General features: G+C 62.8%; 87 protein-coding genes, 2 tRNA genes and 1 other RNA gene (1 of these 90 only partly in view). 54 read left to right on the top strand and 36 right to left on the bottom strand.

Annotated features, from left to right (window positions below):
- Nucleotides 1–235: 235 nt before the first annotated feature.
- The 4 genes from trpB to dksA all read right to left on the bottom strand — a co-directional run bounded on the left by trpB (nucleotide 236) and on the right by dksA (nucleotide 3778).
- Nucleotides 236–1462, bottom strand: a complete 1227-nt coding sequence (gene trpB, locus ROE7235_RS01000) for a tryptophan synthase subunit beta (RefSeq protein ID WP_121092783.1) — start codon at nucleotides 1460–1462, stop codon at nucleotides 236–238.
- 70 nt (nucleotides 1463–1532) lie between these two features.
- The gene (locus ROE7235_RS00995; protein ID WP_121092782.1) at nucleotides 1533–2117 is read right to left on the bottom strand and encodes a retropepsin-like aspartic protease family protein; all 585 of its coding nucleotides are present in this window, start codon (nucleotides 2115–2117) and stop codon (nucleotides 1533–1535) included.
- Complete coding sequence (locus tag ROE7235_RS00990) at nucleotides 2114–3259, bottom strand: FAD-dependent monooxygenase (protein WP_121092781.1); 1146 nt, start codon at nucleotides 3257–3259, stop codon at nucleotides 2114–2116. Before ROE7235_RS00990 ends, ROE7235_RS00995 begins: the two co-directional genes overlap by 4 nt.
- Before the next feature lie 96 nt (nucleotides 3260–3355).
- The gene (gene dksA / locus ROE7235_RS00985; RefSeq protein WP_121092806.1) at nucleotides 3356–3778 is read right to left on the bottom strand and encodes an RNA polymerase-binding protein DksA; all 423 of its coding nucleotides are present in this window, start codon (nucleotides 3776–3778) and stop codon (nucleotides 3356–3358) included.
- Nucleotides 3779–3978: 200 nt separating this feature from the next.
- On the opposite strand from dksA, the gene ROE7235_RS00980 reads away from it, so the two are divergent.
- The 6 genes from ROE7235_RS00980 to ROE7235_RS00960 all read left to right on the top strand — a co-directional run bounded on the left by ROE7235_RS00980 (nucleotide 3979) and on the right by ROE7235_RS00960 (nucleotide 8470).
- Entirely contained in the window at nucleotides 3979–4821 is an 843-nt protein-coding gene (locus ROE7235_RS00980) for an AAA family ATPase (RefSeq protein ID WP_121092780.1), read from the top strand.
- A gap of 3 nt (nucleotides 4822–4824) precedes the next feature.
- A complete protein-coding gene (locus ROE7235_RS00975) occupies nucleotides 4825–5259 on the top strand; it encodes a GNAT family N-acetyltransferase (RefSeq protein ID WP_121092779.1) in 435 nt (144 codons plus the stop codon).
- Entirely contained in the window at nucleotides 5256–6608 is a 1353-nt protein-coding gene (locus ROE7235_RS00970) for a DUF2927 domain-containing protein (RefSeq protein WP_121092778.1), read from the top strand. The genes ROE7235_RS00975 and ROE7235_RS00970 overlap by 4 nt, the downstream gene beginning before the upstream one ends.
- A 17-nt stretch (nucleotides 6609–6625) precedes the next feature.
- Nucleotides 6626–6790 (top strand): hypothetical protein, encoded by a 165-nt coding sequence (locus tag ROE7235_RS20050; protein WP_183073231.1) that lies wholly within the window; start codon nucleotides 6626–6628, stop codon nucleotides 6788–6790.
- A 4-nt stretch (nucleotides 6791–6794) separates the two neighbouring features.
- A complete protein-coding gene (locus ROE7235_RS00965) occupies nucleotides 6795–7976 on the top strand; it encodes a vWA domain-containing protein (protein WP_121092777.1) in 1182 nt (393 codons plus the stop codon).
- Nucleotides 7977–8074: 98 nt separating this feature from the next.
- The gene (locus tag ROE7235_RS00960) at nucleotides 8075–8470 is read left to right on the top strand and encodes a DUF4168 domain-containing protein (RefSeq protein ID WP_121092776.1); all 396 of its coding nucleotides are present in this window, start codon (nucleotides 8075–8077) and stop codon (nucleotides 8468–8470) included.
- Between the two features lie 67 nt (nucleotides 8471–8537).
- Here ROE7235_RS00960 and ROE7235_RS00955 read toward each other — a convergent pair whose 3' ends face one another.
- Both ROE7235_RS00955 and ROE7235_RS00950 read right to left on the bottom strand, forming a co-directional pair.
- On the bottom strand, nucleotides 8538–9152 hold the full coding sequence (locus ROE7235_RS00955; RefSeq protein ID WP_121092775.1) for a peptidylprolyl isomerase: 615 nt from the start codon (nucleotides 9150–9152) through the stop codon (nucleotides 8538–8540).
- Entirely contained in the window at nucleotides 9145–9651 is a 507-nt protein-coding gene (locus ROE7235_RS00950) for a peptidylprolyl isomerase (RefSeq protein ID WP_121092774.1), read from the bottom strand. The genes ROE7235_RS00955 and ROE7235_RS00950 overlap by 8 nt, the downstream gene beginning before the upstream one ends.
- A 139-nt stretch (nucleotides 9652–9790) precedes the next feature.
- Between ROE7235_RS00950 and ROE7235_RS00945 the strand changes: the two genes are divergently transcribed.
- The 3 genes from ROE7235_RS00945 (at nucleotide 9791) to ROE7235_RS00935 (ending at nucleotide 11610) form a co-directional block, all read left to right on the top strand.
- Nucleotides 9791–10981, top strand: a complete 1191-nt coding sequence (locus ROE7235_RS00945) for a phosphoglycerate kinase (protein WP_121092773.1) — start codon at nucleotides 9791–9793, stop codon at nucleotides 10979–10981.
- A gap of 3 nt (nucleotides 10982–10984) precedes the next feature.
- Nucleotides 10985–11200 (top strand): hypothetical protein, encoded by a 216-nt coding sequence (locus ROE7235_RS00940; RefSeq protein WP_121092772.1) that lies wholly within the window; start codon nucleotides 10985–10987, stop codon nucleotides 11198–11200.
- 113 nt (nucleotides 11201–11313) lie between these two features.
- Nucleotides 11314–11610 (top strand): FtsB family cell division protein, encoded by a 297-nt coding sequence (locus ROE7235_RS00935; RefSeq protein ID WP_121092771.1) that lies wholly within the window; start codon nucleotides 11314–11316, stop codon nucleotides 11608–11610.
- Between the two features lie 21 nt (nucleotides 11611–11631).
- Here ROE7235_RS00935 and ROE7235_RS00930 read toward each other — a convergent pair whose 3' ends face one another.
- The gene (locus ROE7235_RS00930) at nucleotides 11632–13068 is read right to left on the bottom strand and encodes an exopolysaccharide biosynthesis polyprenyl glycosylphosphotransferase (protein WP_121092770.1); all 1437 of its coding nucleotides are present in this window, start codon (nucleotides 13066–13068) and stop codon (nucleotides 11632–11634) included.
- A 58-nt stretch (nucleotides 13069–13126) separates the two neighbouring features.
- An RNA gene (gene rnpB / locus ROE7235_RS00925) (RNase P RNA component class A) lies at nucleotides 13127–13515 on the bottom strand.
- A gap of 117 nt (nucleotides 13516–13632) precedes the next feature.
- Here rnpB and surE point away from each other — a divergent pair.
- From surE to ROE7235_RS00910, 3 genes are read left to right on the top strand one after another with little or no spacing between them, the layout of a single operon-like run.
- On the top strand, nucleotides 13633–14418 hold the full coding sequence (gene surE, locus ROE7235_RS00920) for a 5'/3'-nucleotidase SurE (RefSeq protein ID WP_121092769.1): 786 nt from the start codon (nucleotides 13633–13635) through the stop codon (nucleotides 14416–14418).
- Complete coding sequence (locus ROE7235_RS00915) at nucleotides 14415–15059, top strand: protein-L-isoaspartate(D-aspartate) O-methyltransferase (RefSeq protein ID WP_121092768.1); 645 nt, start codon at nucleotides 14415–14417, stop codon at nucleotides 15057–15059. Before surE ends, ROE7235_RS00915 begins: the two co-directional genes overlap by 4 nt.
- Nucleotides 15060–15118: 59 nt before the next feature.
- Nucleotides 15119–16246 (top strand): peptidoglycan DD-metalloendopeptidase family protein, encoded by a 1128-nt coding sequence (locus tag ROE7235_RS00910; RefSeq protein WP_121092767.1) that lies wholly within the window; start codon nucleotides 15119–15121, stop codon nucleotides 16244–16246.
- 31 nt (nucleotides 16247–16277) lie between these two features.
- On the opposite strand, the gene ROE7235_RS00905 is transcribed toward ROE7235_RS00910, so the two are convergent.
- Entirely contained in the window at nucleotides 16278–16763 is a 486-nt protein-coding gene (locus ROE7235_RS00905) for a MarR family winged helix-turn-helix transcriptional regulator (RefSeq protein WP_147434146.1), read from the bottom strand.
- 260 nt (nucleotides 16764–17023) lie between these two features.
- Between ROE7235_RS00905 and ectA the strand changes: the two genes are divergently transcribed.
- The 4 genes from ectA to ROE7235_RS00885 are packed head-to-tail and all read left to right on the top strand — an operon-like array spanning nucleotide 17024 to nucleotide 20793.
- Nucleotides 17024–17566: a diaminobutyrate acetyltransferase gene (ectA, locus tag ROE7235_RS00900; RefSeq protein ID WP_121092765.1), complete on the top strand. Its 543-nt coding sequence runs from the start codon at nucleotides 17024–17026 to the stop codon at nucleotides 17564–17566.
- A gap of 58 nt (nucleotides 17567–17624) precedes the next feature.
- On the top strand, nucleotides 17625–18905 hold the full coding sequence (gene ectB, locus ROE7235_RS00895; RefSeq protein WP_370743409.1) for a diaminobutyrate--2-oxoglutarate transaminase: 1281 nt from the start codon (nucleotides 17625–17627) through the stop codon (nucleotides 18903–18905).
- A gap of 5 nt (nucleotides 18906–18910) precedes the next feature.
- Nucleotides 18911–19297, top strand: coding sequence for an ectoine synthase (locus ROE7235_RS00890; RefSeq protein ID WP_121092764.1), 387 nt, complete (start codon nucleotides 18911–18913; stop codon nucleotides 19295–19297).
- Nucleotides 19298–19341: 44 nt separating this feature from the next.
- Nucleotides 19342–20793 (top strand): aspartate kinase, encoded by a 1452-nt coding sequence (locus ROE7235_RS00885; RefSeq protein ID WP_121092763.1) that lies wholly within the window; start codon nucleotides 19342–19344, stop codon nucleotides 20791–20793.
- A 60-nt stretch (nucleotides 20794–20853) separates the two neighbouring features.
- On the opposite strand, the gene ROE7235_RS00880 is transcribed toward ROE7235_RS00885, so the two are convergent.
- The 3 genes from ROE7235_RS00880 to ccmI all read right to left on the bottom strand — a co-directional run bounded on the left by ROE7235_RS00880 (nucleotide 20854) and on the right by ccmI (nucleotide 22865).
- A complete protein-coding gene (locus tag ROE7235_RS00880; protein ID WP_121092762.1) occupies nucleotides 20854–21078 on the bottom strand; it encodes a DUF1289 domain-containing protein in 225 nt (74 codons plus the stop codon).
- A 66-nt stretch (nucleotides 21079–21144) separates the two neighbouring features.
- Complete coding sequence (gene ruvX, locus ROE7235_RS00875; protein ID WP_121092804.1) at nucleotides 21145–21573, bottom strand: Holliday junction resolvase RuvX; 429 nt, start codon at nucleotides 21571–21573, stop codon at nucleotides 21145–21147.
- 47 nt (nucleotides 21574–21620) lie between these two features.
- Nucleotides 21621–22865, bottom strand: coding sequence for a c-type cytochrome biogenesis protein CcmI (gene ccmI / locus ROE7235_RS00870; protein WP_121092761.1), 1245 nt, complete (start codon nucleotides 22863–22865; stop codon nucleotides 21621–21623).
- A 215-nt stretch (nucleotides 22866–23080) separates the two neighbouring features.
- On the opposite strand from ccmI, the gene ROE7235_RS00865 reads away from it, so the two are divergent.
- On the top strand, nucleotides 23081–24328 hold the full coding sequence (locus tag ROE7235_RS00865; protein WP_121092760.1) for a sarcosine oxidase subunit beta family protein: 1248 nt from the start codon (nucleotides 23081–23083) through the stop codon (nucleotides 24326–24328).
- Between the two features lie 23 nt (nucleotides 24329–24351).
- On the opposite strand, the gene ROE7235_RS00860 is transcribed toward ROE7235_RS00865, so the two are convergent.
- Nucleotides 24352–24648: a hypothetical protein gene (locus ROE7235_RS00860; RefSeq protein ID WP_121092759.1), complete on the bottom strand. Its 297-nt coding sequence runs from the start codon at nucleotides 24646–24648 to the stop codon at nucleotides 24352–24354.
- A 2-nt stretch (nucleotides 24649–24650) separates the two neighbouring features.
- Here ROE7235_RS00860 and ROE7235_RS20045 point away from each other — a divergent pair, with 2 nt between their 5' ends.
- The 5 genes from ROE7235_RS20045 to ROE7235_RS00840 all read left to right on the top strand — a co-directional run bounded on the left by ROE7235_RS20045 (nucleotide 24651) and on the right by ROE7235_RS00840 (nucleotide 29007).
- Entirely contained in the window at nucleotides 24651–24803 is a 153-nt protein-coding gene (locus ROE7235_RS20045; protein WP_183073233.1) for a hypothetical protein, read from the top strand.
- A gap of 91 nt (nucleotides 24804–24894) precedes the next feature.
- Entirely contained in the window at nucleotides 24895–25083 is a 189-nt protein-coding gene (locus ROE7235_RS00855) for a hypothetical protein (RefSeq protein ID WP_147434145.1), read from the top strand.
- 36 nt (nucleotides 25084–25119) lie between these two features.
- Entirely contained in the window at nucleotides 25120–25443 is a 324-nt protein-coding gene (locus tag ROE7235_RS00850; RefSeq protein ID WP_121092757.1) for a sarcosine oxidase subunit delta, read from the top strand.
- Entirely contained in the window at nucleotides 25440–28454 is a 3015-nt protein-coding gene (locus ROE7235_RS00845; RefSeq protein WP_121092756.1) for a sarcosine oxidase subunit alpha family protein, read from the top strand. Before ROE7235_RS00850 ends, ROE7235_RS00845 begins: the two co-directional genes overlap by 4 nt.
- Nucleotides 28447–29007: a sarcosine oxidase subunit gamma gene (locus tag ROE7235_RS00840; RefSeq protein WP_121092755.1), complete on the top strand. Its 561-nt coding sequence runs from the start codon at nucleotides 28447–28449 to the stop codon at nucleotides 29005–29007. Before ROE7235_RS00845 ends, ROE7235_RS00840 begins: the two co-directional genes overlap by 8 nt.
- Before the next feature lie 42 nt (nucleotides 29008–29049).
- Here ROE7235_RS00840 and ROE7235_RS00835 read toward each other — a convergent pair whose 3' ends face one another.
- Entirely contained in the window at nucleotides 29050–30333 is a 1284-nt protein-coding gene (locus ROE7235_RS00835; protein WP_370743408.1) for a DEAD/DEAH box helicase, read from the bottom strand.
- A gap of 486 nt (nucleotides 30334–30819) precedes the next feature.
- Here ROE7235_RS00835 and ROE7235_RS00830 point away from each other — a divergent pair, with 486 nt between their 5' ends.
- Entirely contained in the window at nucleotides 30820–31026 is a 207-nt protein-coding gene (locus tag ROE7235_RS00830) for a cold-shock protein (protein ID WP_121092754.1), read from the top strand.
- A 49-nt stretch (nucleotides 31027–31075) separates the two neighbouring features.
- Here the strand turns inward: ROE7235_RS00830 and ROE7235_RS00825 are convergent, their stop codons facing one another.
- Complete coding sequence (locus ROE7235_RS00825) at nucleotides 31076–31396, bottom strand: arsenate reductase family protein (RefSeq protein WP_245963842.1); 321 nt, start codon at nucleotides 31394–31396, stop codon at nucleotides 31076–31078.
- An 88-nt stretch (nucleotides 31397–31484) separates the two neighbouring features.
- Between ROE7235_RS00825 and ROE7235_RS00820 the strand changes: the two genes are divergently transcribed.
- Complete coding sequence (locus ROE7235_RS00820) at nucleotides 31485–32081, top strand: thymidine kinase (protein WP_121092752.1); 597 nt, start codon at nucleotides 31485–31487, stop codon at nucleotides 32079–32081.
- On the opposite strand, the gene ald is transcribed toward ROE7235_RS00820, so the two are convergent.
- Nucleotides 32078–33199 (bottom strand): alanine dehydrogenase, encoded by a 1122-nt coding sequence (gene ald / locus ROE7235_RS00815; protein ID WP_121092751.1) that lies wholly within the window; start codon nucleotides 33197–33199, stop codon nucleotides 32078–32080. The genes ROE7235_RS00820 and ald overlap by 4 nt on opposite strands.
- Nucleotides 33200–33334: 135 nt before the next feature.
- On the opposite strand from ald, the gene ROE7235_RS00810 reads away from it, so the two are divergent.
- Nucleotides 33335–33793 (top strand): Lrp/AsnC family transcriptional regulator, encoded by a 459-nt coding sequence (locus ROE7235_RS00810; RefSeq protein ID WP_121092750.1) that lies wholly within the window; start codon nucleotides 33335–33337, stop codon nucleotides 33791–33793.
- A gap of 136 nt (nucleotides 33794–33929) precedes the next feature.
- On the opposite strand, the gene ROE7235_RS00805 is transcribed toward ROE7235_RS00810, so the two are convergent.
- The 5 genes from ROE7235_RS00805 to dapB all read right to left on the bottom strand — a co-directional run bounded on the left by ROE7235_RS00805 (nucleotide 33930) and on the right by dapB (nucleotide 39237).
- Nucleotides 33930–35579 carry a bifunctional metallophosphatase/5'-nucleotidase gene (locus ROE7235_RS00805; protein ID WP_121092749.1) on the bottom strand — a complete coding sequence of 550 codons (1650 nt, stop codon included), beginning with the start codon at nucleotides 35577–35579 and terminating at the stop codon, nucleotides 33930–33932.
- 139 nt (nucleotides 35580–35718) lie between these two features.
- On the bottom strand, nucleotides 35719–36603 hold the full coding sequence (gene mepA, locus ROE7235_RS00800) for a penicillin-insensitive murein endopeptidase (protein ID WP_121092748.1): 885 nt from the start codon (nucleotides 36601–36603) through the stop codon (nucleotides 35719–35721).
- A complete protein-coding gene (locus ROE7235_RS00795; protein ID WP_121092747.1) occupies nucleotides 36588–37940 on the bottom strand; it encodes an MFS transporter in 1353 nt (450 codons plus the stop codon). The genes mepA and ROE7235_RS00795 overlap by 16 nt, the downstream gene beginning before the upstream one ends.
- Before the next feature lie 61 nt (nucleotides 37941–38001).
- A complete protein-coding gene (locus tag ROE7235_RS00790) occupies nucleotides 38002–38361 on the bottom strand; it encodes a dihydrodipicolinate reductase (protein ID WP_121092746.1) in 360 nt (119 codons plus the stop codon).
- Between the two features lie 66 nt (nucleotides 38362–38427).
- Nucleotides 38428–39237, bottom strand: coding sequence for a 4-hydroxy-tetrahydrodipicolinate reductase (gene dapB, locus ROE7235_RS00785; protein ID WP_121092745.1), 810 nt, complete (start codon nucleotides 39235–39237; stop codon nucleotides 38428–38430).
- Nucleotides 39238–39340: 103 nt separating this feature from the next.
- Here dapB and rbfA point away from each other — a divergent pair, with 103 nt between their 5' ends.
- The 5 genes from rbfA to ROE7235_RS00760 all read left to right on the top strand — a co-directional run bounded on the left by rbfA (nucleotide 39341) and on the right by ROE7235_RS00760 (nucleotide 43253).
- On the top strand, nucleotides 39341–39763 hold the full coding sequence (gene rbfA / locus ROE7235_RS00780) for a 30S ribosome-binding factor RbfA (RefSeq protein ID WP_121092744.1): 423 nt from the start codon (nucleotides 39341–39343) through the stop codon (nucleotides 39761–39763).
- A complete protein-coding gene (locus tag ROE7235_RS00775; protein ID WP_121092743.1) occupies nucleotides 39747–40493 on the top strand; it encodes a phosphodiester glycosidase family protein in 747 nt (248 codons plus the stop codon). The genes rbfA and ROE7235_RS00775 overlap by 17 nt, the downstream gene beginning before the upstream one ends.
- 34 nt (nucleotides 40494–40527) lie before the next feature.
- Nucleotides 40528–41436: a tRNA pseudouridine(55) synthase TruB gene (gene truB, locus ROE7235_RS00770; RefSeq protein ID WP_121092742.1), complete on the top strand. Its 909-nt coding sequence runs from the start codon at nucleotides 40528–40530 to the stop codon at nucleotides 41434–41436.
- A 168-nt stretch (nucleotides 41437–41604) separates the two neighbouring features.
- Entirely contained in the window at nucleotides 41605–42111 is a 507-nt protein-coding gene (locus ROE7235_RS00765; RefSeq protein ID WP_121092741.1) for a DUF1643 domain-containing protein, read from the top strand.
- A 41-nt stretch (nucleotides 42112–42152) separates the two neighbouring features.
- On the top strand, nucleotides 42153–43253 hold the full coding sequence (locus ROE7235_RS00760; protein WP_121092740.1) for an amidohydrolase: 1101 nt from the start codon (nucleotides 42153–42155) through the stop codon (nucleotides 43251–43253).
- Here the strand turns inward: ROE7235_RS00760 and ROE7235_RS00755 are convergent.
- From ROE7235_RS00755 to ROE7235_RS00740, 4 genes are all read right to left on the bottom strand, one after another.
- On the bottom strand, nucleotides 43243–43851 hold the full coding sequence (locus ROE7235_RS00755) for an aminotransferase class IV (protein ID WP_245963841.1): 609 nt from the start codon (nucleotides 43849–43851) through the stop codon (nucleotides 43243–43245). The genes ROE7235_RS00760 and ROE7235_RS00755 overlap by 11 nt on opposite strands.
- The gene (locus ROE7235_RS00750) at nucleotides 43809–44951 is read right to left on the bottom strand and encodes an aminodeoxychorismate synthase component I (protein ID WP_121092738.1); all 1143 of its coding nucleotides are present in this window, start codon (nucleotides 44949–44951) and stop codon (nucleotides 43809–43811) included. The genes ROE7235_RS00755 and ROE7235_RS00750 overlap by 43 nt, the downstream gene beginning before the upstream one ends.
- A 104-nt stretch (nucleotides 44952–45055) precedes the next feature.
- Complete coding sequence (locus tag ROE7235_RS00745) at nucleotides 45056–46372, bottom strand: HlyD family type I secretion periplasmic adaptor subunit (RefSeq protein WP_121092737.1); 1317 nt, start codon at nucleotides 46370–46372, stop codon at nucleotides 45056–45058.
- Entirely contained in the window at nucleotides 46369–48174 is a 1806-nt protein-coding gene (locus ROE7235_RS00740) for a type I secretion system permease/ATPase (RefSeq protein WP_245963840.1), read from the bottom strand. Before ROE7235_RS00740 ends, ROE7235_RS00745 begins: the two co-directional genes overlap by 4 nt.
- 360 nt (nucleotides 48175–48534) lie before the next feature.
- Here ROE7235_RS00740 and ROE7235_RS00730 point away from each other — a divergent pair, with 360 nt between their 5' ends.
- The 8 genes from ROE7235_RS00730 to ROE7235_RS00695 all read left to right on the top strand — a co-directional run bounded on the left by ROE7235_RS00730 (nucleotide 48535) and on the right by ROE7235_RS00695 (nucleotide 58596).
- Nucleotides 48535–48918 carry a hypothetical protein gene (locus ROE7235_RS00730; RefSeq protein ID WP_147434144.1) on the top strand — a complete coding sequence of 128 codons (384 nt, stop codon included), beginning with the start codon at nucleotides 48535–48537 and terminating at the stop codon, nucleotides 48916–48918.
- Nucleotides 48919–48946: 28 nt separating this feature from the next.
- Nucleotides 48947–51181, top strand: coding sequence for a M10 family metallopeptidase (locus ROE7235_RS00725; RefSeq protein ID WP_121092734.1), 2235 nt, complete (start codon nucleotides 48947–48949; stop codon nucleotides 51179–51181).
- A 508-nt stretch (nucleotides 51182–51689) separates the two neighbouring features.
- Nucleotides 51690–52976, top strand: a complete 1287-nt coding sequence (gene urtA, locus ROE7235_RS00720) for an urea ABC transporter substrate-binding protein (protein WP_121092733.1) — start codon at nucleotides 51690–51692, stop codon at nucleotides 52974–52976.
- Between the two features lie 66 nt (nucleotides 52977–53042).
- Nucleotides 53043–55016 carry an urea ABC transporter permease subunit UrtB gene (gene urtB / locus ROE7235_RS00715; RefSeq protein ID WP_121092732.1) on the top strand — a complete coding sequence of 658 codons (1974 nt, stop codon included), beginning with the start codon at nucleotides 53043–53045 and terminating at the stop codon, nucleotides 55014–55016.
- 4 nt (nucleotides 55017–55020) lie between these two features.
- Nucleotides 55021–56205: an urea ABC transporter permease subunit UrtC gene (gene urtC, locus ROE7235_RS00710; RefSeq protein ID WP_121092731.1), complete on the top strand. Its 1185-nt coding sequence runs from the start codon at nucleotides 55021–55023 to the stop codon at nucleotides 56203–56205.
- On the top strand, nucleotides 56202–56942 hold the full coding sequence (gene urtD, locus ROE7235_RS00705; protein WP_121092730.1) for an urea ABC transporter ATP-binding protein UrtD: 741 nt from the start codon (nucleotides 56202–56204) through the stop codon (nucleotides 56940–56942). The genes urtC and urtD overlap by 4 nt, the downstream gene beginning before the upstream one ends.
- A 3-nt stretch (nucleotides 56943–56945) precedes the next feature.
- On the top strand, nucleotides 56946–57641 hold the full coding sequence (gene urtE / locus ROE7235_RS00700; RefSeq protein WP_121092729.1) for an urea ABC transporter ATP-binding subunit UrtE: 696 nt from the start codon (nucleotides 56946–56948) through the stop codon (nucleotides 57639–57641).
- Between the two features lie 19 nt (nucleotides 57642–57660).
- Nucleotides 57661–58596, top strand: a complete 936-nt coding sequence (locus ROE7235_RS00695; RefSeq protein WP_245963839.1) for a DMT family transporter — start codon at nucleotides 57661–57663, stop codon at nucleotides 58594–58596.
- 40 nt (nucleotides 58597–58636) lie between these two features.
- Here ROE7235_RS00695 and ROE7235_RS00690 read toward each other — a convergent pair.
- A tRNA-Ala gene (locus ROE7235_RS00690) sits at nucleotides 58637–58712 on the bottom strand.
- A 93-nt stretch (nucleotides 58713–58805) separates the two neighbouring features.
- On the bottom strand, nucleotides 58806–59120 hold the full coding sequence (locus tag ROE7235_RS00685) for a TIGR02300 family protein (protein ID WP_121092728.1): 315 nt from the start codon (nucleotides 59118–59120) through the stop codon (nucleotides 58806–58808).
- Nucleotides 59121–59232: 112 nt separating this feature from the next.
- Between ROE7235_RS00685 and ROE7235_RS00680 the strand changes: the two genes are divergently transcribed.
- A complete protein-coding gene (locus ROE7235_RS00680) occupies nucleotides 59233–59940 on the top strand; it encodes a M48 family metallopeptidase (RefSeq protein WP_121092727.1) in 708 nt (235 codons plus the stop codon).
- Here the strand turns inward: ROE7235_RS00680 and thpR are convergent.
- From thpR to ROE7235_RS00665, 3 genes are all read right to left on the bottom strand, one after another.
- Nucleotides 59919–60500 (bottom strand): RNA 2',3'-cyclic phosphodiesterase, encoded by a 582-nt coding sequence (gene thpR, locus ROE7235_RS00675; protein ID WP_147434143.1) that lies wholly within the window; start codon nucleotides 60498–60500, stop codon nucleotides 59919–59921. The two genes, ROE7235_RS00680 and thpR, sit on opposite strands and share 22 nt — an antisense overlap.
- 3 nt (nucleotides 60501–60503) lie before the next feature.
- Complete coding sequence (locus tag ROE7235_RS00670) at nucleotides 60504–61766, bottom strand: vWA domain-containing protein (protein ID WP_121092725.1); 1263 nt, start codon at nucleotides 61764–61766, stop codon at nucleotides 60504–60506.
- A 146-nt stretch (nucleotides 61767–61912) separates the two neighbouring features.
- Complete coding sequence (locus tag ROE7235_RS00665; protein ID WP_121092724.1) at nucleotides 61913–62824, bottom strand: AAA family ATPase; 912 nt, start codon at nucleotides 62822–62824, stop codon at nucleotides 61913–61915.
- 182 nt (nucleotides 62825–63006) lie between these two features.
- On the opposite strand from ROE7235_RS00665, the gene ROE7235_RS00660 reads away from it, so the two are divergent.
- The 8 genes from ROE7235_RS00660 to lnt all read left to right on the top strand — a co-directional run bounded on the left by ROE7235_RS00660 (nucleotide 63007) and on the right by lnt (nucleotide 71708).
- Entirely contained in the window at nucleotides 63007–64983 is a 1977-nt protein-coding gene (locus tag ROE7235_RS00660; RefSeq protein ID WP_121092723.1) for a heme lyase CcmF/NrfE family subunit, read from the top strand.
- Nucleotides 64980–65441 carry a cytochrome c-type biogenesis protein gene (locus ROE7235_RS00655; protein WP_121092722.1) on the top strand — a complete coding sequence of 154 codons (462 nt, stop codon included), beginning with the start codon at nucleotides 64980–64982 and terminating at the stop codon, nucleotides 65439–65441. The genes ROE7235_RS00660 and ROE7235_RS00655 overlap by 4 nt, the downstream gene beginning before the upstream one ends.
- A 69-nt stretch (nucleotides 65442–65510) precedes the next feature.
- Complete coding sequence (locus ROE7235_RS00650; RefSeq protein WP_121092721.1) at nucleotides 65511–66287, top strand: enoyl-CoA hydratase-related protein; 777 nt, start codon at nucleotides 65511–65513, stop codon at nucleotides 66285–66287.
- A gap of 153 nt (nucleotides 66288–66440) precedes the next feature.
- Nucleotides 66441–67646: a TsoY family (seleno)protein gene (locus tag ROE7235_RS00645; protein ID WP_121092720.1), complete on the top strand. Its 1206-nt coding sequence runs from the start codon at nucleotides 66441–66443 to the stop codon at nucleotides 67644–67646.
- 201 nt (nucleotides 67647–67847) lie between these two features.
- Nucleotides 67848–68846 (top strand): PhoH family protein, encoded by a 999-nt coding sequence (locus ROE7235_RS00640; RefSeq protein WP_370743406.1) that lies wholly within the window; start codon nucleotides 67848–67850, stop codon nucleotides 68844–68846.
- The gene (gene ybeY / locus ROE7235_RS00635) at nucleotides 68818–69366 is read left to right on the top strand and encodes an rRNA maturation RNase YbeY (RefSeq protein ID WP_121092719.1); all 549 of its coding nucleotides are present in this window, start codon (nucleotides 68818–68820) and stop codon (nucleotides 69364–69366) included. The genes ROE7235_RS00640 and ybeY overlap by 29 nt, the downstream gene beginning before the upstream one ends.
- Nucleotides 69367–69381: 15 nt before the next feature.
- Nucleotides 69382–70245, top strand: a complete 864-nt coding sequence (locus ROE7235_RS00630) for a transporter associated domain-containing protein (protein WP_121092718.1) — start codon at nucleotides 69382–69384, stop codon at nucleotides 70243–70245.
- Nucleotides 70242–71708 carry an apolipoprotein N-acyltransferase gene (gene lnt, locus ROE7235_RS00625; protein ID WP_121092717.1) on the top strand — a complete coding sequence of 489 codons (1467 nt, stop codon included), beginning with the start codon at nucleotides 70242–70244 and terminating at the stop codon, nucleotides 71706–71708. The genes ROE7235_RS00630 and lnt overlap by 4 nt, the downstream gene beginning before the upstream one ends.
- Here the strand turns inward: lnt and ROE7235_RS00620 are convergent.
- Nucleotides 71698–72990 (bottom strand): thymidine phosphorylase, encoded by a 1293-nt coding sequence (locus ROE7235_RS00620; protein ID WP_121092716.1) that lies wholly within the window; start codon nucleotides 72988–72990, stop codon nucleotides 71698–71700. The genes lnt and ROE7235_RS00620 overlap by 11 nt on opposite strands.
- A 97-nt stretch (nucleotides 72991–73087) precedes the next feature.
- Nucleotides 73088–73690 (bottom strand): DUF1285 domain-containing protein, encoded by a 603-nt coding sequence (locus ROE7235_RS00615; protein WP_245963837.1) that lies wholly within the window; start codon nucleotides 73688–73690, stop codon nucleotides 73088–73090.
- A gap of 99 nt (nucleotides 73691–73789) precedes the next feature.
- Here ROE7235_RS00615 and ROE7235_RS00610 point away from each other — a divergent pair, with 99 nt between their 5' ends.
- From ROE7235_RS00610 to ROE7235_RS00595, 4 genes are read left to right on the top strand one after another with little or no spacing between them, the layout of a single operon-like run.
- Nucleotides 73790–74797, top strand: coding sequence for an AAA family ATPase (locus tag ROE7235_RS00610; RefSeq protein WP_121092715.1), 1008 nt, complete (start codon nucleotides 73790–73792; stop codon nucleotides 74795–74797).
- On the top strand, nucleotides 74794–75657 hold the full coding sequence (locus ROE7235_RS00605) for a DUF58 domain-containing protein (RefSeq protein ID WP_121092714.1): 864 nt from the start codon (nucleotides 74794–74796) through the stop codon (nucleotides 75655–75657). Before ROE7235_RS00610 ends, ROE7235_RS00605 begins: the two co-directional genes overlap by 4 nt.
- The gene (locus ROE7235_RS00600) at nucleotides 75658–78429 is read left to right on the top strand and encodes a DUF4159 domain-containing protein (RefSeq protein ID WP_121092713.1); all 2772 of its coding nucleotides are present in this window, start codon (nucleotides 75658–75660) and stop codon (nucleotides 78427–78429) included.
- Nucleotides 78426–80483 carry a hypothetical protein gene (locus ROE7235_RS00595; protein WP_121092712.1) on the top strand — a complete coding sequence of 686 codons (2058 nt, stop codon included), beginning with the start codon at nucleotides 78426–78428 and terminating at the stop codon, nucleotides 80481–80483. Before ROE7235_RS00600 ends, ROE7235_RS00595 begins: the two co-directional genes overlap by 4 nt.
- An 86-nt stretch (nucleotides 80484–80569) precedes the next feature.
- Here the strand turns inward: ROE7235_RS00595 and ROE7235_RS00590 are convergent, their stop codons facing one another.
- Nucleotides 80570–81901 (bottom strand): ATP-binding protein, encoded by a 1332-nt coding sequence (locus tag ROE7235_RS00590; RefSeq protein WP_183073229.1) that lies wholly within the window; start codon nucleotides 81899–81901, stop codon nucleotides 80570–80572.
- Nucleotides 81902–82037: 136 nt separating this feature from the next.
- On the opposite strand from ROE7235_RS00590, the gene ROE7235_RS00585 reads away from it, so the two are divergent.
- Nucleotides 82038–82862, top strand: coding sequence for an MBL fold metallo-hydrolase (locus tag ROE7235_RS00585; RefSeq protein ID WP_245963836.1), 825 nt, complete (start codon nucleotides 82038–82040; stop codon nucleotides 82860–82862).
- Between the two features lie 57 nt (nucleotides 82863–82919).
- Nucleotides 82920–82994: transfer RNA gene (locus tag ROE7235_RS00580), tRNA-Asn, on the top strand.
- A gap of 268 nt (nucleotides 82995–83262) precedes the next feature.
- On the opposite strand, the gene ROE7235_RS00575 is transcribed toward ROE7235_RS00580, so the two are convergent.
- From ROE7235_RS00575 to ROE7235_RS00565, 3 genes are all read right to left on the bottom strand, one after another.
- On the bottom strand, nucleotides 83263–84729 hold the full coding sequence (locus tag ROE7235_RS00575) for a heme biosynthesis protein HemY (RefSeq protein WP_121092709.1): 1467 nt from the start codon (nucleotides 84727–84729) through the stop codon (nucleotides 83263–83265).
- Between the two features lie 10 nt (nucleotides 84730–84739).
- Nucleotides 84740–86137, bottom strand: coding sequence for a COG4223 family protein (locus tag ROE7235_RS00570; RefSeq protein ID WP_147434142.1), 1398 nt, complete (start codon nucleotides 86135–86137; stop codon nucleotides 84740–84742).
- A 250-nt stretch (nucleotides 86138–86387) separates the two neighbouring features.
- A complete protein-coding gene (locus ROE7235_RS00565) occupies nucleotides 86388–87107 on the bottom strand; it encodes a uroporphyrinogen-III synthase (protein ID WP_121092707.1) in 720 nt (239 codons plus the stop codon).
- A 96-nt stretch (nucleotides 87108–87203) separates the two neighbouring features.
- Between ROE7235_RS00565 and tsaD the strand changes: the two genes are divergently transcribed.
- Nucleotides 87204–88218: the 5' portion of a tRNA (adenosine(37)-N6)-threonylcarbamoyltransferase complex transferase subunit TsaD gene (gene tsaD / locus ROE7235_RS20490; protein ID WP_121092798.1), read on the top strand. 92 nt of this gene lie beyond the right edge of the window; 1015 of the gene's 1107 nt are visible here — the first part of the coding sequence; the start codon lies at nucleotides 87204–87206; its stop codon lies beyond the right edge, outside the window.

Raw genomic sequence — 88218 nt, 5'->3', positions numbered from 1 at the left:
CAACGCGCTCTCGCAACGCAAGTGGATGTGGTTTGCCCATCTGTTATCTCCATATCTGCTCAAAGACATGGAATCATGGATCATGAAGTAAGGGAATCCTGAATCTGGTCAAACCGGACGCGCTCTAGAACAACGAGTGCCCGAGGCTGAAACTTCCTCGGACACCCATTCGATACGACAGGGCGCGGGCGCAATCTATCGGGCAGAGGTTTATATTTTGGCCATAAACTTAAGTTTATGCCCCCATTTCAAAGCCCAGATGCTTTGCCACGGTGAAAATATCTTTGTCGCCACGCCCGCACATGTTCATCACCAGAAGATGGTCGGTCGGCAGCTTTGGCGCAATTTTCAACACATGCGCCAGCGCGTGACTGGGTTCCAGCGCCGGTATGATACCCTCTTGCGCGCAGCATGTCTGGAAAGCCGCGAGCGCCTCGTCATCGGTGATGCTGACATATTCTGCGCGGCCCACATCCTTCAGCCAGGCGTGTTCCGGACCAATGCCGGGATAATCCAGCCCGGCGCTGATGGAATGGCCTTCCAGAATCTGGCCGTCCTCATCCTGCAACAGGTAAGTGCGGTTGCCGTGCAGAACGCCCGGGCGCCCGCCGGTCAATGACGCGCAATGCTCCATCTTGTCATTGACACCGCGCCCGCCGGCTTCGACCCCGATAATGCCCACTTCCTTGTCATCAAGGAACGGGTAGAACAGCCCCATCGCGTTCGAGCCGCCGCCAATAGCGGCAACCAGAGTGTCGGGAAGACGCCCCTCTTGCGCCATGATCTGTTCGCGGGTTTCCTTGCCGATGATCGACTGGAAATCACGCACCATGGCCGGATAAGGGTGCGGCCCCGCCACCGTCCCAATGCAATAGAATGTGTCACGCACATTGGTCACCCAATCGCGCAACGCGTCATTCATCGCGTCTTTCAAAGTTCCGCGGCCAGAGCTGACGGGCACAACTTCGGCCCCAAGCAGGCGCATGCGGAAAACGTTAGGCGCCTGACGCTCCACATCATGTGCGCCCATATAGACGATGCATTTCAGCCCAAACCGCGCGCAAACCGTCGCGGTGGCCACGCCGTGCTGCCCCGCACCCGTTTCGGCAATGATACGGGTCTTGCCCATGCGCCGCGCCAGCAAAATCTGTCCCAGCACATTGTTGATCTTATGCGCGCCGGTATGGTTCAACTCGTCGCGTTTCAGGTAAATCTTAGCCCCGCCGCAATAGTGTGTCAGGCGCTCGGCAAAATACAAAGGCGAGGGACGGCCGACATAATGCGTCCACAGATCATCCATTTCGGCCCAGAATTCTGAGTCGGTTTTGGCGCGTTCATACTCTGCATCCAGCGACAGGATCAGCGGCATCAGGGTTTCCGACACGAAACGCCCGCCATAGATGCCGAAACGGCCCTGTTCATCGGGGCCGGTCATGTAGGAATTCATCAGGTCATCGGGCATGGCGCTTGGTCCTTTCGAAAGCTTGCAGAGTCCTAGCGCCGCAACCCTGTCCAGACAAGCCCGAAGCGGGTCAGCGCTGCAAGATCAGCCTGTCCCCTTCGATCGCAATGCGCGCATAGCGCGACAGATACCCCATGCCCAGAAGCGACACATCAAGCACGCCCTCATTCACGAATGCGGGCACATCGGTATCCCGGAATTCCAAGCCACCTTCGGCCAGCACGACCTCTGACAACTCCACCCGCGCCAGCCCGACCACGCCATTGGCGGTCCGCGCCTGCCCCAGATACGGCAGCGTGTCGGGGTTGAACCCCACACGCGCGGCATCTGCCTGTGATAGCACAATATCCGACGCGCCGGTGTCCAGAATGAACTCGACCGGCGTGCCATTGACGCGCAAGTCCAGTTTGAAGTGCCGGTCAGACCCCGCCCGAAGCACGATTTCGCCATCTCCGGTCACGGTGGCGCGGCGGGTGTCCCGCAAGTTTTCCCACAGCCCGAAAGCCGCCGCGACCCCGACAAAAATCAGGCCCCACAAAACCGCATGACGCAGGCTTTGACCGATATTCGTGGCGCGGGCGACCAGCAGATAGCCGATCAGGACCACACCCCAAATGCTCAGATACACCAGTTGCATCACATCATCGGTGCTCATGCGGCCCCCTTGGTCACGTCATGGTCATAGATCCAACCGAACTGGCGCAAGGGCGCGTCGGGCACAAAGCGTTGTGACAGCCGCAGAGCCATGTGGGCAAGGGGCGCGACCGGCGCGCGCAGATGGTAGTTGCGCGCATTGCGATTCGCAGCCTCGACCACGCGGGCGGCGCGGCCCCGTCGCGCGTCCTGATAGGCGGCCAGACCCGTGGACAGGTCGGGCGCGCGCTCCAGTTCCATAGCAAGGGCATAGGCATCTTCCAGCGCCAGATTCGCGCCTTGGGCCATAAACGGCAACGTGGGATGCGCGGCATCGCCCAGCAGTGCCACGCGGCCCGCGTGCCAGTTGGCTGCAACCTTGTGGCGGAACAGCCCCCACAGATAGACCTTGTCGACCTGAGCCAGCCAGTGCGCCACCGGCCCGCCGAAACCAGCGAAAGCGCGGCGCAGATTGACCGGGGTGTCGGGGTGGTTCCAGCCTTCATCCGCCCAATCCTTGCGTTCCTCTACCGCGACAAGGTTGCGCAAACTGCCGCCGCGCAACGGATAACTGACCAGATGTCGCCCAGGACCCATGAAAACCTGCACTTCTTCGGGATCATCTGGGTTGCCGTCTATAGTTGCACGCCAGGCCACTTGGCCGGTGAAAAACGGCTTTGCCACAGTGTTCAACGCGGCGCGCAGCACCGAATGCAGCCCGTCTGCCCCGATAACCAGATCGGCCTCCAACTCGGCGCCGCCTGCCAGCGTGACGCGGCCTGCGTCGGTATCGACCGCAACCACCTGAGCGTTGAATCGTGTTTCAATGTCCTGCGTGCGCGCTGCCAAAGCAGCCACGCAATCGGCCCGGTGAACCAGGTGGAACCCAGCGCCAGATTGCGGCAAATCCATGCGTAGCACCTGCGCGCCCTTGGTATTTCGCAACGTGACGGCCTGCGCGCGCAAGGATTCCGGCGCAACACCCAAAGCCTGCAAGACGCGCGCGCCGTTCGGGCTGATCTGGATGCCCGCGCCCACCTCGCGGAAGGCTCCCGCCTGCTCCAGCAGCGTGACCTTGGCCCCGCGGTCGCGCAGAGCGATCGCCGCGGCCAGACCGCCAATGCCGCCGCCCACAACCACCACCGTTTTGCCTGTCAGCGTCATCACCTCTCCTCGACAAAAAAGGCACCGGGTGCGATGCCGCGCCCCGATGCCCCGTTGTGCCTTGTTGCCAGCCTGCCACGCAACGTGGCAAAATGGTCAATCGTCGCGGTGGACCCGCTCTTTGCGCTCATGCGCTTCCTGCGCTTGCAGGGTCATCGTGGCGATGGGGCGCGCGTCGAGCCGCTTGAGCGAGATACGCTCGCCCGTCATCTCGCAATAGCCGAAATCGCCGGATTCGATCCGCCGCAGCGCCGCATCGATCTTGGCGACCAGCTTGCGCTGACGGTCGCGGGTGCGCAATTCCAGCGCGCGGTCGGTTTCCTCTGAGGCCCGGTCGGCAATGTCGGGAATGGCCCGGCTGCTTTGCGCCAGTTCCGCCAGCGTTTCCGCGCTGCCCTTCATGATGTCGTCTTTCCACGCAAGCAGCTTGCGCCGGAAATACTCGACCTGAAGCTCGTTCATGAACGGCTCGTCCTCTGCCGGACGGTAGTCTTCTGGTAGAAAGATTTCAGTTTTCATGACCTGTTCCCCGATCTCTGCGGCGTCATAGGTCTTGAGGTCTTCGTGCATGACTTCACCCATATTCCGCGCCCTCGCGGGCCGGATACCGCAAGCAGCGGGTATTGTCACGCGCTTTCCTGCCCGAGGCTGCACGCGACCTTGCCGCGCCGCTGCGCGCAGGCTAGTTTGCCGCAAGGCAGCGGGCAGATGGGTGAGTTATGCGGTTTTCTTCCACCAGCGACTATATCGCGGGCGATGATCTGACGATGGCGGTCAATGCCGCGATCACGCTGCAACGCCCGCTTCTGGTGAAGGGAGAGCCGGGCACCGGCAAGACCGAACTTGCCCGCCAGATTGCCGCCAGCTTGGGCGTTCCAATCATTGAATGGGGCATCAAATCGACCACGCGCGCGCAGCAGGGCTTGTACGAATACGATGCCGTCTCGCGCCTGCGCGACAGCCAGTTGGGCGATGCGCGGGTAGAGGATGTGTCGAACTACATCCGCAAAGGCAAGCTGTGGCAGGCATTCGAGACAGACGAACGCGTCGTCCTTCTGATCGACGAAATCGACAAGGCCGATATCGAGTTTCCGAACGACCTGTTGCAGGAATTGGACCAGATGCAATTCTTCGTATACGAGACGGGCGCAACCATCCGGGCGCGGCACCGCCCCATCGTCATCATCACGTCGAACAATGAAAAAGACCTGCCCGATGCGTTCCTGCGCCGGTGCTTTTTCCATTACATTCAATTTCCCGACATGGACACGCTGAAATCCATCGTTGCGGTGCATTTTCCCGACATAAAACCAACATTGTTGCAAACCGCGCTGACCCAGTTTTTCGAAATCCGCGAGACGCCGGGGTTAAAGAAAAAACCCTCCACATCAGAGGTGCTGGACTGGTTGAAACTGCTTCTGGCCGAAGACCTCTCGCCCGAGGAATTGCGCCGCGATAGTGGCGGCGCTTTGCCCAAGCTGCACGGGGCTTTGTTGAAAAATGAACAGGATGTGCATCTGTTCGAGCGGCTTGCCTTTATGGCGCGGCGGCAGGGGCGCTAGGTCATGCAGATCCGCCCGCTGGAAAAAACCGACCGCGCGCAATGGGATGCGCTGTGGAACGGCTATCTGACCTTCTACGAAACCGCCCTGCCCCGCGAAACATACGATGCGACCTTTGCGGCGCTTCTGTTGGAAAATGACATGTGCGCGCTGGTGGCAGAACAAGACGGGCGGTTGCTGGGGCTGGCGCATGTGGTGTTTCACGCGCATAGCTGGCGGCCAGAGGGCGTGACTTATCTGCAAGACCTGTTTGCCCTGCCAGAGGCGCGCGGCACTGGCGTCGGGCGAGCGCTGATCGAAGCGGTTTACGCGCTGGCCGATTCCCGTGGCCGCCCCGCCGTGTATTGGACAACGCAGGATTTCAACACGCAGGCGCGACAGCTTTATGACCGCGTGGGCCAGTTGACCCCGTTCATCAAATACACGCGCCCGGCATGACCGGCCACCTGTTCCGCGCTTTATCGCTCGCGCTGATCCTGACCGGTTGTGCCGCGCCGCCATCCTTGGGGCCGGCGCCGGATATGGCATTGCAAACCCGCGCGCTGAGTTCGCAAGCCTTGTTCGGCGCGCCGCAGCCGCAACCCACCCAGACACCCAACGCGCAGATTGTCCTCGACATTCTGGAACTTGGATTCGCGCTGGAGTCTGGACGCGAGATTGCACAATTGTCACGCTTCGAAGGGGCCATCACCCTGCGGCTGACGGGGACCTTGCCGCCGTTGGCCGCGGTCGAAACCGATCGCCTTCTGGCGCGCCTGCGCCGTGAAGCCGGGCTGGATATTCGCCGTCAAGACGGTCCGGCCAACATTACGGTCGAGTTCGTGCCCCGCGCCACGATGCGCCGGTCGGTGCCCGATGCCAGTTGCTTCGTGGTCCCGAACGTCGCGTCATGGGACGAATTCCGCAGCAGCTTGCGTGGCGCAGGCCCGAACTGGGCAGAAACCGTCGAACGCAAACGTGTTCTGGTCGTCGCGCCGTCCGATGCAACCGTGCAGGAAATGCGCGACTGCCTGCACGAGGAAGTGGCGCAGGCACTTGGCCCGCTCAACGACCTGTACCGGATTGCCGGAACCGTCTGGAATGACGACAATTTCCAAACAGTGCTGACCGGGTATGACATGCTGGTCCTACGTGCGTGGAACGACCCAGCGCTGCGCTCTGGTATGAGCAAGGCAGAGGTTGCACGCCGCTTGCCAGCCATTCTGGCGCGTCTGAATCTGCGTGGCGCGCGTGGTAGCGCGGCTGCCCCAAGCCCGACAAGCCGCGATTGGGTCGACGCGGTCGAAGGCGCGCTGTCTGCACCGGCCCCGGCACGCAGCTATACGCTGGCAAGTCGCGCACTCGGCCTTGCAGTGGATGCGGGGTGGCAGGACGCGCGCTTGGCCTTTAGCCTGTTTCTGGCCGCGCGCTTTGCGCCACCCGCGCGCGGGGCAGAAGCGCTAGAGGCACTTATACAGGCGTCGCGGCTATACGGAGCTTTGCCGGACGGGGCCAAGGCGCGCGCTTATGTGGACCTGCACTTGTCCGCCCAAGCCCTTGGCGCCAAACAATATAGCGTTGTTCTGGACCTGACGGCGCGGGCCATGACCGCCGCGAAAAACGCTGAAAACGGGGCGTTGTTATCCTCGCTTATGCTGTTGCGCGCGCAGGCTTTGGCGGCACAGGGCAACACCGCCCAAGCCGACCGTTTGCGCCGTGACGCCGGACCCTATGCACTATATGGCTTTGGGTCAGACAAGGCGGCGGCAGCGCGGCGCGACGAAATTGCGCTCCTGGCGCGGCCCTAACGGAAAGGCACTGACGAATGATCGTTATCGGCGGAATGATCCTTGGGGCTGCGTTGGGGTGGCGCAACGCCGCCAAACGCGGCGGCAACCGTATGGACATTGCCCAATATGTGGGCGTGGGGTTTATCGCAGGCGGGCTTCTGGGGCTGTTTGTGACCATTGGGGTCGAAAAGGTGCTCTAGCCCCATGTTCCTGCCCTTCTTCCAAGCCTTGCGCGCCCATCAGGTGCCGGTCAGCCCGCGCGAATTCCTGGGCTTTCTGGAAGGCGTTCTGGCGGGGCTGGCGACCTATGACATAGACGGGTTCTACTACCTCGCCCGCGCCGCGATGGTGAAAGACGAGCGCCATCTGGACCGGTTCGACCGCGCCTTCGCTGCCAGTTTCGAAGGGCTGGAGGCGATTGGTCTGGACGACATGGTGCAGGCAATGGACCTGCCGCGCGACTGGTTGGAAAAGCTGGCCGAAAAATCCCTGTCGCCCGAAGACATGGCCGAAGTCGAGGCGCTTGGCGGGTTCGACAAGCTGATGGAGACGCTGAAACAGCGTCTGGAAGAGCAAAAAGCGCGGCATCAGGGCGGCAATAAATGGGTTGGCACGGCGGGCACATCGCCCTTTGGCGCCTATGGCTACAACCCAGAGGGCGTGCGCATCGGGCAGGACCGCTCGCGCCACCGCCGCGCAGTGAAAGTTTGGGATAAGCGCGAATTCCGCGATCTGGATGGCGACCGCGATCTGGGCACGCGCAACATAAAGGTCGCGCTGAAAGGCTTGCGCAAATGGGCGCGCGACGGAGCAGCGCAGGAACTGGATCTGGACGGCACCATCCGCGCCACCGCAGAACAGGGCTGGCTGGATGTGCGCACACGCCCGGAGCGGCGCAATGCGGTCAAGGTTTTGTTATTGCTGGATATCGGCGGGTCGATGGACGACCATGTACGCGCGGTCGAAGACCTGTTCAGCGCCGCGCGGGCCGAATTCAAACATATGGAACATTTTTATTTCCATAACTGCCTGTACGAATTCGTCTGGCGCGACAATGCGCGGCGCTGGACAGAACGTCTGCCGACATGGGATTTGCTGCGCAGCTATGGCAGCGACTGGAAGTGCATTTTCGTCGGCGATGCGGCGATGTCGCCCTATGAAATCGCCCTGCCCGGCGGTGCGAACGAGCATTGGAACGAAGAAGCCGGGCAGACATGGCTCGAGCGCGCACGCGCGCAGTGGCCGGAGCATCTTTGGATCAATCCAGCGCCAGAGCAGCATTGGCGCTACACGCAATCGACGCAGATGATCTCGCAGATTTTTGAGGGGCGCATGGTGCCCATGACGCTCGACGGGCTCTCGCGCGGTGTGAAGCTGCTGGGCTGACTGGATCGGCATTTTCTTGCCGCATCGGTTTGCACGGCACAGCCCCTGCCCCTACCTGTGCTGTGACGCGGAATGATCCGTGCAGAACAGGAGACTTGATGACCTTCAAAACGACTTTGACCGCCGCGCTTCTGGCATCTGGCCTTGCCGTGGGGACCGCGCCCGCTGCAATGGCGCAAGACCAACCCGTTCAAGCCCAGCCCGATGGCGCGCTTCTTGTGCAAAACACCGACAAGCTGGATTCGTTCGTGGTGGCTGCATTGGCGGTCGATGAGGTGCGCAGCACCTATGTCGCGCAGCTTCAAACGATGGAGGACGAAGCCGCACAGCAAAGCCTGATTGAAGAAGCGAATGCAGCAATTGTGCAAGCAGTCGAAAATGCCGAAGGCATTACGCTGGAAGAATATGTTGCAATCGGTGAAGCTGCCGGTGCCGATCCCGAGATCGCAGCACAGCTCGAGTCGCGCCTGCGCGAGCAGGCACCAGAGCAGTAAGCGCCACCATTGTTCAACGCAAAAGGCCGGGCTATGCGACCGGCCTTTTGTTATTCTTTACAAGCGCTTATTTCTCTATCGTAACGTTGGCCATGCGGTCCGGCGTCCCGACAACCGCGCCATTTCCACCAGTGCCGCGCTTGATATTGTCCAGCACGTCATAGCCGTCAATCATCTGTCCCACGACAGTGTATTGCCCGTTCAGATGCGGCGCGGGCGCGAACATGATAAAGAACTGGCTATTGGCGCTATGCGGGTTTTGTGAACGTGCCATACCGACAACGCCGCGGGCGAATGTCTCATCCGTGAACTCTGAACGCAGGTCCGGCAGGTCAGACCCGCCCATGCCCCAGAAACGCGAATTACTATCGCTGCGCCCGTGTTCCACGTCGCCCGTCTGCGCCATGAAGCCTTCGATCACACGGTGAAACACCACCCCATCATAGGAGCCGTTTTCCGCCAGCGTGACAATCCGCTCTACATGGTTGGGGGCCAGATCATCACGCAGGGCGATACGGATGACACCATTCGCCTCGCCCGCGACCTCGATCACCATGACCGGGCCGTCATGTTCCTCTGGCACCGTGGTTTGCGCACTTACGCTGTTCAGGTTCCACCAGGACGCGCCCAGAATAGCCAGACCCGCCGCGAAAAGACCCGCGAAGATCAGCTTGTCACGCATCTGCGGCCACCTTTACGCTCAGCATTTTATCGGGGTTCGCAGGAGGTTCGCCCCGCAAGATCGCATCGACATGTTCCATCCCCGAAATGACCCGACCATAGACGGTGTATTGCCGGTTCAAGAAATGGTTGTCCCCGAAATTGATGAAAAACTGGCTGTTCGCGCTGTCAGGGTTTTGCGAGCGGGCCGCACCAAGCGTTCCACGGTCATGCGGGACACCGGAAAATTCCGCTTTCAGGTTGGGCAGATCGGACCCGCCGGTGCCGCAGCGACCGGGGTTGTAAGCGACCTCTGTGTTGCCGTTGGCCACATCGCCTGTCTGCGCCATAAAGCCGTCGATGACACGGTGGAACACCACGTTGTCATACTTGCCCGCGCGCGCCAGCTCCTTCATGCGCGCACAATGGCCGGGTGCGACATCGGGCAGCAATTCAATGATGACGGTGCCGTCCTTCAGCTCCATCAGGATGGTGTTTTCCGGGTCTTTGATATCGGCCATGCTCGAACTCCTAAAGGTTAAGTTAGCATGCACCCTAATCGGGCTGGCCCCCAAGGAAAAGCCCCCTCAGGGCGCCCGCGACCATTGACCCCGCGCCGGGTTTCGCGCCACATAGCGCCAGACCAGACCGGGGGACAATATGGCTTTCAACACGCTCGACGACATGGATTTCGCTGGCCGCACCGCGCTGGTGCGGGTGGATATAAACGTGCCGATGGCGGGGGAGCGCGTGACCGACGCGACGCGCATTGAACGTATCTTGCCAACGATACGCCATATCACGGAAGCGGGCGGAAAAGTCGTGCTCTTGGCACATTTCGACCGCCCCAAAGGCAAGCGCGTGCCAGAAATGTCGCTGGCATTGGTCCGCCCGGCGCTGGAAGAGGCGCTTGGCCAGCCCGTTGGTTTTGCAGAAGATTGCATCGGTATGCCCGCGAAAAAAGCCGTCGCCGCCATGGCGGCGGGCGACGTGCTGTTGTTGGAAAACACACGGTTTCACGCGGGCGAAGAGAAGAACGACAAGATGCTGGCAGCCGGCATGGCCGCACTTGGGGACATCTTCGTGAATGACGCGTTTTCGGCAGCGCATCGGGCGCATGCCTCGACCACTGGCATTGCGGACGTTATGGAAAACTGCGCCGGGCGGTTGATGGCGGCAGAACTGACCGCGCTGGAAAAGGCGCTCGGCAGCCCCGAACGCCCCGTTGCAGCGGTGGTCGGGGGGGCCAAGGTGTCGACCAAACTTGACTTGTTGTCGAACCTGATCGGACGGGTGGACCATCTGATCATCGGCGGCGGCATGGCGAACACATTTCTGGTCGCGCAAGGGGTCGAGATCGGGACATCACTGGCAGAGCGCGACATGGCCGACACCGCATCAGAGATCATGGCAAAGGCCGAGGGGGTGGGCTGCACCATCCACCTGCCCCGCGATATCGTTGTGGCGCGCGAATTTGCCGAAGGGGCCGCATCAGAAACCGTTCCGGTCGGGGAATGCCCGGCTGATGCGATGATTCTGGACGCGGGCCCGGACACAGTGGCCGCAATTTCGGAACTGTTCGCGCAATGCCGAACACTGGTCTGGAACGGCCCGCTAGGTGCATTCGAGATCACGCCGTTCGACATGGCGACCAACGCTGCGGCCCAAGCTGCCGCGGAGCGCACCGAGGCGGGCGCGCTGATTTCCGTTGCGGGTGGCGGTGACACTGTCGCGGCGTTGAACAAGGCGGGCGCGGCTGAGCGGTTCAGCTACGTCTCGACCGCCGGGGGCGCGTTTCTGGAATGGCTCGAAGGCAAAACCCTGCCCGGTGTCGCCGCGCTGGAGATATGAGCCATGGACATGATTGTTTGGGCCGGCGCCGTGGTATCGCTGGCCGGTGTTGCAGCGCTCGTCTGGTGCATCGTCTATGTGGTGCGGTTGCGCCGCGCTGAATTGGATGAGGCAACCCTGCGCCGCCGAATGCACAAGGCGGTTCTGGTCAATTTCGCGGCTTTGGCAGTGTCCACCTTGGGGCTTATGATGGTTGTCGCGGGAATATTCCTGACCTGAGCCTTCGGATCGCAAAAGCCGTGCGCGCGGGGATTCCCCTGCCGCTGATTTTATGGCATGATCTAGACGAGCCGAGCATAAGCGGCACAACAGGCATTCGAGCAGGATATTCCATGCGTAGAACAAGACCCGCGATCGGCGCGCTGTTTTTCTTTGGCATGGCGTCGGTGCTTGCGCTCTATTTCACCTTCGCGGCGGTTCAGGGCAGTTTCGGGCTGTTCAACCGCGTGCAGGTGCAGGCGGAAAACGCCGAATTGGTTGTCCGGCGTGATCGGTTGGAAACCGAACTTGCCGCGTTGCAAAACAAGACCGCGCGCCTGTCGGATGATTTTCTGGATCTTGACCTGCTGGATGAGCGCGCGCGCGATGTTCTGGGGCTGGCACGGCCCGACGAGGTGATGATCCGCTAGGCTGAACCCGTTGCGCCTGCGCTAATAGGCGTTTTCGCCGGAGAGGACGGCAGGCAGGGTGCGCGCCAGAATGTGGATGTCCAGCCATGGCGACCATGTTGCTATATACTCCAGATCACAGGCCAGGCGGCGGCGAATATCTTCGGGGTGTTCGACCGCGCCGCGAAACCCGCGCACTTGTGCCAACCCTGTCAGGCCCGGCTTGACCTTGTGGCGCGCGGCATAGCCTGCGGCGGCCTTGGCGAATTCCAGATCGCGGTTGCGCGCGCCCACCGCGTGCGGGCGCGGCCCGACAAGCGACATATCACCTGCCAGCACGTTGAAAAGTTGTGGCAACTCATCCAGCGAACTGCGGCGCAGAAACCGCCCGACGCGGGTTACGCGGGGATCCCCTTGTGCAACGGACATCACCGCGCCGTCATCGCGCTGTGCGTGATGCAGGCTCCGAAACTTCAGTGCCGTGAACGCAGCGCCAACATACCCTTCGCGGTGTTGCCGAAACAGGACCGGGCCGGGGCTGTCCAGCCGGACCGCCAGCGCGATCAGCGCCAAGAGAGGCAGCGACAGTGTGGTCAGCGCTGCGCCGATGCTCAGGTCGAAGATGCGTTTGAACACGGCATCGCGCGCACGCAAAGGCCGGTCGAACAGGTCCAGAAGCGCCAAATCGCCAAGCCAGCGGTAGCTGCGCGGATGCAAGCCGAGCTTGCTGTCATGCGGTGCCAAACGAATATCGAGGGGCAGCACCCAGAGCGGGTCCAGGATTTGTAATATCCGCTCTTCTGCGCGCGGTGGCATGGTGACAATCACCATATCCACCGGATATCGCTGTGTGAATTCCGGTAATTCGGCAATACGCCCAAGGCGCGGCACACCAAGCTGGACAGGCGGAGAGCGCGCGCCATCGCGGTCATCAAACACGCCCAGCGCAGAGACACCTTGCCCGCGCAGGCGTGCCAGATGCTGCAATGTTGTCCGCGCCTCTGCCCCGCCGCCGGCGATTACCACCCGCAGGCCAAGACGCCCGTTCTGCACCAGGCCCCGGATGAGCGGCACGAGCGCCAGACGCCACGCCGCCGCCGCCCCTGACGCCGCAGCGGCCAAACCCAGACCCGACACAGGGGCAAATGCCAGACCCGACACGCCCAAAACGGCAAGCACCGCCCAGAGCCATGCCGCACGCGGGTGGTCATAGCCACCCAAGGGCGCGGCGGGCGCGGGCCGCGACAGCAGCATCCCCAGCCAAAGCCCCGACAGGCCCACTGCGATGGCAGGCGCGGCGCTTGCAAGCGGCATATCGGCCAGCCCCTGCAAGAAACCCGCTAAGGTCAGGGCCCCAAGCGCCAGACACCATTCGCCCAGCCGCGCCAAGGCCACCAGCCGTGCAGGCGTGATCCGCCGTTGCGCCACGACAAGGGGGTCTGCCCCCAAACCCAGTGAACCCGCCGGTATTTGCTGCATAATTGCCCACGCTTGCTATTGGCCACGACAATACAGGCCACCCATTAAGGGTGCGTGAAGATGCGGATGGTCTGTAAGCCGGGTTCTGTCCGGGAGGCTTGCGCCCCCCTGGATGACCATTCATCTGCCCCCGTGCTTGCGCGCGGGGGTCAAGCTGCCAACCCGGACCTCGGGCTGAAGCGGCCCTGCGGCGGTATCCTGACGGACCGGCCCCGCGTGAAGTCCCTATTCGACATTGCTCCCGGTGGGGCTTGCCATGCCGGTCCGGTTGCCCGTCCCGCGGTGGGCTCTTACCCCACCGTTTCACCCTTGCCATGCATGCATGGCGGTCTGTTCTCTGTGGCGCTGTCCCTCGGGTTGCCCCGGCCGGGCGTTACCCGGCACCGTCGCTTCATGGAGCCCGGACTTTCCTCGAGGGCGCGCCCCCGCGGTCATCCGACCATCCGCATCGGGCTTGCGCATATGCTGCGCACGCGCGCGGGTCAATGGCGTTGACCACGCGCCCCCCCTTGTCGGCATACGCGCCCTGCACTAAGCAAGACGCAGGGCAATCAAGGGGCAGACATGCGAATTCTGGTAACGAATGATGACGGGATCAACGCGCCCGGCCTGAAAGTGCTGGAAGAGATTGCAAACCGAATTGCCGGACCAGAAGGAGAGGTCTGGGTCGTGGCGCCCGCATTCGAGCAATCTGGCGTCGGCCATTGCATCAGTTACACTCACCCGATGTTGCTCAGCAAGCTGGGCCACCGCCGCTATGCCGCCGAGGGCAGCCCCGCAGATTGCGTACTGGCCGGGTTTTATGACGTGCTGCAAGGCGCGCGCCCCGATCTGGTGTTGTCGGGCGTGAACCGCGGCAACAATGCTGCGGAAAACGTGCTCTATTCCGGTACGATCGGCGGCGCGATGGAAGCCGCGTTGCAGGGATTGCCCGCAATCGCACTGTCGCAATTCATGGGCCCGGAAACCGAAGACCTGCCGTCGCCCTTCGACGCGGCCGCAGGCCATGGCGAGGCGGTGGTGCGCGCGCTCTTGGACCGCGCGCCGTGGGACCAAGACGATTACCGCCTGTTTTACAACGTCAATTTTCCGCCCATCGCGCGCGATGCGGTCAAGGGCACCAAGGTGGTACGGCAAGGCTACCGCAAAGACACCTTCTTTGGGGTAGAGCCGCAGATGTCGCCTTCGGGCCGCCGGTTCTTGTGGATCAAGGGCGGACCGCAGCACATGCCGACCGCGCCGGGCACCGATGCAGCGGCAAATCTGGACGGCTATATCTCTATCACCCCCATGCGCGCCGACCTGACAGCCGATGACGCGCTAGAGGATGTGCGAAAGGCGCTGGAATGAGTGACGCGCCTGACCAGATGGAAGCGCGCATGCGTTTCATCTACACCCTGCGCTCGCGCGGGGTGACAGAGGCGCGCATTCTGTCGGCGATGGAAAAGATCGACCGGTCTGCCTTTCTGACCGGTATTTTCCGCGATCGTGCCTTTGAGGATACCCCGCTGCCCATCGCTTGCGGGCAGACGATCAGCCAGCCATCCGTCGTGGCGCTGATGACCGAAGCGCTGGGTGTCGGCCCTCGCGACAAGGTGCTGGAGGTGGGCACCGGCTCTGGCTATCAGGCCGCGATCCTAAGCCAGCTTGCGCGCAGGGTTTATACGGTCGAACGCCACCGCGCGCTGTCACGGCAGGCCCAGGCGGTGTTCGATGCGTTGGGCTTGGTGAATATCACGTCCATCGTGGCGGACGGGTCGCACGGGTTGCCGGATCAGGCCCCGTTTGATCGCATTATCGTGACCGCAGCCGCAGAGGACCCTCCGGGCCCTCTCTTGGCGCAACTCAAGATAGGCGGTATCATGATTGTTCCTGTCGGTCAGTCGGATACGGTGCAAAACCTGATCCGGGTGCATCGGCTGGAAAACGGGTTCGAGTATGAGGAATTGCGCGCAGTGCGTTTTGTGCCCCTTGTAGAGGGGCTGGGCTAGGGCCCATACGTGCAGAGCCGGAAACGGCCGCCGCGCCAGAGCAGAAGGTAAACGGGGACATGGCAAACACACGTCCGGTCTTGGCACTATCAGGGGCTGTCTTGCTGGGGTTGACCGCCTGCGGCGATTTCGATTTCGACATGCGCAATGCGTCGAACGGCTTTTCGACCGCCGATGCCGCGCGTCAGGCCAGTGCGGACCGCCCGCGCGCCGATGCGCGCGGCGTGATCTCCTATCCCGATTACCAAGTGGTCGTCGCGCGCGGCGGCGATACCGTGCAGACCGTGGCGCAGCGGCTGGGGCAAAACCCGGTGGAACTGGCACGCTACAATGCGCTGACACCCGACACCGCGCTGCGCGCGGGCGAAGTTCTGGCCCTGCCCAGCAAGGTCGCCACCGGCGGCGACATTGCCGTTACCACGCTGGCCGAAAACGCGATCAACCGAGCCGAAGGCGGGGTATCGACGCCCGCGCCCGCAGCAGGCTCTGACGGCCCGCAGCCGACACGCCACCGCGTGGAACGCGGCGAGACCGCCTTCCAGATCGCCCGATTGTACAACGTCAGCCCCCGCGCGCTGGCCGACTGGAACGGCCTGAATCCCGAAATGGAAGTGCGCGAGGGGCAAGTGCTGATGATTCCGGTTGCCGCGCAACTGGACCGCGCGGCACCAGAGCCCGTCACCCAGCCCGGAAGCGGAACGCCAACGCCGCCGCCGCCCTCCGCATCTACCCCGATGCCTGAACCCGCGCCGCCCGCAGACATGGCCGCGCAAGCAGCCGAAGAGGCGCGCCCGCCATCGCCGGACCTGGCGCAGGAACGCACCGAAACGCCCGCGGCCACCAGTTTTGCCATGCCGGTGGATGGCCGGATCATCCGCGCCTATGCGCCGGGACGCAACGATGGCATTGGCATTGCCGCAAGCGCAGGCACGTCTGTCCGCGCGGCTCAGGCAGGCAGTGTGGCGGCTGTGACCAAGACCACCACGGGCGTGAACATCCTTGTCCTGAGCCATGCCAACAACCTGCTGACGGTCTATGCCAATATCGACACGCTTGCGGTCGAGAAAGGGGCGCGCGTGTCGCGCGGTCAGAGCATTGCCAAGGTTGCCGCGGGCGATCCCAGCTTCCTGCATTTCGAAGTGCGAAATGGTCAGGAAAGCGTCGATCCGATGAAATACCTGAACTGACGGCGCATCCCGCGCCATCAGATCGGTCGAATCACGACACGCGCACGGGGCTTTCGGGCGCAGCTTCTGCCGGAGGGAAGGGCGTGGCGTTTTCGGCGTCAAACAACGCGGACAGGCGTTCTGTTGCGGATAACAGCATGGCCTGTTCCCACGGTGCCAACTGCTCGAACCGCTTGGTAAAACGGTCGTGCAGCGGGTCCGGCGTCTGCTCTATCAGGGCGCGCCCGGCATCGGTCAGAATAACCCAGACCGCGCGCCTGTCGGCCTGACGGCGCTCGCGCCGGACAAGGCCGCGCGCTTCCAGCCGGTCAATCTGCACCGAAATCGTCGCCTGCCCCACGCCCAGCGCACGCGCAATGTCGCGCGGCATTTCCTGACCGTTTCGGCGCAGGCTGTGCAGCACGAGAAGCTGCGCTTGTGTCAGATTCGACGCCCGCGCCATGGCGCGTTCATTGCCTTCCAATGTGTGCAGGATTCGCCGCAGCGCGATCAGTGTGTCGGATGAACGTTCTAGCACCAAAGCCTCCGAAAAAAGCTTGACGATCTTGCCCTTAGCCCACGCAAAAGGCAAGCCTGCCCGTGCTATATAGTTTTATTAACAATTCTTTCCTGCAAAGAAAAAACTTTGCTTCGCTAAATTATCTTCCGATTCAGCCCCAATTTTCCTTTTATTTTCTGAGCATTGAAGGGCTTTGGGGAATAAAATTACTTCGGGTTGATAAAGCTGGCCACACCCCATATATTACGCACAACGAAACAACAGAGGCCATCATACCCATGGCGAAGGACGTAACATTCGATCAGGCCGACGAGCAGGACCTTCTGCATCTGCGCAAGCCGACCAAGACCGACGGCGCTTCCGTCTGGAAGCTGGTGGCGGAGTGTGCGCCACTGGACCAGAACTCCATGTATATGAACCTTGTCCAGTGCGACCATTTCGCAGAGACCTGCATCCTTGCCGAACGCGGCGATCAGGTGCTGGGCTGGATCTCTGGCCACATTCCGCCCGATGCCCCCGACACAATCTTTGTGTGGCAGGTGGCTGTGCATGCCGATGCGCGTGGGCTGGGCCTTGGCAAGCGTATGCTGCGTGCGTTGCTGCAACGCGCGGCTTGTGCGCAGGTCTCCAAGTTGGAAACCACCATTACGCGCAGCAACGAAGCAAGCTGGGGGCTGTTCCGCAGCTTTGCCCGCGACATGGGTGCGCCGCTGTCAGACGCGCCACATTACGAGCATGAGGCCCATCTGGACGGGCAGCACGCAACCGAACACCTTGTGACGATCGACCTGCCGCGCAAGCGGCTGCGGCTGGTGGCCTGAGGGGCGCATCGCGCCCCCGCCCCTGCCCCCAAACCCGACATTCCTGAAAGGACATCCCATGACCGATGGTTCCATGACCGATATTTATGAGCGCCGCGAATCCGAAGCACGCAGCTATTGCCGTGCGTTTCCCGTCAGCTTCACCAAGGCGCAGAACGCTACGCTGACCGATTCTGCCGGACGCGAATACACGGATTTTCTGGCGGGCTGTTCGTCGTTAAACTACGGCCATAACGACGGAGATATGAAAGCCGCGCTAATGGAGCATATCATGGCCGATGGCGTCGCCCACGGTCTGGACATGCACACGACCGCGAAGGAAGACTTCCTGAACGCGTTCGAGCGTATTGTGCTGGAGCCGCGCGGCATGGATTACAAATTCATGTTCACCGGCCCGACAGGCACCAACGCGGTCGAAGCCGCGATGAAGCTGGCCCGCAAGACAACCGGGCGCGAAACCATCGTGGCCTTTACCAACGGCTTCCACGGCATGACCATGGGCGCGCTGGCCGCGACCGGCAATGCTGGCAAGCGCGGCGGGGCAGGCATGGCGCTTTCGGGCGTGGTACGTATGCCGTTCGAGGGTGCGATGGAAGGTGTCGACAGCCTGTCGCTGATCCGCGAAATGCTGGCCAACCCGTCCAGCGGGATCGACGCGCCTGCGGCGTTTCTGATCGAACCCGTGCAGGGCGAAGGTGGCCTGAACGCGGCCAGTGCCGAATTTCTGAAAGGCCTGCAAGAGTTGGCCCGCGAACACGGCGCGCTGGTCATCATGGATGACATCCAATCCGGCATCGGCCGCACCGGTCCGTTCTTCAGCTTCGAAGGGATGGGTGTGCAGCCCGACCTGATCCCGCTGGCGAAATCGCTGTCGGGCATGGGCCTGCCCTTTGCCGGTCTGCTGATCCGCCCGGATCTTGATGTCTGGAAACCGGCTGAGCACAACGGCACGTTCCGTGGCAACAACCATGCGTTTGTTACCGCCCGCGTGGCGCTGGAGAAGTTCTGGGCCGATGACCAGTTCCAGAAACAGACCGAAGCAAAATCCGCATTCCTGACCGAGCGTCTGAGCAAGATTGCCAGCCATATTCCCGGCGCCAGCCTGAAAGGGCGCGGCATGATGCAGGGCATCGATGTCGGCTGTGGCGAGATGGCGGCAGCGGTCTGCGCGACCTGCTTCCAGCACGGGCTCATCATCGAGACTTCGGGCGCGCATGACGAAGTGGTCAAGGTGCTGGCGCCGCTGACAATCCCGCAGGCGCAATTCGCCAAAGGTCTGGACGTGTTGGAAGCTGCGGTGCAGGTTCACCGTCCGGCAACCAAAATCGCAGCGGAGTAATACGCATGATCATTCGCGACTTTCACAAAGAAAAAACCACCGACCGCCGCGTCAGCGCCGAGCGGTGGGAATCGGTCCGTCTGCTTCTGGCGGGTGACGGGATGGGGTTTTCCTTCCATATCACCACCATAGAGGCCGGGTCCGAGCACACGTTCCACTACAAGAACCACTTCGAGAGCGTCTACTGTGTCTCTGGCGAGGGTAGTATCGAGGATATGGCCACCGGCGAGGTGCACGAATTGCGCCCCGGCGTGATGTACGCCCTAGACCAGCACGACAAGCACACGCTGCGCTGCCGGACCGAAATGGTCTTTGCCTGCTGCTTCAACCCGCCGATCACCGGCACCGAAGTACACCGCGAAGACGGTTCCTACGCACTGGAAGATTCCTGAAAACAACAGGCGGCGGGGGTGAAAAGCTGCCCGCCAACACATCCATGACCCATACAGTCGAGAAAATCGGCGGCACCTGCATGAGCCGCGCGTCCGAACTGGTTGATGCGCTGTTCTTGCACGACCCCAAGGCGATTTATAACCGCGTGTTCGTCGTCTCTGCCTTTGGCGGGATTACCAACAAGCTGCTGGAACACAAGAAAACCGGATCGCCCGGTATATATGCGCGTTTTGCCAATGACGACAGTGGCGCGGGCTGGGTGGATGCGCTGCGCGACACGGCAGAATCGATGTGCGCCACGCATGCCGAAATTCTGACCCATGATGGCGACCGCGAGCGCGCCGACGCTTTCGTGCGCGACCGCATGGAAGGCGCGCGCGCCTGCATGCTGGATTTGCAGCGACTTGGCAGCTACGGTCATTTCCGCATTGACCAGCAGATGATGACGCTGCGCGAACTTCTGTCCGGCATGGGAGAGGCGCATTCCGCCTTTGTCACCACGCTTCTGTTGCAGCGCAACGGTGTGAATGCCCGTTTCGTTGACCTGTCCGGCTGGCGCGACGAAGAAAACCCCACGCTGAACGCGCGGCTGACGCAAGCGATGGCGGGGATTGACCTGACGGCGGAACTGCCCATCGTGACGGGCTACGCGCAATGCTCCGAAGGGCTGATGCGCGAATACGACCGTGGCTATTCGGAAGTGGTCTTCGCCCATCTGGCAGCGCAAACGTCGGCGGCAGAGGCGATCATCCACAAGGAATTCCACCTGTCTTCGGCCGACCCGAAAATCGTGGGCGTGGACGCCGTCCGCAAGATCGGTCGCACCAGCTATGATGTGGCGGACCAATTGTCGAACCTTGGCATGGAAGCGATCCACCCCAACGCCGCGCGCGTGCTGCGCCGGGCTGACGTTCCCTTGCGGGTGAAACACGCCTTTGAACCGGACGACCCCGGCACGCTGATCGGGCCCGAGGGCGGCGAAGCGAACCGCGTCGAGATGATCACAGGTCTGCCCGTGCAGGCTTTCGAAGTGCACGAACCGGACATGGTTGGTGTCAAGGGCTATGACGCGACGATCCTGTCGGCGCTGACGCGGCACAACCTTTGGATTGTGTCGAAACAGTCCAATGCCAACACGATCACGCATTACATTGACGGGTCGCTGAAAGCACTGCGCCGCGCCGAGCAAGAGGTTCAGAAAACCTACCCCAACGCCGAAATCAGCACCCGTGCCTTGGCCATGGTTGCTGTGATCGGGTCTGACCTGTCAGAAGTTTCCGTGCTTAGCCAAGGCTTGCAGGCGTTGGACGCAGCGGGCGTGCGCCCCTTGGCCGCGCAACAGGGTTTGCGCCGCATAGAGGTGCAATTTCTGCTGCCGCGAGACGATATGGACCGCGCCATAAAGGCGCTGCACGACACGCTTGTCAGCAACGCAACGAGTAAACGCCGGGCGCCCAACAAAGCGTCGACCGGGGCCCAACTGCGGGTCGCCTGAGCATGTATTGTTTGATGTGACGAAAGGCGCGGGGGGCTCCTCGCGCCTTTTGCATTCCGGTCAGCGTAGCCTTGCGCGACCGCCGCGCCGTTTTGCCAACGCGGGGGCGCGCGCAGGCAAAGCATCCATGATCGCGCGTCGCTCGGCGGCCCCCATCCGCGACCAGCCCGCGATTTCGTCAAGGCTGCGCAGACAGCCGGTGCACAGCCGCGATTCGGGCTGAATGATGCAGATCTTGACGCAGGGGCTTTCGACCTCGTCGCGTTTCCAAATCTCGTCTGTCATGGGGCCGCCCTGCTACATTGGTTCTGTCGAAATAAGACCGCCTCGTGCGAAAGGAAAGCCCCCGGATCAGCCGCGCCGCAAAACGGCCAGCCGGTCCAGCGCACCTTGCAGAATGACACCGGCGGCAACATGGTCGATCACTTCAGCGCGTCGGCGCCGCGATGTATCTGCCTCCAGCAGCGCGCGCTCGGCGGCAACAGTGGACAGCCGCTCATCCCAGAACCCGATAGGTCGGTCGGTCAGCCGCGACAGGTTGCGCGCGAAAGCGCGGGTCGACTGGCAGCGTGGCCCCTCGGTGCCGTCCATGTTGCGTGGCAGGCCAAGGATAATCCCACCAATCTCTCGCGCGTCGAGGATGGCCAGCAACGCCGCCGCATCCAGCCCAAATTTCTTGCGCCGGATGGTTTGCAAAGGCGAGGCGATGGACAGCATCCGGTCCGACACCGCCACCCCGATGGTCTTGTCACCAAGGTCCAACCCCGCCACGGCCCGCATGGGCGGCAGCGCGGCGGCAAAATTGCCGATGTCGTCGTGCAGCGTGCTCACTCGCCCGTCAATCCGGCGGCGCGCGCGGCCTCGTTGATCAACGCCAAGGCGTTCTCATCGGCAGCGAATACGGTGCGTGCTTCTTGCAAGATCGCAGAGGCCTGATCGCGCCGCTCCAGCACGCCCAAGGCCCGAAGCAGTTGCGCCCAGTCTTGCGGCGGACCGCCTTCGTTCGCCAAGCGGGCCAGCATGCCATCGACCATGCCCGCAATCATCTCTTGGCGCTGCTCGGGCGTCATGTCCTGCGCGGCCTCGATGTCTGCGGCGGACGGCCCGCGCGGGCTGGGCGGCGGAGGCAACTGGTAGCGCGGCGCACCGGAAATCTGGGCCAGTTCCGGCAGCGCGGCGCGCACCTCTTCCAGCCATGGCGCATCGGGCGCGCTGACGTCGTGCAGGCGCCGCCACAAACGGAAGGTCAGATCGGGCCGCCCCGTCTGGGCATAGAGCCGCCCCGAGTAATACAACGCAATCGGGTTTTCGGGGTCACTGCGCAGAATGCGTTCGATGACCGCCTCCTGTTCGGGCGACACGATCCCGCCCGTGGCCAACGCCATAAGGTCCAGCAGGTAGGCCAGATCGTCGACCGGCACACGGTCCTCTGCCAGTTCGATCACCCGCAACTGCGCTTCGATCGCGGGGCGGTAATTGCCAAGCCGCGCCTCGTTCTGCGCCAGCAAACGAAAGCCGGTGGCATCCTCTGGCCGGGTGACAAGCGCCTCGCGCAACTGTTGGACCATCGGCTCCAACTGGTCGCGCCCCTGAAACTCGAACGGACCGGGGAAGGCTTCGGCATATTGCGCCTCTAGCTCTGCCTGTCCGGGGCGGTCCGCGCGGGCCTGTTGCGCCTGCGCGTGGCGGTCCAGCAGTGGCATGTCGGGATAGGTCGGCACGCCCACGGACCAATACACACCCACGGCACCGGCCAGCATGACCGCCAATACGCCCAGAGCAGCCAGACGCGGGCCGGACCCGGCGGCCTGCCGGTCGCCCCGCGCATCGCGGTCCAGTTCCAGAATGCGGCGTTGCACTTCCAGCTTGGTGCGCTCTGCTTCATCCGAAGGGATGATCCCGCGCGCCAGATCGCGGTCAATCTCGGCAAGTTGGTCGCGGTAGACGCGCATGGCGCGTTCTTGCCCGTTGGCAGCCTCTGCCTGCCGCCCAGCGCGCGACACGGCGCGCCACAGCACCACACCCACCATCAGCAATATCAGCGCAAAGCCTGCGATCTGGCCAAATGTCATCTGTGGTGCCCTTCCCGTATCTCCTTCAGTTCTGTAACCTTCCAGACAGACGCGCAAAAGCGAAAACGGGTCACAGACACGTCAGCCCGCCCCCGAATGCGACCATGCGCCGCGGCACAGGACGATTTCGGTTTTCGCCCTGAACATGACGTTTCTGGATAACCGCGCTCTGCGCCACTGGTCCAGAAGACAGCAAGAGCTCGGAGTGTCCGCCCATGAAACATTATTCCGCATTCGCCATCGCCCGAGAGGCGTTTCGCCAGCATACCGGCTGGGGCCGCGCCTGGGCCAGCCCGGAGCCGCGCGCATCCTATGACGTGATCATCGTTGGCGCGGGTGGGCATGGCTTGGCTACGGCGTATTTTCTGGGCAAGCGCTACGGCATCAAGAACGTAGCGATCATCGAAAAAGGCTGGTTGGGCGGCGGCAACACAGGCCGCAACACCACGATCATCCGGTCAAACTACCTGCAAGACCCGTCTGCCGCGATCTATGAAAAATCGCGCAGCCTGTATGAAACCATGTCGCAGGATCTGAACTACAATGTCATGTTCAGCCCGCGCGGCGTGATGATGCTGGCCCAGACCGAACACGAAAAGCGTGGCTACCTGCGCACCGAGCGCGCCAATGCCCTGCAAGGGGTGGAAACCCGCTTCATCCAGCCCGCAGAGGTGAAAAAGCTGGTCCCGATCATCAACCTGGACGGCCCGCGCTACCCGGTTCTGGGCGCGCTGTGGCAGGCGCGCGCGGGCACTGCGCGGCATGATGCGCTGGCATGGGGCTATGCGCGGGCGTGTTCCGACATGGGCATGCATGTGATCGAGCAATGCGCGGTCACGGGCGTCGAATCTGTCGGCGGCGAGGTAACGGCGGTCAACACCACCAAGGGCACCATCGGCTGCAAGAAGCTGGGCATCGTGGTTGCGGGCCATTCGGGCGCGCTGGCCGATATGGCGGGCTTTCGTCTGCCGGTGGAATCAGTCGCGTTGCAAGCGCTGGTGTCGGAACCCATCAAACCCTGTATGGATGTGGTGGTCATGGCCAACACCGTGCACGGCTACATGTCGCAATCCGACAAGGGCGAAATGGTCATCGGCGGCGGCGCGGACGGGTTCAACAACTACACGCAGCGCGGTTCGTGGCACCACATAGAGGAAACGGTGCGCGCTTTGGTCGAAACCTTCCCGATGGTGTCGCGCCTTAAAATGCTGCGCCAATGGGGCGGGATCGTGGACATGACCGGCGACCGCTCGCCCATCATCTCGAAAACGCCCTTGGGCAACTGCTTTATCAATTGCGGCTGGGGTACAGGCGGGTTCAAGGCCACGCCGGGGTCCGGCTATGCCATGGCCGAACTGGTCGCCAACGGCGAGCCGGGACCATTGGCCGAGGCGTTCAGCATGTACCGCTTCCGCGAGGGGCGGTTCATTGACGAAAGCGTTGCGGCAGGGGTGGCGCATTGATGGCCGAGACGCAAACGCTGCAATCAGCTATCGCGCTGGTCCGGACGGTCGCTTTGCGCGGCACGAAGAGCCTTGGCCTTGCGCTCGGCCTCACGCGCAGAGGCATCCGCGGCCCAGATCTGTGCGTTATTGTGGGTCCATCCGGTCATACCGGTGCGCTTGATCTCTTTGATCCGCAAAACCAGCCCGGCGATAAGACACACGAACACAAAGCCCAAGCCAATCCAGCCCCAATCCATGTCGTGACCCTTTTGCGCCAGCATTTCCGTCACGGTATCATCACATCTGGCCGCCTTCAATTCAACTGCCGGGGAACGCATCCATGCTGATCCTGACCTGGGCCTATTGTTTCGCTGACGCCGAGACTGATTTCTCCACAAGTGAACCGGGGCTGCTGGCGGAGGCGTTCAGTATGCACCGCTTCCGCGAGGGGCGCTTCATTGACGAAAGCGTGGCGGCGGGGGTGGCGCATTGATGGGCCATTTTCCGCGCAATTCCACCGGGTTGGGGGTGACATGGCCGCATCCGTCCTTACATATGTTCCCGACGGAACAGAGGACAGTACCATGCGTTTCACATTCATTACCCGATTTGCCGATGCCATCCTGCGCAACCCGCAGCGCGTGGGCGGCCTTGCCTTTGGCATTCTCATTCCGCTTCTGGTCGCGGGTCTTGTGCTCGCCCCTCGGATCGGCGGGTTGTCGGACAGCCATGCGTCCAGCGCCCCGCAAGCCTATTCCATCCCTGTCGAATAAGGCGCGCTTGCCCGCGCGCCGCATGAAAGGCGCGCCATGCTACTGCTGACATGCCCGTGTTGCGGTGTTACCGCCGAAGAAACCGAATTCGCTCCCGGTGGTGAAGCGCATCTGAAGCGCTCCGGCCCCGGTTCCTCGGATGCCGAGTTCGACAGCTACATGTTCAACCGCAAGAACCCGCGCGGCGTGCATTTCGAACGCTGGCGGCATGCCTATGGCTGCGGCAAGTGGTTTCTGGCCGCGCGCTGCACCATGACGCTGGAAGTTTTCGGCACCTACCCCGCCCAAACGCTTGAACCGCCTGCCGAAATTGTCGCAGCCATCAAGGCAAAACGTCCAGACTGGGAGGGGTTCGCATGAGCCATCGTCTTGCCACCGGCGGCCGATTGATCGACCGCGCCCGCGATGTGAAATTCACCTTCAACGGCAAGCATATGACAGGCTTTGCGGGCGAGACTTTGGCCGCGAGCCTGCTAGCCAATGGCCAGACTTTGCTTGGCCGGTCGTTCAAATACCACCGCCCGCGCGGTGTGGTGGCCAGCGGGGCCGAGGAACCCAACGCGCTTGTCGGGCTGGGCAAGGGTGATCGGTATGAGCCGAACCAGCGCGTGACCACGACCGAGGTTTTCGACGGGCTAAGTGCCGAGACGCAGAACCATTGGCCCAGCCTTGAATACGACCTGCTGGCGGTGAACAGCCTTGTTCCGCAATTTCTGACGGCGGGGTTCTATTACAAAACCTTCCTGCGCCCGCGCGCGTTCTGGAAGCATGTGTATGAACCGATCATCCGCAAATCGGCGGGCCTTGGCAAAGCCCCCGCGCATGATGCCCGCGACCCCGACCGCTATGAGCAGCTTTATGCGTTTTGCGATGTGCTGGTCATTGGTGGCGGCATTGCGGGTCTGCAAGCGGCGCTTTCGGCGGCAGAGGCCGGTGCCCGCGTGGCGCTTTGGGAGCAGACCGTGCATTGGGGCGGCCGCGCGCCGGTGGATGGCGTGACCATTGACGGGCAGGATGCGGATGCTTGGGTAAAAGCGACCGTTGCCAAGCTGGAAAGCATGGACAACGTCCATCTACGGCTGCGCTGCATGGGCGCGGGCGTGCATGACCACGGCTATGTGCTCGGCTATGAGCGCGTGTCGGACCACGCCCCCGGCACCGATGCCCCCCGCCACCGGCTATGGCGGATGCGCGCGGGCCAGATCGTGACGGCCACGGGCGCGATTGAACGGCCTTTGTCGTTTGCGGGCAATGACCTGCCGGGCGTGATGCTGGCCAGTGCTGTGCGCGATTATGTCGTGAATTACGCCGTCGCGCCGGGGCAATCCGTGGTCGTTGTCACGAATAACGACGACGCCTACCGCACGGCTATCGCGCTACGGCGCGCGGGCGTTGGTGTCCCCGCCGTGGTCGATGCCCGCGCAGAGGCCAACGGCCCGCTGGTGGCAGAGGCCCGCGCGGCCGGGATCACCGTGCTGACCGGCAAGGGTATCCGCAAGGTCAAGGGCAGCAAGCAGGTGACAAGCGTCGAGATTTGCCGCATCGACAGCAAGGGCACCGCGTTCACGGAAAAATTCGACTGCGACGCGGTCGCCATGTCCGGCGGCTGGTCGCCGGTCGTGCATCTTTGGTCGCATTGCGGCGGCAAGCTGCTCTGGGACGAAGCCAACCATTTCTTCCGCCCCGATGCCGCCCGCCCGCCCTTAGGCACAGATGGCGCGGGCTTCGTAACGGTGTGCGGGTCCGCCAATGGCGATATGGGCGCAGTGCTGAGCAGTGCGCATGAGGCCGCTCTGGCCGCCGCCCGTGCCACCGGGGCCACGGGCAATGCCACCGCCCCATCAGCCGACAGCGCCCCCGACATGGCCCCGATGGACGCCGTCTGGATGATGCCGCGCAACGCGGAATACGAGTTGCGCATGAAGATGTGGCTCGATTTCCAGAACGACGTGAAAGTGGCCGACGTGCAATTGGCGGCGCGTGAGGGGTATCAGAGCGTTGAACACACCAAGCGCTATACCACTCTTGGCATGGCAACAGACCAAGGCAAGCTGAGCAATATCAACGGCCTAGCCATCCTATCAGACGCATTGGGTCAGCCCATTCCGGCCACCGGTACGACCACCTTCCGCCCGCCCTACACGCCCATTTCCATCGGCGCGATCGCGGGCGAGGCGACGGGCAGCACCTTTCAACCGCTGCGCCGCTCGCCCATTCAGGACTGGCACGACAGCAACGGCTCCGACCCGGAACCCGTCGGCCAATGGCGCAGGCCCTATACCTACCTGCGCGCGGGCGAGGACCGGCACGCATCTGTCAATCGCGAAGTGGCCAACGCGCGCACAAATACCGGCCTGCTGGATGCGTCCACCCTTGGCAAGATCCTTGTCCAAGGGCCGGATGCGGGGCGGTTCATGGACATGTTCTACACCAACATGATGAGCAATCTGAAACCCGGCAAATGCCGCTACGGGCTGATGTGCAACGAAAACGGCTTCCTGATGGATGACGGTGTCGTGGCGCGGCTGTCTGACGATGCGTTCTTGGTACACACCACGTCGGGCGGCGCGGACCATGTGCATGGCTGGATGGAAGACTGGCTGCAATGCGAATGGTGGGACTGGAAGGTTCACACCGTCAACCTGACAGAGCAATTCGCGCAAATCGCCGTGGTTGGGCCGAAAGCGCGGCAACTTCTGGAACGCTTTGGCGGAATGGATGTGAGCGCCGATACGCTGAAATTCATGGAATGGTCTGAGGGCAAACTGGGCGGGTTCGACGCGCGTGTGTTCCGCATCAGCTTCTCGGGTGAGTTGAGCTTCGAAGTTGCCGTGCCCGCAGGTCAAGGCCGCGCCTTCTGGGACAAACTGTTGGCCGAAGGGGCTGATCTGGGCGTCATGCCCTACGGCACCGAAGCCCTGCACATTCTGCGCGCCGAGAAGGGGTTCATCATGATTGGCGATGAAACCGATGGCACGGTCATCCCGCAGGACCTGAACCTGAACTGGGCGATCAGCAAGAAGAAGGACGATTTCCTCGGTAAACGCGGGATGGAGCGCGAGGCCATGATCCACCCCGACCGCTGGAAGTTGGTTGGTCTGGAAACACTGGACGGCTCTGTTCTGCCACATGGCGCTTTGGCCGTGACGGGCGGCAAGACCGCCAATAAGCAGGCGGAAACCGAAGGGCGTGTGACTTCGACCTATTATTCCGCCACCTTGAAGCGCGGCATTGCCATGGGGCTGGTGCGCTACGGGCCGGACCGCATGGGCGAGGTTCTGGAATTCGCAGGCACGGGGGATGCCCGCATCAAGGTGCGGATTGTCGACCCGGTTCTGTATGACAAGGAAGGGGCAAAGCAAAATGTCTGAACTGGCACAAAGCGCTCTGCCCGGCGCAGCATATGAGGGCTTTGTCACCGTCGCGGAAGCGGGCTTGCGCGGCATGATCACCGTGCGCGGCGATCTGGCAGGCTTGGCCGGGGCGGTGAAGGACGCGACAGGCTGCGCGATCCCGGCACAGCGCCGGGTGGAGCAAGCGGGGGCCAAGGCCGTTGCCTGGATGTCGCCCGATGAGCTGTTGATCCTGTGCGACTATGCCGACGCGCCTGCCTTGACTGCGTCCCTCGCAACAGCGCTTTCGGGTCAATTCGCTACTGTCGCCAATGTCTCGGATGCGCGGGCCGTGTTTACCGTGACCGGTGCGCAGGCAGGCGATGCGCTGGCCAAGCTTTGCCCGGTGGATTTCGGCGCGATGACAACAGGCGACATTCGCCGCACGCGGGCGGCACAGGTGGCCGCCGCGATCTGGGTGTCGGGCGAAGGCGAGATGACGCTGGTCTGCTTCCGCTCGGTCGCGCAATACATGTTCGATCTGCTGTCACGGGCCGCGCAACCGGGATCGGAACCGAAACTATACGCTTGACGAAACGAAAAAGGCGCGAGGTTTCCCCTCGCGCCTTTTTACTTATCCGAAGCGACGGCGCTTCTGACCGCCGCCAGCACCCGGCGCCTTGGCCTTCGGCTTGTCGCCCCTCGCGCCGCCTGCGCCTTGCGGCTTGCGGCGCTGTTGCGGTTGCCCGCGCTTGCGCTGCTCGGCCCGTGCAGGCCCGGCCAGATCGGCGGACCACGGCACGCCACCTTCGACCTTCATGCTGAACTTCATCAGCTTTTCGATGGCGCGCAGATCTTCCATCTCGGCCGGGGCGCAAAATGCAAGCGCGCGGCCAGAGGCCCCTGCCCGCGCGGTGCGGCCAATGCGGTGGACGTAGTTTTCCGGCACTTCCGGCAGGTCGTAGTTATAAACATGGCCCATATCGGGAATGTCGATGCCGCGCGCCGCAACATCGGTCGCGACCAGCACCTTGATTTCACCAGCACGGAAGGCAGCCAAGGTGCGCTCACGCTGGCCTTGGCTTTTGTTGCCGTGGATGGACCCTGCGGACAGGCCCCATGTGTTCAGCAGCTTCATCAGCTTTTCCGCACCGTGCTTGGTGCGGGAAAACACCAGCGCCAAGTCATCGGTGTGTTTCTCAAGGTAGCTGGCCAACAGCTTGGCCTTGTCACCCTGCGACACGAAATGCACGGCTTGCGTGACCTTGTCGGCGGGCTTGCCGGGGGCTGAGACCTCGATCCGCTCGGGGCGATCCAGATAGGCAGCAGCGATCTCGTTCATCTGCTTCGACATTGTGGCCGAGAACATCAGCGTCTGGCGCTCGCGCGGCAGCAGCGCCGCAATCTTGCGCAGCGCGTGAATGAACCCAAGGTCGAGCATCTGATCAGCTTCGTCCAGCACCAGCATGCGGGTTTCCGCCAGCGTCAGCGCGCGGCGGTCCAGCAGGTCCAACAAACGACCGGGGGTGGCGACCAGAATATCGGTCCCCTTGGCCAATTTCTGAATCTGCGGGTTGATCCCCGCGCCACCGACAACGCGCATCACCTTCACAGGCGATTTGCGCGCAAATGCGTCCAGCGTCGCGGCAATCTGGTTCACCAACTCGCGCGTGGGCGCAAGGATTAGCGCCTGCGTTGTTTTAGGATTGGGACGGCCCGCACCCAGCACTTCGTGCAGGATGGGCAGGCCAAAGGCCAAGGTTTTGCCGGTGCCGGTTTGCGCCAGCCCCAGCAGGTCACGGCCCTGCATGACCAGCGGGATGGCGCGGGCCTGGATCGGGGTCGGCTTGTCCAGCCCTTGGGCTTCCAACCCTGCGGTCAAAAGGGGGCGCAGGCCGAACATGGTGAAATCAGTCAAGATAAGTCCTCTCATGGCACGCGAACGCAGCCAAAAATGCCCCATTTTCTTGGGGACGGTTGGGGGCGCCAAACATGGACGCCGCCCCCCACGCGTGATGTCGGGAAGCTGTTTTTGGGGCAGCACGCCCCTGTCGCAAACCTTGTCAGTGCTCACGCGGCACGTTTGCGGTTGGGATGCAGATGCGCGCCGAAGCGCGAAAAGTCAAGGTATTTCCCATATTGATGCGAATAGAACTCGAATCAGAACATGTTAAGCGCGCGCGGAACCGTTCGAAAAATGCGTGTGAAAACGGCGGAATGGGCTGCAAAATCCGCCCGTTTCAACGAAATCCTTGCCTTTTTTCGCGGCTGTGGCACCATTTTCGGGTGAAGACAGAGTTTCTACAACGGCCCCGTGCGTCTGCGACAGCCGAAAACTGGAAGACCTGGCTGAACGCCCCAAGGCAATCCCGTCTTGGGATACGACAGAACGAGGAGAAGCTGTATGCCAACCGGCACAGTGAAATGGTTCAACACGACCAAGGGTTACGGGTTCATCGCCCCCGATGACGGCGGCAAGGATATCTTCGTGCATATCTCTGCGGTAGAGCGTGCAGGGCTGACCGGCCTCGCCGATGACCAAAAGGTAGGATACGAGCTGCGAGCAGGGCGCGACGGGCGCGAATCCGCCAGCGACTTGCAGTTGCTGTAGCGCCACCCGGACAAACAGGGGCGCTGCCGGCGGGCTGGCAGCGCGCAGGCTACAAGCCCAACGCCTTTTGCGTGTCGGCTTTCCAACCCAGATACCAGCTATCGCCGTCGCGAATGGCCGGACGCTTCATCAGTGTCGGATGGTTGGCTAGCAAGGTCGCTGCATCTTGCGCCTTGTCGGCATCTGACAAGCCCCGCCAAGTGGTAGAGGCCCGATTTATCACCGCATCCCCGAACCGCGCGATCAGGGTCGCGCGTTCTTCGGCGGTCAACGGCTCTGCACGAATGTCACGGAACGTGGCGTCCGGCAACGCCTTGACCGCTTTGCGGCAGGTGTCGCAGGTTTTCAGGCCAAGGATGGTTCGGGTCATAGCTACCTCCATTTATGGCAAGATGCCTGTGCGCGCCCGCGCTCGCAAGGGGCTTTTCGGACCGAGCGGAACGGGCTAAAGCCAGTGCATGGCAAAGCTATATTTCCACTTCTCGACCATGAACGCGGGCAAATCCACGATCCTGCTGCAAGCCGCGCATAACTACCGCGAGCGCGGTATGGTGCCTTACCTGCTGACAGCCCGACTGGACGGTCGCGCGGGGCACGGACGCATCGCGTCGCGCATCGGGATCGGGGCAGAGGCGGATACATTCGACGAAACCGACGATCTGTTCTTGCGGCTGGCAGACCGGCTGGCCCAAGGCCCGATGGCATGCGTATTCATTGACGAGGCGCAATTCCTGACCCCCAAACAGGTCTGGCAACTGGCCCGCGCGGTCGATGACCTGCGGGTGCCCATCATGTGCTACGGTCTGCGCGTGGATTTTCGCGGCGAATTGTTCCCCGGCTCTGCCACGCTTCTGGCGCTGGCCGATGAAATGCGCGAGGTGCGCACGATCTGCCACTGCGGCAAAAAGGCGACCATGGTGGTGCGCATGGACGCGGATGGTGCGGCCCTGCGCGATGGCGCGCAGGTCCAGATCGGCGGCAATGAAACCTATGTTGCGCTCTGCCGCCGCCACTGGCGCGAGGCGATGGGCGACCACCCCGCGCAGACGGACTAGGCGGCTTTCAAGGCCGTTTCGGGCTTGATCGCTGCAAGCCCCAAGGCTTCGCCCACCGCCGGATAGGTCAACTGCCCTGCATGCGTGTTCAAACCGGCCAGCAGATGCGGATCATCCATGCATGCTTGCCGCCAGCCCTTGTTCGCCAGCGCCAACATGAACGGCATGGTCGCATTGCCCAGCGCAATCGTCGATGTGCGCGCAACCGCACCGGGCATATTGGCCACGCAGTAGTGCATGATCCCGTCCACTTCGTAGATCGGATCGGCATGCGTCGTGGCCCGCGATGTCTCGAAACAGCCCCCTTGGTCAATAGCCACATCGACCAGTGCCGCGCCGGGCTTCATGGTCGCAAGTTGCGCCCGGTTGAGCAGTTTGGGTGCTGCCGCCCCCGGAACCAGCACCGCGCCGATGACCATATCGGCCTGCGCGACCAACTCGGCGGTGCGGGCCGCACTGGCATAACCCGTGCGGAACCTATCGCCGAAAACATCGTCCAGATAACGCAGGCGCGGCAGCGACAGGTCCAGCACGGTCACATCAGCGCCCATGCCCGCCGCAATGCGCGCGGCATGGGTGCCAACCACACCACCACCGATGACGACAACATTGGCCGGACCAACACCGGGCACACCGCCCATCAGCACGCCGCGCCCGCCATTGGCTTTTTGCAGGGTCCATGCGCCCATCTGCGGCGCCAGACGACCGGCGACCTCTGACATGGGCGCAAGCAGTGGCAGCCCTCCGGCGCGGTCGGTAACGGTTTCATACGCAATCGCGGTGACGCCGCTTGCCAGCAGATCGCGGGTTTGGACGGGGTCCGGGGCCAGATGCAGATAGGTGAACAAAACCTGCCCTGCCCGCAGCATTTTGCGCTCTGACGCCTGCGGTTCTTTCACTTTTACAACCATATCGGCGCTGGCAAAGATATCTTCCGCGTTATCAAGCAACGCTGCACCAGCGCTTGTATAGTCCTGATCGGCAAACCCTGCCCCCGTGCCAGCACCCGTCTGCACAATCACCTCGTGACCGGCAAGCACCAGTTCCTTTGCAGCAGCCGGGGTCAGACCGACGCGAAATTCCTGGGGTTTTATTTCCGTGGGACATCCGACACGCATGGCAAGCCTCCTTGTTTCATGGTGAAAGACTGCCCGCATTGATACGAAATTAATTTGCGAATATTCGCGGAATGGGTTTATTTGACGAATACTCTTCGATTTTTGTGACATTTGTCAGAACAGGATTGCGCTGCAATGCAGCTAGACGACACGGATCGCCGCATCTTGCGGGTTTTGCAACGCCAAGGCCGCGTGACAAATGCTGAGCTGGCGGACCTTGTGAACCTATCGCCTTCAGCCTGCCACCGGCGGGTGCAACGGCTGGAATCCGACGGGATCATCGCGGATTATGTCGCCCTGCTGGATATGAAACGCATCGGTCGCCCGACCACGGTGTTTGTGGAGATCACGCTTTCTGGGCAAAGCGATGATCTTCTCGACCGGTTCGAGCGCGAAGTCGCGCGCGTGCCCGATGTGCTGGAATGCCATCTGATGGCAGGCAGCGCCGATTATCTGTTGAAGATCATCGCGATCGACACAGAGGATTTTGCACGCATCCATCGCCGCTACCTGAGCCGCCTGCCCGGTGTGACGCAGATGCAATCATCTTTCGCCCTGCGCCGCGTTGTGCAGACCACTGCGGTCGATATCTGAGCCCCTTCGCAGGGGGGGCTTTGCCCCCGCCCTGCCCCGTTCCGAGGCAGGACTCCCCCAGGATATTTTTGCAAGGATGAAGGGGAAAGGGCGCTAGGGGATTGCCGGTCGCGCCCTTGCTGGTGCGTTGGATCGTTTACTGAACGATCCGACCCTCTATTTGCGGGGCAAATGGTTCGTTCGCAGACAGATGCCGCGCGAGCACTTCGGCAAGATCGATCGCTGTGTCGTAGCCATTCACACCCTGATCGCGCAGCATGCCGTAGCCATCGCCACCTCCGGCCATGAAGTTGTTGGTGACAAGGCCATACATGGCCGCAGGGTCGATCGGGGCCCACGCGTCGTCTGCGCGGACCTCAACGTCCGACACCCGACCGGCACCCGGCGCGACAGAGGCGTCAAGCTTGAAGCGCAGGCCGGCGACCTGCGGGAAACGCCCAGCGCCGTTTTCGATATCGTTGACACCGTGTTCCAGCGCCGCGACCAGTGCCGCGCCAGGGATTTCCAGCGTGTAAAGCGTGTTCTGGAAGGGCAGCACCGTCAGCACATCGCCAAGCGTGGCCGTGCCCGACCCGATAGAGGCGCGCAAGCCGCCACCATTGGCGAGTGCGATGGTGATGCCCTGATCCGCGACCTCTGCCAGCATGGCGTCGGTTACGGTATTGCCCATCTCGCATTCGCGGGCGCGGCAGTTTTCACGGCTGCCGTCGATCGGCGCGGCGAGTTCGGCGACGGGCGCCCTAATCAGCCGCTCGATGGGCTCTGCCAAGGGGGCCATCAGCGCCTCGATATCTTCGGCCGGGGCGAAGCTGGCGTCGAGCAGCACCGTGTCGCCGCTAGCAGACACAACGGCACCATCATCGGCAAAATCCAGTTGCAGTTCGCCCAGATAGCGCGAGAACGCAAACGCCTGCACGATGGGCACCGCGCGGCCCGATGGGCTTTCGACCAGCGTGGCATAGTCGACCGCACCCTCTTCGGTGTTGGACATACGGGTGTGGCTGTGCCCGCCGATGATGGCCGAAATACCGTCCACAGCGGCGGCGATTTCGCGGTCGCGATTGTAGCCGACATGACTGAGCACCAGAATTATTGTGATCCCGTCAGCTTGCATTTCGGCGACCGCGCCTTGCAGAAACTCGATTTCGTCATCGAAGCTGACATCGGGGCCGGGCGACGACAGGATCACGGTTTCGGGCGTGGTCACGCCAAGGATACCGATGCGTTCGCCGTCTTTTTCAACCACCACGCGCGGCTGGATATGCCCCGCAAGCGGGCTGCCCTCTGCCACACGGATATTGCCGGAGACGACCGGGAAATCTGCGGTCGCGATCATTTCGGCAAGACTTTCGGGGCCACGGTTGAACTCGTGATTGCCGACGCCCATCGCGTCGAACCCGATGGCGTTCATCATCTGCACTTCGGCTTTGCCGCCATACGTAGTGTAATACAACGTGCCCTGGCTTTGGTCGCCGGCGTCCAGCGTCAGCACGGGGCGCCCTTCATCTTCATGCGCGGCGCGGCGCTCGCGAATTGCGGTGGCCAGACGGGCGGAGCCGCCGAAACAATTGCCTTCCGCCGAATCATCATCCGAACAGGTGGAGTTGTAGCTGCTGATTTCGCTGATGCGGCTGTGCATGTCGTTGATATGCAGAACCGTGATAGAAAAACCGGCCTGCGCCTGCGCACTGCGCAGCGTGAAGCTGCCTGCGCCGGTGATCGCCAGTGTGGCGCCCGCAAGGCTGAGAAATCCGCGCCGGTTCAGATGAGAGTCGGTCTTGGTCATGGTCGCATCCCCGTTGGTGGCCGCGCGAGGGCGGCAGACAAAACATGGCGTGCCAAGCTTCTGTGACGGCTTGATGACACCTGTGCACGTTCAGCTTACCTGCGAACTGTTCCTTGGCAATAGCTTTGGCACGGTGACGCTACTGCGAAGCAAGAACTGCCTGACATGCACGCGGTAAATCTGCCATCGTATAGTCACGCGGGTGACGGCGCGGTTCGGGCGGGGGCGCATTCGGGTCGCGCGGAGGCGGATTCAGGTAATCCGTCACCCACCATTGCAATGTGTCATCGCAGCCGTTTCCGCCGTTGGACAGTTCCCCCACCGTCGGGGTCTGGGCTTCGCAATTGCGCGCACCGCGCGGGCATTTCATCCGCACATGAAAATGGTAATTATGCCCACCGGCCGGGCGGATTTTCTGAAGCCAGCGCGTATCGGCGCTGCGCGCGGTCTTGCACATTTCCAACTTTACGGCGGCGGCGACAAAAATCCGGTCAACGCGCGGGTCGCTGGCGGCGGCGCGCATGATGTTGTAATGGGACCGCGTCCAGTTGCTGTTCACACGGAGCTGGTCATTGGTCCGCACAGAAATGGAGCTGAGGCTTTCGCGTTCACCAACGCTGAGATCCAGCCGTTTGGGCGGCAGCATCCAGATATCCACGTCCAGCCCGATCTGGTGGCTTCGATGCCCCGAGGTCATTGGCCCGCCGCGCGGCTGACTGATATCGCCGATATACAGCCCCGCCCAACCGTGGCGCGTCGCTTCGCGGCTAAGGTCCTGCACGAACTCCATCAAGCTGGGATCGCCCCAGTTGCGGTTGCGTGACAAGCGCATTGCCTGCCATGTCGGCCCGGTTTCGGGCAAACGCACCAGCCCCGAGGCACAGCCCTTGGAATAGCTGCCAATCGGCTCTGGCGATTGTAGCGAGCCATATGCATGCGCCCCGAATAGCTGGTTCGCGCGCTGTTGCGCGGTGGCCGGTGCCGAAAACAGCACGGCAAGGGTCAGGATCAGGATGGCGCGCATCGGAACTCCGGCTCTCCCTCTGGGTCCACCCAGGCTAGCAGGACCAGCCCCGCCATGAAAAGCACAATCAGCGGGGCGACGCCCATGCGCTGGCTGTCGGTCAGGGTTGTGACCAGCGCCACCAGCGCGGGTGCCAGAAAGGCCAGCGCCTTGCCCGACAGCGCGTAAAGCCCGAAGCCTTCGGTCATGCGGGCGGGGTCGGCCTGTCGCACCATCATGGTGCGCGACGCGGATTGCAGGCTGCCGCCGCCCGCGCCAATCAGCGCACCGCAGATGTAGAAGGTGATGTCTGGCAGGTTTGACCCCTCGGCTACGGGTATGAACAGCGCCATTGTCCGGTCGGTCCCGACGATGATGACACAGACCGCCATCAACAGGGCAACGCAGCCGATGACGACAGGTTTCGGACCAAAGCGCGAATCCAGCTTGCCCGCCAGCCAACACGCGAGCGCGCCCACGGCGGCGGCCAGTATGCCGAACACGCCGATTTGGACGATGGACCAACCCAGCACGCCCGCCGCATATATCCCGCCAAAGGCGTAAATGCCGTTGAGCGCATCACGGTAGAGCAGCGACGCCCCCAGATAGGCGAACAGGCTGCGCCGTTTGGGCAGGGCGCGCAGGTTTGCGCCCAATTCGACCAGACCCTTGCGCACCGCACCGCGCGCGCGCGAAGTGGCCGATTTGATCGGCACCCACAGGAAGAAGGGGATGACAAAAACAAGATACCAGAGCGCGGTGAACGGCCCGACAAAACGCGTGCCTTCGCGCGCCACCGGGTCCAGACCCAGCGCGGGGGACAGGCCAATCAACGTGACGCCTTGGTCGTTTTCAGCCAGAAACAGCAGCATGAGGACCAAGGACACAAGCCCGCCGACATAGCCCAGCGCCCAGCCGGTGCCTGAAATCTGGCCCAGATCGTCACGGCTGCCCAGATCCGGCAAAGTGGCGTTTGTAAAAACAATGCCGAATTCCAGCCCTACAAGCCCGATAGCGAAGGCCAGAAGCACCAGCCAGATCGTGCCCGTATCGGCGTCGGGCACAGCCAGCCAGAGCGCCCCCGCGCCAAGCGCATAGAGCGCGGACCACAGCAACAGCCACGAGCGGCGGTTTCCGGAACTGTCGGCAATCGCCCCCATGACAGGCGCCGTCACCGCAATCAGCAAGCCCGACAGCGCCAGCATCCAGCCCCAAAGCGCCTGCCCCGTCACCGGATCCGGAGCCACGGCGGACGCGAAATAGGGTGCGAAAATGAAAGTCAGAAGCAGTGTGTTATAGGGTTGGTTGGCCCAGTCAAAGGCCCACCAGCCCCATATCTGTTTGCGCGGCGTGTTCATGGCGGACCTTTCGCGAAAGCTTGCCGCCACTTAGCCACCGCGCGCGCCGTCTGACAAGCGATTAGCCGGGATTGCGCAACCGCAAGTCAGCCGAGTCGCCTTGTCCTTGGTCAGAGACGAAACGCAATGTGGCCCCGTCGCGCAGGACCAGCTGGCAGTTATACCCGTCGCCTGATCCGCCGAATTCCAACGTCCGGCAAAAATAGCCGTTGCGCCATTCCCAACGACCGCCGACCTGCATGCCAAAGCCCCGGCCACGGATTTCGCCTTGCGGCAGCACCTGCAACCGGATGCCGAAACGCGTCAGCTCGCGCCCTTCAACGAGGGACCGGAAATTCCCTTCCTCTCGGACCGGCTGGAAATCGGCCAGCGCAGGGGCGGCGGCTATCATGGCGGTGGTAAGTGCAATCGCGAACTTCATTATGGCAACCTCTTTCTGGTGTCCTAACGCTGATACGCAGCAGACCCGAGATTGGTTTCAAAAAACCTAACCGGCGCTCAAGCCCAGCACATCGAGCATGGAATACTCGCCGGGTTCGCGCCCCTCCAGCCACAATGCGGCCCGCAGCGCGCCGCGCGCGAACAGCGCCCGGTCTGACGCCACATGGCGTAGCGTCACGCGTTCGCCGGGACCGGCAAAGACCACATCATGTTCTCCGATGAAATCACCGCCACGGATTGCGTGGAAGCCGATCGCGCCATCGCGGCGCGCACCGGTTATCCCGTCGCGCGCCCTGTCGGCCATATCGGCCAGCACAACGCCGCGCCCTTCGGCGACGGCCTCGCCCAGCATCAGCGCGGTGCCGGAGGGCGCGTCGACCTTGTGGCGGTGGTGGGCCTCGATGATCTCGATATCGTAATCCTCGCCAAGTGCACCTGCGACCTGACGCGCCAGCGTGACCAACAGGTTGACTCCAAGGCTCATATTGCCGGCGCGCACGATATGCCCATGCGCACCGATCTTTGCCAGCGCGGCGATGTCGTCATCGTCGAATCCGGTTGTTCCGATAACATGGCCCACACCCGAGTCGGCGGCACGCTCTGCCAGTGCCAAGGTTGCAGCGGGCGCCGTGAAGTCGATGATGACATCGCTGGCCGCCAATGCGGCACCGATGTCGTCGGTAACGGTCAGCCCGCGCGCGGCAACACCCATCACCTGTCCCAGATCCTGCCCGATCCAGCCATGGCCCGGACGGTCGACTGCAGCCGACAATGTGGCTTTCGGATGCGCGTCGATCTCGCGCACCAGCATTTGCCCCATGCGCCCCGATACGCCGAATACCGCGATGTTTCGCATGGCCTGTCCTTTCCTTGCACAAGTTTGCACGCGACATAGCCAAATGCCGCCGAATTGGCAAAGCCTCGTTGCGCGGGGAAGGCATTTGGCCTAGATAAAGCTTATGTCAAACCGTCGCTTCCCCACCACCTCCGGTCCGTCGCAACGCCAGTTGCGGGTGGGCGAATTGCTGCGCCGCACATTGGCCGATGTGCTAACCCGCGGCGATGTTCATGACCCGGACCTGAACCGTATTCCGATCACGGTCAGCGAGGTGCGGGCATCGCCCGACCTGAAGATCGCGACGGCCTATGTCATGCCCTTGGCCGGGCGTGAACAGGGCACGGCACTGGCGGCGCTGCGCCGCAACAAGGCGGAACTGCGCCATCTTGTCAGCCGTGAGATGACACTGAAATACGCGCCCGATTTGCGGTTCAAACTGGACGAAACCTTCGACCGGATGGACGAAACGCGCCGCTTGCTGAATGACGAAACGGTCCAGCGCGACCTCGTCAGCGGAACCGACCCCGATGGCACGGATAGTTAGCGCTGTCGCCGCAGCCTTGCTATGGGCGTTGCCCGCGCAGGCCGAGTGCAGCCGCACCGACTATCTGGACCAGCGCTTCACCATATGCGAGGCACAGGCGGGAGATGATCTACGCTTGTTCCTGCGCGGCGACGACGGCCAGACCTATGGCAGCTTCACCGCCGTAGACGACGCGCTGTCCGAAAAGGACAAGACCCTTTCATTTGCCATGAACGGCGGGATGTATCATCCCGACCGCGCGCCCGTGGGCCTTTATATCGAGGGTGGGGACGAACAAGCGCGCCTGATCTTGTCGGATGGGCCGGGCAATTTCGGGCTGCTCCCCAACGGTGTGTTCTGCATAGAAAACACCCGACTGACCATCATCGAGAGCCGTGCCTTTGCCGTGGCACAGCCGGCATGCCGGCATGCCACGCAATCCGGACCGATGCTGGTGATCGACGGGGCTTATCATCCGCGCTTTTTGGAAGGGTCCGACTCGCGGCTCATTCGCAATGGGGTGGGAGTGTCGGCTGATGGGCAGCGCGCGGTTTTCGTGATATCCGACAGCGCTGTGAACCTTTGGGAATTCGCACGCTTCTTTCGCGATGGTCTGGGGCTACCACAAGCCTTGTATATAGACGGACGGGTATCGCGGTTATACGCCCCTGAGCTTGGCCGGTCGGATTGGGGCCTGCCACTTGGGCCGATCATCGGCAAGGTTGTTGACGCGGACACGGCCAGCCAGTAGCTGCACCGGCTTGAACAGAATTCACGAGGGTTGCATGGGACGCAAGCGCAAGGGTCGCGCCATTTCGGGTTGGCTGCTGGTGGACAAACCGGCGGGCGTGACCTCTACCTCGGTCGTGAACAAGGTCCGCTGGGCATTGCAGGCGCAAAAAGCAGGTCATGCGGGCACGCTGGACCCTGCGGCGACAGGTCTGCTGGCGGTGGCGTTGGGCGAGGCGACAAAAACCGTGCCCTACATTACCGATGCGCTGAAATGCTACCGGTTCCGCGTGCGTCTGGGCCAGTCTACGACAACGGATGATGCCGAGGGGACAGTGCTCGACAGCTCTGACCTGCGCCCGTCGGATGACGAGATTGCCGCCGCGCTTGGCGCCTTTCGTGGTGACATCGCGCAAGTCCCGCCGCAGTTTTCCGCCGTCAAGGTCGAGGGCGAGCGCGCCTATGACATTGCGCGGGCGGGCGAGGAAATGGACCTCGCCGCGCGCGCGCTCTGGGTGGAAAAACTGGACATGCTTGCCCGCCCTGATCCCGATCATGTCGATCTGGAAATGGTCTGCGGCAAGGGTGGCTATGTGCGCTCCATCGCGCGCGATCTGGGCGCGGCATTGGGCTGCCTTGGTCATGTCGCGTGGCTGCGGCGCGAATGGTCGGGACCGTTCGACGCGTCCGAAGGGCTGAGCATGGAGCAGATAGACGCCATGGCCCATAGTCCAGAGTTGGACAGTCATATCCGCCCGCTGGAACTGGGGCTGGCCGACCTGCCCGAACTGCCCGCAACACCAGAGGGGGCCGCGCGGCTGCGCAATGGAAATCCGGGCATGGTGCTGGCGTCGGGCGTTGACTACGGCGCAGAGGCTTGGGCTAGCCTTGACGGGCACGCCGTGGCGGTCGGGCGATACAAGGCAGGCGAGTTGCACCCGTCGCGCGTTTTCGTCGTATCCTGAGCAGGCGGAGCGCGCGCGCCACGCACCACCTTGGAACCGTCGGCACCGCAATTTGCGGCCCATGCTCGTGCTGGAGTGTCTTGTCCGCATGCTTGGGGCTGCAAAAAGCGTCACCCAAGGCGTGATCGTCATCTGGACCGCGACGCGGTGTTCGCGTATCGCGAGCGTATGATTACGCGCTGCCACATAAAGGGCGATGCCCCGTCGGTCGCGGTCTATTCAGATTGCGAACGCTATCGCTATCTGCTGACCCGCGAATGGGCACCGGCACAGGGCCGCGCGCTTTTTATCATGCTCAACCCCTCGACCGCGACAGAGGTCCAAAACGACCCAACGGTAGAGCGCTGCGAACGCCGTGCGCGGGCCTTGGGGTTCGGCGGGTTCCGCGTCTGCAACATATTCGCCTATCGCGCGACCGACCCAAGGGTCATGCGCGCCGCCGCCGATCCGGTTGGCCCCGACAATGACGGGGCAATCATGGACAGCGTGCCATGGGCCGACCGCGTGATCTGCGCGTGGGGCACGCACGGGGCGCACCTTGATCGGGGCGCGCGCGTCGCGGCCATGTTGCGCGCCACGGGGGTGGACCTGTTCCATCTTGGCCTGAGCAAGGCTGGCCACCCGAAACACCCGCTCTATATCGGCTACGCCGTGCAGCCTGTGGCGTGGGTCTGACCCGGCTGGACAAACCGGCGGTTTTGCCCGATTCAAGACCTATGAGCCTTGACCTGTCAGCCTTGCGCCAAGCGCTGCACCGCCAGCCCGACCCGTCGGGACAAGAAGGGGGCACCGCCCGGATTATCGCAGACGCGCTGCGCGGCACTGCGCCCGACCGGTTGGTGACGGGCTTGGGTGGCCACGGCGTGGCCGCCGTTTACGACAGCGGCCAACCCGGCCCCACGGTGATGTTTCGCGCAGAGCTGGACGCGCTGCCGATCACAGAGGCGTCTGGCGTGGCGCACGCATCTGACCGCCCCGGCGTTGCGCATCTGTGCGGGCATGACGGGCATATGGCGATCCTGACAGGGCTTGCAGGCAAACGGCCACAGCGCGGGCGCATGATGCTGCTGTTCCAACCCGCCGAGGAGACCGGCGCGGGCGCGCGCGCGGTGTTGGCCGACCCCGCGTTTACCGCGCTGCGCCCCGACTATGCGTTTGCGCTGCACAACATGCCCGGCTTGCCGCTTGGCGCTGTGGCGGTTGCTGCGGGGCCTGCCAGTTGCGCGTCTGTAGGCTGGCGGATCGCGATTGCGGGGCGAGAGGCGCATGCGGCCTTCCCCGAAACCGGCAACTCGCCCGCACCGTTTCTGGCCCGTCTGGTAGACCATTTGGCCGCCCTGCCGCATTGCCCCGACGCGGCTATGGCAACGCTGTGCCATCTGTCGATGGGTGCGCCCGCCTTCGGCATTGCACCGGGTCAGGCAGTGGCCAATGTGACCTTGCGCAGCAACAGCGACGCAGGCCTTGCGCGGCTGGAAACGGATTTGCAAAGCTGGCTCGACACGCATGCAGGCGGGCTATCCGTACAGATTACCCGCCACGACCATTTCAACGCGACCGTGAATGACCCGATTGCGGCGGCGCATGTCAATGCCGCGCGCGCCAGCCTTGGGATTGAACACGCGGCCTACACATTCCCGATGCGCCCGTCGGAGGATTTCGGCGCATTCAGCGCCCATGCAAAATGCGCCCTGTTCTTCCTTGGCGCGGGCGAAACACACCCTGCCCTGCATGACCCCGCCTACGATTTCCCCGATGCGCTGATCGCCCCGGGCGTGGCAATGTTCGGGGCTATATTGGCGCAGGTTATGGGATAAACCGCGCAGGGCTTAGGCCGCGCAGGGAATTGCCCAGCCACAGGCGAACAAGCGGCAGGTCACGGGCCAAAAGCACCTCTTCGGGACAACCGAGCGCAGCACGCAGCACGCCGGGCAATAGCCCGCTTGACAGCGGTGGCGTGCGCATCCCGTCGCCACGGTCGAAAAAGACGGTGGTGATGGTGCCGTCGCACACTTCGTCACGTTCGTTGCGGAAAATCATCTCGTCCAGCCCGTCGGGCAAGGCGGCGCGGGCGGCATCATAGGTCGCGCGCTGGCTTGATTTCACGCGCAACCACGGGTCGTTCGAGGCCAGCCGCGCCGCAGCCAATCCAACACGCCATTCCGTCAAAGAGGGTGGTAGCGGATGGCTGTCTTGCGCAATTGCGCCGGTTGCATCCAAGGTCAACCGCAGTCGCGCAGGGCTGGCAGGGCCGGAAAAGGTGAACTCCGGGGCCGACCAACCCAAGGCATCCGCGCCAGCCTGCAACCGCGCGCGGTGCAACCTTTCGTGCCGCAATGCGCGCCCGTCCCAGTAGCCGGTCTCTATCAGCGTCAAGCCGCGCGGCGCAGGCCCGTGGCGAAGCGGGTTTTCCACAAGGCTTCCTCCCATTCTCCGGCCTCTGTGCTGTCTTGCACGATACCGCCGCCGACATTGCCCTCGATCGCGCCCCCCTCGAACAGACGCAGGGTTCGGATGGCAACGGACCACGCCTGATCGCCATCCGGCCCGGCCCAGCCGATCGCACCGCAATAGACAGAGCGCGGCGTGCGTTCCAGTTCAGCGATGATCTGCATCGCACGGATTTTCGGCGCGCCGGTCACAGAGCCGCACGGGAAGAGCGCGGCCATGATCTCTGTCAGGCCAAGATTGGCCCGCAACCGCCCGCGAATGCGGCTGCTCATCTGGTGGACGGTGGCAAAACTGTCAATTTCGAACAGCTCGGGCACCTTGACAGACCCCACTTCGGAAATGCGGGCAATGTCGTTGCGCAACAGGTCCACGATCATCAGGTTTTCGGCCTGCACCTTTTCGCTGGTCGCCAGCCCGTCGCGCAGCGCGCGGTCGGCATCGGGCGTCGCACCGCGCGGGGCGGTGCCCTTCATCGGGCGGCTTTCCACCACGCCATCTTGCAAAGTGAAGAACAATTCCGGGCTGCATGACAGCACAACCGGCCCCGCCCCAAGGTCCAGATAGGCCCCGAACCCGACCGATTGCCGCGCGCGCAGGGCCCCATAGAGCCCCGCCGCGCTGCCCGACACAAGCTGCGCGGCGAGCGGAAAGGTCAGGTTGGCCTGATAACAATCGCCCGCCGCGATGTAGTCCATGAGCCGCGAAAAGGACTGCGCGTAGTCGCCGCGTGTGATGCGCGGCAGGATGGGCGACAGACTGGAGGACTGCGCATCGGCCTGCTCCAGAAAGGGCGCAGCGGGACCTGGCGCGTCAAAGACACCCAGCGCCACAAGGGGGGCGCGTGGGTCGTGATGGGTTATACCGCTTAGGCGCGGTTCAAACGCATAGCCGGCCTCATAGGCGATGTAGCCCGCAACCCATTGGCCCGCGCGGCGCGCAGCTTCGGCGCGGTCCAGCACATCGGCCACCTCTGCCCGCGTCCACGCCAGCAACACCGCGCTGGGGCGCGTGAACAGCGCAGCGCGGCCACCGGGGCCGTGGTCAAGAGCGATGACAGGGGGCATGGCAGCCTTTGCGTCGCAGAGTGATCCTGACCTTGGCGATACACTGCAAACCCGGCCCTGACCATGTCCGAAACGGTCGCATCAGGGCGGATTTGCGCCATCGCCTACCCTTCGCGCAACGCTCGCGAGAAGTAGGCCAGAAACGGTTCGGTCAGGTATTGCAGCGGAGAGCGATCACCAGTTTGCAAAAACACCTCCACCGGCATTCCCGGCAAAAGCGTCTGCTCACCCAGTAGCGTGCGGCTTTCATCCAGCAGTTCCAGCTCGATACGGTAAAAGCTTTGGGCCAAGGCGGAGTCGGTAAAGGCATCTGCCGACACCTTGGTGACGCGCGCGCCAAGCTGCGGCAGATCGCGCAGGTTAAGACCGCTGAACATGACGACCGCTTCCTGACCGGTGCTGACCTGATCAATATCGGCCGGATTGACCCGCGCTGATATGACCAGCGGGCGATCTTGCGGCACCACAAAGAGCGCCGGGTCGGCAGGGCGCAAAACGGCGCGCGGGGTCGTCACTTGTAGCCCGTAGACAACACCCGCCACGGGGGCACGAATGTCCAGCCGGGCGATCTGTTCCTGAAGGGCGCGGCGGCGCTCCACCAGTTCCAGCTCGGTCGCGGAAATATCGCGCAGTTCGGTCTGCGCCTCTTCGCGGTTTTGCGCGCCAAGCGACAGAATTTGCTGGCCGATTTCGGCACGGCGTTCAGCGGCAGAGGCGCGTTCGGACAACAGCGCGCCGCGTGCGCCGGTCAGGCGTGCCGCCTCTCGGTCAAGCGAAAGCACGCGCGCGGCTTGCGCCAAGCCACGTTCCAGCAGGTCAGCCTGCGTGGTGCGTTCTTCGGCCACCAGTGCGATTTGCCGGTCAGTCGCGGCAATTTGCGCCGAAATGCCTTCGACCTGCGTGTCGATCTGGGCACGGCGCTGTTCAAGCTGCGCGATGACGCCCGCTTTGGTTTCGCGCCGCGCCGCCAGCAAGCGGCGCTGGCCTTCCATCTGCGCGTCAATCTGCGCCACAAGGTCCGGGCGGTCTTGCCGCGCCTGCACCAGTTCCGGTGGAACGGGTATGGTGTCGGCATTGTCACGCTCGGCTTCCAGCCGAGCACGGCGGGCCAGCAATTCGAACAGCCTGTTTTCGACGACGTTCAGTTCGGATTGCAGACGCGTGCCGTCCAGCCGCAGCATAACCTCGCCCGCCGCGACCCGCGCGCCTTCGACAATGTTGATCTCGGAAACGACACCACCCTCTGGATGCTGAACGATCTGACGGTTCTGCTCCACCTCCAGCTGTCCGACCGCGATGATCGCGCCGGAAATCCGGCTAAGCCCAGCCCAAGCGCCGAAGCCGAAGACCAGCACCCCAAGCGTGAGCGCCGCAAGGAACAGGTGGCGACGTGGCGAGAAGATGTCTTGTTGCCCGCTCATGTGCCATCCTTGTCGGTTGTGTCCCACGGGAACGCAGCACGCGGCTTGCCAGCGGGGGCAGCGGGTGGCGGTTTCTGGCCAAGAATGGCCCCGCTGTTGCGGGTGGTCTTGCGCAACACGTCTTCCGTTGGGCCAAAGGCAACCGCCTTTCCAGCCTTCAGCCGCAAGACAAGGTCGCATTCCACGATCGCACTGGGCCGGTGCGTCATGATAATCACGGCGGCCCCGCGGGCCTTGGCTGTCCGGATCGCCTGGTTCAGCGCACGCGAGCCGGCGTCATCCAGATCCGAGTTTGGCTCGTCCAGCACCAGCAGCGCAGGGTCGCCGTAGAACGCGCGCGCCAAAGCAACGCGCTGCACCTGCCCGCCGGACAGCCCGCCGCCTTCCGAGTCGATAATGGTGTCATATCCTTCTGGCTGCGCAAGGATCACCTCATGCGCGCCCGCGGCCTGTGCCGCAGCGACAATCCGGGCATCGGTCGCATCGGGGTCAAGCCGCGCGATGTTGTCGCGCAGACTGCCCGCGAACAGCGACACTTTCTGCGGTAGATACCCAAGAACGCGGCCCAATTGTTCGGGATCATACTGGTCCAGCAACGCCCCATCGAGACGGATTTCACCCGCGGCGGTCGGCCATATGCCGACCAACGCTTCCGCCAGGCTGGATTTTCCAGAGCCGGAATCCCCGATCACGCCCAAAGCCTGACCCGGGCGCACTGTGAAAGACACATCACGCAACACCACTCCCGCGCGTCCGCTTGCGTCGGGAATACGCAACGCAAGCGACTTGACCGCCAACAGCCCTTTGGGCGCAGGCAACTGGGTGCGTGGGCGCTCTTCCGGATGGGCGGCCATCAAGGTGCGCAACCGCCCCCGGGCAGCACGCGCAGCCTGCACTTGCGGCCAGCCCGCGATAACCTGATCAAGCGGCGCGAGCGCACGGCCCAGAATGATAGACGCCGCGATCATACCGCCGGGCGAGAGTTCCGAGCGCAGCACAAGCCAAGCGCCAAGCGCCAGCATGGCCGATTGCAGAAACAACCGGATCGCACGGGCCGAGGCGCTGAAACCTCCGCTTGCATCGTTGCCCGACACGGCCTCGCGGAGCGCTGTGCGCCGCAGTCCCGCCCAACGGTCCAGCGCCGTTCCCTGCATGCCCAGGGCGCGCATCTGCGCCGCCTCGGCACTGATCTGGCGGCCAAGGGCCTCGGCCTTTTGCTGGGTCGCAAAAATCCGGTCCTGCCGGTGCCGGCTGCGCAGCATGTTGACAAAACTGATCGCCGCCAACCCCAGCGCCGCCAGACCCGCGAACAGGCCCAGCACAGGATGCAAAAGGGCGATCACGCCGATAAACAGCGGCACCCATGGAAAATCGAACAACGCCATGAATACGGGGCTGGAGGTGACTTGCTGTAGCACAGCCACATCCTGTGTAGCGCGCACCGGCAAGTGCCGCGACGCCCCCCGCGCCACTGCGCCCGACAGCGCCGCGCGAAACACAGGACCATCCAGACGCAGTTGATATTGCGCGCCAGCCCGCGCCGCGATCCGCGCGCGGGCATGATCCAACACCCCGAATATCAGGTATAAAAACGCCACAAGCCCGAACAAGACAACCAGCGTCGCTTCTGACTGGCTGGACAGCACGCGGTCATAGACCTGCAACATGAAGAGCGGGCCGGTCAGCATCAGAAGATTGGTGAATATGCTGACAAGCCCGACCGCGACGAACAGCCGCCATGTGCCGTCTAGCCCAAGCTGGGCCTGCGCCGTTGCAGCAGGTGTCGGGTCAGCAATGCGCACGCTCTTTCCAAATCCGATCAAAAGTCAAAGGCCCTGCCCCATGACGCGGCATGGGTTGGACTGGAATACATCGACACCGCGTTGTCAATTCGCCGTCGAATCAAGCCGTCCAACAGACTAAACGGGCCGTGCCAAAGACATGTTAAAGCCTTGAACGGATATGCAAGGCGTGGCATCATCCAAGTCGGTTGATTTACGACATCGGCGGATTGGTTTGCAATGTTTCAAACTGACGGCAGCTCAGCAAACTGTGCTTTTTGGGCGTCACGACGCCCACTTGCAGTGCTGAACGCAGCAATCGCCACGGTTATCGGCGTCGTCGCACTATTTGTTTTCGGAACCGCAACAACGCAGGCCCGCATGGCACCCTCCCCAGTCGTATCTTTGGCGTGCGCAAGCGCCCCGCCAGAGCTTTGCCGCGCCATGATCTCGGCCATCGGCAAATTATCCGGTGGTCGGTTTGATGTGCGGTTGGTCGACACGGTCACAGAATCGCTTGATCAACCCGCGGATCTGGGCATGGCCCTGACCGTTGACGGGCGCGGCGAGCACTGGATTGCCGCCCATATCGACTGGAAATCGGGGGCGGACGGCGCTTGGCAGCAGGGCCCCAGCGTGGAACTTGGGGTGATGGATGCCAACCTGACCCAGCGGATGTATGACCGCTACGCTGAAAATCTGTTGCGCGCCGATACCGCAATAATCACTGTTCTCTCGCGCGACGAGAGCACCCAACAGAATTGAACGGCTAACTTGCCCAAGGGATTGAGATATGTGTCAGATTTGCGCTGGAACCGGAACGTTTGAACCGACCCGTCACCCGGGCGGGAGCGATTTTGCGACCATTTTCGAAGGTGTGGATGCGCCGGCCAACGGTGCAACACCCTATACGATTGGGGCGGGGGATGTGTTCTCTGGTGCGCTGTGGACTGCAGGCGATCGCGACTGGGTCGCTGTCACGCTGGAGGCCGGTGAAAACTACATTATGGCGGTATCGGGCGCCTCGGGCGGCGGCGGGACGTTGTACGATTCCTACCTGCGCCTTTACGATGGCCACGGCAACCTGATTGCGCAAAACGATGACTCAGGTAGCTTGGATTCCGCGATCGGGTTCAGTGCCACGACATCAGGAACCTACTACGTCAGTGTCGGCAGCTTTCAGGACAGCTATTCCGGCACCTATGAATTGTCGCTGACGCAGACACAACCGGCACCGGCGGGCACGCTGGACGAGCTGGCAACATACCTGACAGATGGCTACTGGAACGACACGGGCCGCTCGGCCCGCAGCTTTGACACAAGTTCAAGCAATCAGATCACCGTGGATATCAGCGGACTCACGGCCGATGGTCAGCAACTTGCGCTCTGGGCGATGGAAGCGTGGGAACTGATGGCCGACCTGGAGTTCGTACAAGTAAACGGGTCTGCCGACATCACCTTCGACGACAACGATTCCGGCGCCTACGCGTCCAGCACAACCAGCGGCGGAAACATACTTTCGGTGGATGTAAACGTCTCGACAGGCTGGCTCGACAGCTATGGCACCACGATCGACAGCTATTCCTTCCAGACCTATGTGCACGAGATTGGGCATGCGCTCGGGCTGGGTCATCAAGGCGGTTACAACGGTGCGGCCACCTACGGCGTGGACGAGACCTATTTGAACGACAGTTGGCAAGTGTCCATCATGTCGTATTTCGACCAACTCGATAACACGTCCGTCAACGCCTCTTACGCGCGACTTCTGACACCGATGATGGCGGATATCCTTGCCGTGCACGGGATGTACGGGGAAAGCACCGTCACCGCAGGCAACACCACCTGGGGCGCCAATTCCAACCTTGGCGGCTATATCGGGGCAGTGTTCGCAGAGATCGCGGGCGAGAGCAGCACGTCGATCTATGGCGGCGGCGGCATGGCCCTGACCATCGCAGACACGGGCGGGCATGACACGCTGGACATGTCATATCTGACGAGTGGCGCGAATATTAACATGGGCGCAGAGACTTTTTCGGATGTCGGCGGGCTGACCGGCAACCTTGCGATCGCGCGGGATACCCTGATCGAGGATCTGCTCACCGGGTCCGGCAATGATACGATTCAAGGCAATTATGCTGGCAATAGCATATCCAGTGGAGACGGCACTGACAGCGTGAATGGCGGCGGCGGGTTCGATTCCATCCTCGGTGGCGATGGTGGTGATACGCTTCTCGGCGACGCCGGCAATGACACCATTCGCGGACAAGACGGGTTTGATAGCATCAGAGGCGGCGAGAATGACGACCGCTTGTGGGGCGGCGCGGGCGATGACACGCTGTATGGCGACGCGGGCAATGACATCATCGGCGGCGGTGCAAACGAAGACCTGATATATGGCGGGACCGGCAACGACACCATGTATGGCGGCGGCGGCGACGATGAGATCAATGCCGATGATGGGCTTTCCACCGGGTTCAACGCGCTGTGGGGGATGGGCGGCGATGACACTCTGCGCGCCTCGGATGAAGGCGACCGCATCGGCGGCGGTGGCGGCGAGGACGAGATCCTTGGCGGTGCAGGCAACGACACCATCTATGGCGGCATCTACCTGGGCGAGACCACTATCTATGGCTACGGCGGCGACGATGAAATTTACGGCAGCATCGACAATGACAATATCTGGGGCGACGCCGGTGACGACAATATCGGCGGGAACCTTGGCAATGACACGATACGCGGCGGAACCGGGGACGACACTGTGCGCGGGTACGATGGGGCCGACACATTCGTGTTCGAAGACCGCCACGAACAAATGTTGGTCGAGGATTTCGACTTTTCCGAAAACGATCGGCTTCGGCTGGATGCCGACCTTTGGGGCGGTGGCTTCTTGACCGGATCACAGGTGATTTCGACCTATGGGAACGTGATCGGTGGCGATCTTGTGCTCGATTTCGGCGGCGGCGACATCGTGACACTACAAGGGATCACGAACACCACGCAAATGGCAAACTACATAGACTTGGTCTGACCGCAACAACCGCGCGCCAGTTTTTGTCGACTACCAAGCCCGGCCTGTCTGGCCGGGCTTTTGCCATCCGCGGTCTAGCGAAAAACGCCATGAGATGCTTGCGCAAACCGTGACTGGCGGGGTCGCGCACTTCTGTTGCGCCATCCATCTGCCGAAGACACAGAGTCGCGTTTGACAGGCGTCAGGTCGCGGCCCCCGCTGCGCTGCGGCAATATCCTTCTGCGTTTGCAAAAATTTTAATCATAGCGGGCTTAATCTGCCCAATCTGCATGCCATACGGGGCATCCTATACCTACAAGGCCCAGCCCAACTTGGCACTCCCCCCCTGCGCGGCTTTTATCGCGACAGCCCGATCGGGGCAAAACACCGTCCAGCGGGCCACATCTTGGCAGACCACGACCCACCGGACGGCGACAACACTATTTGCTGTCTTGTCAGCTTAGCAGGGTCGCGCGCTGCGCGGAACCTTTTGTGGCGAGATAGCACTGACACAGGAGAGCTGCTTCCCATGACCCACAGATCCTTGCTTGCCGCATTGGCCACCAGCACCGCGCTGGTCGCCGCCCCCGCGATCGCCCAAGACTGCGCAGACCCGATCAAGGTCGGCGTGCTGCACTCGCTGTCGGGCAGCATGGCGATTTCCGAAACCACGCTGCGCGACGTGATGCTGATGCTGATAGAGCAGCAGAACGAAGCCGGTGGCGTGCTGGGCTGTCAACTGGAAGCGGTGGTTGTTGACCCCGCCTCTGACTGGCCCCTGTTTGCCGAACTGACCCGTCAGCTTCTGACCGTCGACGAGGTGGACGTGATTTTCGGCGCATGGACCTCCGTCAGCCGCAAATCCGCCCTGCCCGTGCTGGAAGAACTGAACGGACTGATGTTCTACCCGGTGCAGTATGAGGGCGAAGAATCCTCGCGCAACGTGTTCTACACCGGTGCAGCCCCGAACCAGCAGGCGATCCCGGCGGTCGACTATTTCCTTGAAGAACTGGGCGTCGAAAGCTTTGCGCTTCTGGGCACCGACTATGTCTACCCACGCACCACGAATGCCATTCTGGAAGCCTATCTGCTGGACAAGGGCATCGCGGCCGAAGACATCTTCGTGAACTACACGCCCTTTGGCCATTCCGACTGGTCGACCATCGTGTCCGACGTGGTGGCACTTGGTGCTGGCGGCAAGCAGGTCGGTGTGATCTCGACCATCAACGGTGATGCGAATGTGGGCTTCTACACAGAGCTTGGCGCACAGGGTGTCAGCGCAGCCGATATACCCGTCGTCGCGTTCTCTGTCGGCGAAGAAGAACTGTCGGGGCTCGATACCGGACCCTTGGCCGGACATCTGGCAGCGTGGAACTATTTCCAGTCCGCCGATACCGAGATCAACGCCGATTTCGTAGCCGCGTGGAAGGAATTTGCAGGCGAAGACCGCGTGACCAACGACCCGATGGAAGCGCATTACATCGGCTTCAATATGTGGGTGAACGCGGTCGAAGCTGCCGGGACCACAGATGTGGACGCGGTGCGCGAAGCCATGTGGGGGCAGGAATACCCCAACCTGACCGGCGGAACAGCGGTGATGAACGCCAACCACCACCTGTCCAAGCCCGTTCTGATCGGGGAAATCCGCGAAGATGGCCAGTTCGACATCATCAGCCAGACCACTGAAGTGCCGGGCGATGCCTGGACCGACTTCCTGCCGGAAAGCGCGGTTCTGACCAGCGATTGGCAGGCCCTCGAATGCGGCATGTATAATACCGAGACAGAGACCTGCGTTCAGTTGACCTCGAACTACTAAACCGACTTCGGCGCGCGCCAGGTGTCTGGCGCGCGCCTTCCCCTCACCCGAAGATTCGGACCCGAAATGCCCCTTCGCACCGTTTTGTCACGCGCACTGGCGATCTTGGTCTTGTCCATGTTGGCTTTGACAGCACCGCCGCGCGCTGCAGTCGCGCAAGACACATTGCAACCCTTGCTGCAACAATACGCCGAAGAGCTTGCCAGCCCGTCGCGTCGCAGCTTCGGCGCCGTGGCAGACGCGCTATTGGCCGATGGCCGTCCGGGCGCCGCGGATTTCCTGCGCCGCTACGAGGCGCGCGAGGTCGTCCAACGCCCAGAGGACGGACTATTTTTCTACGCCGAGGATGCGGGCGACCTTGTCCGATTGATTGACGTCGATACGGGTGCCGCTGTGGCAGACGTATCCAGCCGCGACGTGGACCAGATCCGCGCCAATGCCGGTGTGCGCCGCGTGATCGCCGCAGCCCTTGTGCCGTTTGAGTTGAACGCGCCAGAACGCGCGCGCCGCGAAGCTGCGCTGGACGCCATTTCACGCAGCGCCGAGGCGAGCCAGATCGCGCCGTTGGCCGACAGTATCGCGCAGGAACCCGACCCGGACTTGAAAACCCGCAAAGAACGGCTGTTTCTGCTGCTGACCGCGCAATTCGGCGCGGAGCGGGCAGAACGGCTGGAGGCCATCGCAGCACTTGGCGGCGACACAAGCATCGAGGCGCGCGGGGTCCTGAACCAGTTGACCGCCACACGCACCGAAGTGGCCCCGTCTCTGCCAGAGAGCGCCAATATTGCCAGAGTGCTCACAGTGGGCGAGGATTTGACCCAAGCCGAAGCGTATGCAGATTTGGTCGATGCAGGGCTGGCAGAGCCCGCGCAAACCCCGTCCGAACTGCGCGCCGTACTGGCCGAAAATATCGTGGATGGGCGCGTCGGCGGTGTGCCCGTTGGCCGGTTAAGTGACCCGATGGCGCGCATCGAGGCCTATGAGGCGCTGGAAGACGCGGGCGCCGTGCCCCCACGCGCCGCGCCCGACGAAGCAGCGCAAGCCGTGGCCGCTCATGTCTTTTACGACGAGTATGTCCTCAATGATCCAGAAATCACCACTGCGGCGCAAGACGCGCTGGACAGCACGGCGCAAGCAATCGCAACCTATCAGATGGCCGATCTGGTGCTGGACGGTCTATCGCTGGCGTCGATCTTCTTTCTGGCCGCGATCGGCCTTGCCATCACCTTCGGCGTGATGGGCGTCATCAACATGGCGCATGGCGAATTCATCATGATGGGCGCCTATACAGGCTATGTCGTGCAACTGTTCATCCCCGATTATACGATCAGCCTGCTGGTGGCCTTGCCACTGGCGTTCCTTGTGACATTTGGCGCTGGCGTTGCGATGGAACGCGCGGTGATCCGCCATCTGTATACCCGCCCGCTGGAAACACTGCTGGCGACCTTCGGCATCTCCATTGCGCTGCAACAATTGGCCAAGAATATCTTCGGCACGCAGGCGCGCCCGCTGACCGCGCCAGACTGGCTGGGCGGTGCGATCACCTTCAACGATATTGTCGGCATCAGCACGATCCGCGTTGCGATCTTCGTGCTGGCGCTGATCTTTCTGGGCGTATTGCTGTATATCCTGAAGCGCACACGGCTGGGGCTAGAGGTCCGCGCGGTTACGCAAAACCCCGGCATGGCGGCCAGCATGGGCATCAACCCCGACCGCATCAACATGCTGACCTTCGGGCTGGGCTCTGGCATTGCCGGTATCGCGGGCGTGGCCATCGGGCTATATGCGCAGGTCACTTCGGAAATGGGGGCCAGCTACATTGTGCAAAGCTTCATGACCGTGGTTGTCGGCGGCGTGGGCAATGTTTGGGGCACGTTGGCAGGCGCATCACTGATCGGGTTCCTGCAAAAGGGGATCGAGTGGTTCAACCCGTCGAACACCTTAGCCGCACAAACCTTCATGGTGCTGTTCGTGATCCTGTTCATCCAGTTCCGGCCCAAGGGCATTGTCGCCCTCAAAGGCCGCGCGGCGGGGGACTGACGCCATGGCAAAAACAACACTCGCCCCGCGCAAAGGATTCCTGTCGGAAAACCCGTCCGTGTTGCGGTTTCTGGGCCTGCTGGCACTTTTCACCATCATCATCAGCGCGCTGGCAGAGGGCTTTGGGGTAGGCGTCATCTCGACTTCCTTCCTGAAAGTTCTGGGCATGACGCTGTGCCTGTGCCTGATCGCGGTCGCGATGGACGTGGTCTGGGGCTATTGCGGTATCCTCAGCCTTGGACATTTCGCGTTCTTCGGGCTTGGCGGCTACGGCATCGGCATGTGGCTGATGTATGCCCGCACCGAAGGCATCGTGCGGGAATCTCTGGCCAATGCCCCAATCCCCGCGACTGAGGGCGAGGTGCGCGACGCCATTGCCACGCAGATTTTCAGCGTGGTGGGCAGCACCGAATTGCCCTTCATCTGGGGGTTTGCCCATAGCCTGACGCTGCAACTGTTGCTGATCGTGCTGGTGCCCGGCCTGCTGGCGCTGGTGTTCGGCTGGCTCGCGTTCCGCAGCCGGGTGACAGGCGTTTACCTGTCAATCCTGACCCAAGCCATGACGCTCGCGCTATCGCTTTACCTGTTCCAGAACGACACCGGCCTGCGCGGCAACAATGGTCTATCTGGCTTGCAGAACATTCCCGGCCTGTTGCACCTGCCGCAATCGACCATCGCACTGTGGTTCTTCTGGGCCTCTGCCTTGGCGTTGGGGCTTGGCTACCTGCTGTTTGCGTGGCTGGTGTCGGGCAAATTCGGGTCGGTCGTGCGCGCCATCCGCGATAACGAATCCCGCGTGCGGTTCCTTGGCTACCATGTCGAAAGCTACAAGCTGGTGGTGTTCACCGCGACGGCCATTGTCTCTGGGATTGCAGGCGCGCTTTATTACCCGCAGGCAGGCATCATCAACCCCGCAGAGATTGCGCCGATCACCTCCATCTACCTTGCCGTCTGGGTTGCCATCGGCGGGCGCGGGCGGCTTTACGGCGCGGTCATCGGGGCGGCGACGGTCAGCCTGTTGTCAAGCTGGTTCACCGGCGGCGGCGCGCCGAATATCAACCTTGGTTTTTACGAAATCGTCTGGACCGATTGGTGGCTGGTGCTGCTGGGCCTTGGGTTCGTCGCGGTCACGCTGTTCTTTCCCAAAGGCATCGGCGGCCTGTTCGACTATCTGGTGAGGAAACCATGAGCGCGCTTCTGGAAGTGTCCGGCGTGTCCGTCACATTCGACGGGTTCCGCGCCATCAACAACCTGTCGATTGCGATTGGCGAGCCCGAGTTGCGCGCGGTCATCGGCCCCAACGGCGCGGGCAAGACCACCTTCATGGATATCGTGACGGGCAAAACCCGTCCCGATGAGGGGCGCGTGCTGTGGGGAGAGGCGTCCTTGAGCCTGCTGGGAATGAGTGAGAGCGCCATAGCCCGCGCGGGCATTGGCCGCAAATTCCAGAAACCGACGGTGTTCGAGGATCAGACCGTCCGCGAAAACCTTGCCATGGCGCTGAGAAACAAGCGCGGGCCGTTCGATGTGCTGTTTTACAAAACCAACCGACAGGCGCGCGCGCGGATTGCAGAACTTGCCGATGAAATCGGGCTGTCCGATGCCCTGCCCCGCCGCGCCGGCGATCTGAGCCACGGGCAAAAGCAATGGCTGGAAATCGGGATGCTGCTGGCCCAAGACCCACGGTTGCTGCTGGTCGATGAACCCGCTGCGGGCATGACGCCTGCGGAACGCGAACACACGACCGAATTGCTGACGCGGGCCGCCAAAACCCGCGCGGTGGTGGTGATCGAACACGACATGGAATTCATCCGGCGGCTGAATTGCAAGGTCACAGTGCTGCACGAAGGGTCTGTGCTGGCCGAGGGCAGCCTCGACCATGTCACGCAAAACCAACAGGTGATTGATGTCTATCTGGGGCGATAATCCATGCTGAGTGTGGACAAACTGACACTGCATTACGGGGCGTCGCAAATCCTTTACGGGATCGACCTTGTCGCACGTCCGGGTGCCGTGACGGCGGTAATGGGCACGAATGGGGTGGGCAAGACCAGCTTGCTCAAGGCTATTGCGGGCCGCCACCCCTATTCGGGCGGAACGATCACGCTGGATGGGCAGGAATTGCGGCATCTGAACGCAGCGCAAGCGGCAAAGTCGGGCATTGCCTATGTGCCGCAGGGGCGCGAGATTTTCCCGCTGTTGACCGTGACCGAGAATCTGGAAACCGGCTTTGCCTGCCTGCCACGCGAACAGCACCAAATTCCGCCGCGCATATACGAGCTTTTCCCCGTATTGCAGCAAATGAGAGCGCGGCGCGGGGGCGATCTGTCGGGCGGGCAGCAGCAACAGCTTGCCATCGCGCGCGCGCTGATCGCACAGCCCCGCGTGCTGCTGCTGGACGAACCGACTGAGGGTATCCAGCCAAACATCATCAAGCAGATTGGTGAGGTCATTAAATTACTGCGCGACGAGGGCGAGATTGCTATCGTGCTGGTCGAACAGTTCTTCGATTTTGCCTATGATCTGGCCGACGAGTTTGTTGCGATAAACCGTGGCGAGGTGCGGCTGTCCGCGCCTGCGGCCCAAGTCACGCGCGAAAAACTGTTGGCCGAAGTGTCGATCTGACGCGCGCCAAGGCTTGACCTTGGGGGCGTTTGCCCGCCTTCTGACGCGCATGACAGCCCAAGCTCCGCCCTTGCCAGATGCACAGCCCTTCAAGGCCGCCTTGTGGATGTGCGGGGCGATTGCGTCATTTACCTTGATGGCGATATCGGGCCGGGCGATACAGGCAGAGCTGAACAGCTTCGAGCTGATGTTCTGGCGCTCGTTGATCGGCTTTGTGATCATCGGCGCCTTGGTCTTGTCGCTGCACCGGCGCGCGGTCTGGCCCGCGATCCGCCCAACCAGCCCGCGCCTGCATCTGGCGCGCAACATCTTTCACTTTGCGGGCCAAAACCTGTGGTTTTACGGAATCATGGCCATTCCACTGTCGCAGCTTGTCGCACTGGAATTCACCATGCCGGTCTGGGTTGCGGTTCTTGCGCCCTTGGTGCTGGGCGAAATATTCACACGCCGCAGGCTATGGGTGGCGCTACTTGGTTTTGCGGGCATCCTGATCGTAGCGCAACCAGGGCTGCAACCGTTGGAAAGCGGACATCTGGCCGGGGTGCTCTGCGCGATCGGGTTTGCCATGAACCTGATGCTGACCAAACGCATCATGCGCCATGACAGCGTTCTATGCGTGCTGTTCTGGATGACCGCCTCGCAAACCCTGTTCGGGCTGACACTGGCGCAATGGGGCGGGTTCACATGGCCCAGTCCGGCCATCTGGGGCTGGATCGGGCTGGTCGGGCTGACGGGACTGAGCGCGCATTATTCGTTGACGTCAGCGCTGGGGCTGGCGCCCGCCACGATCGTTGCCCCGATGGAGTTCTTCCGCCTGCCCATCATCGCGCTGGTGGGCATGTGGCTTTATGCCGAAGCACTGGACCCGTTCGTGTTTCTGGGCGCCGCAGTGATCTTTGCTGCGAACTGGTTAAACCTTGGCAAACAACGTCCAGTGACAACTCCCGCAGTTTAACCTGCCGGGGAACACTGCAACCTTGTGAACTAAAAGAAATTGGTGGAGCCTAGCGGGATCGAACCGCTGACCTCCTGCATGCCATGCAGGCGCTCTCCCAGCTGAGCTAAGGCCCCAATTCCAAGCCACTCGGCTTGGTGCGCGCGTCTTACGAAAGCCGGTTTGACAGTGCAAGCGGAAAATCGACAGCGCGCGCGGGTTTTGACGAATTAGTCGTCGTCCTTCTCGGCGACATCGGCGAGGTCGTCCAAGGCGACGGTATCATCGTCGTCGTCTTCCAGAAGCTCGTCATTGACGTCGGACGAATCCTCGTCATCGACCAGCAATTCCTCGTCATCATTCTCGGCGGCCTTCTTGGCCTTGGCTTTCATCGCGGCGTTGGCCTCGTCGGCGCGGCGTTCCTGCGCTTCGATGACGACGGTCTTGCCGGTATAGGGGCTGATGATCGGGCTTTTGTTCAGATCGTAGAACTTATTGCCGGTTTCCGGGCAGATGCGCTTCACGCCCCAGTCGGGATTGGTCATGAGATGGCCCCTTCGATGGCTGGTCTTTCATGCAAGGGCGTGCCGTGCCATAAGGATGCGCGCCTGTAAAGCCCTCTGGCGCGCCCCATAGCCAATAATTGACCAAAGCGACATGCCGCAACACTCTGAAACCATCGTTTTGCCGGGCGAGCCTGCACTTACCGTGCAAATCAGGTCCTCCAGCCGCGCGCGGCAAATGTCACTGCGGGTGTCGGGGCTGGACGGCAAGATCACGCTGAATATACCGCGCGGGCTGGCGCAGCGCCATGCAATGACCTTCCTGTCAGAGAAAGAAAGCTGGCTGCGGGCCGCCGTCGCGCGTGCGCCGGGGCTGGTGGCTGTGGCACCCGGAACATCGCTTCCGGTTGACGGGGTGTTGCGCAAGATCACACCCGGCCCGACGCCTCATGTTGTGCTGGACAACACGCGGCTGATTGTGCCCGAAAATGCAGCCCAGACCGGCGCGCGCGTGGCTGCGTTTCTGAAAACCCGCGCCCGCGACCTGCTGGTCGCCAAAGCAGAGCATTACGCCACGGCGCTGGGGCGCCGCGTGACGGCGGTCAGCCTGCGCGACACGCGCTCGCGCTGGGGGTCGTGCACCGCGCAGGGGCGGCTGATGTTCTGCTGGCGGCTGGCAATGGCCCCGCCAGTGGTTCAGGACTACGTTGCCGCGCATGAGGCCGCGCATCTGGTCCATATGGACCACTCGCGCGCCTATTGGGCCAGCGTCGCGCAGGTCATGCCCGACTACGCTGATCACCGCGCTTGGTTGCGGACCCACGGCGCGGCCTTGCACGCCTACAGGTTCGACAGCGGGTAGTGTGCGACAGCATCGTAACGGTTTCCATGTTTGCCCTGGTGCACGCGGAACAGGCTGATCGCATCGGGCATGAATGGCTCTGTTTCAAAGCCCATACCGCGCGCAATCGCGCGTTCGAGCTCGGCGTGGTCAAAATCCGAGGGGCGCAAATAGGCAAGCGTCGCATGCGGCGTGAATTTGCGCCGCGGAATATTCACCCCAAAACTGCGGGCGAGAGTTTCCAACCGTGATTGAAGGTGCTGCAAGGCGGGGTTTGGCGCAACGGATGCGTGCAGGTTATGCGGTTTCGTTCCACCAAACAATCCAAGCCCCTTCAATACCAGCGACACGGATGGAGCGTCAAAACGCTCCAGCGCTAGGTCTATATCTTGCAACACATCCATGGGCTGCTCGCCCAGAAAGACCAACGTCAGGTGATAATTTTCAGGCGGTTGCGTACGGGCCACGGGCAATCTGTGGCTTTGCAGCAAAAGCTGCGCGCCGATATGCGGGGGAATCTCAAAACCAAGGAAACAGCGCATCATGGCTGGCACGGTGCCGGATTCGACGCACCGGGCCAAGACTTATCTGTCTGACAAAAGCGCCATGAGACGAGCTTTTTCGCCATGATCGGACGGGTCGGAAATGGCATCAGCGAGCGCTTCAAGCGAGGCGATGGAATGTGCGGCCCGGAACGTATCGACATGCGGCAGCATGGCGCGGATGCCGCGCGCACGCGGCGCGAAACTGTCCCAGCGCAACAGCGGGTTAAGCCAGATCACCCGCCGCGCCGACAGATGCAGCCGTTCCATTTCGCGCGCCAGAAGCGCCGGGTCGTCACGGTCCAGCCCGTCCGAGATCAGCAGCACGACCGCGCCCTGCCCCAGCACACGGCGCGACCAATCCACGTTGAAGGCGCGCAGACAGCCGCCGATGCGGGTGCCGCCCTGCCAGTCCTGCGCCTCTGCCCCGGCTGAATTCAGGGCGCTGTCCACATCACGGGTACGCAAATGCCGGCTGATATTGGTCAGCCGCGTTCCAAAGGTAAAGGCATGAACCTTGGCCCAGCCCTGCCCCTGACGGTTGGCCACGGCATGCACGAAATGCAGCACCATACGCGAATATTGCGACATCGAGCCGGATATGTCGCACAGCACAACCAATGCGGGCCAACGCGTGCGGGGCGTCTGGTGGTGCAGGCTGTGCAATTCGCCGCCCGACCTTGCCGCGGCGCGCAGGCTGCGCCGCCAGTCAGGCTTGCGCCCGCGCGGATCGGGCGCATGACGGCGGGTTGCTATAGGTTTCACCGGCAGCGACAGGCGCGCCAGCATGCGGCGCGCGGTCGCCGCTTCCTCTGTCGACATCTGCTCAAAGTCGAGACTGCGCAGACGTTCTTCACCCGAGGCTGTCTGCGAGGCGTCGATCTCGATCTCTGTCTCGTCGCTGTCTTTGGGTTCGGATGGCAGATCGGGCGCTTCCGCACCGTCGAGAAGCGCCTCTGCGGCGCGCTTGGCGGCAGAGGCGGCTGCCCTTTCTTCCGCGACATTGCGGATTGCAGGCAGCATCATCGACATCATGTGTTCCAGATAGCGCGGGTCGCGCCAATAAAGCCGGAAAACCTGCCCGAACACCTGCCGTTCCTCGGGCCGGTTGACGAAAACGGCGTGGAGGGTCCAGTAGAAATCGGCCCTGCGATCAAAGCCCGCCGCCGCAATCGCCTGAATGGCGGTTTGCACCCGCCCCGGCCCGATGGGCAGGCCAGCACGACGCAACGCCCGCGCGAAATGGGCGATGTTGTCAAGGAGTTTGCCATCGTCAGGCAGGTCCAGATCGGTATAGTTCGCCATGGCTAACCTAGCGGAGGGGCTGCGCCCCACGCCTTTACGTGCGCCGGGGCTGCGCCCCGGCAGGAATGAGGGGCGCTGCCCCTCTGGCGCGCTGGCGCGCGCCATTCACCCCGGGATATTTGGGCAAGGATGAAACTCATGACGGGTCAGGCATTGGCGGGTGCGAGGGACTGGCGGGCCTCGTCGAGGATTTTCTTTGCCTCTGACCCTTGCAGGCGGGCGATATCGTCTTGGTATTTGAGGATCGCGCCGAGCGTGTCCGCGATCACCTCTGGCGAGAGTTCGATCACATCCAGCGCGAGCAGGCATTTGGCCCAGTCTATGGTTTCGGCGACGCCGGGCTTTTTAAACAGGTCTTCGCTGCGCAGGCGCTGGACGAAGGCCACGACCTCGCGCGAGAGGGTGTCCGAGGCTTCGGGCGCGCGGGCGTGCAGGATGTCGCGTTCGCGGTCGAACGCGGGGTAATCGACCCAGTGATACAGGCAGCGGCGCTTAAGCGCGTCATGCACTTCGCGCGTGCGGTTCGAGGTGAGGATCACGATGGGCGGCGTCGCGGCCTGCACGGTGCCAAGCTCGGGGATCGTGACCTGATACTCCGACAAAGCTTCGAGCAGGAACGCTTCGAACGGTTCATCGGTGCGGTCGATTTCGTCGATGAGAAGAACCGGGGCACCACCCGGCTGGGGGCGCAGAGCATCCAGAAGCGGGCGTTCGATCAGGTAGTCGGGACCGAACAGACGGCTTTGCAGGTCGGTTTTATCGCCCGTGACCTCGGCGCTGCGGATGGCGAGCATCTGCGCGGCGAAGTTCCATTCATAGACCGCCGATGCCGCGTCCAGCCCCTCATAGCATTGCAGGCGGATCAACCGGCGACCGAGGGCGGTGGCGAGAGCCTTGGCAATTTCGGTCTTGCCGGTTCCCGGTTCGCCTTCGAGGAAGATGGGGCGACCAAGCTTGAGCGCCAGAAACAGCACTGTCGAAAGCGCACGGTCCGCAAGATAGGATTGCCCCGCGAGCATGCTTTGCGTGGCGTCGATGCTCTGCGGCAAGTCTGTCATACGAATGGCCCTTTGCGGCTTGACTGTCCCACGCTGGCGCGGGGCGTGACGCCGGTCAAGGCCGTAAGGAGCCGCTTGCGACCATTGGACAAGCCGGGGCTGACGCGCCTGTGACCCTTGACCGCATCGGGATATGCTATCAATGCTTTGCCAAGCCCGTCCCGTAAGCTAAGACCAGAGCCATGATAGTAGAACTCGGACATTTCGCCCTGATCCTTGCCTTTGCCGTTGCACTGGCACAATCCGTCATTCCGCTGGTCGGCGCGCACAAGGGCTGGCGTGACTGGATGGGCGTGGCCTCTCCCATGGCGAGTGTGCAATTCACGCTGACGGCCTTTGCCTATGCCGCGCTGACATATGCTTTCGTCGTGTCGGATTTCTCGGTCAAGCTGGTGGTGGACAATTCGCACACGCTGAAGCCGCTACTGTACAAATTGTCGGGCGTTTGGGGCAACCATGAGGGCTCCATGCTGCTTTGGGTGCTGATCCTGACACTATTCGGCGCATCCGCCGCATGGTTCGGGGGCAACCTGCCGCGCAGCCTGCAAGCGCGGGTTCTTGCGGTGCAATCCGCCGTGACCGCGTCTTTCATGGCGTTCACGATTTTCACATCCAACCCGTTCACGCGGTTGGCGCAGCCGCCTTTTGACGGGACCGACCTGAACCCGTTGTTGCAAGACCCTGGTTTGGCCTTTCACCCGCCCTTCCTGTATTTGGGCTATGTGGGCCTGTCGATGGCGTTCAGCTTTGCAGTGGCCGCACTGATAGAGGGCCGGGTGGATGCCGCATGGGGGCGTTGGGTGCGCCCCTGGACGCTGGCGGCCTGGGTGTTTCTGACCATCGGTATCGCGCTGGGATCTTGGTGGGCCTATTACGAGCTTGGCTGGGGCGGCTACTGGTTCTGGGACCCGGTCGAGAATGCAAGTCTTATGCCGTGGCTGTTCGCGGCAGCGCTGTTGCACTCGGCCATCGTGGTGGAGAAACGCGAGGCGCTGAAAAGCTGGACGATACTGCTGGCCATTCTCGGGTTTGGCTTTTCGTTGATGGGAACCTTTGTGGTCCGGTCAGGGCTGCTGACATCCGTGCACGCTTTCGCCACGGATCCCGACCGTGGCGTGTTCATTCTGGTTATTCTGGGCGTGTTCCTTGGTGGAGCGCTGACGCTTTTCGCGTTCCGTGCAAACGAGCTGGAAGCAAAGGGTGTGTTTTCGACCGTCAGCCGCGAATCGGCCTTGGTGATGAACAACGTGCTTCTGGCGGTTTCGTCTTTTGTGGTGTTCATCGGAACCATGTGGCCGCTTGTGTCGGAAATGGTTTTCGACCGCGTGTTGTCGGTCGGTCCGCCCTTTTTCGATGCAGCCTTCACGCCATTCGCCGTCGCGTTGGCGATGATCCTGCCGATCGGCGCAATGCTGCCGTGGAAACGCGGGAACCTGTCGCGCACCCTGCGCCCGCTTTGGGGGTTGGCCGCCTTCGCGCTGGCCATGGGCGCGCTGGTCTGGGCCATGCAAACCGGAAGCTCTGCTATTGTGCCAGTTGGCGTGGCGCTTGGCCTATGGGTTGTGATGGGCGCAGCGACCGATCTTTGGATGCGGACGGGCCGTGGCGGAATCGCGCACCGGCTTGGCAGACTCGGACGTTTGCCGCGCGCCGATTGGGGCAAGGCGACAGCGCATTCCGGGCTTGGGATAACCGTGTTTGCCGTGGCTGCCCTAACAGGATGGGAAAGCGAAGATATCCGTGTGCTTCAGATTGGCGAGAGTTTCGACAAGGGCGGCTACACGCTGACGCTGGCCGGGGTCGAGCGCGTTCAGGGCCCGAATTATACCTCCACGATGGGTGTGATTGAAGCTACGCGCGAAGGCGAGCCTGTCTCTATCCTGCGGCCGGAAAAGCGCTTCTACCCGATTGCGGGCATGCCGACGACGGAGGCCGCGATCAACTACAAGATTCACCGTGACCTGTACGTCACCCTTGGCGACCCGCAGGACAATGGCGGTTGGGCCGTGCGCACCTATATCAAGCCGTTTGCCAACTGGCTGTGGATGGGCTGTGCGCTGATGGCGCTGGGCGGGATTTTGTCGCTGAGCGACCGGCGTTACCGTGTCGCGGCGGGTGCCAAGAAGCGCACAAGCCCTAATGCAGTGCCCGCAGAATGAGGATCTGCCACGCCATCGCCATTGCGCTGATCGTTGCGCTCACCGGCCCGGCCTTTGCCGTGCAACCCGACGAGATCCTTGATGATCCCGTGCTGGAGCTGCGCGCGCGCGATTTGTCTACGGGGCTGCGCTGCCTTGTGTGCCGAAACGAGTCGATCGACGAGTCAAATGCCGATCTGGCCCGCGATATGCGCATTCTGGTACGCGAGCGCTTGGTGGCCGGGGATCGCGACGAGGAGGTGATTGCCTTTCTGGTCGAGCGCTTCGGTGAATATGTGCTGTTGCGCCCGACCACGCAGGGCAGCAATATCTTGCTTTGGGTCGCAGCCCCTGCCCTGTTCCTGATCGCGTTTGGTGGGGCCGTGTTCTACTTGCGGGGCCGTGCCAGGGCCAAGTCAGAGACGACTGGCCTAAGCCCTGACGAGCAAAAGCGGCTGGATGAACTGCTGAAAGAGTAACGCAAGGTCCGGGCTTTCCCCTGCCCCGTCTTTGCGCCACTATCCCGCCAGAACAGGCGCGAGGGCATCATGGACTATCAGACGATCACAACCCGCGAAGACGGCGGCATCGGCATTATCACGCTGGCACGCGCCGACATGATGAATGCGCTGAACCGCCAGATGCGCGCGGAACTGACCCATGCGTTAAAAGACCTTGCAACGCGCGCCCGTGTGCTGGTGCTGACAGGCGACGGGAGGGCGTTTTGCTCGGGTCAGGACCTGGGCGATGGCGGAAGCGCCGCAGATATCGACCTGGAACGCACATTGCGCGAGGAGTATGAACCGATGCTGCGCGCAATCTATGATGCGCCGGTGCCGGTTATTGCCGCCGTGAACGGACCAGCCGCCGGTGCGGGTGCCAATCTGGCGCTGGCCGCCGATGTCGTGATCGCGTGCGAGGATGCGGTCTTCATTCAGGCTTTTTCCAAAATCGGGCTGATACCGGATGCGGGCGGCACTTGGTTTCTGCCGCGACAGGTGGGCTTTGCCCGCGCGATGGGGGCCATGCTTTTCGCCGAGCGGATTACCGCGCGACAAGCGGTCGACTGGGGTATGATCTGGGAATGCGCGCCCGAAGAGGCGTTTCAGGCGCTCTGGATGGAGCGCGCGCGCGCCTTGGCCGACGGGCCAACGATTGCCTATCGCAATATTCGCAATGCGTTGCGCGCCAGCCTGTCGAACCCGCTGGACACTCAATTGGAACTGGAGGCGCATTTGCAAGCCGAAGCGGGGAAAACCCGCGATTTCCAGGAAGGCGTCTTGGCTTTTCTAGAAAAGCGGCCCGCGAAGTTCGAAGGGCGCTGACACCCGCCGAACGGCTTTCACAATTTTTCACTGAATCACGGCCTGTTTCGGGCCGTTTTTTCATGGCACCAACCGCGCTGCGACCGTGCGTCGCAGTGCAATCGGCGCTAAACATTGTCATATTCATATTTTTAAATGTAATAGGAGGGCAACATGCCAACCCGCAAACCATCCGAAACCTATTCGCCGCTCTACTTCCTGGCCTCTGTTGGCGCGGGCGGCCTGACTGTCACATTCTTCATGTGGTTGATGTTCTGGATTCCGCATCCCGGCAAGACCGTTCCGGTGTTCGAAGACATCATGGCCGCATTCGCCCAAGGCAATCCGCTGACACAGGCAATGCTGGTCATTGCCATGGCCGGGATCGCATTCTTCGCGTTCCAGAACATCAAGCTTTTGATCTGGAACCTGCAACGCTACAGCGCATGGCGCAAAACCGACGCGTTCCAGACCTTTTCCAAGACCAACGCGCAAAGCCAAGTGCTGGCTCTGCCCTTGGCGCTGGCAATGGCGGTCAATGGCGGCTTTATCCTTGGGCTGGTCTTCGTGCCGGACCTGTGGTCCATCGTGGAATACCTGTTCCCGCTGGCGATGGTTGCGTTCCTTGCCATTGGCGTTCTGGCCCTGAAACAGTATGGCAACTTCCTTGGGCGCGTCCTGACCGAAGGCGGTTTTAACTGCGCAGCCAACAACAATTTTGGCCAGATCCTGCCCGCCTTTGCCTTTTCAATGGTCGGTGTCGGCATGGCCGCGCCTGCCGCGATGAGCACAAGCGCAACGGTTGCAGGCGCCTCGATCGCGATCTCTACCTTCTTTTTGATGACCAGCGCACTGATCGCCGTGGTCGCCATGATCCTTGGCCTGCGGTCCATGATGGAAAACGGCGCCAATGCCGATACTGCGCCGACGCTGCTGATCATCGTGCCGCTGCTGACGGTCTTGGGCATTCTGATGCTGCGTCAGGCTCACGGGTTCGGGGTGCATTTCGGCGTTGAGAGCGGGGCCGGTGCCACGCTGTCGCTGACCTCCAAGCTTCTGGGCGCGCAATTTGCGATCTTGCTCTTCGGCGGTCTGGTGCTTGTGAAGCAAGGCTATGCGGGCCGGTTCCTCTTCGGGTCGGAAAACTCCGCCGGTGCCTATGCTCTGATCTGCCCCGGTGTTGCGCTGTCGGTGATGATGCAGTTCTTCCTGAACAACGGCTTGGTCAAAGCCGGTATCGTGGACAAGTTCGGCATTGCTTTCTGGGTGATCACGGCACTTGCGATTGCAGCACAATTCGCCATGGTCTGGCTGGTGTTGCTTTTGAACCGCCGCCATTTCGGCACGCCCAAAGGCGCAGAAGCGGTTCCAGCCGAATAATCCACCCCAAGGCAGATTTCGCGCGCGGCCCACATCGGGCCGCGCGTTTTTCGTAAGTCTGGCAATATCTTGCGGAACCAGGGCAACTGACCCGTCCATCTGGTGGGCAAAACCCTGCGCGCAGCCGAAAGAACACTTGCAACTGGGCCGCGCGCTTGGCAGCATTACATCAGGCCAAACACCTTCAGATGGGAGACCCGCTTGGGTATCAGTGCCGTGACCCCCGCCGCCGGGGAAGATGATGCGACCATGCATCTGGAATTTGCCGACAACCGCCTGCTGGTAGACCTATGTGGCGAATATGACCGCAACCTAACCCAGATCGAAAGCCAGCTTGGCGTGCAGATCGTGCGCCGCGGCAATCAACTCGCCGTCATGGGGGATGCCCGCACAGAGGCGGGCGACGTTCTGCAATCCATGTATCAGATGCTGGGTGAGGGCCGCTCGCTGGAGCATGGCGACATCGCCGCGCTGATCCGGCTGGGCAATGCCGAAGAGGCCGCCCCAGAGCAGATGGAAATGTTCCGCGCAGGCCGCTTGGAAATCCGGACGCGCAAGAAAACCATCACCCCCCGCACCGAAGCGCAACAGGCCTATACCCGCGCCCTGCTGGATGCAGAGTTGAATTTCGGCATCGGGCCAGCGGGCACAGGCAAGACCTACATCGCGGTTGCCGTTGCCGTGCAGATGTTCGCGGATGGCCATGTCGACAAGATCATCCTGTCGCGCCCTGCTGTCGAGGCGGGCGAACGCCTGGGCTTTCTGCCCGGCGACATGAAGGAGAAAGTCGACCCCTACATGCAGCCGCTCTACGATGCGCTGAACGACTTTTTGCCCGGCAAGCAACTCGCCAAGCTGATGGAAGAACGCCGGATCGAGATCGCACCGCTGGCCTTTATGCGCGGGCGCACCCTTTCCAATGCGTTCGTGTTGCTCGACGAGGCGCAGAACGCCACCGAAATGCAGATGAAGATGTTTCTGACGCGACTGGGCGAAGGCTCGCGCATGGTCATCACCGGCGACCGCTCTCAGATCGACCTGCCGCGCGGCGTGCAGTCGGGCCTGCGCGCGGCGGAGCGTATTCTGGACGGGGTGGACGGCATCCGCTTCAGCTATTTCACCTCTTCGGACGTGGTGCGCCATCCGCTGGTCGCCCGCATCATCCGCGCCTATGAGAAGGACGAGGGAACGGGTGCCTGACCTTGTCGACATCGTGCATGAGGCTGGCGATTGGGACTTGTCCGTGCTTCAAGACGTAGCCAAGCGCGCCGCGCAAGCCACGCTGGCGCGGTTGGACCTGCCAACACAGGGGTACGAAATCGCGATACTGGCTTGTGACGATGCGCGAATCGCGGCGCTGAACGACCAGTTTCGCGGCAAGGCGACAGCCACCAATGTTCTAAGCTGGCCTGCATGGGATTTGACCTCGGAAACCGACGGCGGCACCCCCGATCTGCCCCCACCGGGTGATGCGGATGATCCCGAATCACTTGGGAATATTGCGCTGGCGTTCGAAACCTGTCAGCGCGAGGCATCCGCGCAGCACAAACCCTTCGCCGCGCATCTGACCCACTTGATCGTTCATTCGGTGTTACATCTTTTGGGCTATGACCATATCCGTGATAAAGATGCCGCGCTTATGGAAGAAACAGAGATCGCGATACTTGCCAGCATGGGGATTGAAAACCCATATGAACTTGGGGCCGAGCTGCCCCTTTAACGCCGGAAAGGACAAATGGGCGACACGACAGACGGATCTAGCGCGGCGCATGGCGCGCAAGACGAAACCGATGCCGAACCACGCGGGCTATTCAGCCGCCTGTTCGACGCACTCTCCCCTGACGAGGCCGAGGGCCAAGGCGAACGGCTGGGCCGCACCTTGCCCGGGCTTGCAAACCTGCAACGCCTGCGGGTGGAAGATGTGGCCATCCCAAAGGCGGAAATCGTGGCGCTCGGCCATGAAACCAGCTTGGCCGACATTGTTCAGGAATTCCGCGACTCCGGCTATTCGCGCATTCCGGTCTATGAGGACACGCTCGACAAGCCCTTGGGGCTTTTGCTGCTGAAAGACCTTGCGCTGCAATATGGGTTCAACGGCCACCACGAGCTGGAGCTTGCGCCGCTGTTGCGCCCGATCCTGTATGTGCCACCGTCGATGCCGCTTTCGGTCTTGCTGCGCAAGATGCAGGCGGAACGCACGCATATGGCCTTGGTGATTGATGAATACGGTGGCGTGGACGGGCTGGTCACGATCGAAGACCTTCTGGAACAGGTCGTGGGCGAGATCGAGGACGAACACGACACCGATGACGAGGTCACGATCCAGCGCATCGACGACACCACCTACATGGCCGATGCGCGCGCTACTCTTGAAGATCTGGAAGAAGAACTGGGCCTCCCGCTTGCCTATGACGATCTGGACGAAGAGATTGACACGCTCGGCGGGCTTGTCTTTGTTCTGACCGGCCACGTGCCGGTGCGCGGCGAAATAATCGAACACCCGTCGGGGCTGGAATTCGAGGTGATCGAGGCCGACCCCCGCCGTATCCGTCGTTTGCGGGTGCACCTTCCTGCGTCGTTTCAAAGCGCCGCGCAATGATGCCCAAACCCCGGCTATTGGCCGCGCCCGTCTTGGGTGCGGTCATGGCACTGGGACACGCGCCCTTGGGTTGGTGGTGGGCCACCATCTTGGCGGGGGCGATGGTTTTCGCCCTTATGCCCGCAGCCCCGCGCGCCGCCGCCGTATGGCTGTGGCTGGCAGGGCTTGGGTATTTCGGGCTGGCACTGGTATGGATCGTGCAGCCCTTCTTCATTGACCCCGCCGCGCATGGCTGGATGGCCCCATTCGCACTGGTTTTGATGGCGGGCGGCATGGCGCTGTTCTGGGGTGGCGCGGGTTTGGCCGCAGGCTTTGGTCATCTCGCGGTCGCCACCCTGTTTCTGGCGTTGGAATTGTTGCGCGGCTTTGTTTTGACCGGCTTTCCATGGGCGATGCTGGGCCATGTGCTGATCGAGACACCGTTGGTGCAGCTTTCCAGCCTTGGCGGCGCGGGGCTGCTGTCCAGCGTGGTGCTTGTCGCGGCGCTTTTGGCCGCAATACCCCGCACATGGCGCGGACGCATGGCAGGCGGCGCGGCGGCAGCAGTCGCTATTGCAGGTGCCTGGGGCTGGGGGGCTTTGCGCGTCCCAGCGGAATTGGCCAACACCAACGCCAGTGTCCGACTTGTGCAACCCAATGCACCGCAGGCCGAGAAATGGGACCAAGGCCGCGCGCTGCTTTTCTTCGAACGGATGCTCGCGCAAACCTCTGCCGCCGCCCCGGTGCCCCCTGCGTTGGTGCTCTGGCCGGAAACTTCGGTCCCGTTCCTGCTGGATTTTCCCGGTGCCGCATTTGGCATGATGGCCAATGCCGCACGCACCCACGGTGCGGACACACAGATCGGGTTCGGTGTGCAGCGGCTGGACGACGGGCGCTATTACAACAGTCTTGCGCTGCTGGACACGTCTGCCACAGTTGGCCAGATATATGACAAGCATCATCTGGTGCCCTTTGGCGAATATGTCCCGTTCGCCGACTGGATCGCGGGCAGCCCTGTCGGCGGGCTGGCAGCGCAAGCGCTGCAAGGCTACAGCGCAGGGCCGGGACCACGCACGCTGGAACTTGGGCCGCTGGGCCGCGCCCTGCCGTTGATATGCTATGAGGCGATTTTTCCCCGTCACACCCGCGTCACCCCGCGTCCAGACTGGCTGTTGCAGGTCACGAATGACGCTTGGTTCGGCACCGTGTCTGGCCCCTATCAGCATCTGGCCCAAGCGCGCCTGCGCGCAGTCGAACAGGGCTTGCCGCTGTTGCGCAGCGCCAATACCGGCGTCAGCGCGGGGTTCGACGGGTACGGGCGCAGCCTTGGTCAGCTTGCACTCGGGGTGGACGGGTTCATCGACATTCCGGTGCCACCCGCGTTGTCACCCACGCCCTATGCGCGCTGGGGGGACTGGCCGGTCTGGGGCGCGATCTGCCTGCTGGGGATTGGAGCAGTCGCACGCAAGCGGCTCAGCGGATAACCTCTGTCACAAGCTCTGGCACAACGGCGTTCGGACCGATCCGGCAGGCCGTTTGAAACGCTCGCGTCGCGGCCTCTGCCGCGTCGCCGGTGGCGGCATGAACATGCGCAAGCGGATCGCCCGCTGCGATATCGGTGCCAATGGGGACAATGCCAGAGAACCCGACACGCGGGTCGATTCTGTCGCTTGCCGCCTGCCGCCCGCCGCCCAGCCCGATCACCGCCTGCCCTATCGCGCGGGTGTCGAAGCCGGTGATTGCCCCTGCACGGGGCGCGGGAATTGCGCGGATGACCGGCGCCGGGGACAGATGGGTCGCCGCACGCTCCAGTAGGTCCGCAGGCCCGCCCAATGCCGTGACCATCCGCGCGAACCGGTCCGCCGCCGCGCCAGAGGCCAGTGCCTGCGTCAAACGCGCCCGCCCGTTGTCTATTCCCGCAAGCGCAAGCGCCTCTGCCCCAAGAACGAGCACCATCTCTTGTAGGCGCGGCGCAGCTTGCGGGTTGCCGCGCAGCAGGTCCAACGCGACCGACAGCTCCACCATATTGCCAGCGGCCGGCGCCAGCGGCTGGCTCATGTCGCTCAGCACGGCGTGGGCACAGCACCCGGCGGCGTTCGACACCTCGACCAGCGCGCGGGCCAGATCGCGGGCATCTTGAGGGTTGGACATGAATGCGCCAGAGCCGGATTTTACATCCAACACCAAACCCTGCACCCCCGCCGCCAGCTTCTTTGACAGGATCGAGGCCACGATCAGCGGGCGCGAGGCCACGGTCGCGGTCACATCGCGCACCGCATAGAACCGCCGGTCTGCAGGTGCCAGATCGCCGGTTGCCCCGACAATCGCGCAGCCCGCATCCGCCACCACAGCACGCAGGCGGTCCGTATCAAGTGCCGTGGTGTAGCCCGGTATCGCTTCGAGCTTGTCCAGCGTGCCGCCCGTGTGGCCCAGCCCCCGGCCCGAAATCATCGGCACAACTGCGCCGCAAGCGGCCAATGCGGGCGCCAGTACCAACGAGACGGTGTCACCCACCCCACCCGTCGAGTGCTTGTCGATAACGAGGCCATGGTCCCATGCCAGCCGTTGCCCCGAATCGCGCATTGCCAGTGTCAGAGCGGTAGTTTCCGTGGCGTCCATGCCGCGCAGAACAATCGCCATCGCCAGAGCGCCCGCTTGCGCATCGGACAGCGACCCATCGCTCAGACCGCGCACAAGGGCGGCAATCTGGTCGGGCGACAACACATCTCCGTCGCGCTTTGCGGCGATCAGGTCTTGGTAGAGCATAGGTATCCTTCCGCTATGCCCGAATGTTGCGCCCTATCCGAAAAGATACAAGGCACGAGCGCATTGGCCAGGCCTTGTCCGCGCGCTGCGGGGTAATCTACACCAACTCTTCGGACCGGATCACTGGAAAGAACTGCCCGCCGGACCACAGCCCGAACCATGACGCACCGTCATGGTCGGCATGGGCGCCAAGCTCTACCAAGCGGTAAAAGCTTTTGCGGTCGATCAGCGCCTCCAACCCCGCGCGGATATGCACATATGGCGCGGGTTCACCGGTGTCGGCGTCACGCTCCACGCGCAGCGGGTTGTCGGATCCGGCCAAAGCCTCGTCGCCCATATTGGTCACGAAGATCAGGTTTTGATCCTCGCCATCCCCATCGGCGCGAAAATCTACCGCCACAAAGGGCGCGTCATCGACCGTTATGCCAACCTTTTCCACGGGCGTGACAAGGAAATACCTGTCGCCCTCGCGCTTCAGGATGGTTGAAAACAGCCGCGCCAAAGCGGGCCGCCCGATGGGCGTGCCTTCGTAGAACCATGTCCCGTCACGGGCGATCCGCATATCCAGATCACCGCAAAACGGCGGGTTCCACAAATGCACCGGCGGCAGGCCGCGCCCTTTGCTGGCAGCCGCCGCCGCATCTGCCAGCGCATTGGCCGACGGGGTCACGTTATTTTGTTGCATCGGTGTTTTTGCCATTGGCTGCCTTTGCGATATGTCTGAGGGTAACGTAACACGACAGCACGCGATTTCACCCCGTTTCGGGCAGCTTCGCCACAGCGAACAAGGAGAACCGCCATGAGCGACGCCACCGACCTGCCGCAGCAGATAGAGGCACTGGGTGAAAAACTGGCCGAGGCACGCGCCAGCATCAACCGCCGCTTCATCGGGCAGGAAACCGTGGTCGACCTGACGCTGACCGCCATGCTGTGCGGCGGACACGGGCTGCTCATCGGCTTGCCGGGTCTGGGCAAGACACGGCTGGTCGATACGCTGTCGACCGTGATGGGGCTGCACGGCAATCGCGTGCAATTTACCCCAGACCTGATGCCCGCCGACATTCTGGGGTCGGAAGTGCTGGATGTGAATGACGACGGCAAGCGCGCATTCCGCTTTATGGAAGGGCCGATTTTCTGCCAGCTTCTGATGGCAGATGAAATCAACCGCGCCAGCCCGCGCACGCAAGCCGCTTTGTTGCAAGCGATGCAGGAACGCGAGGTGACGGTGGCGGGCACCCATCACAAACTGGCTGCGCCGTTTCATGTTCTCGCCACCCAAAACCCGCTGGAACAGGAAGGCACTTACCCGCTGCCCGAAGCCCAGCTTGACAGGTTTCTGGTACAGATTGACGTGGAATACCCCGACCGCGATACCGAGCGTGATATCCTGATCGCCACCACCGGCGCCGCCGAAGATACCGCGCATGAAGTGTTCAGCGCAGACGCGTTGATCGCCGCGCAAGGCCTGCTGCGTCGTATGCCTGTGGGGGAACGCGTGGTGGACGCCATCCTTGATCTGGTGCGCGCCTGCCGCCCCGGTGAACCAGAGGCACACGAAGCCGTGCAAGGCATGGTCGCGTGGGGTCCGGGCCCGCGCGCGGCGCAGGCGCTGATGCTGACGGTGCGCGCGCGGGCCTTGTTGCAAGGCCGCCTTGCCCCCTCGCTCGAAGATGTGGCGGCGATGGCGCGCCCCGTGCTGTCGCACCGCATGGCGCTAGGTTTTGCCGCGCGCGCTCAGGGGGCAAACTTGGCGGACATCATTGACCAAGTGGCTGCAAAAGCTACAGATATGGCGGCGGCTGCGTGACGACCGATCTGCGCCAAAGGGCCGAAGGGCTTGCCGCCCCGCTGCCCGCGCTTCTGGCGCAGGCAGAGCATTTGGCCGCGTCGGTTCTACCCGGCGCGCATGGGCGCAGGCGCGCCGGGCAAGGCGACGAATTCTGGCAATATCGCCCTGCCACGGCCTCTGACGGGGCGGGGCGGATTGACTGGCGCCGCTCTGGCCGCGCGGATGCCCATTTCGTGCGCGAAACCGAATGGCAGGCGGCACAAGCCGTGACGCTCTGGGTAGACCGCGCGCAGGCCATGGCGTTTTCGGGGGCCAGGGACCGTGCGCCCAAATCCGACCGCGCGCGCCTGTTGGGGCTTGCACTGGCGGTGCTGCTGCTGAAGGGCGGCGAACGGGTTGGCCTGCTGCCGGATGTGCCGCCACGCATGGGCCGCGCGCAACTGGCACCGCTGACACTGGCACTTGGCGCAGATGACAGCACGGATTTCGGCACGCCCCCCCAAGGCGCGATGCCCGCGCGGTCGCAAGCGGTGTTCCTGTCGGATTTCCTTGGCCCGACAGAGGGGTTGGAGCACACTGTCGCCCGCGCCGTCGGCCAGGGCGTGCGGGGTGTGTTGGTGCAAATTCTGGACCCCGTGGAAGAGGAATTTCCCTATCAGGGCCGGTCAATCTTTGAGTCTATGACCGGCACGCTGCGACATGAGACCCTGCGCGCCAACGATCTGCAAGCGCGCTACCGCGACCGCTTGGCCGCGCGCAAGGATGCCTTGGCCGCGCTGGCGCGGCAAAGTGGCTGGCAAATATTGACCCACCACACGGACCAACCGCCAAGCCGCGCGCTAATGGCGCTGTGGCAGGCGCTGGACGGGGGGCGCTGAATGGGGGCGTTCGGCTCGATAGGGTTCGTCACGCCGTGGCTGTTGGCCGCGCTGGTCGCTTTGCCGCTACTGTGGTGGCTGTTGCGGGCGGTGCCGCCCGCCCCTGTTGTGCGCCGGTTTCCCGGCGTGGCGCTGCTGCTGGGCCTGACCGACGAGCGCACGGAAACCGACAAAACCCCGTGGTGGCTGCTGGTGCTGCGCGCCTTGGCCATAGCTGCGCTGATCGTTGGTTTTTCCGGCCCAGTGCTGAACCCGCAGGCAAGCCGGATGGGTGATGCCCCATTATTGGTGGTTCTGGATGCCAGCTGGGCCAGCGCCCGCGACTGGACGCGCCGCACAGAGCGCGTGGCCGAAGTGCTGGCAGAAGCCACGCGCGCCGACCGCCCTGTAGCCGTGGTCGCGCTGAGTGACCTGCCCGAAGGCCCCTTGCCCCTGCGCGATGCCGGGTTCTGGGCGGAGCGTGTGGGCGCGTTGGCGCCTGCACCCTATGCGGCACGGGCCGATGCCGTGGCCGCATGGGCCGATGCCCTGCCCGAACGGCTGGACAGCTATTGGCTGTCGGACGGGTTGGATACGCCTTACCGCGCAGGTTTGACGGCGGCTTTGCAAAGCCGTGGCGCGCTGACGGTGTTTGAAACCTCGCGCCCGGTTCTAGCGCTGGCCCCGCCAGAGCTGCGCGAAGGTGTGTTGAACCTGCAAGCCCTGCGCTTGCCCGCACAACCCGCGACCGAGATCGACATCATCGCCACAGGCCGCGATCCGGCAGGTGTGGAACGCGCGCTTGCCCGTGCCACGGCCGGTTTCGAGGCAGGCGCGCAAACCGCAGAGGCTGAATTGGTGCTGCAACCCGAACTGCGCAACCGCATCACCCGCTTTCAGATCGCGGGACAGCGCAGCGCGGGCGCGGTGGCACTGACCGATGACGCCTTGCAGCGCCGCAAGGTGGCCCTGCTGACGGGTCGGGAAGGCGATGAGGGCGCGGACCTGCTGTCGCCCTTCTTCTACTTGCGTCAGGCGCTTGGTCCGGTTTCGGAACTGGTCGAAAGCCCGTCGATTGACGATCTGCTGCTGACCGCGCCCGATGTGTTGATCTTGGTGGATGTTGCCAGTTTAGGCGAGGTCGAGAGCGCGCAAATTCTGGATTTCGTGCGCGCGGGCGGAATGCTGCTCCGTTTTGCCGGGCCCAGCTTGGCCGCGTCAGAGGTCGCACGCGACGCCGAAGACCCGCTTTTGCCCGTCCGCCTGCGCATTGGCGGGCGCACCGTGGGCGGCGCGATGAGCTGGGGCGCGCCGCGCCGTCTGCGCGATTTCGCGCCCGATTCGCCTTTTGCGGGCTTGGATATTCCGCCCGATGTAACCATTGCCGCGCAGGTTCTGGCCCAGCCTGACCCCGGTTTGGCAGAGCGCACGATTGCCACGCTCGCCGACGGCACGCCGCTGGTCACGCGCAAATTCGACGAAGATGGACAGATCGTTCTGGTCCACACCACCGCCAATGCAAACTGGTCCACCCTGCCCCTGTCCGGGCTGTTCGTGCAGATGTTGGAACGGCTGGCCGTGTCCACGCGCGGCGGCGCGCTCAAGGCCGATGCCGTGGCCGACCAGATCTGGCAGCCACAGCGCGCGTTGGACGGGTTTGGCGACGTGCGCGACGCCAGCGCGGGTGCGGCGGTCGAGGGCACGGCACTTGCCGCGCGCGACTTTGGCCCCGAGCTTCCCCCCGGCGTCTATTCCAGCGCGGCAGGGACGCTGGCGCTGAACCTGATCGCCCCGGACACCACGCTTGCACCCGCCCTATGGCCCGCAACTGTGCCGGTAGAGCGCGACACCGTGGCGGTCACGCGCGACCTGCGCGCGCCTGTGTTGCTTGCCGGGCTTGCGCTGCTGCTGGTCGACATACTCGCCGCCCTGTGGCTGTCGGGGCGCTTGCGCGGTGGGGCCGTTGCGGCGGTCCTTCTGGCCCTGGCCATGCCAATCGACGCGCGCGCCCAAGATGCGGCCCCGAATGAGGCGGGCGACCGTCTTGCCCTGCAAGCCACCAGCGCCTTGGTGCTGGGTCATGTCCTGACCGGCGACACCCGCGCCGACGACATGGCGCATGCCGGTTTACGCGGGCTGAGCCGCATTCTGTTCGCCCGCACCTCTATAGAGCCGGACCCGCCCATCGGCGTGGACCTGGAGCGTGACGAGTTGACCTTCTTTCCCTTCCTGTACTGGCCGATCACGGAAACAACGCCCATCCCGTCGGACGCGGCCTATGCCAAGCTTAACCGGTATTTGCGTGGCGGCGGGATGATCCTGTTTGACACCCGCGATGCAGAACTGGCCGGATTGACCCGCACCACACCCGAAGCGCGCCGGTTGCAGGCAATCGCGCGGCCGCTGGACATTCCGCCACTGGACCCGATCCCCGACGACCATGTTCTGACGCGCACCTTCTACCTTCTGGACGATTTTCCGGGCCGGTATCGCGGCGCACAAGTCTGGGTCGAAGCCGCGCCCGCGGACGCAGAACAAGCCGAAGGGATGCCGTTTCGCAACCTCAATGACGGGGTAACGCCGGTTGTTGTCGGCGGGCATGACTGGGCAGCCGCATGGGCGGTAGACGAGGCCGGGCAACCCTTGGTGCGCATCGGCATGGGCCTGTCAGGAGAGGAGCAGCGTGAAATGGCGTATCGGTTCGGGGTGAACCTGATCACCCATGTGCTGACCGGCAATTACAAATCCGATCAGGTACATGTCCCCGCGCTGTTGGAAAGGTTGGGGCAATGAATGGCACAGAAATAGAATTTGCACCGCTTCTGCCGTGGTCCGTCTTGGCTGTGGTCGCCGTTTTGGCTGCCTGCATGGTTGCTATTGCGCTATGGCGCGGCCTGCGCGGCTGGTGGCTACGGGGTTTGGCGGCGCTGGCACTTCTGGCGGCGCTGGCAAACCCGGCGTTGCAAACAGAGTTGCGCGATACCTTGAGCGACATTGTGCTGATTGTGGCGGACCAGACAGCATCGAACCGGCTGAGCGACAGGGCAGCCCAGACAGAGCGCGCCCGCGCGCATCTGAACGCCGAACTCTCGGCCCTGCACGGTGTGGAAACCCGCGTTGTCACGGTAGAGGATGCCGCCCGCGATCAGGGTAGCCTGATCGCCGGTGCGCTGGCCGGGGCCTTGGCAGAGTTGCCCCGCGACCGGTTGGCGGGCACCTTTGTGCTGTCGGACGGCCTGGCGCATGATGCCGACCTGTCGCTGGACCTGCCCAGCCCGCTACACTTGCTGCAAACCGGACAGCCGCAGGATTGGGACCGCCGTCTGATCGTCTCTAATGCGCCGGCCTTTGCCATTGTCGGCGAACCCGTCACCCTGACCCTGCGGGTCGAAGATGAGGGCGCGGTGCCGCCCGGCGCCGGTGGTCTGGCACCTTTGTTCTATTCCATCGACGGTGGGCCGCGACAGAGTGCGATGGTGCCAGTGGGCGAGGATATGGAGATCAACGTCACGCTGGACCGCGGCGGCATGAACGTTCTGCAGTTCGAACTCGAAGACGCACCCGGAGAGCTGACCGACCGCAACAACGCAGCCATCGTGCAAATGAACGGCGTGCGCGACCGGCTACGCGTGCTGCTGGTCTCTGGCGAGCCGAATGCGGGCCAGCGCACATGGCGCAACCTGCTAAAGTCGGACCCCGCGGTGGATTTGGTCCATTTCACCATTCTGCGCCCGCCGGACCGGCATGACGGTGTGCCGGTCAATGAGCTATCTTTGATCGCCTTCCCAACGCGTGAATTGTTCATCGAGAAGATCGACGAATTCGACCTGATCATATTCGACCGTTACCGCAGGCGGGGCATACTGCCCGCTGCCTATTTCGCCAACATCGCGCGCTATGTGCAGGATGGTGGCGCGATGCTGGTGGTCGGCGGGCCGGAACTGGCGGGGGCCGACAGCATCTGGCGCTCTCCCCTGGGGGCTGTGTTCCCGGCGCGCCCCACGGCACGGGTTCTGGATGAAGGCTTCCGCCCGGAGGTCACAGATCTGGGTCGGCGCCACCCTGTGACCGCCGGACTGGAAGCACTTGCGCCCTCCGCCGAGGGGTGGGGCCGGTGGTTTCGGCAGATAGACTTGGTGCCCGAAGACGGACAGATCGTGATGGAGGGGATCGACGGTCGCCCACTGCTAATGCTGGACCGCGTGGAACAGGGGCGCATGGCACTCATTGCCTCGGATCAGACATGGCTGTGGGATCGCGGATTCGAGGGCGGTGGCCCGCAACTTGAGCTGTTGCGCCGTCTGGCCCATTGGATGATGAGAGAGCCCGAGCTTGAGGAAGAGGCCCTGACCGCCAGCGCAGAGGGGCAACGCCTAACCATAACGCGCCGCAGTCTTGGCGACGATGTGGGCGATGTGATCGTAACCGCTCCTGACGGCACAGAAACCGCACTGGCCCTGACCGAAGGCGATCCGGGCCAATACCAGGCCGAATGGGACGCGCCTGAAATCGGGCTCTACCGGCTGCGCGAAGGCGATCTGGAAAGCGTGGTCGCGATCGGCCCGCAAGCCCCGCGTGAATATGAAACGACCATCGCAACGGGCGCACGGCTGGACCCGCTGATCGCGCCCACGCGCGGCGGGGTCACGACGGTCGCCGAGGGGCTGCCAGAGTTGCGGCAAGTGCGCGAAGGACGTGCCGCGGCGGGGCGCGGCTGGCTGGGGGTTACTCCACGCGGCGCCTATGTGACGACCGACATCACCACCGCCGCACTGTTGCCGGGCTGGGCGTGGCTTGTGCTTGCCGCAGGGCTGGCGCTTGGGGCATGGCTGCGCGAAGGGCGCTGACATTGCACAGGGCAGTGCGGCACTAAAAGGTAATCGTCCGACCACTCTCTACGCCGCATACGTCCGCCTGTTGGTCGCGAAGCGCCCTAAAGCCGGTCTTGCAACGGTAGCGTCAGACGCACCAGAAGACCGCCCAGACTGTCGCTGTCATCCAACACCAGACGCCCGCCCTGCGCGCGCATGACATCTTGGGCAATCGCCAGACCCAAGCCGACATGTGCACCCACATCCTGATTGCGCGACGTATCCAGGCGCACAAACGGCTCGCAGGCGCGGGCACGGTCAGCAGGGTCAATACCGGGGCCGTCATCTTCGACAGTGAGCGTCAGGGTGTCCGGCGTGGCCGACATGGCCACTCGTGCCCGACCGCCATATTCCAGCGCGTTCCCAAGAATATTGTCGAGCGCGCGCTCCAGTTGCCCCTCACGCAAACGCACCTTGCGTGGGACACCGTCGGCGACATGCATCTCTACCGGTTTGCCCGCTGCGCGATAGCGTCCCGCCAGATCTGTCAGGATCGCCACTGGATCGAAAACGCCTTCGCGCACCTGGCTGTCGCCGCGGGCATAGTCCAGAAACGTGTTCAGCAGGCTTTCCAGATCGGCAATCTCGGCTTCGAGCGCGTCACGGTCTTCGGACGGGTCCGACATTGACAACTGCAAACGCATACGGGTCAGCGGCGTGCGCATATCATGCCCCAAGCCCGACAACATCAGCTTGCGTTGTGCATTCTGCCGCTCGATCCGGTTGCGCATGTCGATAAACGCCAACCCCGCCGCACGGATCTCTCTTGCACCCGATGCGCGCAAGGGCAGCGCCTGGCCCCGGCCATAGGCTTCGGCGGCGGACCCCAACCGCCGGATAGGACGGATTTGCAGGCGCAGGTATTGCAGCGCCACCAAGATCATCACGAGTGACGCCGCAAACACAATCACCAGCAACTGATGCGGATTTGTAGGCGCCAGACGATTGCGCGGAATGGCTACCTGCAACGTGCCATGCCCTGTTTCGAGCCATAAAACCGCCCGGTCTGGCTCTGTGCGCAAGGCAGCGGCCCGCAACCTGGGAGCCTGCGAACGGAGCACTGACAAGGCCTCTTTGCCCGCCAGATCATACCATGGCGCGCGTGATTGCAGTCGCGGCAGCGGGCCGTCCAGCCATTGCAGTTCCAACTCCAGCGCGGCGGCAAGACCGGATCGGTCCAGCGCGCGCGTGTCGGGTGGCTGAGAGTCTATCTGCGCCACAAGCGCATTGACCACGTCCAGAACCGACCCGGTCATCTGTTGTGTCACACGCTCATAATGGCGCTGCACGAACACGACCGACAGCACGATCTGGATGACCAGTATCGGCACAACAACGATCAGCACGGCACGCCCGAAAAAACTACGGGGGAAGATGGATTTCAGCTTTTTCATCCGGCCCAATCTACCTGATACGCCGCAGATATACACGCTATACACCACGGCTACACCGCTGTAATTTCGCGGCATGACCAATCGCGTAGAACTTGCCCCTAGTCTCACATTGCTGCGCGCGGACAATCCTTCTCCGATGACGGCAGAAGGGACCAACAGCTATATTCTGGGTATGTCAGAGCTGGCTGTCATAGACCCCGGCCCAGACGAGTCTGCGCACCTGGCGCGGCTGCTGGACGTGATCGGCCCGCGTGCGGTTGGCTGCATATTGGTCACACATAGCCACAAGGACCACTCCGCCCTTGCACCCCGGCTGGCGCAGGCCACGGGCGCGCCGGTGCTCGCCTTCGGCGACAGCAAAGCAGGCCGCAGCGAGCAGATGAAGAGCCTTGCGGCCAATGACACAATCGGCGGCGGCGAAGGAATTGATCTGACCTTTGCACCCGACCGCTGCCTGCAGGATGGCGAGGTGTTGCAGGTCGGCGCAGAAACCATCACCGCGATCTGGACGCCGGGGCATATGAGCAACCATATGTGCTTTCAGTGGCGCGACAGGCTGTTTACGGGCGATCACGTTATGGGATGGGCGCCTTCACTCGTCTCCCCGCCCGATGGGGATATGAGCGCCTATATGCGCGCGCTGGAACGCCTTGGACAGATCGACACCAGCGCCTACCATCCCGGACATGGTGCGGTCATAGACCGGCCCCGCGAAAGGGTTGCGGAACTGATCGTACACCGCCGCGCCCGCGAGACGGCACTCCTCAAAGCACTCCGGAACGGCCCGGCACAGATCGCGGCACTGGTGGACCGCATCTACACGAATGTTCCGCAGGGCCTCCACAAAGCCGCGGCGCGAAACGTCTTCGCCCATCTTGCCGATTTACACGCACGAGACATCGTTCACGCCCAACCAGCTTTGTCCCCGAACGCCGTTTTCAGCTACAAGATGCCGAATTGAAAAATCTCAAAATGCCACTGGACGCCCCGAAACGCAGTTGCTATAGCGCCCGCATGGTCCGGCGTAGCTCAGCGGTAGAGCAGTTGACTGTTAATCAATTGGTCGTAGGTTCGATCCCTACCGCCGGAGCCATAAACAGCAAGAAATACATATTATTTTGAACGTCTCGCGAAAGCGGGTTTTGGTGTTTTGAGTTCTGTCACTGGATTGGTCACCGTTCCGGACGGTCGCTTCCTCATCGGCAGAATGATACGCTGGCGCGACGCCGTTGCGGCCTTGGTTGCCAGCCTTCTGGCAGAGGTCACAGAAACCTAATGCCTTGGCCATTGCCAGAAATACTAAGCGCTAGGGCACGACTATCACGAGCCCTAGCACTGGTTTTCAAAGCGGATCAGACCTTTCAGGCCGGTTTCTCTGCCGAATGCCGAGGCTCTGCATCGCCTTGGGGCGTTGCGGCATCGATGATGTCTGCATCTTCCGCCGGTTTTGGCAAGCTACCCACGATCAGTGGCAAAAGCTCTGTCTGGGTCGCGGACGGTCCGGCGCTGTCGGGAGCGTCGCGCCATTCCAGCGTGTCGAATGCGCCGCAATGGTCGCAGACCGCCTGCCAGCTTGCATGCACATGCTGACACGCCGAACACACCCATTGGGGGCCGCGCTTGGCCGTCAAAGCGCGGGCCAGCCAGCCGCGCACAACTGCGTCATCTGCGCCTTCGCCACGTTCGATTGCGGCCATGATCGTCAGGGCACGCATGCTTGGCCGGGTTTCGAACAGGTCGCCCAAGGCACGGCGGGCGGCCGGGAAATCTTCTGCTGAAATTAGCAGTTCTGCCCGCAGCATTCGGCATTCATCGGCTTGCGGGTGCATCTTGAGAAGTTTCTCGAACCGGCCCAGCCGCTGACGTGGCGTTTCGTCCTTTTCGATCGCCGCAAAGGCAGAGGCCAATTCCGGGTGCGGCGCGGCCTTCCATGCGGTCTTGATGACTTTCGTCGCATAGCTGCCTTTGCCCTGCGCAACCAAGGCTTGGGCGGCTGCAACCGCGGCGGGCACCAGATCGGGCGACAGGCGGTTTGCTTCAATCGCGGCTTCGCGGGCGCGGGGCAGGTTGTCCTTTGCGGCCAGCGCGTCGGACTCTTGCAAGGCCAGTACGGCGTCGCGGCGGCGATACACGTCGCGCGGCAGATGACCGCTGGATTTCTTGGTTTCCAGCGTCTTGCGCGCGCCGCTCCAGTCTTCGGAGTCGGTCTGAAGTTTCAGAAGCGTGTTCTGTGTGGCCTCATGCGCCGGCTGCATTTCCAGCGCTTTCACGGCAAGTGCGCGGGCTTTTTGGGTCTCGCCAAGTTCAAGCTCGGCGCGGATCAGGCCCTGAACCCCGACAAAGCGACTGCGCGGGTCATCCAGAAGCCCTTTGTAATGCGTGATAGCCAAGGCGTTATTGCCCTTGGCCTCAGCGGCCTGGGCAATCAAGAGATTGGTCATCACGGGACGATTCAAGAGCTTATGCGCCTTTTCCGCCTTGGCGATGGCCAGTTTCGAGTCGCCCGAAGATTGCGCCAGCATCGATGCCAGGAGCGCATCCAACCCTTTCTTCTCGCGATTGCGTACGAAAAAGCGGCGAATTGCCGTCTCATCACCATTCATGAACCGAAGCAGCGTCAGTGACAGCGAAATCGCTTTCAGCACCAGCCACAGCGCCACAAGGAACACAACGAAGGCAATGATCGCCTGAATCGGGCCAAGCGTGAATTCCATATCCAGAATGCGCAAACCGACCGTCTGCCCGCTATCCATAAGCGCACCGGCGCCATAGGCCAGCCCGATGACCACAACGACAAAGACAAGGAGTTTCAGCAACGTCCAGAACATAGTGTTTTCCTTACTCTGTCGAAATTTCAGCTTGCAGCGCGTCAAGCGCGGCGGCTGCATTCAAACGGGTATTCACAGCAGTCAGCCAATCATCCATCGCGGCGCGCCCCTCATCCGGGAGCGCCGACAATTCGTCCAGTGCCGACGCAAAGTCGCCCTCTGCCACGACGGCACCGGCGCGTGAGGTCACGGCGTCGGGATCATCCCCCTCGCGCGGCGCAAGCGAGCGCGCACCGACCTGCGCACGGAAGAAGTTGCCCAATTTTTCGGTTGCGGATTCGGCAGGCGCGGCTTGCAAACTGGTCCCGATGGCTGCACGCGCGGCAACGCCATAGCTGTCTTGCAGTTGTTCGACGGTTTGCACCCCGTCACTGGCGGCATCGCTCAAGGCGGCAGGCACATCGGCCCCGGCCTCTGCCAGTTGGGCAACCGCGTCATCAAAAGATGCGCCTGTGACAAGTGCAGCGCGTATCCGGTCCAGTCCTGCGGTGGCAAGCGCTGTGTCAACAGCGGCCTCTGCCTGCGCGACCTCTTCGGTCGCCAGCGCGCGCAACGCGTCCATATCGGCTTGCAGCGCGGCCATCTGCTCTGGCATCGGCGCATAGGCCGCCTCCAGCTCGGCAAGGCTGTCTTCAACCGGGCCAAGATCAACATCCGGCTCGGCGCGCAATGCTTCGATCTGGGCTTGCAAAGCGGCTTCATCAACCTCTGGAATCGCGGCAACACGGCTGCGCAAATCATCTATCGCAGCTTGCACACCGCCAATATCCGCGGGCTCAAGCGCCGCGATCTGAGCTTCCAGGTCCGACAGGTCTGGCCCCTGCGCCACTGCTTCGCGCAGGTCTGCCAGTTCGGTGCGCAGGGCGCCGATCTCGGCCTCCATCGCGGTCAATGCGCTTGCCTCGTCTGGCACCGTGGCTTGCATATTGGTCTGGTAAAAATGCGCGCCGTAGCCGATGCCGCCCGCAACCACACCGCCCAACAACAGGGGCAAGAACCCGCCGCGTTTCTGCGGCTCGGGGGCGGGTGTGGGCGGGGCGATCGGCGGAGTCTGCGGCTCTGATGTCGCGACGGTCGCGTCGCTTGGCGCGCCGGCTGTTTCCGATGTGGTCATTGTCGTATCGGATTCCGCCGTGGGTGTCGCAACCTCGTCTGATTGGACCGCCTCTTCGGGTGTCGATTCTTCAGGCACAGGTTCGGAGGCATCAGGCGCATCCGCCTCTGCCGTCACCTCGTCGGACACTGTCGCGGCTGACGTCTCGGGGACGGTACCTGTATCAGCCGCGGGGTCCGGCTTTTCCATCGCGCTCTCGGTGGACGTGTCACCAGCTTCGGGCGCGCTCTCACCGGCTGCCGCATCGGGAGCAGAGGCGGTGTCCTCGCCCATCTGGGCCGGACCATCTGCCAAGGGCGAGCTTGTGTCGGTGCCGTCCTCGGTTGTCGCCGTTTCTGCTTGACCGGATGACGCATCCGCGGCCGTGTCCGTCGTCTGGTCAGTGGGCGTCGCCGCAGTATCAGTCGTATCAGACGCGGGCTTGGTGCTGCGGGATCGGCGCGGAGCGGTTGCCCGCTTGCTTGTTCCTGTCTTGCTTGTGGTTCTGCGCGCCACCGTTTATCCCCCAACCCGTTACGCCGCCATGCAGCAATTCCTTGATACCTTATCGCGGGTTTTGGTCAGGCTCAAGCGCGGCTTGCGCCCGCGCAAGCGCAGCCAGCATTCCGGGCTGGTCGGGCGTGTCGGCAATATGCACGCTGGTGGTTGGCACAGACTCCAGCCCCGACGCCGCCGCCGGGCTGATCGCCACGGCATGTAGCTGCGCTTGCGGCGCGGTGATCGCCCGCCACTCCTGCGCGAAAATTGCCGCGCTGCGTGGTGAAAATACAGGCAAAAGCACGGCACCGGGCGCTTGCAGGCACGCCTGCGCCGCCGCGGTCAATGGCGAGGCCTGCTGGTCGTAACACGGCACGGCCCGCGCGCGCAGTCCTGCGGCGTTTAGCCGCCCGGTCAGATCGGTCACAACATGCGTTCCGCGCATATGTACCAGCATGCGGTCCGGGCGGGTATCGCACAGCATGTCGAACAAGCATTGCGCGGTCCCGCCGCCATCGTGCAGGTTGCAAAATCCCGCATCTCGCGCGGCTTCCAGACATCGCGGGCCCACGCACCAAACCGGCCAGTCGCGATGGTCAGTCGCCCTGACCAGCGCGTCCACCCCGTGTTGCGAGGTGACGATCACCGCCTCGTCTGGCGCGGGCGGGTCCACGTTGTAAAAGACAACCTGCAGCACCGGCGAAATCACCAAATCGCCCACCCAACCGGCAGCCGCGGCGAAACTTTCGGCGCTGGCGCGGGGGCGGGTCAGAAGGAGGCAAGCCATAGGTGCTCGCTTTCGGGGCAAGGGCCGGGCACGGGATTGTGCGGTCTGCGTCCAAGTGGTAGCTGGAACGCAGCCGTCTTGGCAACCGAGAGCATGATGACAAACCACACCGCTGCCACGCTGACCGTTCTGGGGCTGGAAAGCTCTTGCGACGACACCGCCGCTGCGGTTCTGCGGACAGATGGTAGCTCTGTCGATATCCTTTCGAATATCGTGCTGGGACAGCAAGAGCTTCATGCGGGGTTCGGCGGTGTGGTCCCAGAGATTGCCGCACGCGCCCATGCCGAAAAACTGGATCTGGCGGTCGAGGCTGCGCTGAAACACGCCGCGCTGGACCTGAGCCAGATCGACGCCATCGCGGTCACCGCCGGACCGGGCCTAATCGGCGGTGTCATGGCGGGGGTGATGCTGGCCAAGGGATTGGCGGCGGCCACCGGCAAACCCATGGTCGGCGTGAACCATCTGGCCGGTCACGCGCTGACCCCGCGCCTGACCGACGGCATCGCATTTCCGTACCTTATGCTGCTGGTTTCTGGCGGGCATTGCCAGTTTCTGCTGGTCGATGGGGTGGACGACTTCACCCGCCTTGGCGGCACCATTGATGACGCACCCGGAGAGGCGTTTGACAAGGTCGCCAAACTGCTTGGACTGGGCCAGCCGGGCGGCCCGCTGGTCGAGGCAGAGGCGCGCATGGGCGATCCCGAACGCTTCGCCCTGCCCCGCCCGCTGTTGGACAGACCCGACTGCGATATGTCGTTTTCCGGTCTGAAAACCGCCGTGCTGCGCGCGCGTGACGGGCTGGTCGCCGCACAAGGCGGGCTTTATGCGCAGGACCGTGCCGATATCTGCGCCAGTTTTCAGGCGGCTATGACCGATGTTCTGGCCGAAAAAACCCGCCGCGCGCTGAAGCTGTATATGGACCGCGCCCCACAAGCGCCGGTGCTGGCCGTCGCAGGTGGCGTGGCGGCCAACCAAAGCATACGCGCCGCACTGGAGCGCGTTGGACAAGCCGCAGGCGCGCGCTTCCTTGCCCCGCCATTGAAGCTGTGCACCGACAATGCCGCCATGATCGCATGGGCCGGACTGGAGCGGATGCGCATGGGGGCGCGCG

The organism is Roseinatronobacter ekhonensis (genome assembly GCF_900499075.1).
GTDB lineage: Bacteria > Pseudomonadota > Alphaproteobacteria > Rhodobacterales > Rhodobacteraceae > Roseinatronobacter > Roseinatronobacter ekhonensis.
The sequence above is the reverse complement of the archived record's forward strand: the minus strand, read 5'-3'. Positions and strand labels throughout refer to the sequence as shown.

Coding starts and splice junctions, on each gene's coding strand:
- trpB (WP_121092783.1), bottom strand. CDS start 1,462: ATGCCCGATGACCTGATGAATTCCTACATGACCGGCCCCGATGAACAG.
- ROE7235_RS00995 (WP_121092782.1), bottom strand. CDS start 2,117: ATGAGCACCGATGATGTGATGCAACTGGTGTATCTGAGCATTTGGGGT.
- ROE7235_RS00990 (WP_121092781.1), bottom strand. CDS start 3,259: ATGACGCTGACAGGCAAAACGGTGGTGGTTGTGGGCGGCGGCATTGGC.
- dksA (WP_121092806.1), bottom strand. CDS start 3,778: ATGAAAACTGAAATCTTTCTACCAGAAGACTACCGTCCGGCAGAGGAC.
- ROE7235_RS00980 (WP_121092780.1), top strand. CDS start 3,979: ATGCGGTTTTCTTCCACCAGCGACTATATCGCGGGCGATGATCTGACG.
- ROE7235_RS00975 (WP_121092779.1), top strand. CDS start 4,825: ATGCAGATCCGCCCGCTGGAAAAAACCGACCGCGCGCAATGGGATGCG.
- ROE7235_RS00970 (WP_121092778.1), top strand. CDS start 5,256: ATGACCGGCCACCTGTTCCGCGCTTTATCGCTCGCGCTGATCCTGACC.
- ROE7235_RS20050 (WP_183073231.1), top strand. CDS start 6,626: ATGATCGTTATCGGCGGAATGATCCTTGGGGCTGCGTTGGGGTGGCGC.
- ROE7235_RS00965 (WP_121092777.1), top strand. CDS start 6,795: ATGTTCCTGCCCTTCTTCCAAGCCTTGCGCGCCCATCAGGTGCCGGTC.
- ROE7235_RS00960 (WP_121092776.1), top strand. CDS start 8,075: ATGACCTTCAAAACGACTTTGACCGCCGCGCTTCTGGCATCTGGCCTT.
- ROE7235_RS00955 (WP_121092775.1), bottom strand. CDS start 9,152: ATGCGTGACAAGCTGATCTTCGCGGGTCTTTTCGCGGCGGGTCTGGCT.
- ROE7235_RS00950 (WP_121092774.1), bottom strand. CDS start 9,651: ATGGCCGATATCAAAGACCCGGAAAACACCATCCTGATGGAGCTGAAG.
- ROE7235_RS00945 (WP_121092773.1), top strand. CDS start 9,791: ATGGCTTTCAACACGCTCGACGACATGGATTTCGCTGGCCGCACCGCG.
- ROE7235_RS00940 (WP_121092772.1), top strand. CDS start 10,985: ATGGACATGATTGTTTGGGCCGGCGCCGTGGTATCGCTGGCCGGTGTT.
- ROE7235_RS00935 (WP_121092771.1), top strand. CDS start 11,314: ATGCGTAGAACAAGACCCGCGATCGGCGCGCTGTTTTTCTTTGGCATG.
- ROE7235_RS00930 (WP_121092770.1), bottom strand. CDS start 13,068: ATGCAGCAAATACCGGCGGGTTCACTGGGTTTGGGGGCAGACCCCCTT.
- surE (WP_121092769.1), top strand. CDS start 13,633: ATGCGAATTCTGGTAACGAATGATGACGGGATCAACGCGCCCGGCCTG.
- ROE7235_RS00915 (WP_121092768.1), top strand. CDS start 14,415: ATGAGTGACGCGCCTGACCAGATGGAAGCGCGCATGCGTTTCATCTAC.
- ROE7235_RS00910 (WP_121092767.1), top strand. CDS start 15,119: ATGGCAAACACACGTCCGGTCTTGGCACTATCAGGGGCTGTCTTGCTG.
- ectA (WP_121092765.1), top strand. CDS start 17,024: ATGGCGAAGGACGTAACATTCGATCAGGCCGACGAGCAGGACCTTCTG.
- ectB (WP_370743409.1), top strand. CDS start 17,625: ATGACCGATGGTTCCATGACCGATATTTATGAGCGCCGCGAATCCGAA.
- ROE7235_RS00890 (WP_121092764.1), top strand. CDS start 18,911: ATGATCATTCGCGACTTTCACAAAGAAAAAACCACCGACCGCCGCGTC.
- ROE7235_RS00885 (WP_121092763.1), top strand. CDS start 19,342: ATGACCCATACAGTCGAGAAAATCGGCGGCACCTGCATGAGCCGCGCG.
- ROE7235_RS00880 (WP_121092762.1), bottom strand. CDS start 21,078: ATGACAGACGAGATTTGGAAACGCGACGAGGTCGAAAGCCCCTGCGTC.
- ruvX (WP_121092804.1), bottom strand. CDS start 21,573: ATGCGGGCCGTGGCGGGGTTGGACCTTGGTGACAAGACCATCGGGGTG.
- ccmI (WP_121092761.1), bottom strand. CDS start 22,865: ATGACATTTGGCCAGATCGCAGGCTTTGCGCTGATATTGCTGATGGTG.
- ROE7235_RS00865 (WP_121092760.1), top strand. CDS start 23,081: ATGAAACATTATTCCGCATTCGCCATCGCCCGAGAGGCGTTTCGCCAG.
- ROE7235_RS00860 (WP_121092759.1), bottom strand. CDS start 24,648: ATGCGTTCCCCGGCAGTTGAATTGAAGGCGGCCAGATGTGATGATACC.
- ROE7235_RS20045 (WP_183073233.1), top strand. CDS start 24,651: ATGCTGATCCTGACCTGGGCCTATTGTTTCGCTGACGCCGAGACTGAT.
- ROE7235_RS00855 (WP_147434145.1), top strand. CDS start 24,895: ATGCGTTTCACATTCATTACCCGATTTGCCGATGCCATCCTGCGCAAC.
- ROE7235_RS00850 (WP_121092757.1), top strand. CDS start 25,120: ATGCTACTGCTGACATGCCCGTGTTGCGGTGTTACCGCCGAAGAAACC.
- ROE7235_RS00845 (WP_121092756.1), top strand. CDS start 25,440: ATGAGCCATCGTCTTGCCACCGGCGGCCGATTGATCGACCGCGCCCGC.
- ROE7235_RS00840 (WP_121092755.1), top strand. CDS start 28,447: ATGTCTGAACTGGCACAAAGCGCTCTGCCCGGCGCAGCATATGAGGGC.
- ROE7235_RS00830 (WP_121092754.1), top strand. CDS start 30,820: ATGCCAACCGGCACAGTGAAATGGTTCAACACGACCAAGGGTTACGGG.
- ROE7235_RS00825 (WP_245963842.1), bottom strand. CDS start 31,396: ATGACCCGAACCATCCTTGGCCTGAAAACCTGCGACACCTGCCGCAAA.
- ROE7235_RS00820 (WP_121092752.1), top strand. CDS start 31,485: ATGGCAAAGCTATATTTCCACTTCTCGACCATGAACGCGGGCAAATCC.
- ald (WP_121092751.1), bottom strand. CDS start 33,199: ATGCGTGTCGGATGTCCCACGGAAATAAAACCCCAGGAATTTCGCGTC.
- ROE7235_RS00810 (WP_121092750.1), top strand. CDS start 33,335: ATGCAGCTAGACGACACGGATCGCCGCATCTTGCGGGTTTTGCAACGC.
- ROE7235_RS00805 (WP_121092749.1), bottom strand. CDS start 35,579: ATGACCAAGACCGACTCTCATCTGAACCGGCGCGGATTTCTCAGCCTT.
- mepA (WP_121092748.1), bottom strand. CDS start 36,603: ATGCGCGCCATCCTGATCCTGACCCTTGCCGTGCTGTTTTCGGCACCG.
- ROE7235_RS00795 (WP_121092747.1), bottom strand. CDS start 37,940: ATGAACACGCCGCGCAAACAGATATGGGGCTGGTGGGCCTTTGACTGG.
- ROE7235_RS00790 (WP_121092746.1), bottom strand. CDS start 38,361: ATGAAGTTCGCGATTGCACTTACCACCGCCATGATAGCCGCCGCCCCT.
- dapB (WP_121092745.1), bottom strand. CDS start 39,237: ATGCGAAACATCGCGGTATTCGGCGTATCGGGGCGCATGGGGCAAATG.
- rbfA (WP_121092744.1), top strand. CDS start 39,341: ATGTCAAACCGTCGCTTCCCCACCACCTCCGGTCCGTCGCAACGCCAG.
- ROE7235_RS00775 (WP_121092743.1), top strand. CDS start 39,747: ATGGCACGGATAGTTAGCGCTGTCGCCGCAGCCTTGCTATGGGCGTTG.
- truB (WP_121092742.1), top strand. CDS start 40,528: ATGGGACGCAAGCGCAAGGGTCGCGCCATTTCGGGTTGGCTGCTGGTG.
- ROE7235_RS00765 (WP_121092741.1), top strand. CDS start 41,605: ATGATTACGCGCTGCCACATAAAGGGCGATGCCCCGTCGGTCGCGGTC.
- ROE7235_RS00760 (WP_121092740.1), top strand. CDS start 42,153: ATGAGCCTTGACCTGTCAGCCTTGCGCCAAGCGCTGCACCGCCAGCCC.
- ROE7235_RS00750 (WP_121092738.1), bottom strand. CDS start 44,951: ATGCCCCCTGTCATCGCTCTTGACCACGGCCCCGGTGGCCGCGCTGCG.
- ROE7235_RS00745 (WP_121092737.1), bottom strand. CDS start 46,372: ATGAGCGGGCAACAAGACATCTTCTCGCCACGTCGCCACCTGTTCCTT.
- ROE7235_RS00730 (WP_147434144.1), top strand. CDS start 48,535: ATGGCACCCTCCCCAGTCGTATCTTTGGCGTGCGCAAGCGCCCCGCCA.
- ROE7235_RS00725 (WP_121092734.1), top strand. CDS start 48,947: ATGTGTCAGATTTGCGCTGGAACCGGAACGTTTGAACCGACCCGTCAC.
- urtA (WP_121092733.1), top strand. CDS start 51,690: ATGACCCACAGATCCTTGCTTGCCGCATTGGCCACCAGCACCGCGCTG.
- urtB (WP_121092732.1), top strand. CDS start 53,043: ATGCCCCTTCGCACCGTTTTGTCACGCGCACTGGCGATCTTGGTCTTG.
- urtC (WP_121092731.1), top strand. CDS start 55,021: ATGGCAAAAACAACACTCGCCCCGCGCAAAGGATTCCTGTCGGAAAAC.
- urtD (WP_121092730.1), top strand. CDS start 56,202: ATGAGCGCGCTTCTGGAAGTGTCCGGCGTGTCCGTCACATTCGACGGG.
- urtE (WP_121092729.1), top strand. CDS start 56,946: ATGCTGAGTGTGGACAAACTGACACTGCATTACGGGGCGTCGCAAATC.
- ROE7235_RS00685 (WP_121092728.1), bottom strand. CDS start 59,120: ATGACCAATCCCGACTGGGGCGTGAAGCGCATCTGCCCGGAAACCGGC.
- ROE7235_RS00680 (WP_121092727.1), top strand. CDS start 59,233: ATGCCGCAACACTCTGAAACCATCGTTTTGCCGGGCGAGCCTGCACTT.
- ROE7235_RS00670 (WP_121092725.1), bottom strand. CDS start 61,766: ATGGCGAACTATACCGATCTGGACCTGCCTGACGATGGCAAACTCCTT.
- ROE7235_RS00665 (WP_121092724.1), bottom strand. CDS start 62,824: ATGACAGACTTGCCGCAGAGCATCGACGCCACGCAAAGCATGCTCGCG.
- ROE7235_RS00660 (WP_121092723.1), top strand. CDS start 63,007: ATGATAGTAGAACTCGGACATTTCGCCCTGATCCTTGCCTTTGCCGTT.
- ROE7235_RS00655 (WP_121092722.1), top strand. CDS start 64,980: ATGAGGATCTGCCACGCCATCGCCATTGCGCTGATCGTTGCGCTCACC.
- ROE7235_RS00650 (WP_121092721.1), top strand. CDS start 65,511: ATGGACTATCAGACGATCACAACCCGCGAAGACGGCGGCATCGGCATT.
- ROE7235_RS00645 (WP_121092720.1), top strand. CDS start 66,441: ATGCCAACCCGCAAACCATCCGAAACCTATTCGCCGCTCTACTTCCTG.
- ybeY (WP_121092719.1), top strand. CDS start 68,818: ATGAGAAGGACGAGGGAACGGGTGCCTGACCTTGTCGACATCGTGCAT.
- ROE7235_RS00630 (WP_121092718.1), top strand. CDS start 69,382: ATGGGCGACACGACAGACGGATCTAGCGCGGCGCATGGCGCGCAAGAC.
- lnt (WP_121092717.1), top strand. CDS start 70,242: ATGATGCCCAAACCCCGGCTATTGGCCGCGCCCGTCTTGGGTGCGGTC.
- ROE7235_RS00620 (WP_121092716.1), bottom strand. CDS start 72,990: ATGCTCTACCAAGACCTGATCGCCGCAAAGCGCGACGGAGATGTGTTG.
- ROE7235_RS00615 (WP_245963837.1), bottom strand. CDS start 73,690: ATGGCAAAAACACCGATGCAACAAAATAACGTGACCCCGTCGGCCAAT.
- ROE7235_RS00610 (WP_121092715.1), top strand. CDS start 73,790: ATGAGCGACGCCACCGACCTGCCGCAGCAGATAGAGGCACTGGGTGAA.
- ROE7235_RS00600 (WP_121092713.1), top strand. CDS start 75,658: ATGGGGGCGTTCGGCTCGATAGGGTTCGTCACGCCGTGGCTGTTGGCC.
- ROE7235_RS00595 (WP_121092712.1), top strand. CDS start 78,426: ATGAATGGCACAGAAATAGAATTTGCACCGCTTCTGCCGTGGTCCGTC.
- ROE7235_RS00590 (WP_183073229.1), bottom strand. CDS start 81,901: ATGAAAAAGCTGAAATCCATCTTCCCCCGTAGTTTTTTCGGGCGTGCC.
- ROE7235_RS00585 (WP_245963836.1), top strand. CDS start 82,038: ATGACGGCAGAAGGGACCAACAGCTATATTCTGGGTATGTCAGAGCTG.
- ROE7235_RS00575 (WP_121092709.1), bottom strand. CDS start 84,729: ATGTTCTGGACGTTGCTGAAACTCCTTGTCTTTGTCGTTGTGGTCATC.
- ROE7235_RS00565 (WP_121092707.1), bottom strand. CDS start 87,107: ATGGCTTGCCTCCTTCTGACCCGCCCCCGCGCCAGCGCCGAAAGTTTC.